We start from the raw sequence: 114588 nt of genomic DNA, 5'->3' as shown, positions 1-114588 counted from the left end.
TGTGACTATGCGGCGGAGGATTGGCCGATGTTGAATGCGGCCAAGCGCGCGCGCCTGCGCGCCATTCCAGATTATGATGCGGCGGGCGCCAGCTTTATCAGCCACCAAGCTGAAGACCTCTCCCGCGCTCGTGTGGCGGACCTCAAAACACGCGGTGCGGGGGTCTTGTGTTGGACGATCCGTTCCCGTGCTCAAGAAACCCGCGCACGGCGCATTGCGCAAAATATCACTTTCGAGGGCTATGCGGCTGAAATCCCCGCTTGAATCCGGCCTCTGTAGACCCAAATAATTGGAGATAGGCCGCGCGGCCCCAAGGCACGAAGATAGGTATATGAGCGAAACAGCGATCGAAATCGAAGCGGTGAGCCATATATCTGCCATCGGGCAGAGCGATTGGGATGCCTGCGCCTGTGCCGATGATATGGCCGGACGACCTGCCGATCCCTTCACCACCTACCGCTTTCTCAAGGCCCTCGAAGACAGCGGATCGGTCGGGCGTGGCACCGGATGGGAACCGCATTATCTGCTGGCGCGGCAAGAGGGTGCCATCATCGCGGTCGCACCGCTCTATGCCAAATCCCACAGTCAAGGCGAATATATTTTCGACCACGGATGGGCCGAAGCCTATGCGCGCGCCGGTGGGCAATATTATCCGAAATTGCAAATTGCCGTGCCGTTTACACCCGTCTCCGGGCGTCGGCTGCTGACCCGTAAGGGGCACGAGATTCAAGGTCAAAGCGCCTTGGTCCAGGGGGCGGTAGAATTGGCCGCGACCAATAACATTTCATCGCTACACATCACGTTTTGCACCGAAGACGAAGCGGCCGCAGGCCGTGCGATGGGCTTGATGCCCCGGGCCAGCCAACAATTTCATTGGACGAATGACGGCTACGCCGATTTCGACGACTTCCTTGCGTCCCTGTCCTCGCGCAAACGTAAGAACATCCGCAAGGAGCGCGCGCAAGCCGCCACCTTCGGCGGGCAGATCCATATGCTCACCGGCGATCAAATCGAGCCGGAACATTGGGATGCGTTCTGGGCGTTTTATCAAGACACCGGAGCGCGCAAATGGGGCACGCCTTACCTGACCCGCAGCTTTTTTGATTGCGCACAAGAGAGCTTGAGAGACGATATTTTATTGGTGCTGGCCGAACGGGACGGCAAATACATTGCCGGCGCATTGAACTTTATTGGCTCTGACGCGTTGTTTGGAAGATACTGGGGCTGCTTAGAGGATCACCCGTGCTTGCATTTCGAACTTTGCTACTACCGCGCGATAGATTTCGCGATCCAACAGGGTTTGTCCCGCGTCGAAGCGGGGGCGCAGGGCGAACACAAATTGGCGCGTGGCTATCTTCCGGCAAAAACCCATTCGTTGCATTGGATTGCTGATGCCGGCTTTGCCCGCGCCGTAAGCGAGTTCCTCACGGCAGAAACCCGCGCCATAGACCAAGACATCGACGTTCTGACCGACTATGGTCCATTCCGAAAATCCAATTCTGACGAGGATCCCCAATGACCGAACGCCTAAGCGATACCGGCCGAGGCCCGCTTCTGGAGCCGTTGAAAGCGACCGGATGGTGTGTCGAGGAAACCCGCGATGCCCTTTCCAAAACCTTCACCTTCGAGGACTTCACACAGGCCTTTGCCTTTATGACCCGTGCGGCTCTTTGGGCGGAAAAATGGGATCACCATCCTGAATGGAGCAATATCTACAACCGTGTCAGCGTCACGCTGACCACCCATGACGCAGGTGGATTGACACCCTTGGATGCAAAACTGGCACGAAAAATGGACCAACTGGCACAATGACTTTGACAGAACTCCTCCACACCGACATTTATAACGGCACCTCAATTTCTGATGTTTTGACGCTGGAATTCCTCGCCTCGGCTTTGGGGTCGGTGGTCTCGGCACTGCTGATCTTACTGCTCGGATTTATCGTCGCCGGATGGGCGCGGCGGCGGTTGGTGCGCATGGGCGAGGCCTATGCCCGCCTCGACAGCACGCTGTTCAACTTCCTCGGAAACATTGCCCGATATACCATCCTCGCCTTTGCGGTTTTGTTTGTTCTCAATACCTTCGGGATTCAAACCACCTCGATTGTGGCCGTTATCGGTGCGGCCGGGCTGGCGATTGGGCTGGCGCTGCAAGGGACGCTTTCGAACGTCGCCGCAGGGGTGATGATCATCCTGTTTCGCCCGATTAAAATCGGAGATTTTGTCGAAGTCGCAGGCCAAACCGGCACCGTCAAAGACATCTCTTTAAACTTTACCGAACTGGCGGACCTCAGCAATGCGCAGGTGATCATTCCCAATTCAGAAGTTTGGGGCAATGTGATCAGCAACTATTCCTCCAATAACACGCGGCGCGCCGAATGGACATTTGGTGTTGGATACGGCGCGAATTTGAAGAACGCCGATGACATCATCCGCGCCACGATCCTGTCCGATCCACGTGCTATGAGCGACCCCGAACCATTTATTCAGGTCACCAATTTGGGCGACAGTTCGGTTGATTTTCTGGTGCGCGTCTGGTGCGCATCGAGCGATTATTTCGCCTTCCGCGCCGATATGACCCGGGCGATCAAAGAGGCCTTTGACGAAGGCGGCATCGACATTCCGTTCCCGACACGGACCATGTATCAGGTCACGCAGAGCTCAGAATAACGGCTGCGCGGTTTGCCGCATGACACGCGCCGTGCACCGCATGGGGCAAACCGCCTGCCGGCATAGTTCCCTCTACCGCAACGGGCACCGTGCCTGCGGCTCTTCATCTGCCTGCGGGCTTTGCATCGCGCCTTGGCCGGATGGGCCGATTGGCCGTGCCGCAAGTCATCAGCCGCGCCCCAAACCGGCAGGCCGCATATCGCGGTCCCAAGGCAAAAAACCATTTATACAAAGGGCGCCCCGATCCGGAGCGCCCTTTTATGCCGTAGTGCAACATCGCGGGATACTGCATCCCGCAAGGCGACGCGCCTTAAATCTCGGCCAGCAATCCTTCACCGGCAGAGACTTCGCACATGCCGGGGTTTTCTTCCGCGTTGAAGACCGAAACAACGCCATCCTCGACCAGCATCGCGTAGCGTTTGGAGCGCGCGATCAGCCCTGCGGGGGGGGCGGTGAAATCCATACCGATGGCTTTGGTGAACTCGCTTTGCGGATCACCAAGCATGGTCAGCCCCGCCGCTGTCGCACCGGTGCTCTCGCCCCATGCGTCCATCACAAAGGGATCGTTGACCGAGACGCAGATAATTTCATCAACGCCTTTGGCGTCAAAATCGCCCTTGGTGCGGATAAAGCTCGGCACATGGGCGGTGCTGCATACGCTGGTAAACGCGCCGGGCACGGCAAAGATCACCACCTTGCGCCCGTTGAGCTTGTCGCTCAATGCTACGGGCGCGGGCCCCTTTGGCCCCATGCCAACAAGCGTCGCCTCGGGCAATTTGTCTCCAACCTTGAGTGTCATTCGTCTTTATCCTGTCTGTCATTGTGATACGTCTGGAACAGCATACAGGCGCGCGCCCTACGCGGGCCATAGGAAACTTGTGAAAGGACGGGCGCGATGAGCCATATTGTCGTGATCGGAGCGGGCCAAGCCGGGGCCTCATTGACCGCAAAGCTGCGCGGATTGGGGTTTGAGGGCGCGATCACATTGATCGGCGGCGAGAATGCCCCGCCCTATCAACGCCCGCCTTTGTCAAAGAAATACCTGCTTGGCGAAATGGAGCGCGCGCGCCTGTTCCTGCGCCCCGAGAGTTTTTACGCCGAGCAAAATATCACCCTGCGCAAGGGAGCCGAGGTCGCGGCGATCCTGCCGCAGGATAAACTTCTGACGCTCGCTACGGGGGAAACGCTTGGGTATGACCAATTGGCCCTGACCACCGGATCAGAGCCGATCCGCCTGCCCCGCGCCATTGGCGGTGATTTGGACGGGGTCTTCACCGTGCGCGATCTGCATGATGTGGATGCAATGGCCCCCTATTTTGTGGCGGGGAAACGGGTGCTGATTGTCGGGGGCGGATATATCGGATTGGAAGCCGCCGCCGTCGCGGCCAAACGCGGTTTGCATGTGGTTCTGGTTGAAATGGCCGAACGCATTTTGCAACGTGTCGCCAGCCCCGAAACCTCCGCTTATTTCCGCGCGCTTCACGCCGCGCATGGCGTTGATATTCGTGAAGGCACCGGCCTGCTCCGGCTGACGGGCACGGGCCATGTCAGCGGCGCTGACCTGAGCGACGGCAGCCATCTGGAGGTGGATTTTGCCGTGGTGGGTGTCGGCATCCGGCCCCGCGCCGGACTCGCCGAAGCGGCGGGGGTGACTGTCGAAAACGGCATCAAGGTCAATGAATTTGGCCAGACATCAGACCCGTCAATTTGGGCCGCAGGCGATTGCGCCAGCTTCCCACATGAGGGCGGGATGCTGCGGCTCGAATCCGTGCCCAACGCGATTGATATGGCCGAATGCGTGGCTGAAAATATCATGGGGGCGCATAAACCCTATGTGCCGCAGCCGTGGTTCTGGTCCGACCAATATGACGTCAAATTACAAATCGCAGGATTGAACAGCGGCTATGACCGGATCATCACGCGGACGGGCGACAAAGACGGCGCAATGTCCTTTTGGTATTACCGTGGCGCGACATTGCTGGCCGTCGATGCGGCCAATGATCCACGCGCCTATATGGTGGGGAAACGATTGATAGACGGTGGGAAATCCCCCGATCCGGCCTTGATCGACGACCCCGACACCGATCTCAAGAGCCTGCTGAGATGAGGATCATCGCCGGCGCATTCAAAGGCCGCGCTTTGGCCTCGGTTGGTAAGGGCGATGCGGGCGCGCATTTGCGTCCGACCACAGACCGCGTGCGCGAGAGCCTGTTCAATGTTTTAGGCGGCGGGCGTTTCGGCGACCCTTTGGGCGGGGCGCGGGTGCTGGACATATTTGCCGGCACCGGCGCGCTCGGACTTGAGGCGCTGTCACGTGGGGCGGATGCCGTGTGTTTCATCGAGGACGGGCGCGTGGCACAAAAAATACTGACCCAGAATATCGCGCTGTGCGAGGCCAAGACCGCCTGCCAGATTTTCCGCCGCGATGCGCGCAAATTGCCCGCACATGAGGGTGCACCCTTCGATTTGGTGTTTCTTGACCCGCCCTACGGCAAACAAATGGGCGAAGCCGCGCTCAAAGCCGCATTGGCGGGCGGATGGATCGACGATCAGGCGCTTATCGTCTGGGAAGAAAGCGCGGCAATCACCCCGCCCGCCGGATGGCAGGTGTTGGATGCGCGCAAATACGGCGGCACGGTGATTTCACTCTTGGAGAAAGCCTAAATCACCTTGCCGCTTCGGCGGATGCCCGCCCTCCGGCAGCGCATCCTTTCCCCGCATTTACGACCCCCTCGAACACAAAAGGCCGCCCCATATGGGACGGCCTTTAATGCAGTTGGTCATGCTATTATTCCAGCGGACGCGCGGTGCCTGCGGATTTGGCGACCAGGGCGCGGGCATCGTCGATCAGCAATTGACCATCGAGACCGGCCTTATTGGCCTCTTCAATCCAGTCGGCCACAACCTCATCGCCCAAAGCTTGAATCCGCGCCGTTTCCTCCACACTAATCGTGGCGAGCGTGTTGCCTGCGGCTTCCATGACGGCGCGGCCATCCCTGTCGCCCAAGTCATGTGCACGCCCGGCCCAAGCCGATGTCGCCGCGCCGGAATTGGCATCGATTACAGCCCGCAGATCGTCGGGCAACCCTTCATAAACGTCCTTGTTCATCGCCCAGATGAAAAAGAGGTTGTAGAAGGCTTTGTCGCCGGCGACATCGGTATGGCTGTCAGCCAGATCATCAAGCTTTAGCGAAGGCGCCATTTCCCAAGTGATCACACCGCCATCAACCACACCTTTGGACAAAGCTTCGGGAAAAGCGGGCACCGGCATGCCAATCGGCGTTGCGCCCAATTTGTTCAAAAGCATCGTCGCCGCGCGCGACGGGCCGCGCAGCTTCAGACCGTCAAAATCTTCGACGGTTTTGATCTCTTCCGCGCGTTTGTGCACGATTCCCGGCCCGTGCATATGGGCGGCAATCAAATGCACATCGGCGAAATCATCGGCAAGGTGCTTTTGCGTGAACTCCCACGCCGCGATCGAAGCTTCCTCGGCGTTCTTGGTGGTCATAAAAGGCATTTCCATGGCTTCGGCTTCGGGAAAACGTCCCGGTTGATATCCGGGGATCACCCAACCACCGTCAATCACACCATCGGCGACATAGTCATATTGCTCGGGCGCTTTGCCTCCCAACTGCATAAAGGGCACGACCTGGACCTTAATCCGGCCATTGCTGTCGGCTTCGACTTTCTTCGCCCATGGTTCGATGAAGTATTTCGGGTTCGCGGAGTTGGGCGAAACGAAATGTTGGAAGCGAAGCGTGACCTCTTGCGCGACGGACGCGGTGGCGGTCAGGCCGAGAACGGCGGCGAGGGCTGCGGATTTCATAAAGCTCATAGATTGGCCTCCTTGTGCTACCCGATTGGAAACGCGGCAGGTGCCATGCGGCAGTGCAGCAGGATCAAGATGGGAAGGGTATTACCGAAGCGCAAGCCGCATTCAAGAGCCAACCCGCCACCGCACCACATTTAACCAACTGATAAAAAACACAAAACGCGCCAGAAAGGATGCAAATGGGGAATTCGGGGATTGCTTTCCCCTGCCCACGATCGTCACGAAATCGTAATTACTGCAGTGTATCCCTATGTGGGTGGTTCACCAGTGCTTTGGTAATTTATTCAGTGCTTTGGTTACTTAGTAGGTTGGGTGAAAGGTACCGGCGGGGGATAGGGTGAAAATCTCGAACCCGTCGGCGGTTACTCCGATCGAATGCTCGAACTGCGCCGTCAACGATTTATCGCGCGTCACGGCAGTCCAATCATCGGCAAGCACTTTGGTTTCGGGGCGGCCCAAATTCACCATCGGCTCGATGGTAAAAAACATCCCTTCTTCCAGAACAGCCTCTGTGCCCGGACGCCCATAGTGCAACACATTGGGCGGAGAATGAAACACGCGCCCAAGCCCGTGACCACAAAAATCACGCACCACAGACATACGGCGGCTTTCGACAAAGCTTTGGATCGCATGGCCGATATCGCCAAATGTCGCGCCGGGGCGGACCACGTCAATGCCGCGCATCAACGCATCATGCGTGACCTCAATGAGTCGCTCGGCCTTGCGGCCAAGTTTGCCCGCAACATACATCCGGCTGGTGTCCCCATACCATCCATCGACAATCACCGTCACGTCGATGTTGAGAATGTCACCGTCTTTAAGTGTCTTTTCGCTGGGAATTCCGTGACACACCACATGGTTCACCGAAATACACGAAGCGTGTTTATAACCGCGATAACCGATGGTGGCCGATTTCGCCCCTGCTGCGTTGACCTTTTCTTCGATCAAACGGTCGATTTCAGCCGTGGTCTGCCCCGGAAAGACGTGCTCTGCGATCTCATCAAGGATTGTTGCCGCCAAGTTTCCCGCCGCATGCATGCCGGCAAAATCTGCCTCTTCGTGGATACGGATGCCGTCTTTGGTCATACGGCCGCGATGATCTTCGCCCATGGTGCCTCGCTCGGATATGGATGGGGGCGCCCGATCGCGCCGGATTTCGCCTCTATTTAGGACGGTTTGCCTCCAAGGACCAGAGGCAGCGACATTTGTTCAAGTTTCACGGCAAAGATGACGCGACCGGCGGTGGCGGCAAAGCCGCGCCAAGCGTGATCTCTTCGGGGGTGATGCTACAGGCGTAGGCATAGGCTTCGACCCCTGCGTTGCGGGCGCGCGCATAGGCGGCGGCATAGGCGAGGTCGATATCGGCGGCCAAGGCGGTGCGCGCGCAATCGGTACGTTGCACCAGATAGAGCATCGCGGCGCGGTGCCCTTGGCGGCGCATTTCGATCAACTCTTCAAGGTGCTTGGCGCCGCGCTTGGTGACGCTATCGGGAAATTCCGCCAGCCCCGCTTGGCGGCTCAGCGTCACAGATTTCACTTCGAGATACAGATCCGGCGCGCCCGCCTTGCGCAGCAGAAAATCAATCCGGCTGTTCGCGCCATATTTTTGCTCTGGTAGAACCTCATCGAAATCTGCAAATTCCGCCACCTGCCCCGCGCACAAAGCTTCGCGCAGCGCGCGGTTGGGCACCGATGTATCGACGCCGGTGAAATCTCCGCTGTCATGTTCGACCAACCGCCACCCATAGCGCAGCTTTTTCTTCGGATCGTCGTTGCGCTCGACCCAAATGCGCATGCCCTCTTGCGCCAATCCCATCATCGATCCCGGATTGGCACAATGCGCCACGGCCTCGGTTCCATCCGCCAAACGGATATCGGCCAGAAACCGTTTATAGCGACGGATGAGCACGGCCGGTTCAAGAGGGGTTTGAAAGCGCATGGGGCGGGCCTATACCTGTAGCAAATAGGTTTCAAGGAGAGTGACGATGCCCGAAAACCCCAGTGCTGCGATGCTTGTGATCGGGGATGAGATCCTGTCCGGGCGCACGCGCGATTCAAACATGCACCATCTGGCCGGCGCATTGACCCGCGCCGGTATTGACCTGCGCGAAGTGCGGGTGGTGTCCGATGACCACGCCGCAATCGTCGCGGCGGTGCGCGCGCTCAGCGCCGCCTATGACAATGTCTTCACCTCGGGCGGCATTGGGCCGACCCATGACGATATCACCGCCGAAGCCGTGGCCGCCGCCTTTGACACGCCCATATCGGTGCGCGATGACGCTCGCGCGCTTTTGGAGGCCCATTACAAACGCAGCGGCGGACAGATCAACGAAGCGCGCCTGCGCATGGCACGCATCCCCGACGGGGCCGGTTTGATCGACAATCCGGTCAGCATCGCGCCAGGGTTCACGATCGAAAACGTGCATGTCATGGCGGGGGTTCCTGCGGTGTTCGAGGCGATGGTCGCCAGCGTGCTGCCCACCCTGACAGGCGGCGCGCCGCTTTTGAGCCAAAGTCTGCGGATTGAGCGCGGCGAGGGCGAAATCGCGGGGCCGTTGTCGGATTTGGCAGAGAAATATTCCGATCTGTCGATCGGCTCCTACCCCTACGTCAAAGATGGCGTTTTTGGCGCGAATATCGTGATCCGCGGCCATGATGGTGCGCGTATTGACGCCGCAATAATCGAATTGAACGAGGCCTTTCCCACATGACTTCTCAACGCTACTTTGATGCAATCGACGCCACTTGGCCCGCCGCCGAAACGCAAGAGGTCGGGCCCTTTTTGGTGCGCGACGGGCGCGATGCGACGGGGGCCACAGGGGGCAAACGTGTGTCTGCGGCATCCTTGCGCGACACATCATTCGCCCCCACCGATATAGAGGCCGTCGAAGCGGCCCAAACCGACATGGGGCAAGCGCCCCTCTTTATGATCCGTGGCGGCGCAGAGGGCACCGATGCCGCACTTGATGAGACATTGGCCGCGCGCGGATATGGCCTCATCGATCCGGTGTCTCTTTATGCCGCGCCGGTTGCCGCATTGACCGGCGAGACACCGCCAACGGTATCGACCTTTTGCATCTGGGAGCCATTGGCGATCCAACGCGATATTTGGGCCGCAGGCGGCATTGGCCCCGCGCGCATGGCCATTATGGAGCGCGCCACCACGCCCAAAACATCGCTCTTTGGCCGGATGAAAGACTATCCCGCCGGCACCGGCTATGTCGCGGTTCATAATGATATTGCCATGCTGCATGCGATGGAGGTTCTGCCCGAACAACGCCGCAAAGGATGGGGGCGCTATGCCATGCGCCGCGCCGCGCTTTGGGCGCAAGAACAGGGCGCGACGGAGATGACTTTGCTCTGCGTAAAAGACAACACCGCCGCCAACCGGCTCTATTCTTCGCTCGGCATGTCGGTTACTGAAAACTACCACTACCGCATTTTTCAGGGAGGAAAATAACATGACCCAAAACCCGACCGCACTCGACCTGCCGATGGTCGATCCGCTGCCCGCCGCGACGCAAAAATATTTCGATATTTGCAATGAAAAGCTCGGAATGGTGCCGAATGTTTTGCAGGCGCATGCCTTTGACATCGACAAACTCAACGCCTTCACCGGTCTTTATAACGATCTGATGCTGGCCGACAGCGGGCTGAGCAAGCTGGAGCGCGAGATGATCGCGGTCGTGGTGTCGTCGATAAACAAATGTTTCTATTGCCTGACGGCACATGGTGCGGCGGTGCGGCAATTGTCCGGCGACCCGATGTTGAGCGAGAAATTGATGATGAACTACCGCGTGGCGGATCTGGATGCGCGTCAACGGGCGATGCTCGATTTCGCCGTGCAAATCACCGAGGCCAGCGCCACAATCGAAGAGCCCCACCGTCAGGCATTGCGTGATGTGGGTTTCACAGATCGCGACATTTGGGACATTTCCAATGTGGCAGCATTTTTCAACATGTCGAACCGCGTCGCCTCGGCCACGGCGATGCACCCCAATGACGCCTATCACGCGCAATCGCGCTAAAAAGGACGGTTTAACGTTGCGGGTGTTGCTTGGATACACAGTAACGTTATGCACGCTCGCCCTCTGCACGGTGCAGGGGGCGGCGGCGTTTGAGTTGTCGCTGCCAAGCAATGCCCAGCAAACCCATCACGAGACCGCCGCCCCGGCGAGCTATGCCTATCCAACCGGCAACCAATCCAGTTCGGGGATTCCGATGGACCGCGCCGAAGGCCGCGTCAGCCGCACGTCGTGGCGGGTGCGCTCGGACGGGCTTGAAACCTTGCAATTGATGGCGCCGCTGGCCGCGCAATTGGAGGCCGAAGGCTTCACTGCGCTGCACCGCTGCGCGGCAGAGCGCTGCGGCGGATACGATTTTCGCTTTGCGATGGATGTGATCGCCGCGCCGGATATGTTTGTCGATCTGTTCGACTATCGTTACGCCGCCTATCGCCGCCCGATCCGGTCACAAGCGCCCGCATCGCCACAACCGGCGAAACCGGAGCAAGAGCAAGCCGGTACGGCTGCGGCGACTGCGACTGCAACACAACGGCCCAAAGTCCGCCCCTCCGAAGGAGAGGAGACCATCCTGTTGCTGGTCAGCCGTGCCGGTGCCTCCGGCTATGTCCACATGGTGCAGATCGCTCCGATCGGGAGCCCTGCGGCACAGGCGGCTAAGGCGGGCGTGCCTCCTGTGGCCCTGGATGGACCTGCCGCACGGCCCGCAGGTCAAGGCCCGGCACTGCAAGAGACCGAAACCCTGCCCGAAGCGCTGCGCAACGCCGGTCATGTGGTTTTGGATGATCTCAGTTTCGGGACAGGCTCGGCGACATTGGGCCCCGGCCCGTTCGCCTCCCTCGCCGCATTGGCGGACCTTCTGCTTGGCGATGCCACTCTGCGCGTCGCCTTGGTTGGCCATACCGATAGTGTCGGCGGTCTGGAAACCAACATCGGATTATCCAAGCGCCGCGCGGCATCTGTTGTGGAGCGGTTGGTTGCCGCCTATGGCGTACCCCGCAGGCAATTGGACGGCGAAGGCGTGGGCTATCTATCCCCGCGCAACGCCAATCTCACCGCGGCCGGGCGCGAGGCCAATCGCCGCGTCGAAGCGGTGTTGCTCAACGCGGAATAACCCCGCCCTGCCGTAGCAAGCAAGCGCCCCCCCCCAAAAAAAAAGCCCGGCATCAAATGCCGGGCATAGGTCGGCCATTAAGGCCGCCGGGGGGAAAACTCGAGAAATGGGGCTACCAATCGACCGGGCCTTTTTCGGCAAAGGCATGGACCAGAAAATCGATAAAGGCGCGGACCTTGGGCTGTGTGAAGCGCCCCGGAGGATAGACGGCATAAATGCCTTGGGTCTCGACCGGCAGATCCGGCATCGCATCTTCGACAAGGCCCTTAGCGAGCGCATCCGCGTAAAGGAAGCTCGGCAAATACGCGATGCCAAGTCCGGAAATCGCCGCATTGAGCAGCGATTGCCCGTCATTGACGCTCAGCCCGCCAGAGGTGCGCACTTGGCGTTTCTCACCGGACGGGGCGGTCAGTTTCCACACATTGCCCGCCGATTGGTTGGAGTAATGCAGCAATTTGTGCTCGTTCAGATCATCAATCTTGAGCGGACGGCCATGGCGCGCCAAATACTCGGGACTGGCAACCATACGTTTGGTGGTTTCGGTCAACTTGCGGGCCCGCAGGGTGCTGTCTTCAAGCTCGCCAATACGGATCGCCATATCGAAACCTTCGGAGATCAGTTCAACATAGCGGTTGTTGAGCACCATATTGACGGTGATATCTGGGAAATCACCCAAAAATTCGCCCAACACCGGCGAAAGATGATTGACGCCGAAATCCGTCGCCACCGAGATGCGCAAAAGACCCGAGGGATCGCTTTGCATCGAGGACACCAGCGCATCGGCCTCACCGGCATCATTGAGAACCCGGCGGGCGCGGTCATAATAGGCCAAACCTATTTCGGTTGGCGAGACGCGCCGTGTTGTGCGGTTTAACAAACGCGCCCCAAGGCGCGCTTCAAGCGACGAGACATGTTTCGAGACGGCGGATTTTGAAATCCCCATCTTTTTTGCGGCATCTGTGAAGCCGCCTTGGTCCACCACCGTGGCGAAGGCTTCCATTTCCGTCAAACGATCCATTAACCGGCACCTCTGCATTTCAATTCATTGCGGAGGTGTATGACAGCGGAATGGGGCGCAACTGGGGCGTATTGCGGACAATATCGGGATTTCGCCACAGATCGTTGATCGCACGGAAACGTGGAAACAGGTGTTTCATCGGCGCGGCGCCACGCCTCCCTATACCAGCCGTGACAGAAAGGAGCCTGCCGAGACGCGACTTGCACACCGCCCATAACAGCGGGCGAGCCGCTTACATCGTCTCGAGGCAGTGCCGCCGAAAGGCGCGTTTGAGCATATCAAGTTCTTCGCGCAGAAGTTCGACTTCGGCGCGCATATCGTCGGCAATGGCTTCGCCCGCGATGACCGAAAAGCTTTCCAGTGTTTCCCCCGTCTCGCTGTCCTGGATCAGAAAGACATGCGCGCCCTCGCCAATGGATGTCACCGGAACCGGAATGACGAGTTGCCATTCGCCCTTATCGCGGTCCTCGGTGACCTCAATGCCGGGCAGAGCCTCACCCAAGTGGGTGACCTCGATTTTGGGTTGATGGTTTTCGCCCCCCGATGTGGTCACGATGCCTTCCCATTTGCCCTCAAACAGGCGGGTTTTGGTCAAAGTCAGCTGGGTCATCTCATGGCTCCTTTACGGACATCGGGACAGATATCAAACACAGGCATTACGGGCGCGAAGAGGATCAAAGTTCGGCACGCGGGCGACGCGAGAAAGTCACATCGCGCAACACGACCTGATTCATTTCCGGCCCTTCAAAAATCAGATCAAGCCAGGCCCGCTCAATCCGCTTCTCGTTCAAATGGGAATAGGCGAGATCAAATTCGACCGTGGCATGTTTGTCCACAACTTCAATTTCGCGCACCAATTGTTCGGTGTTCGGACCGTTTTTTATATTGAGCCGCGCAAAAATCTCGAGCGGTTTTTCCATCTCCACGATCAGGTCAAGCCGCACCAGATGGCGTTTTTGCAATCCGGTGGTCGCGCTCTCGGGCAGATCCACCACCAGCGACAGGAACGAGCCATCGAAATTGAAAACATCCATGCGCAATCCAAAAGGCGCGAGGTCTTCTTCGCGGCGGTTGCGCATCTGGCGCAGGGTCAATTCCGACAGGGCACAGTCATGAAACAACGTCACCTCGTCGCCGAGCATGGATTTGCTTGCAACCGACGACATCCCCGGCGTTGCCAGCGGGCCGCGCCAAAGCTCCGGTCGCCACGACCAATCCGCATCATGAGGTTTTTGAAAGGCACTCGAACCGATCATCGGCAGGGCCAACCGGCTTTCGGCCACATGGATCAGTTTATCAAGGTGGATTTTCAGCACGCGGGCCCGGGCGCGTTGGGCGCGCAAACGATGCAACGGCGCGGTGTCGGCATGTTCCGCGAACCGCGCCCAACGGCGTAGAACACGGCGATGCGCCAGCCTGTCGAACAAAGATAGCCCGTCGGCATCAAGCGCGTTTTTGGGATCGCTGCGGTCCTTGTTCTTGCTCATTGTCTCATGCCTTATTGTGCCGGCCCGACAGGGATGACTGCGCAAATTCTCCAACGGCGCGCCATTGGTGTTCCGGCATACCCGCATATTGTTTCGGGAATCCTACCTACCGTTTCCGTATTACCGATAGTCGGTCATCGAAACAAACGCGGAAACAGCTTTTTGATCCGTTTTCCGCGAGGTTGTGTGGTGGCTGTACCGGTCGGGGCGGGCGCCGCATATAGAGCGGCCGGCATGCGCGGCGGGCGCAATATGCCGTTGGCGGTGGTTCTCGGGGGGCTCTGGGGCGCATCCGAGACCCCGGCCGTTTCTGCGCCGGCGATCCTCAGACCGGGGTGTTGTTGATCCGCGTCCTGAGGGCTGGTCGGGTTCAGGCCAGAGTTTTGCGAGTTTTTCGCGGCACGGGCGGTATCTGGCATGATCTTGGCAGCCCTGACCGGGCTGGCTTCGCGCAGCACTTCGGCCAGCCCGATCAGGACCTCCAATCCTGCCGCATCCGACAACGCGCTGCCTTTGGGCGCATAGACCGCGAGGCCGATCATATGACCATTGATCAACATCGCTCCACGCCAGTGTTTCGGATCGACTCCATCGGCAATTTCGGTGCCGCCGGTGGCCAGATGCACGATGGTCAACCCGTCTCCGTTGATCTGGTCCAACACATGATGCGGCGCCAACGCCTTGGCCATTTCATGCGCGCGCGGCTGGATCGGACGGGGGGAAAACGGCAAAACCGTCACCGTCATAATAGCCGGCTCAACAGGAGCATCGGCAGGTTTCCCGAGCAGGCTTTCACAGGATGCCAACAACGCAAATCCACCAGAGACCCCGCCCGAGGTCAGGCTTTCGGCGTCGATACAATAACCGCGCGGTCCTTGGACGATCACGGCACCGCGAACCATACTCGTCCGGCGCAGAGCTTTGCGGGGTTGTGGGTTCTGATCGTCGCCCCCGCTTTGGGCGAACTGTGCCGTGCCGCCGGTGATCGGCGAAATACAACCGGCCAAAGGCAGGGTCGCCGCAAGCGCCATAACGCGAAGAAGGCGCCCGCGACATGCGGGGCGCCTTTTCACAATCGGCAAAAGAGGCGGGACCCAATACCCCGTCGTCTGGCGCATTCTTGACTTAGAGATCCATATAGATGTGGCGCTCGGCCTTGGCTCCGGGATGGGTGACCGCACCCAAACGGGTCGAGCCCACCAAAGCCGCATATTTTTGCAACGCGCCCGAGGTATAAATCGTCTCGCGCGGGCCTTTCCAATCGGCTTTGCGCGCTTCCAATTCCTCATCCGTCAAATCAACGCTGATGTCGCCCTTGACCGCATCCAAAGTGATGGTGTCACCGTCCTTGATCAATGCAATCGGGCCGCAATGCGCGGCTTCGGGGCCAACGTGACCGACACAGAACCCGCGTGTGGCGCCAGAAAAGCGGCCATCGGTGATGAGCGCGACTTTCTTGCCCATGCCCTGCCCCGAAAGCGCCGCCGTGGTGGCGAGCATTTCGCGCATGCCGGGACCGCCTGCGGGCCCCTCGTTGCGGATAACGAGGACTTCGCCCTCTTTGTATTCGCGTTTTTGCACGGCTTCAAAAGCGTCTTCTTCGCATTCAAATACGCGCGCGGGGCCGACGAACCGTTGGTGTTGCGCCTCCATACCTGCGACTTTGACGATCGCGCCTTCGGGGGCCAAATTGCCTTTGAGGCCGACAACGCCGCCGGTTTTCGACAGGGGCGCGGCGACCGAATGGATCACCTTGCCGTCGATTTCGCGGGTGATTTTGTCGATCTCGTCACCGATGGATTCGCCCGATGCCGTGATGCAATCGCGGTAGATCAAGCCGGCTTTGTCCAATTCCTTGAGGACAACAGGCACGCCGCCCGCGTCGAACAGATCCTTGGCGACATATTCACCGCCCGGTTTCAGGTTCACGAAATAAGGCGTGTCGCGGAAAATATCGCAGACGTCGAAGAGGTCGAAATCGATACCCGCTTCATGGGCAATGGCCGGAAGGTGCAAACCGGCGTTGGTCGAGCCACCGGTGCAGGCGACAACCCGCGCGGCGTTGATCAAGGCTTCTTTCGTGACGATATCACGGGCGCGAATGTTCTTCGCGATCAAATTCATCACGGCGGCGCCGGAGGCCTCGCCATATTGGTCGCGACTCTCATAGGGCGCGGGCATGCCGGAGGAATTCATCAACGCAAGGCCGATGGCTTCGGAGACACAGGCCATGGTGTTGGCGGTATATTGCCCGCCACATGCGCCCGCCGAGGGGCACGCCACGCGTTCAAGAACGTCAAGCTCGGCGTCGGACATATTGCCCGCTTGGTGCTGGCCCACGGCCTCGAACACATCCTGAACGACCACGTCTTTGCCGTTCAAACGGCCCGGAAGGATCGAACCGCCATAGATAAAGACCGACGGCGTGTTGAGGCGCACCATCGCCATCATCATGCCGGGCAAGGATTTGTCACACCCCGCGAGGCCAACAATCGCGTCATAGCAATGGCCGCGCATGGTCAATTCCACGGTATCCGCAATGGCTTCGCGCGAGGCGAGCGAGGACCGCATGCCCTCGTGGCCCATGGCGATGCCGTCGGTGACGGTGATGGTGGTGAATTCACGCGGCGTGCCCGCGGCTGCTTTGACGCCCATTTTCACGGCTTGCGCTTGGCGGTTCAACGAAATGTTGCACGGCGCGGCTTCGTTCCAACAGGTGGCGACCCCGACGAGAGGTTGGTGAATTTCCGTATCCGACAGGCCCATCGCATAAAGGTAAGAGCGGTGCGGCGCGCGCTCTGGTCCTTCGGTGACGTGGCGGCTGGGCAATTTGGTTTTGTCGAACTGGGTCATGTCGGCCTCCCGTTGCGGCGCAGGTCAAGAGCGCCGAAGATTTTGCGTTGTCAGACGAATAAATCACGCATCCCGCCTACACAAGCGGATTGCGCCCGCACCCGAACCCGGTTTGTAGGCCTTTCGCCCTGTTCCCCTTGGCGGGTTAAGCGGTGCGCAGGGTGTATCGATGCCCCCAAAGAGGCGGTACGCGACATGGCGAACCGGACATTTTCATCAGGTGCAACGCAAGATCACTACAAGACCAATGCACCCACCTTTGGGTTTAAAACGCCTGCCCGCTCCCGCCTGCCCGTTCAGCGCGCGGATCATTTCGGTCCGCATACCACATAGCCCAAAGCGAAATATGCGCGACCCGCCTTACAGTCGTGCCGAGGGCGCTCGAGCGAGGGCTCCACCGATCCGGCAGCCACTACCACCCCCGCGCCATAGGCGCCCCTTCACGCGGCGGCGCCTATGGCCTTGTGGTTTGCCTTGGCACCTTTGGTGCTATGGCTTGCAACATCACGCCTGATCTTGCACCTTTTTCCAATCGCGTTTGACCTTTTTGGCCAAGGACCATTTGTGCACCTCGGTCGGACCGTCATAGATGCGAAACGCGCGGACCTCGCGGAAGACCTGTTCGACAATGGTGTCGGTCGTCACCCCTTGGCCGCCCATACATTGCACACAGCGATCGGCAATCCGCATCAAGGCTTCGCTGACCGCGACTTTCGCCATCGAACTTTCGGTGGTGCCAACTGCCCCGGTGTCGAGCACATCGGCGCACCAATAAATCATCAACTCAGCCTGTTTCAGGTCAATGAGGTTTTCGGCCAACATGAACCCAACGCCTTCGTGATCGACCAAAGGTTTGCCAAAAGCCATACGGCGGTTGGCATAATCGGTGGCAATCTCATTGGCGCGCACGCAGGCACCAAGCCAACGCATACAATGGGTCAACCGCGCCGGCGCAAGGCGCGCTTGAGCGTATCGAAAACCCTCGCCGCTTTCGCCGAGCATCTGATCGGCAGGCACGCGCAGATTGTCGATACTGACAACCGCGTGACCGCCGGGCATCGAGCTGTCGATGGTATCCATCACACGCTCAATCCGGATCGCGGGATCGGGTAAGTCGACAAGGAACATGCATGCGCCATCATCGGATTTCGCCATAATGATCCCGACGCCCGCACCATCAGCGCCGGTGATATAGGTCTTGCGCCCGTTGATCACCCAATGATTGCCATCCATTTTACAGGTGGTTTGCATCATCATCGGGTCCGACCCCGCGCCGCCATCCTCGGCCGGCTCGGTCATGAAAAACGCAGAGCGTTTCTCGCCCTTCACCAACGGAGCAAGGAAGCGTTCGCGGATCTCCGGCGCGCCGACCTTGCCCAGCAAATACATGTTGCCTTCGTCCGGCGCGGCAACATTGCATGCAATCGGCCCAAGCGGCGACAAGCCCGCACGGATCAAGACCGCCGCAGTTTCGCGGTGGGACAAATGGCTGCCATCAGGCAAAATATGCGGTGTCAAAACACCGGCCTTGCGGGCCAATGCCTTGAGCTCCATCGCTAATTCATCCGATGGCCCGTGCGCGCCGCAACGCGGATCTCCCTCATAGGGCGCAACACTCTCGCGCACGAATTGTTCGACACGCGCGCTGATCTCCAGCGCGCGTTCCGAAATGCCAACGGTTTCCAACAGGGCGTTCACTTCGGCGCCATGCGGATCGCGCCGTCCAAGCGGATGGTTTCACCGTTGAGCATGGCGTTGTCGACGATCGCCGCCACCATACGGGCATATTCGTCCGGATCGCCAAGGCGCGAAGGGAAAGGCACCTGCGCGCCAAGGCTGTCTTGTGCCTCTTGCGGCAGGCTGGCCAACAGGGGGGTCAAGAACAGACCCGGGGCAATGGTCATCACACGGATGCCATAACGGGCAAATTCACGGGCGACCGGCAAGGTCATACCAACAATACCACCCTTAGAGGCCGCATAGGCCGCTTGGCCGATTTGCCCGTCAAAGGCCGCGACCGATGCGGTGTTGATGATCACCCCACGCTCTTCACCGATCGGATCGGCGCGGTGCAGTGCGGCGGCAAATTTCGACAGCATGTTAAAGGTGCCAAAGAGGTTCACATTGACGATGCCGGTAAAACCACTCAACGGAATTGCGTTGCCGTCGCGGTCGATCACTTTGGCGGGTGGCCCGATACCTGCGCAGTTCACCAAAATCCGCGCCTTGCCATGCAGGCCTTCGGCTTCAGCAATGGCAGCTTCGACTTCGCTCTCGTCGGTGACATTGACCTTGAAAAACGCGCCGCCACAGGCTTTTGCCTTGGCTTGGCCCAGCTCTTCATTCAAATCAAAAATCGCCACTTTGGCACCCGCAGCGGCCAGCCGGTCAACAGTGGCTCCGCCCAATCCAGAGGCACCGCCCGTCACAATTGCGGCTTGTCCTTCGATTTTCATGTTCTTCTCTCCTTCGGTATATTCAATAATACGGCGGTGTCGCCGCCGGACCTTTGGCAGGCCAATCTTCGTCTTTGACCTTGCGTTCGATCCCTGCGCCCGTGGGCCTGCGCGCGACGTTAATATCCGACATTCGCCGGCGATACCATGCGTTCGGTGGATTGCGCTTTTCGGGCGAAAATTCGCCATGAGGTTCATGGGTCTCTCGGCCTGTATGTCTTCTCCCACGCCTTTGTTTGACCAAATCTTCGAACGGCCCATCGACACCCTGCGCGGCGACCCTCGCGGCATCGGAGTTGCGCACGGGGCGAACGCCTTGGGGAACGGTCAGATCCGCACACCGGCGCCGGTTCCGGCGGCACCAAAGCCCACCATGCGTGCCCAGCTCATGGTGCAAATGAGCGCTGCCCCCGGTAGAGACAGACCGCGTGCGGTTTGAAACATGTCTAAACAATCTCTTGCACCGCGCACGCCACAGGCAAAATGTCACCGGAAACCCAATCGGCAAGTCTTCCCGCACGCCCCGCCCTGCGGCATATGTCAAACCGCCCGCTTTTGCGGTGAAAACGGCATTTCAATCCAGCGTCCAGAAGCGCGCATTGCTCCGTCTTGTTCCAACCGCGTCATCAGCCGCGATAATGTTTCAGGCTGAACCCCCAATATATCGGCCAGATCCTGACGCGAGATCGGCAGGCGCATCCGCCATGTGATCCGATCCGCGTCGCCTTGTTGGTCGCTTATTGCGCCGCCCGTTGCTGCGCCATGCGCCGCCATCAACCGGTCCAACACCTGCGCCAACCGCGCCTTGTTCGAAACCCGCGCCGCGTCGTGAATGCGGTCGTGGCAGCGATCCAATTCGTCGGCACAGCGCAGACCCAAACGGGCCAGAACCTCGGGGCAGGCTTGTACCACCTGCTTGGCATCGCGCTGCGCCACGATGCACACCCGCGAGGGCAACACTGCCTGTGCTTCGGTCCGATGGTCCCGCCCGGTCATAAAGGCCCGATAGCCGATCAATTCCCCCGGATAGGCGAGGCGCAACAGACTTGAACTGCCATCGGGCGCAAAGCTGCGTATGGCAATCAAGCCTTTGGAGATACAATAAACGCCATCGCTGGGGGCACCTTGATGGAACACCACGCCGCCGGTTTCGACCTCGCGGCGGGTGAAACTTCGCGTCAGGGTCGCACGCGCGCCACCGGCAACCGGACGCCACAGGCTGCGTTGGAAAAAGCTGCATTTGCCGCACGGGTGGGGTTCTTGGGTCATCGGGGTCTCCGGCAGGGCATACACCGCATGATGGGGACGGGCTTGTCCTGACGGGCCGGTCCCACGGTGGATCTGCCCAGACAAAGACCAAAACCCGTCGCTGCGTCTTGATCAAAATCAAACGGCGCAAGCAAAGCGGTGTGAAATCTGTCAGGGGCCAATGACACCCGCCCGCAAGCGGTGCCACCAAACAGCACGCCACAGATCGCACCGGCAGGCATCAAGCCGCGCCAATGTTTCCCCAGCCTGCCCTTGCGGACCGCGTCAGGGTCTCCGCTGGTCAAAGGTATCGCGCCTCCGGAGTAAATTTCGCCCCCCCAACGCACTGTCGCTATCGTCACCCAATGCCCATGCGCCGCCCGTATCTCACCCACATCGTGGTCGAAAAATGGATATCGGGCAGGACCCGTAGACTGCCCGCAGGATCATATCCTCGAGATTAACCAGAGCACTGAATGGAATATATCGTGCCATGTCATGCCTTAAGGTTCAGCCCCAAATCCAACGGATCAGACAGGATCAAACCAACCGCAGATCAGCACCGCAGACCCGCCTACGGCAAGGGGCCGGACCAATCTGCGCCGCGTGCGCCGGTCAAGAACCCGTCACTGAGGTGCCGGTCCGGATAGGCGGCCAAGAGAGCGTCGGCCACGGCACCACGCGCAACGTGGCCGTCGATACGGGCGCGATACTGCGCGCAGACGGCCGTGAAATCTCCGGTATGCGGCGACAATCGCAGCCCCGTCACCCCCGCCTCTTGCAACACCTCGATCTGATGATCGACGCAGGCAAAGCTGGCCGACAGGGTTTGCACGCCGTTCATAGCAAGAAAATCCTGCCCCTCCAGAGTCGTAACATCCAAACCGTCCGGATCGTTTTCGCAGGCGAATTGACAATTATCCTTGCTGCGCCCCTGGCGCCGCGCGTGGTAACACCGCCCCGAGATCGCCAAGGGCACGCGCCCGTGGCCCCAAACCTCGACCGCAACACCTAGGCGGCGGCCCAGTTGCGCCAGAATGCGCACCGCGTCAATCGGCAGTTCCGGCGGCAAACAGATGCTGCGCGCGCCCCGTGCGGCCAGCCATGCAAAACTGCCCTCATTATAGACATTAACCAGCGGGCCGATAGAAAACGACGTCCCTTCAGGCAGATAGGCCAACATAGATAGATCGTTGATCTCGATATCGACCCCAGTTCCAACCAATTCGGCGCCAAGCTTGCGTTCACGCTTCAAGGTGATCAACGCCAATGAGGTCACCGACACCGCCTTGCCCGCCGCCGAAAGCGTCTCGATCGCCGCAGGTATGCGGTCTTGATAAAATGGCAAACGTTTTGAACAGACCAATTCGCCCAAAACCACGCGGTCCACCGGCGCAGCCGCCAAAGCCGTGTAGCTGGAACCCCAATCCTCGGGGCTCCAAAAGAACTGGTTCGCTCCAACGGTCAATTGCATCGCCTATCTCCAGGTTTTCTTGTAAGCGCCCGCCGTGGCGGCCTGTCCTTCGGTGAGACGGGCCAACATGCCTTCGGGCATCGGTTTGCCTGCCGCCTGTGCATCGACGGCGGCGCGGAAATTGCGCACCACCTGCGCCACATAGGCCCGCGAACGTTGCCGCCCCTCGATCTTGAGAGCATGCACGCCCGCCTTGGCCAGTTGCGGGATTAAGGTTTCAGCATTGAGACTCACCGGATCTTCGAACAGATGGCCGGACGCGCCCTCAGTTGTGAAGCATCCTTTGCACAGGGTCGGATAGGGCGCGGGTTCTCCGGCAGCAGCGCGGTGGATGGTATAGCCGCCCAATTTGGCCGAAAGAACACCGTTGTCCTCATGGTAATCCACATGGCTCGCGGGGGAGCAAACCCCTTGCATGTTCGGGGATTGCCCTGTCGCATATGAGGACAAAGAACAGCGCCCTTCGGCCATGACGCAAAGCCCGCCAAAGACGAAGACCTCGGTTTCGACCTCGACCTCGGCATTGATTGCGGCGATTTCCGGCACCGACAGCACGCGTGGCAAAACCACACGGCGCACGCCAAAGGTAGCGGCGTAGAAATTGATCACATCGGCATTGGCGGCGGCGGCCTGCACCGACAGATGGCGGCGCAAAGTCGGGTGATGCGCGGCGGCATGAGCCAATAGCCCCAGATCGGCCAGTATAACCGCATCGGCCCCGGCGGTTGCAGCATCCGCAATGGCCCGGTGCCACAAGGGCTCTGCCCCCGCACGCGCAAAGGTGTTGATCGCCACCAACACCTTTGCGCCATGCGCATGGGCAAAAGCGATGCCCGCACGCATTTCCGCTCGATCAAAGTTCAACCCCGGAAAATTGCGGGCATTGGTTTCATCGGCATAACCGCAATAAACCGTATGCGCCCCGGCTTTTACGGCGGCGCGCAGCGACGCGGGTGTGCCCGCGGGGCAAACGATTTCCATCACCATTCTTCATTCTCCTCACGGCGGGACAGGGCGACACCGGTGCGCGTTTCGGCAAGGGCAACCACACGTTTGACCGCATCGGCAAAGGGGCCGGCCATGCTTTGGGCTTCGGCGCACAAGTCCAATTCGGCATCATCGATCGCATTGCGCAGGGCCAGAACAGCGGCGGTATCTCCCTCGATCACCAGATCCCGTGAAAAGAACAACGCATCGCCATCATAGGCGCCATGCACCATCCCAAGCAGCGCCGCCAATGGCCCCGCGATGCGCGCATCGCCGTGCAATGGGCCGCGCGACACCTGTACCCGTGGACAACCGCCACGCGGCTCCAGCGCCAGCGAAACCGGCAAATCCGTCGGGTCAATTACGAAGCGTGACCGCCCATAAGCCCCAAGTCTGCGAAACAACCCTGCGTGCCGCTGTGCCAGACGCGCCACAAAGCCGCCCAGCGCCATGGACATCGGGGCCACCGGCGCACAGCGCAATGCCAAGGCAGGAAGCTGTGGAAATACCGGCACATGCACCGAAAACTCTGACATCAGGGCGGCACGCTCCGGTCTTGCGCGCAATTCGCGCGGGGTTTGCACAGATTTTGCGTCCAGAGCGCGCAGAATCGGCACCCGGGCGACGCGAGGCCATCACCGGCACCAGCGCCGGTTTGTCCTAACGCGGCAGCGGCGGGAAATCTTGACGACGGTCAAATTTGCCGGAACGCAGCGATGATAGGGCGATGTGCAACCCAAAAGGAGAGTCCCAATTCGCACCCTTCCCCCCTTTCCGACCCTGCGGGCATTTTTGCAATGGAATGCCGCTACGGGGCAATTGACCGCGCTTTCCGATCCGGTCTCGGTGCGCCATCAGATGACGGCGGTGCACCGCGCGGTTCTGGAGCGTGGCGGCCCGGTTTTGCGCTTTGACCATCCGCTATTGGACAGCGGCAGCCGGGCACAGATCCCGGTGGTGACAAATTTATTCGGAACGACAGAACGGGTGGCTGCAGGGCTTGGGGTTGCACCCGAAGGTCTGGATGATCTGGGCGCATTTCTGGCGGCTCTGCGGGCGCCCTCGCCGCCGGAGGGAATGCGCGATGCGCTGTCACGCTGGCCGATGCTCAAGGCCGCGATGGCCACCCGCCCCAAATTGGTGAACTCCGCGCCGGTGCAACAAAAGGTGATCGAAAAGGTCGATCTCTCCACCCTGCCGATTCAAACCCATTGGCCCGGTGACGGCGGGCCTTTGATCACATGGCCAGTGGTGTTGACCCGCCCGCACGGCAGCAAACCCGAGGTCGCCGCGCGCTACAACGCCGGTATTTACCGCGCACAGGTGATCGGGCGAGACCGGATCATCCTGCGCTGGCTTGCCCACCGCGGCGGCGCGGCGCATCACCGCACATGGCAACAGGCCGGTGCCGCGATGCCAGTGGCGATTGTCTTGGGCGCAGACCCCGCCACGGTGCTTTCGGCGGCGCTGCCTTTGCCGGAAACGGTGTCGGAGATCGGATTTGCCGGAGTTTTTTCTGGCGCGCGGCCCCGATTAACCCCCGCCAAAACCGTACCGCTCATGGTGCCCGCCGATGCCGAGATGGTGATCGAAGGATGGGTAGATCCCGCCGAGACCGCACCGGAAGGTCCGTTCGGCGATCACACGGGATATTACAACGCCGCAGAGCCCTTTCCGGTGATGACAGTCAGCGCCCTGACCAGCCGCGCCGATCCGCTGTATCTTTCGACCTATACCGGCCGTCCGCCCGATGAACCGGCGATCATCGGCGAGGTCTTTAACCGGCTGACTTTGCCGGTTATTCGCGGGCAAATTCCCGAGATACGCGACCTGTGGTTGCCGCCTGCGGCCTGTTCCTACCGGATGGCGGTGATCGCGATCGACAAACGGTATCCCGGTCAGGCGCGCCGCGTGATGATGGCGCTTTGGGGTATGTTGCCGCAATTCAGCTACACCAAAATGATCATCGTTGTGGATGCGGATATCGACCCGCGCAATTGGGATGACGTGGCATGGGCATTGGCAACGCGGATGGACCCCGCCCGAGACGTGATGATTTTGGAAAGGACACCGATGGATTATCTTGATTTCGCCTCGCCTGACGCAGGTTTGGCCGGAAAAATCGGCATTGATGCCACCAATAAGATCGGTGCAGAAACCACGCGCGCATGGGGCGAAGTGATGCAGACCGCACCCGAGGATGCGGCCTTTGCCGCCGATTTATTAGCCCGCAGACAGGTGGTGCAATGAGCCGCGTCATTCTCGGTGTATCCGGTGCCTCGGGTGCGGCGCTATCGCTGGCGGTGGCGCGCCACCTTCGTACGCTCGGACGAGCACTTGATCTGGTGATCTCGCCCGCAGCCAAGCGGACCCTAGCGGCGGAATGTGGCGCCGGGGCCGAGGCGGCGCTGACGGCGCTGGCGGATCGGGTGCATCCACCGCCCGATATTGGTGCCACAATTGCATCGGGATCGGCGCCGGTGGCGGGGATGATCATCGCCCCTTGCTCGATGCGCAGCCTCGCGGCGATTGCCCATGGGCTTGACGACAATCTGTTGACCCGCGCCGCATCGGTGCAGCTCAAAGAGCGGCGGCCGTTGATCTTGCTGACCCGCGAAGCGCCGCTGACGCTTGCTCATTTGCGCAATATGGTTGCGGTGACGGAAATGGGCGCGATTGTATTCCCGCCGGTGCCCGCGTTTTACCTTCACCCGCAGAACTTGGATGAGGTGATCGAGCAGATCGCAGCGCGGGCCGTGGATCTGTTGCGGATCGCGCCGCCGGTGGCGACGGCATGGACGGGGTAAACCACCCTTCCCCAAAGGCAAAAACACGCATTACCCGCAGCGCGCAAATATCAAAGACGGGCCCGCCGCCGCAATCAGGAATCTCCGGAGACGATACATGTCAAAAACTGAAGGGACGAAAAAGCAAAGCGGATGACGCGATATGACGTGAGGCGGCACGCTTGGCGGCGCAGCACGCCGCTTCGCGCCTGACTCGACCTTGCTGTTTTTCACGGCCGCGACGCGGCGCGGCATTGCGGGCATCGGGTGCATTGTCTAGCTATGGGACATGACCGAGTTTTCCGATCACCCCGAAGGCCCTACGCCCCAAGACAGGGAAAAGCGCAACATGCGTTTTCTCCCTCCCTATGAACCGCAGGCTATCATGAGCCGCCCTGCTGCCGAACGCGCACAGATTTGGCGGCTGGTGCTCGGGGTGATGCTTACGATCGCCACGGCGGTGGTGGGCGGTATCATCTGGGTGACGGGGTTGGCGAAACTGGGTCTTTTCGAGACCGAAAACGTCGTGCGCGCGGCCCGTGGCATGCTTGCGATGCTGTTTTCTTTCGGGTTTCTGTCCCTTGGCGTGATTGCGGCGGCGGGCCTTTTGCATCGGCGCACTCTGCGCAGTTTGCTTGGCAAGGGCGCGGCGGCGCAAGGCACACGGGTTTTTCTCTGTGTCCTGCCGATTTATGCCCTGTTCATCCTGCTGCCGATGCCCGAGGATTTGACGCCCGTTCGCAGTGCACTGGATTTGTCCACATGGGCGCGGATGTTGCCCTTTGCCTTGCTGGCGATACTGGTGCAGGTCAGCGCCGAAGAAATTGCCTTTCGCGGTTATCTGCAAAGCCAGCTCGCCGCTCGGTTCAAATCGCGGTGGGTGTGGATGGTATTGCCTTCGCTCGGGTTTGGCGCCCTTCACTACAGCAGCGCAGCGGGTCCCAGCGCGGTGTTGATGGTGATTTGGGCCGCAGCATTCGGGTTGATTGCGGCGGATTTGACTGCGCGCAGCGGATCGCTCGGCCCTGCGATTGCCCTGCATTTCACCCATAACTCCGGCCTGCTTTATGCCTCGATGGAGGACAATCTGTCTGACCTGTCGCTTTACCTGATCCCTATGGCGCTAAGCGACACGGCGGCGCTTTGGCCGATGATGGTGCTTGAACTCGGGGTGATTGTCTTGGCCTGGCGCGCGGCGCGTTGGGGCCTCGGACGGTGAACGACACTCCGCCGCCCGATCCATGGCAACCCTTGGATATCCCATCGGCTGACGACACACCTAAATGGCGGCGTTACAGGCCCTATTGGCCATTGGTTGTTCCGGCGTTGCCCCGGCCGCAACTGGACCGGCTGATTTTGGGCGTCTTCGTGATCGAAGCGCTTTATCTTCTGACCCTCTCGGCTCTGGAAGAAGGCCTGGCACGTCTAGCACCGGCTTTGGGCGATGCTTTCTTTATGGGCAATACTGCGCCCGGGCTGCTCTTGCAGTTTGCCAGTTTTGGCGCGCTTGCCCTGTGGACCATTTGGGTGGCGCGGTGGCTACAAGGGCGCAGTGCACACAGTTTCATCGGCCCGGTGCGCGTGGCACTGCGGCAGGGCACGCGGGTATTCGCCGCGCTTTTGCTGTTGTTTCTCGCAGTTGAATGTTTGCCACCCTATTGGAGTTTTGACACGCTTGAAGCGGTCCGATGGGCATGGTGGTTACCGCTTTTGCCGCTCTCTTTGGCAGGGTTGATGTTGCAAACCGGAGCGGAAGAGTTGCTCTATCGCGGCTACGTCCAAAGTCAGATTGCGGCGCGGATGCCGTCGGCATGGGCGTGGATGATCATACCCAACATCCTGTTTGCTATTGCCCATTGGAGCAGCGGCGCTGATCTCGTGGGCAATATACAATATGTGATCTGGGCGTTTTTCTTTGGGCTGGCCGCTTCGGATTTGACGGCGCGCACCGGCACATTGGGCGCGGCCATCGGCTTTCACATGGCCAATAACGCCTATGCGTTCTTGTTTTTTGGAGAATTGGGTGCACCGGATTCGGGATTGGCCCTGATGATATTCGAAAGTGTGAACCTCGGCGCCGACGGCACGGGCGGTGCGCTTCCGGGGGCGGATTGGGTGCTTTCGCCGGCTTTGACGGTCGAAGTTTTCATGACTGTGCTGATGTGGGGCGTGGCGCGGGCGGCGCTGCGCCGTTAAAGGACGCGGCGGCGAGGCAGTTTCTCGCTGCTTCCCCGTTTGCAATTCGCACAGCCAGAGCTTATCTGGATCAGGAGAATTTACCTTGCTGACCTACGCGAGCAAGGTGGCGCAGATGAATTATGGGGTGCTTTTGGCATGAACTGGATTACCAACTACGTCCGCCCGCGGATCAACTCGATCTTTTCACGCCGCGAAGTGCCCGACAACCTGTGGAGCAAATGCGACGAATGCGGCACTATGCTGTTTCACCGCGAATTGACGGAAAATCTGAACGTCTGCACCAATTGCGGCCACCACATGCATATTACCCCGCGTGCGCGGTTTCAGGCATTGTTTGATGGCGGGGTATTTGCCGAAATCGCCGTGCCGGATCCGATCACCGATCCATTGCATTTCCGCGACCAAAAGAAATATCCCGACCGGATGAAAGCCGCGCAAAAATCCACCGGCGAGCATGAAGCCATGCTGATCGGGGCGGGCGAGATCAGCCAAACGCCAATCATCGCCATTGCGCAGGATTTCTCGTTCATGGGCGGCTCGATGGGCATGTACGTCGGCAATGCAATCATTGCTGCCGCCGAAGAAGCCATCAAACTCAAGCGGCCCTTGGTGTTGTTTTCTGCGGCTGGTGGCGCACGGATGCAGGAGGGCATTTTGTCTCTCATGCAAATGCCGCGCACCACCGTGGCCGTGCAGATGCTCAAGGAAGCGGGGCTGCCTTATATTGTGGTCCTGACCCATCCGACCACCGGCGGCGTCACCGCATCCTATGCGATGCTCGGGGATGTGCATATCGCCGAACCCAATGCGTTGATCTGTTTTGCCGGTCCGCGCGTGATCGAACAAACCATTGGCGAAACCCTGCCCGAAGGCTTCCAGCGGGCAGAATACCTGCTCGACCACGGGATGCTCGACCGCGTCACCAAACGCACTGAGATGAAGGCGGAATTGGTCACGATCTTGCGTATGCTGATGGGGATGCCGCCCGCAATTTCCGGTGTTCTGCCCGCACCCGAAGCACGCAGTGCCGAGGAAGAGAGTGAAGCCGAAGCGGAGGGTGGCGCCGCGCAGGCCGCCCCTTCATCGGACAAACCCGCCGAGGCGCCCGCAGGTGCAAAAGAGAGCACACAGACCGGTAAATCTGGCAAGTAGCCGCCGGGCACGGTTTACCCCGGCCCGCTTTCTAAGGGTGTCACGGCAACACCCTGCATCAGGCGGCGGGTGCATCGGGTGGCCGCAAGCCGGCCGTCACAGCTTGTCTCGTTTTCCTTTGCGCTTTCATTTGCCACGCCTTCTCCTATGCCTTACCCCATGCCTTCGGGCCGTTAAAACGGATGCCCCATGACCGACGCTTCTGCCCAGCCCGCCAACGCGACGTCCGATGCCATTCTTGAGCGGATGATGACCCTGCATCCCAAGGTGATGGATTTGGCGCTGGACCGGATGTGGCGGCTGTTGGCGGCATTGGGCCACCCAGAACGCGACCTGCCGCCGGTGATCCATATCGCAGGCACCAATGGTAAAGGCTCCACCCAAGCCATGATCCGCGCCGGATTGGAGGCCGCGGGCCTGCGCGTTCATGCCTATACCAGCCCGCATCTGGCGCGGTTCCATGAACGTATCCGGCTGGCAGGGAATCTAATTTCCGAATCCGAATTGACCGCGCTTTTGGATGAATGCGATGCGGCCAATGGCGGCGCTGCAATCACGTTTTTCGAAATCACCACCTGCGCCGCGCTCCTGGCTTTTGCCCGCAGTTCTGCGGATTTCACCTTGCTTGAGGTCGGGCTTGGCGGGCGGGTGGATTCGACCAATGTGGTTGACGCCCCCGCCCTGACAGTGATCACGCCGATTTCGATCGACCATGAACAATATCTTGGCACCACCTTGGCACAGATTGCCGGTGAAAAGGCCGGTATCATCAAACGCGGAGTGCCCTGTGTGGTCGGCCCGCAACCCGATGAGGCGATGGAGGTGATCGAGGCCAGCGCCGCGCGTCTTGGCGCACCGCTGATCGCGCACGGGCAACATTGGCATAGCTGGGAGGAACGCGGGCGGCTGGTCTATCAAGACGAACGCGGATTGTTGGATTTGCCTTTGCCTGCCCTGCCCGGCGCGCATCAAATCCAGAACGCCGGTGCGGCCTTGGCCGCGTTGCGCCATCTCGCACCGCAGGACACGCAGACGCCATTTGAGACCATCGCCGAGAGCGCGATGCGCGATGTCTATTGGCCCGCACGGATGCAACGGCTGCGCAGCGGGCCGCTGATGGATGCCGCGCCAAAGGCTGAAATCTGGCTTGACGGGGGGCACAATCCGGCCGCAGGTCAGGCGATTGCCGCGCATCTGGCATCCCTGCCGCCACGCGAAACGCATGTGATCTGCGGCATGCTCAACAGCAAGGATGTGCTTGGATATATGTCGCCACTCGCGCCGCATGTGGCCTCTCTCACCGCAGTGCCGATCCCCGATGCGCCTGCGACCCTCAGTGCCGAGGAGACCGCCGCCATCGCCACCCGCGCCGGCATCGCCGCGCAGGTCGCGACCGATTCCCGTTCTGCGGTAGAATCGGTCGCACAGATTCGCCCCGATGCGCGGATTTTGATCTGTGGATCGCTCTATTTGGCCGGTGCCGTGCTACGCGAGAACGGCTGACTGCCCGTTTTTAAGGATTTATTAACCTCTTGATAACCTCAATGAAACGTAAGTTATCCCCAGAAAAGTGACACCTCCTATATATCGGAGGGGCCACTGCATGTTGACCGTTTTGCCGCCACTCGCCTATATCTTGTAAAAGTATTTAGGATATCGCTCCGGCCTGCCACACCACGGGAGCCGGTGTCATTATGGGGGAAAAGGCATGAGTTGGTTTACGTGCATTGTTGGATTTGATCGGCAGGATATTGGCCTGCGCACGGCGCGTTACGGTGCGGCTCGGCCCTCTGCCAATCGCAATACACGGATCGCCCGAGGGATGTTTGCAGCGACGCTTGCCCTCTTCACCGCCATTGGATTGCCGACCACCGCCAGCGCCCAATCGGTGCGGCTGACCGTGGATGCCCATGATCGCAGTTTTGCGATCAACGGCAACAGTTATACCGTCGCCCGCATTCAGGACGAGAGCAACACGCTGACCGGCGAATTTGCCAAGACATCGCGCGCCTGCCCGCCCTTTTGCATCACCCCGATGAGCGCCACCCGGGACGTCGAAACCATTGGTGAATTGGAAGTGATGGATTTCCTGGAAACCATGGCCGCGAAGAACGAGGGGCATTTGATCGACACGCGCCTGCCCGGTTGGTTTGAACAAGGCACCATCCCCGGCGCGGTCAATGTGCCCTTTACCACCCTCGAAGACAGCAACCCGTTCCGCGACGATATCGTCGCCGCGCTTGGCGGCCTGAAACAGGGCGACACTTGGGATTTTTCGGCGGCGCGGCATTTGGTTCTCTTTTGCAACGGCCCGTGGTGCCTGCAAGCACCGATGGCGGTGCGCGCCCTGCGCAAGGTCGGCTATCCCGCCGAAAAGATTAAGTATTATCGCGGCGGCATGCAGGTCTGGCACTCGCTTGGCCTGAGCACCGTGAAACCGTAACCCCGCGTATCTGGGCGCCTTTGAGTATATTTTGAGAGGAAGTTCGATGTATAGAATAACGATGATCACCAGCACCTTGGCCTTGGCTGCGGCGGGCGTTTTTCTTGTGGAATTTGCCACCACAAACCCTTCGGCGGTCACCACGCGTGCCAGCAGCGATCTGACCGCGCTCAGCGCGACCGCAGTTGCGGCGGCTGATCCGGCGCCAACAATGGCGGCTGCGTCTGCCCCGGCGCCCCAGAAGGTGGTGTTCAGCAAGCCCAATATTGTCACTGACGACGATGCGGATCAAAACTCGTTGCGTGAATTGACATCCGTCGGTATCGACACCGAGCAAAACAGCGCCCTGGCCGGGGATGTTCTCGACGGTTTGGGCTTGGCCACACAGCTCGCCGATGCGGACCCCAACACACCGGGATCTCGCGATTTGCGCGGCATGTCTGCCGGGGCGATCCGCCAACTTGGCAAGGCCGAATTCCACGTCGAAGCCCAGTCCAACACACAAATGCAAGGTTTGCTGCACTCGCTGATCCTTCAGGCAATCAACGAAGGCCGTCCGGATGAATACGTCGACAGCTTGCTCAACGAGGCCGCCGAAGCCGGGCTTGTGGCCGTGCCGCAATCTCTGGTCACACCCGAAGGCAGCGTCGACACCAAAACCCTGATCGCCGCGATTGTGGACAAGGCCGCCGCAACCTCTGACGGTGTGCGCCCGACCCCGCGCCCCACCATCCGCAGGTTGGAAAAATCCGTGACCTATACGGTAAAGTATGGTGATAGCCTCGCGGCAATTGCCTACCAACATTATGGCACCACCTCGGCCTATCAATGGATTTTCGCCGCCAACAAAGAAAACCTGAGCAGCCCCGACAAAATTCAGGCGGGTCAAACTCTGATCATTCCCGCGATCTAATATCGCGCGAAAGGCAGAACCGCCGCGCCACAGGCCGGTTGCGGCGTTCTGTCATACACGGCCTGCCACAGCAGGTCACCCCGAGATCACCCAGATCTTACCCGAAAACGGGGCCGTTTCCCGCGGCCCCGTTTTCACGTGGCAAGTTCATATAACCGCAGCGCCGAACCCCATCCGCGTAACGCGCTCCACCCCATCGGCCACAGATTTGCTTATGCCGCCCCATCGGGCGCGTCTTTGGCCCAATCGGCGCTCATCATTTCGCGCAACCGGCTGGCCGTGCGTTCAAATTCAAACGTACCCTCGCCTTCGAGATACAACATTTCCGGCGCCGCCGCAGCCGATGCAATCAACCGCACCCGCGCTTCGTAAAGGGCATCAATCAGGGTGACGAACCGTTTGGCCTCATTGAAGTTGCTCCGAGACAAGCTGGGAATATCTTCAAGCACCAACACCCGGCAGGCCTCTGCCACGGCAAGGTAATCCGCCGGACCAAGCATTTTACCGCAAAGATCATAAAAGCTGGCCCGCCCGATGCCAGAACGGAACGCCGGAATATCCACATCGCGACCTTTGACGTGGAGCACCAAAGGATCGGCGCGCCCACCGGTGAGATCTTGCCAAATCGCATCGATCTCGGCACGGGTTTGCGGTGTTACGGGCGAGAAATACACCGGGTTCCCGGCAAGGCGATCCTGACGGTAATCGGTGGCCGACACCATTTCGAGCACCTTCATCTTATCTTTGAGGATATCAATAAAGGGCAAAAACAATTGCCGGTTCAGCCCGTCTTTATAAAGCTCGTCGGGCACGCGGTTCGAGGTCGTCACCACGACCACACCGGCGGCGAAGAGCATTTCAAACAGCCGCCCGACAATCATCGCATCGGTGATATCGCTGATCTGCATTTCATCGAACGCCAGCACGCGCACCGATTTCGCCACGGCTTGTGCCACGGGGGCGAGGGCATCTTCGACACCGTTCTGGCGCGCCTTATGCATCTCGGTGTGGATTTCCTGCATGAACGCATGGAAATGCACGCGGCGGGCGGGCACCTCGAGGCACCCGACAAACATGTCCATCAACATGGATTTTCCGCGTCCGACCCCGCCCCAAAGGTAAAGCCCTTTCGGCGGCTCGGGCGCCCGGCGAAACAGCCCGCGTTTTTGTGGCTCGGCCATCGCCGCGCGGATGCGTTCGAGCTCCACCAATACCGCTTCTTGGGCGGGATCGGGTTTGAGCGTTCCGTCAGCGGTCAGGGCCGCATATTTATCCATCAGGTTCATGAAAACGACATACCGCGCGGGCGTGCGGATGTGTAGAGGCAGCCCGCCCGAAAATTGGCCGGCGTTTGCCGATGCGGCGCACAAAGCAGCGGGTTCAACAATCCCATCGGGATTGCCCCGCAGACGGCGTCCGCCAATGTCACGTCCCTTTCGCCCCCGTAGAAACCTGCGAGTGTCCGGTAATCGTCGCGCATCACACCCTTCAATCGACGCGGATCGTGATGTTGCCAATCACAAACCGTCAATTGACCGCCCCGCAAATTTGCCGCAATTTCCGCCTCTATGCCATCGGAGAGCCCCATGACCCCTCGCGCCTCGATTTTCACACCGGTTTTGATCACCGGCTGCGTCATCATTTTGATCTCTTTCGCGGTGCGCGCCAGTTTCGGGGTGTTTCAAATTCCGATCGCCGCCGAGTTTAATTGGCCCCGTGCGGAGTTTTCCCTCGCCATCGCGATACAGAACCTTGCGTGGGGTTTTGGCCAACCGATTTTCGGAGCGCTCGCGGAAAAAATGGGCGACCGGTTGGCGATAGTTTTGGGGGCTTTGGCCTATGCGGGCGGGCTTGTTCTATCGTCCTATGCGGTCACGCCTTTGGGCATGCAGGCCTATGAGGTTTTGGTGGGTTTTGGCATCGCGGGCACCGGTTTTGGGGTGATTTTGGCCGTGGTTGGCCGCGCCTCGTCGGATGCGAACCGATCGATGTCTTTGGCCATCGCCACAGCCGCAGGCAGCGCCGGGCAGGTATTTGGCGCGCCATTGGCAGAATTTTTGCTAAGCCTGATGACATGGCAATCGGTGTTCATGGTCTTTGCGGCGGCAATCCTTGCCTCATTGATGATCTTGCCGATGATGCGCGCGCCCGCAGCGACAAAAGCCGAGATCGAAGAGAGCATGGGCGCGATTTTGGGCCGCGCGCTGCGCGATCCGAGTTTCGCGCTGATCTTTTTGGGGTTCTTTAGCTGCGGCTATCAATTGGGGTTCATCACCGCGCATTTTCCAGCCTTTGTCACCGAATTATGCGGACCGATCATGCCCGGCGGCGTGTTGCATGACATCGGCATCACCACGACTTCGGCGCTTGGTGCGATTGCGATCTCGTTGATTGGATTGGCCAATATCGTCGGCACGTTGACGGCGGGGTATTTGGGCAATCGCTATTCAAAAAAATATCTGTTGTCAGGCATTTATGTGTTGCGCACGCTGGTGGCGGGGACGTTTATCTTGATGCCGATCACCCCCGCTTCGGTATTGCTTTTCTCGGCCGGAATGGGCGCGCTTTGGCTGGCCACCGTGCCGCTGACCTCTGGGCTGATCGCGCATATCTACGGGTTGCGATATATGGGCACGCTTTACGGAATCGTGTTTTTCTCGCACCAATTGGGCAGCTTTATGGGCGTTTGGCTCGGTGGGCGGCTTTATGATGTCTATGGCAATTACACGTTGGTTTGGTGGATCGGTGTCGGCATTGGTGCCTTTAGCGCCATCGTGCATTTGCCGGTGCGCGAACATCGCGCGGCGCTGGTGCAACCTGCCGCGTAGCGGACATTAACCGTTTTCGCCTTGCACCTCGGCGCGGATCGCGGCCAAAACCGCGTCGGGATGCGTATGGGGAATACCGTGGCCCCCACCTTCGATCACCGTGTGATGCGCCATGCGGTTCCATTTGGTCAATGTGCCCATGGCGCGCATGGGGATGGTTTGATCCGCCTCGCCCCAAATTGCCATAACAGGCAAATCCGTGCGGCTGATCGCTTCGTGGCGCGCTTGGAAATCCTCGTCGAGAATACCGTGCAGCGACGAGATAATCGCCGGCACATACCCGCGATACCGCAACTCGCCAATCTGTGCTTGTGGCAATCCCTCGACCGTGCTTGTTGGCCCTTCGGCACGCGCATCTTTGCGCAGGCTCAGCGGCAAAGCCAATGCCAAGGCCCAATCCCCCAGAACCGGCAGAGACAGCAGCCGTTCCGCCGCAGCGCCAAGCGCCAGGTGAAATCCTGCAGGGGCCAGCAGGATCAAACGCCGCAGCGCGCCGGGTGATTTCGCCGCGTATGCCGAAGCAATCGCGCCGCCCATGGAATAGCCAACCAGCGTAATGTCTTCGCGGATGCCGTGAGCCTCCAACAGATCCTCAAGCTGGCGCAGGAAAAAGTCACTATCTTGCACACCGCCCGGACGATCAGACAGCCCGCGTCCGTAAAGATCATAGGTCAGCACCCGAAAACCAAGCGCCCCGAGCCCCTGCGCCAATGTGGCGAAGACAAAGCTCGGCGTGCTCAGCCCGTGGATGCATACGCAGATGGGGCCGCGCGCTGTTCCATGCCATTGGTAATGGGTGACGCCCTGTGAGAGTTCGGCAAATTCACCGGTGGCGTTGGCCCGCGCTGCAGCGTCCATTTTGCGGTGCCGCGCCTCCATCCCGACCGGCAACAAGACCAGCGCAACAATGACACATAACAACACCCACATACCCACTCAGCCTTTCCAACAATTCGCAATATACCGCGCCACCATCAAATCCAGATGCGCACCGCCGCCGTTCTTGAAAAGCGTAATCTCGCTTTGATCCAGCCGCGTGAAATCGCCAAGGCTGTAAAAGTCGGCGACAATATCTTTGCGCGCAATGACGCGATTATCCAGAGGTATTTTCAGCTCGCCAATATGGTCGATAACCGATCCGTAAAAATCGACGAAAATGCGGGCACGTTTGACAGCGGCATCATCTGCCTCGCGCATGTCGGGGCGAAAAGCGCCAATCAGGTCGATATGCTGCCCCGCGCGCAGCCAGTCGCCGCGCAACACGGGGTCGGCGGCCATGGTGGCCGAGGTGACGATATCGGCGGCGCGCACTGCCGGTTCCAAATCCGCGACGGCGCGGGTGTCGGGGAACTTTGCGGCAAACGCTTCGGCCTTGGCATAGGTGCGGTTCCAAATGGTGAACCGCGCGTTGGGAAACCCTGCGCCATAGGCTTCGCGCAGGGCGTGGGCCTGTGTTCCGGCCCCGAGGATGAGGATGTTTTCACTCTCCGGTCGGGCCAATCGCAACGCCGCCAGAAGACTATCGCCAGCGGTTTTCCATTTGGTCACGAGATGGAAGTCAACCAAGGCCTCCAGCGTGCCATCATCATCAGAATACAGACACAGCCCGCCATTGACCGTGGGTTTGTTCTCTTGCGCATTTTGCGGAAAGATCGTTGCGGTTTTCACCGCCAAGCCAAGCCCGTCAATCCATGCGGCACGGTTGAGCAATGTATCCTCGCCGCGATACAGAAAACTATCGGTGATCTTGGCCGCCCCCGCCGCATGGCCTTTTTCGAGCGCGCGGGTCAAACCAATCCAATCCAGCGCCGCCTCGGCGGCATAGGGAATAATGCGCGGGCCGGTCATGTCGCGTCCTCCGCAGTCAAAAGCCCATAGGATACAAGGCAATCCGCCCAACCTTGGGGATCTTCAAACAAATGCACGTTCCAACCGCGCGCCTTGGCCTGCGCAATGTTGTCGGCGCGGTCATCGGTAAACAAAAGTCGCTCCGGCGCGATGCCGCAATCGGCCTCGACCATCTCGTAGATCTTCGGGTCGGGTTTGATCACGCCCATGTGGCCCGAGATATAGCGCCGGTCAAATTCACCCAAAAACGGGTATTTGGTTTCGGCATAAGCAAAGCTTCCGATGCCAAAGTTCGTCAGGGCAAAGACCGGCATACCCTTGGCCTGCAACGCCCGCATCAGGCGGATGGAATGGTCTATCGGCGGGGTGGCCAATTCGATCCAATCGTCATGCCACATACGGATTTCGTCGCGCCAAGAGGGGTAGGTTTCAGCCGTTTCATAGATGGTTTGGGTGAATTCGCCGCCGATATCCACACGGTCGTTCATCCCGTGCAAATCCACCTCGGCGAACATCGCGCGGCGGCGTGCCTCGCCGATCTTGGCATCATAATAGCGTTCGGGTTGCCATTCGATCAGCACATTGCCGATGTCGAAAATCACGGCCTCGATGGTCATTGTCTTGTCTCCTCAAACCGCCGCCGCTCCCCCGCACGCAGCACAGGGAAAACCGGACCGGTCATTTTGCCTTTGCGGCCCGCAATTCGCGCTCCAAAGCTTCCAAAAACCGCGAGCGGTCGCTTTTAGAAAACGCCTTGCCGCCGCCTTGGCGAAACGGGTCCGCCGCGCGCAGGTCGGCCATCAAATCACGGGTCGCCAAAACATTGCCGATATTGGCCGCCGTCAACGCTTCGCCATTGTGTTTAAGCACCCGCGCGCCGGCCTCGACACATTTCGCCGCCAAGGGGATGTCGCCAGTGACCACCACGTCGCCGGCACCGCAACGCTCTGCGATCCACATATCGGCGACGTCCGGCCCGTCCGGCACGATCACCACCTCGACCATCGGATTTTGCGACATGCGCAGCCCGCCGTTGGCGACCAAATACATTTTAATCCCGTGGCGCGTTGCGACCCGCTCGGCCTCGGATTTGACCGGACAGGCGTCGGCATCAATATAAAGCGCGCTCATGCGTAAAGCGCTTCGGCATGAAACCCGATGTGATCTTCCATAAAGGAAGAAACGAAGAAATAGCTGTGATCATATCCTTTTTGAAGCCGCAGGTGCCCATCAACGCGGGCCTGCGCCGCAGCGGCAAACAGAGCCTCGGGCATCAGCAGATCAATGAAATCATCCGCCGTGCCCTGATCCACCAAAAGCGGGATATCGAGGCCGTTTTGCGCCATCATCAATGTTGCATCATGGCGCGCCCATGCGGCCTCGTCCGGGCCGAGATAGGCGTTCAGTTGCTTGCGCCCCCAATCCCCCGCAGTCGGGTTGGCAATCGGCGCAAAGGCCGACACAGATTTGAACCGGCCTTTCAATCCCATCGCCATGGTCAGCGCGCCATGCCCGCCCATCGAATGGCCGGTGATCGATTGGCGTTCTTCATCCACGGCAAAATTGCGAGTGATCAGACGCGGCAATTCTTCGGCCACGTAGTCCCACATCTGGAAATGCGGCGCCCATGGATCTTGGGTTGCATTGACATAGAACCCCGCGCCTTGGCCCAAATCATACCCGGGGTCGTCCGCGACCGCCGCGCCGCGCGGCGATGTGTCAGGAAATACCAAGGCGATGCCCTGCTCGGCGGCCCATCCTTGGGCGCCCGCCTTGACCATGGCGTTCTCATGGGTGCAGGTCAGGCCCGACAAATACCACAACACCGGCACGGGGCCGTCGGCAGCCTCGGCAGGCAAAAACAGCCCGAAAGTCATGTCGGTTTTGGTCGCCTCGGAGCTGTGTTTATAAACGCCCTGCGTGCCGCCGAAGCATTTGTTTTCAGAAAGGGTTTCCATTGGCTTAGTCCTTGTTCGTTGTCTCGTCTGCGACCGCAAAGACCGTCATGATCTCGTCGGTCGGTTTTTTGATTTTGGCCACTGCGGGCACGCTCGCATCCTGCGCAGGATGCCCCACAGCAAGGATCATCACCGGCTTTTCGCTCTCGGGTCTGGCGCATAGACCATTCAAAAACCGCATCGGATTGGGCGTGTGGGTCAGGCTGCACAGCCCCGCCATATGCAGCGCCGTAATCAACATTCCCGTGGCGATGCCGATGCTTTCCGGAACGTAGTAATTCTTATACCGCTGCCCGTCATGGGTGGTGCCGTAACGCTGCGCGAACACCACGATCAACCACGGCGCGACATCGAGATGCGGCTTGGATGCGCCGGTGCCGATGGGTTCCAAAGCTTTGAGCCATTCATCACCGCCGCCGCCCGCATAAAACTTCTCTTCCTCCGCCTCGGCAGCGGCGCGAATACGCGATTTCATCACGGGGTCGGAAATAGCAACGAAATGCCATGGTTGGTGATTGGCCCCCGAGGGAGCGGTGCCGGCAGTGGCAATCGCATCCTTGATGACATCCGCCTCCACGGGGCGGTTTGAGAATTCGCGCACCGAATGGCGGGTCTTCATCAGCTCAAGAAAGTCTGCCGCCGCCTCGCGCATTTCGGCATCATCCATATCGGCGCGGTCCGGCAAGGGCAGCGGATTGTAGCGCACATCACCGGATTTATACATCTGCCTGCCTCGTTTCTTGCATCAATACAGCCCCGTCACCCATGCGATCACCAGCGACACCGTTACGACCGACAGAACCGTTGAAATCAGAATCGTGGCCGAAACCCGTTGTGGCGCGACGCCGAAATGCGCCGCCAGAATATAGACATTGCCCGCCACAGGCAAAGCTGCTGCCGCGATCATGACAGCGCTGGCATAGGGGTCAACCTCGAAGAGGAAAAGCGCCGTAATGGCCACCGCCGCCGGATGCAACGCCAGTTTGCAAAAACTAAGCCACCCCGCCACGGTCAAGCGTTCGGCGTTCTTTCCGGCCAAAGATGCGCCAATCGCAAAAAGCGCACAGGGGGTGGCAGCGCCGCCCAGAATGCCGACGAATTCGTTCAACGGCGCAGGGATCGGCCATGCCATCGCCGACCACAGCAGACCCAAGGTGATCGATACGATCATCGGGTTTTTAAGCAAACCCAATCCCAAAGCCCCCAAAATGCGCGGAGACATCCGCCCGTCGCGCGCGCCGGTGATGATCAAAACAATCAGCGATCCAAACACAATCAAATCCACGGCCAGAACCATCATCACAGGGCCAACCGCCGCCTCGCCCAACAGCAGCGCCAACATCGGCACGCCCAAAAAACCCACATTTCCGATCACCGCGCATTGCGCTTCGACGGCGGCCTTTTCGACCCCGACACCGCGCGCCATGGCGACGCCGGTGGCCACGAGGTAAATGGCCAGACTGCCCACCAGATAGGCCAGCACGAATTGCAAATCGAACACCTCGGCAAAGCTCAGGTTCGCGGCAAAACGGAACAGCATCGCCGAAAGCGCAAAATAAAATACAAACCTGGTGAGGTATCCCGTCGCCTCTTCCGAAAAGAATCCGCGTTTGGCAGCGGCAAAGCCCAAAGCGATGATGGCGAAAAACGGCAGGGTTTTAAGGAAGATATCTATCATATCCCCTTGGTAACAGGATGCGGGGGCGGGTCAATCACCCGCAAGGCGTCCTAGCCCGAACCGATCAAGGCCCCCGCCGCAAACACCAACGCGCCCCCCAGAACCACTTGGAACGCGGCCCGCAAGAACGGGGTTTCCATATATTTGTTCTGGATCCATGCGATGGCCCATAGCTCCACGAAGACCACGAAAAAGGCGGTGATCGTCGCGGTCCAAAAATCGGGAATGAGATAGGGCAAAGCATGGCCCAGTCCGCCCAATGTGGTCATCACCCCCGCCGCAATCCCGCGTTTGATCGGTGATCCGCGGCCCGACAATTGCCCGTCATCCGAGGCTGCTTCGGTAAAGCCCATGGAAATGCCCGCCCCGACCGAGGCGGCAAGCCCGACAAGAAAGGTCGTCCATGTGTCTTGCGTCGCAAACGCCACCGCAAAAATCGGCGCAAGGGTCGAGACAGAGCCGTCCATCAACCCCGCCAACCCCGGTTGCACCCATGTCAGCACAAACTGACGGTGGGCCGATCGGGCTTCGGCGGCTTTGGTGTCGGTGTCCAGATGCGCGCGCTCCAGCGTGCCAGCGGCTTCCTGGTGGCCCGCTTCGGCGGCGGCAAGATCACCCAGCAATTTGCGGGTGGCGGCATCCGTGGTGCGCTCGGCTGCGGCGCGATAGAAACTTTCGGCTTCGCGCTCCATGCCTTCGGCTTCTTCGCGAATCCGGTCAAGCGACAGGTTTTCCATCAACCACACCGGACGCCGCGCATAATAGCCCGCCACATGTTCGCGCCGGATCAAGGGAATCACCTCGCCAAACCGGGCGCGATGCAGATCAATCAACATCTGTCGGTGGCTGTCCTCTTCCGCCGCCATACCTTCGAAAACTTTGGCCGTGCCGGGGTATTCGTCGCGCAACCGCTGGGCATAACTGCGATAGATACTGGCGTCATCTTCTTCGGACGCAATCGCAAGCGCCAAAACCTCTTGTTCGGAAAGGTCGGAAAATCTTCGGCGGGAGGTAAGAAACTTCATATTTGCTCCGGTCGCCGGACGGCGCCGGCCTCTGATCTCCTTGCTCAACCTAGACTGCCACGTATATAATTCAACCGGCAGAGGAGAGACAAATGAATATGGCTGGCCGAAAGTTCGACGCCTGCGCACCATCGAAGCCGAATAAGGCGGTGAATCGCAAAGGGCGCAAATTCGATCAAGTCGTTGAAGGCGCGCGTCAGGTCTTTATGAGCGACGGGTTTGACGGCGCATCCGTGGATGATATCGCCAAAGCCGCAGGCGTGTCCAAAGCAACGCTCTATGCCTACTTTCCTGATAAAAAATTGCTGTTTCTCGAAGTCGCCAAGACCGAATGCAAACGGCAGGCCGAAGCCTGCTTCGACGTGCTGCAAGAGGGTGCGACCCTGCGCGACGTGCTTTTAAGCGGCGCGCAGCACATGATCCGGTTTTTTATCAGCGATTTCGCACAGGGCGTGTTTCGGCTCTGTGTCGCGGAAAGCGAACGCTTCCCTGAATTCGGCCGCGATTTTTATACCAGCGGGCCGATGATGGCGCGCAATCGTTTGCTCGAAGCCTTTCGCGCCGCCAATGACAGCGGCGCAATGCAGATCGACGACCTTCAATTGGCCTCCGATCAATTTGTGGAGCTGTGCAAAACCGATATCTGGCCGCGGTTGATCTTCGGGATCAGCCGCGAGTTTTCAGAGGAGGAAATTGCCCGCGTGGCGACGGGAGCGGTGGATGTGATTTTTGCCCGCTATGGCGTGTAGTCCGCGCCTTCAATCCAACCGGCGCAGTTCCAACTGATTGCCGGCCCCGCGCCGCGTCTCAAAGATTTTGAGCTCCGTCACCAGATCGCTCAGCTTGCGTTTGCCATAGGACCGCGTGTCGAAATCGGGCTTGTCGGCTTGGATTTGCTGACCAATCCGGCCAAGCGAATACCATTCATCGTCTTGGTCAAGCTTGTCCATCGCATCCAAAAACAGTTGCCGCGCCGAGGCATAGGATAACTTGCCTTTGGCCTGCGGTGCGGCATCCCGAGGTGCGTTGGCCGTGTCCGGTTCATCATAGATATTTTCGATCTGCACGAAACGGTTGCAAACATTGCGCAGGGCTTCGGGGGCTTTGGCTTCTCCGATACCGATCACGGTGAGGCCCTGTTCACGGATGCGGCTGGCGAGGCGGGTGAAATCGCTATCGGAGGAGACCAGCACGAAACCGTCAAACCGACCGGCGTGCAAAATATCCATCGCGTCGATCACAAGCCCGATGTCGGATGCGTTTTTGCCTTTGGTGTTTGCGGTTTGCTGGTGCTGGACCAGACCCAATTCGCGGCTGGTCGCCGTCCATCCTTGCAATTGGCCGCTCGACCAATCGCCATACACCCGGCGCAGCCCCGGCTCTCCATAAGATGTGATCTCTTTCAAAATCGCCTTGGCGTATTTCGCCGGCACGTTATCCGCATCGATCAAAACGGCGAGAAGTTGTGTTGTATTGGTGTTCATGTAGTCATTCCGTTTCCGGCGCGCCCCCGGCCCCATGACCGGCAGCAGCGCAAATATCGCGAGGCTATTGCGCCAGAGCAGGGAGCCCGCCCAGCGCGGCGCAAGGCTGGCGGCCCGATAGGACCTCAACAGCAATGCGCGCCTCTTCATATGTATGTAAGAGCAATTGCACGCGTCCACCACTGATTGCTGACATTATTGTCGGCGCGTTGAGCACGATGCCGCACAACTGCACCTCCATCACTTGGCCGACGTGGCCTGCCGTCAACGCATAGAACCGTGAGGCGACGTGTTCGGGCAAGGACAGATATACCATGCCGCGAGGACCGGCGCGGTCGAATGTGACGCGGGGCACTTCCGCAACGGGTAGGTCAAGGGCCGCAAATCCGACCGCAAAACGCAACACCGCTGGCGCCCGTGCCAATGCCTCGATTTCGGCACTACTCATCGGTGCGGTGCGACGCGGCGGCGATCCATCCGGCAATCCGGCGATCGCCGGCGATATCAGGTCTTGGGCGAAGGCCCCGCCCACCAAAGCGCATGACGCTAAAACCATGGCGCAAACCATAGCGCGCGCCGCGTTCGGGCGGGGCCACCGCAGCATTTAGTAGAGCACCACACCGCGAATGCTTTCGCCTGTGTGCATCAAATCAAATCCTTTGTTGATGTCATCCAATGGCATGGTGTGGGTGATCATTGGGTCGATCTCGATCTTTCCCTCCATATACCAATCAACGATTTTCGGCACATCCGTGCGCCCGCGTGCGCCGCCAAAGGCCGTGCCGCGCCAACTGCGTCCGGTGACCAATTGGAACGGCCGCGTTGAGATTTCCGCGCCCGCAGGGGCGACGCCGATGATGATGCTTTCGCCCCATCCCTTATGCGCGCTTTCCAATGCCGTGCGCATCACGTCGACATTGCCGGTCGCGTCAAATGTGTAATCCGCGCCGCCGCCGGTGAGTTCGACAAGATGCCCAACCAAATCGCCGGTCACCTCCGCAGGGTTGACGAAATCTGTCATACCAAAGCGTTTGCCCATCTCGACCTTGGAAGGGTTCAGGTCGACCCCGACGATTTGATCCGCACCGGCAAGGCGCAGCCCCTGGATCACGTTCAATCCAATGCCACCCAAACCAAAGACAATCGCGGTCGATCCGATTTCGACCTTGGCGGTGTTGATCACCGCGCCAATGCCGGTGGTCACGCCGCACCCGATGTAGCAAATTTTGTCAAACGGCGCGTCCTTGCGGACTTTAGCCAAGGCAATTTCGGGCAAAACCGTATGATTGGCAAAAGTCGAGCACCCCATGTAGTGCAAGATCGGCGTGCCATCGAGCATCGAGAATCGCGAGGTGCCATCGGGCATAAGCCCCTGCCCTTGCGTGGTGCGAATCGATTGGCACAGGTTGGTTTTCGGGTTTAGGCAATAATCGCATTCACGGCATTCCGGCGTATAGAGCGGAATAACATGATCGCCCGGTTGCAACGATGTCACGCCCGCACCAACCTCAAGCACAATACCTGCGCCTTCATGGCCCAAGATGGCGGGGAATATCCCTTCGGGGTCGGCACCGGAACGGGTGAACTCGTCGGTGTGGCACAGGCCCGTGGCCTTGATTTCCACCAACACCTCACCGGCGCGCGGTCCTTCCAAATTCACGTCCATAATTTCAAGCGGTTTGCCCGCTTCCATCGCAACGGCGGCTCTTGTTCGCATCTGGTATTCCTTCCAACCACGGGTTCAACGTTCCGGAACCGTGAGCGATTAACGTCCGAACTTCAACTGCCGCGCGGGCATTCCTTGCACCTGACGGCGGGTTAGCTTCACACTGCACGCGAGAAACCCCGCTTCTGCACGTCCTCTCATTATCTGGAAACGCCTATGACCATTTCACTGTTCTCTGCCATCCGGCCCGCTTATCTCCAACGTCCCTTGAGCCGCCTGTTGCTCTGCGCGCTCGCCTTGACGCTCACGGCGGCGTTGAGCGGCTGCCAACCGGACACGCAGCCCGCAACAGATGCACAATCGACCACGGAGCAAGCGGCCGCCGATCAACCGGCAAAGGGCGATACGCCGCCGCCCGCGCGCGCCACCGCCAATCAAAGCTGTGACGCCCAAGCTCATGCCGGATTGATCGGGCAAAGCGCCACCGGGCGCGATTTCGGCGGGCTTGCGCCACTGGTGCGGGTGATCGGACCGAAACAGCCGGTAACCAAGGATTACCGCCCCAACCGGTTAAACATCACGTATGATGCAAGCGGCCGCATCACCCGGGTGTATTGCGGGTGACCAAAGGGCCGCACCCCACGTACGCGGGCCGCGCCTAACGCGCACATCGGACCGTGCGGCGAGGCCTCTCGGCAAAGCAAAAAACAGACGGGCCGCCCCGATCACGGGGTCGGCACCGCCGCGCAGAATTCCCTTTATTCTATGACGCGGCTGCGTTATGTGCGCCCTTGCCTCTAAAATAAGGAGTTTTCTTAGATGGGCTATAAAATTGTCGTCGTTGGCGCCACCGGAAACGTGGGCCGCGAAATGCTGAATATTCTGGACGAGCGCCAGTTTCCCGTGGACGAGATCGCCGTTCTGGCGAGCCGCAAGTCTTTGGGCACGGAAGTGAGCTTTGGCGACAAGACGTTGACCACTAAGGATCTCGACACGTTCGATTTCACCGGATGGGACATCGCATTGTTCGCCGTCGGGTCGGAAGCGACAAAAATCTACGCGCCGAAATCGGCGGCTGCGGGTTGTGTCGTGATCGATAACTCGTCGCTTTATCGGTATGATCCCGACGTGCCGCTTGTGGTGCCCGAAGTGAACCCCGAAGCGGTTTTGGGCTATTCCAAAAAGAACATCATCGCCAACCCGAATTGCTCAACCGCGCAGATGGTCGTGGCATTGAAGCCCTTGCACGACCGTGCGCGGATCAAACGCGTCGTGGTCAGCACTTATCAATCCGTGTCCGGATCGGGCAAAGAGGGCATTGACGAGCTGTGGGATCAAACCAAATCGATCTACAACCCGACCGATGACAAGCCTGCGAAAAAGTTCACCAAGCAGATCGCGTTCAACGTGATCCCGCATATCGATGTCTTCATGGAAGATGGATCGACCAAAGAAGAATGGAAGATGGTCGTCGAGACCAAAAAGATCATCGACCCGAAGATCAAAGTCACCGCGACATGTGTGCGGGTGCCGGTGTTTGTCGGCCATTCCGAAGCGATCAATATCGAGTTTGAAGACCACCTTGATGAGGATGAGGCGCGCGATATCTTGCGTGAGGCGCCCGGTATCATGGTGATCGATAAACGCGAAGACGGCGGTTATGTCTCGCCGGTGGAATGCGTTGGCGATTATGCGACCTTCATCAGCCGTATCCGTCAGGACAGCACCATCGACAACGGTTTGAACCTGTGGTGCGTGTCGGACAACCTGCGCAAGGGTGCGGCGCTCAACGCGGTGCAGATCGCCGAGACCTTGGGAACGCGGGTTCTCAAGAAGGGCTGATTTTCGCCGATAGCTGTATGCAGAGGGGGTGCCGTAGGGTGCCCCCTCTTGCGTTTTGGCACGTCTATGCGAGGTTTGTCGCCGATACATTTAAAGAGGCATGCGTGATGAGAAAACTGAATTGGGTGATCTGTGCGGCGCTGGTGGCGGCACCATCTTGGGCGACGGCAGACGAGTTTGTCATCTCCAGCCGCGTGGCGGCAGCGACGCTTTATCCCGACGGTGGATCGCTTGAACGCAGGGCGGTTTTCGATGTGCCCGCCGGCACGCATGAGTTGCTGATTGCGGACCTGCCACAGAAAACATTGAATGATTTCCCGCGCCTGTCGGTGACGGGCGCAAAAATGGGATCGGTGCGGCTGCGCACGGATTACCTGCCGCCGCGTGATGACGTGGAAAACACCGCCATCAAAGCCGCCCAAGCCGCCGTCGACGCCGCCGAGGCCGATCTGATGGCCGCCGAAGATGCCCGCGCCGATATTTTGCTGGCCCGCGATGCGGCTTCGGCACGGTTGCAATTTCTGGCCAAACTGGGCCAAGGCGATGCCCCGCAACCCAGCGATAATTTGCGCGCGCTGTCGCTGATGATTGGCGAAGAGACCCTCACGGCCCGCCAATCTATCATCAATGCCGAGCGGGCGGCGCGGGCGCTTGAGCCTCAGTTGGAGGATTTACGCGAGGCGTTGGCCAAGGCGCAGGCGGCATTGGCCGCGTTGGACACCGAATCCGGCCCACGCGCGTTTTTGGCGGTGACCATCACGGCCGATGCTGCCACGCAAGGCGAGGTCAGCTTGCGCTATGCCTCCGGCGCAATGCATTGGGCGCCGGTCTATGATGTTCATCTGACCCGCGGCGACAGCCCGCGCATTGCTTGGGACCGGTTCGCGGTGGTTAGCCAAAGCAGCGGCGAGGATTGGGTTGATGTTGACCTGACGCTCTCGACGGTGCGCCCGTCGGGTCAAACCGATCCGAACGAGGTCTATGCCCAACTTCTGCGCCTTTATGATCCGGTGGATCTGCAACCCGTGCGCAAAACCATGGCGGCTCCGGCGCAGGCTGAGATCGCCGGATTTGCCAACTCTGCGATGGATGCGCCGGTCATGGTCGAGGAACGCGCACAAATGGGGTTTGACGGGATTAACTATACCTATCAATACCCTGCGCCCGTGAGCCTTGCCAATAATGCCGACAGCGTCCGCATCGGTATGGGCCGATTGGTCACTGACGCCACATTGATCGCCCAAGCCGCACCGCGCTATGACGATACCGCCTTCCTTGTGGCGCAGTTCGCCAATGACACCGGCGAGTTGATCTTGCCCAGCCTGTCGGCGTCTTTCTATATGGACGGCACATTCGTCGGACGCCGGTCCACCGAAATCATCGCCTCGGGCGCGAAGGACACGCTGTCTTTCGGGCCGATCGAAGGATTGCGTTTGGATTACCGTGTGCTGGAGCAGGCCGAGGGGGATCGCGGCGTGATCAGCAAATCCAACCGCCGGGAACAGAGCCTGCGCATGAGCGTTCAGAACCTGACTGCGGAGACATGGAACATGCGGCTCATCGACCGCGTGCCCTATAGCGAGCAAGAAGACCTCGACATCACATGGCGCGCGAGCCGCAACCCGAGCGAAGAAGATGTGGACGGAAAACGCGGCGTGATGGCATGGGCGTTTGAATTGCCCGCAGGCGCGCGCGAAGAGCTTGAGCTCGAAACGGTCATCACATGGCCCGAGGGGAAGGAATTGCGGTAGAATCGGCATGGGCTTCAGAGCCATCCAAGCCAGCAGCGAGGAAATGTGAAATGGCGAATATTCTTGTGCCGACAACGGGAGCAACCGATTGGAAACGCTTTCTCGCCGATCCTGAAAAGCAATGGAAACGCGGGTATTCAGCAATGGCGGCGGCCCTGTCGTGGGAAGCCGCCGATGCCCTGCCGCCGGAAATAGATGCGCTTTTGGGCGGTTCGGTTGAGCTTATGCTTGCCATTCCCGAGCACAAAGTCGCCTTGCCCGGTGGGGGCCGCGCAAGCCAATGCGATGTTTTCGCCTTGGCCCGCGTCGATGATGCAACAATCGCCATGGCGGTCGAGGCAAAGGTCAACGAGCCGTTTGGCCCCACGGTTGGCGACTGGATGTCGGGTGCCAGCAAAGGCAAAATCGAACGGTTGGGGTTCATCTGTTCCCTGTTGGGGGTGGCCTCACCACCGCCCGAGACGCTGCGATATCAACTTTTCCATAGAACGGCGGCAGCTGTGTTGGAGGCCGAGCGGTTCAAAACCGACCGCACGGCAATGATTGTGCAATCCTTTTCGCAAGACCATCGCTGGTTTGAAGATTTTGCCGCGTTCACGGCGCTTTTGGGATTGGAGGCGGCGCGCGGCACACCGCTACAGCACATCCTGCCATCAGGAATGCCGCTGACATTGGGATGGGCCGTCGGGTCGGCGGCGTTTGTATAGGACTAAGAACCTATCGAGTAAAAACCTCGAACCCGGTGGTGGGAACCACCGGGCCGCCCCGCTTTAGATCGCGACAAATTCGGTGCCGTCGAATTGCTCCAACCCACCCTCGCCGATGTCGTTCCACAATCCATGCAGGGTCAATTCGCCCGCATCAACGGCATCTTTGACGAAGGGGAAGCTCATCAGGTTTTCCATCGACGTCACGACAGAGCGTTTTTCCAAGGCGCGCACGCGTTCCTGTGGGTCTTCGATGTCTTTGACCATCTCATAGCCGGGGCGCAGAATATCCATCCAGCGACCAACGAAAGAGGTCTTTTCTTCCAGTTGTGGCGCATGGCCGGTGCACATATCCATACATCCCTGCACGCCGCCGCAATTGGAATGGCCAAGCACGACGATATGCGCAACCTTCAGAGCCGTAACCGCATATTCCACCGCAGCGGAGGTGCCGTGGTGGTCACCGTCCGGCTCGTAGGGCGGGACCAGATTGGCGATATTGCGGTGGATGAAAAATTCGCCCTGATCCGCCCCGAAAATCGCGGTCACATGCACGCGGCTGTCGCAACATGAAATCACCATGGCACGCGGGCGCTGCCCTTCATCTGCCAAACGGCGATACCAGCTTTTATTCTCGTCATATGTTGTGGCTTTCCAACCGTGATAGCGTTGAACAAGATAGCTGGGTAGGGGTTTGGTGAAGGGCATGGTCTGTCCTCATGGGTTAACTGCGGGAGCCGCACCCTCATCAAAAGGTACAGCGTTGAAACAAATAGGCGGCAGTTGTCGGGTATTCAACAAAAAATCGAGCAATATTTTGCTCCGCTTTCAATGTTTTGGGAACCTCTACGGGCGATGTTGGTCCTGCGCCGTGGGGGCGTGATTAAGAAGGGTAAGACATTGGAACAGGTAGTAATGCTTGCGCAGAAAGAAAAAGTGCAGCTCGATCCTGACCGTCTGGGTGAGCTTTACGCGCAACTCGGGCAGGCGGGCGCAGAGGATGTGGTCTGCCGCGCGATGGAAGAATTGGCCGTGCGACTGTCGCATACAGAGCGGCTTTATCGTCAGGGAATGATGGGGGATATGCGCAAATCCGCGCGCAGCCTTGTCGCCATTTCCGACCAAATTGGTATGCATATGCTGGCACGGGTGGCCAAGGATGTGACCCATTGCATCGACGATGGCGATGGTCCTGCATTGGCCGCAACCTTAACGCGGCTGTTGCGCATCGGTGAAGAATCCCTGACTGCGATATGGAATTTACAGGATTTGTCGATCTGATCCTGAGGCAGGGTGTCGCGGTTTCTATCGCGCCGGGCCTCGCGCCGGATGATTTGATCCCTTGCAGGCGCTGCCAGAGCGGCTAGGCTGTTGCGGAAAAGAGCCCCGCGGCAGCCCGCTGTCGCCCTTTGCAAGGATCCGACCATGCCCGACACCAATGCTATGCGCTTTGCCACTGATGCCTCCGATATTGCCGGGGCTTTGCCGCTGTATGTAATTGAACGTTCGGCCGTCGACGCATGGTGCCAGACGCTTGATACAGCGGCAGCGGCGTGGGTCAAAGCCAGCGGTTTCACCGGCGCGCTCGGCGCTTCGCTTTTGGTGCCCGGCGCAAACGGCACGCCGATCTTTGCTGTGGTCGGGTTTGGCGATGCCTCTGCACGGATACGCGGGCGGTTCCATCTGGCCGCTGCGGCGCAATCTTTGCCCGAAGGCACCTATCGCCTCACCGGCGGATTGCCCGAAGGCTGCTCAGATACCTTAGAGCATGAGGCGCTGGGATGGCTCTTGGCCGGTTATCGGTTTGACCGCTATGCCACGCAAAAATCCCGTGGCGCTAGCCTTGTCGCGCCCGAAGGTCTGGACGCGGCGCGAATCGAGGCGATTGCCGAAGCCGAAGCCTTAACCCGCGATCTTATCAACACACCGGCCAGCGATATGGGGCCGGCGGATCTGGAAGCGGCCTGCGTCACGCTCGCCGCACGGTTCGATGCCGATATCACCGTGATCACCGGCGCGGACCTGTTGGAGAAAAATTTCCCGATGATCCACGCGGTGGGCCGCGCCGCCGAACATGCCCCCCGCCTGATCGATATGCGCTGGGGCACGGCGGGGCCAAAGCTGACCTTGGTTGGCAAGGGGGTGTGTTTTGACACCGGCGGGCTGAACCTCAAACCCGGTGCCTCTATGGGGTTGATGAAAAAGGACATGGGCGGCGCGGCGACGGTGCTGGGTCTGGCACAAATGATCATGGCGCAAAAGATGCCGCTACAATTGCGGGTGCTCATCCCCGCCGTCGAAAATGCGGTGGCGGGCAATGCCTTCCGGCCCGGCGATATCCTTGCCTCGCGCAAGGGTCTCAGCGTCGAGATCAACAACACCGATGCAGAAGGACGGCTGGTATTGGGCGACGCCCTGACCTATGGCGCCGAAGAGACCCCGGATCTGATGATTTCTATGGCTACGCTCACCGGCGCGGCGCGGGTGGCCGTCGGCCCCGATCTCGCCCCCTATTTCACCGATGATGCGCAGATTGCAAATGCCTTGGACGCCGCCGCGCAAGCGGTTGCCGATCCGGTCTGGCGCTTGCCGTTCTGGGCGCCTTATGAAAGCGATCTCGAACCCGGGATTGCCGACCTCGACAATGCGCCGTCGGGCGGGTTTGGCGGCGCAATCACCGCCGCGCTGTTTCTACGCCGTTTTGCCGGAGATACCGCGCGCTACACCCATTTCGACATCTATGGTTGGAACCCTAAGGCCAAACCTGCCCGCCCCAAGGGTGGCGTCGGCATGGGCGCGCGGGCAATCCTTGCCGCCCTGCCCGACATGCTGGACCTATGAGCACGCCGCGTGGCGACACGCTTTGCGAAAAGCCCGACCCAAGGATGTGGCCGGCCAATGGCCGCGTCGCGCTTGAAACGCTGCGCGGGCATATCGAAGGGGTGCGTTTCACCGCTGGAACGGCACGCCAAATCACCGCCCCTCTGGCCGATCTGTTGATCGCGCCAGAGGGCGCGCGAGAGCGGCAGTTGCTCGTCGGCCAAGAGGTGCTTTGCCTTGAGGAGCAGGACGGCTGGGCCTTCGTTCAAAACGCCCGCGATGGATATGTCGGCTATGTGGCCGCGACACAGTTGGGCGATGTGACCCCGGCAACCCATTGGATCGCCGCGCGGGCCAGCCATGCCTATGATCGCCCCGATTTCAAAACCCGCGAGCGCGCGGCTCTGAGCCATGGTGCCCGCCTTGCCCTGCGGCATGATGATGGCACCGAAAGATTCGCCGCCACCAACCATGGCTATGTCCCCCGCACACATCTGCGCCCCGTTGCCGATTATGAAACCGACCCCGCCGCAGTGGCCGAACGCCTTTTGGGGACACCCTACCTTTGGGGTGGAAATTCATCCTATGGCATTGATTGCTCTGGTTTGGTGCAGGCCGCGTTTGGCGCCTGCGGCATTGCCGCCCCTGCGGACAGCGACATGCAAGCGGAGAGCTTTGGCGCGGCGATCCAAATAGGCAGCGCCCCACAGCGCAATGATGTGTTGTTTTGGAAAGGCCATGTGGCGATCGCACTGGGCGATGGGAGGATCATTCATGCCAATGCCCATCACATGGCCGTGGCCTATGAGCATCTGCCCGAGGCCATCGCGCGGATCAAGGCACAAGATGGCGGCCCCATCATCGCGCACCGGCGGGCATAATACGGCAACCCCACTTACGGCAGATGCTGCAAAGACCCTATTGAACGGCGGGCGCCGGACCCGCAGATTATTTCACCGCGCGGATCAACTTGCGTTCAAGCACCTGCAATATACCCGCCAGATCATGTCCACGTTTCAAAACCTGCCCGTCCGCCCCAATCAAGGCATAAAGCCCCTGACGCCCGCGCAGTTTTGGCCGTTTTTCAATCCGGTAAAGCGGGTGCTCTGCCGTGCGCCGGAACACCGAAAACACCGCCACCTCGCGTAAACAGGAAATGCCGTAATCGCGCCATTCCCCCGCCGCGACCATGCGCCCGTAGAGCGACAGGATGGGGCCGAGTTCGGTGCGATGGAAAGCCACTTGCGGCGCGGGTTTTGCCTGTCCTGCGCGCGGGAATGGGATGGGGGGTTCAAAGCTCATAATGCAAGAGTTGCGCCGAATGGAGCGCCAATCAAGAGGTTTCGTGCATTTGTTTGCATGACCATCCGGCGCACAACGCATTTTGCCGTGCCGGGTGGCAATATGCACAGGTCTGAATGGGTTGCTTTTTCCCACTGGCACACTTGCGGAATTTACTTCTGCTGTTATCCATGTGCCACAATTTTCAGCGCCTTTTTACAGGCTTACGCGCGACTACCGCGCCCTAATACGAGGATTTCGACCCGATGAGAGATGTATTTCTATGTGAAGGATTGCGCACACCAATCGGCCGCTATGGCGGTTCGCTGTCCGGTATACGCCCGGATGATATGCTGGCCCATGTGATGCGCGAAGTCACCGCACCGCTGAGCGGGTTGCAGATTGACGAGGTCATTATGGGATGCGCCAACCAGGCAGGCGAAGACAACCGCAACGTCGCGCGCATGTCGGCCTTGCTGGCCGGGCTTGGCGAAGAGGTGCCGGGCGTGACGATGAACCGGCTTTGCGGTTCGGGCCTTGATGCCGTCGGCACCGCCGCGCGCGCCGTGCGCTCCGGCGAGGTCGAGGTCGTGATGGCCGGCGGCGTCGAAAGCATGAGCCGCGCGCCTTTGGTGATGCCCAAAGCCGACAGCGCCTTCTCCCGCCGCGCCGAAATTTACGACACCACCATCGGTTGGCGTTTCATCAACAAAGCGATGCATAAGGCATACGGCACGGATTCCATGCCCGAAACCGCCGAGAACGTCGCCGAAATGTTCGATATCTCGCGCGAAGCGCAAGACGCCTTTGCATTGGCCTCACAAGAACGCGCAGCGGCGGCCATTGCCTCGGGCCGTCTGTCCCGCGAAATCGCACCGGTGTCTTTGCCGCAACGCAAAGGCGACCCGATCATTTTCGACACCGACGAGCACCCGCGTGCCACAACGATGGAAAAGCTCGCCGCACTCAATACACCCTTCCGCGAGGGCGGCAGCGTCACCGCTGGCAATGCATCGGGCGTCAATGACGGCGCTTGCGCGATTATCATCGCCTCGGCGGCTGCCGTCGAGAAATACGGCCTGACTCCCAAGGCGAAAATCGGCGCCATGACCACGGCGGGCCTGCCGCCACGTATTATGGGATTTGGCCCGGCGCCCGCGACGAAAAAACTGCTGGAATTGACCGGCACCACCATCGGCGACATCGACACGATCGAACTGAACGAAGCATTCGCCGCTCAGGGGCTTGCGGTGACGCGCGATCTTGGATTGGCCGATGACGCGGATCATGTGAACCCGCATGGCGGCGCGATTGCCTTGGGTCACCCTCTTGGCATGTCCGGCGCGCGCTTGGCGCTTACGGCGGCGATCACCCTTCAGGAGAATTCGATGAAACGCGCCATCTGCACCATGTGCATCGGCGTTGGGCAAGGTATTTCGCTCATGCTCGAGGCGGTTTAACCGCCCCCGCGCGTAGAAAACAAGAGGGCGACGCGATCGATATCGCGCCGCCCTTTTTTATTGTCCTGCAGCATCCGCATCAATAGCGTGACCCTCAGTCAAACGCAAAACGCGCCGCCACAAGGACCGCGCGTTTCGATGTCTTTTATTGGGGTACGAGTTAGGCTTTGGCCAAGCCGGGACGCGCGCGCATCACGGCTTGGGTGATCAATCCCGCGAGAACCGCTTTGATCGCATCTCCGATCAGGAACGGCACGGCCCAAACCGAAGCCGCAGCAAGGCTGACATCCGCATAAGCTGCCATGCCGACAATCCCGAATGCGTGTAGCACCACAATCCCGCCAATAAAGGCCGCCAGCGCAGGCAAGATGGCCCCGCCTTTTTCGCGCCATTTCTGTGCGAGCAAACCCGCAACAAAAGCCGCAGCGACAAAACCGGCAAGGTAGCCAGCCGTGATGCCCATAAACGGCGCCAATCCGCCCTTGCCACCTGCGAGGATCGGCAGCCCGACAGCCGCCAAGCCAAGATACAGCAACACTGCCAAGGCCCCACGTTTCGGGCCCAGCAACGTGCCCGCCAACATGATACCAAGGCTTTGCGCCGTGATCGGCACGCCCGAGGCCAGCATGAATTTCGGCAGCATGGCGAGCGCCGCGATCAGCGCTGCAAACAGCGCGATAAGAGTGATATTACGTTCCATAACGATTGGTTCCTGTCCAGTGTTGGCGCGGGGTTTCCCGCATCCTTTTCTAATTACAAGGCTGTTTAAGCCATCTTCGCCAAAATGCCTAGCACGAATACCGTAGTTTCCGCGAACCGGAGGATCACCAAGCCCGATACGACGCTCACTCGGCCTCGGTCACGCCGCCGCGCGCCCGGATCGCATCGGCGACCTGCTCCGCGTCATCAATCGCAATCAAAGCAAAGGGAAAAAACAGTCGCCAACCCGCCCGCTTAGGCGAGCGCGCCCGCCATGCCTGTGCCAGATACCCGCCTTTTTCGCCCAACACCGGAATAAAGCGGATGACCAGCGCAATGGCCAAGGCCACCCGTCCGCGCAGCGCCGCGCTTATACCGATTCGCTTCATTGCGCGTTCCAGAACCTCCAAGAGGGCCGCCAGTTGCGTTGTCATCGTCACCAAATTGGCCAAGGATACTGCGACCGTCAGTTTGGCCACCGCGATAAACCCTGGCAAAGGCTCGCCGCGATACAAATGCCAGCCGAAAATCAACCCGCAAATCCACAGCATCGGGCGCAGATTGCGCAGCCCCTCGCGGGCGAAACGCATCCCGCCCAACAAATACAGCCCCGCAACGAAAACCAGAACCAGCGCCGCCCAAATCGCGCTATCGACAAAGAAAAAACCGAGCGTAAACAAACACATCGCCGCCAGCTTCGGCCCCGCGCGCCAGCTGTGATAGGGCGTGCGTGTCTCAGAGGTCAGTGAAATCATTGCCGCCTCCGCGCTTCTCCATCTCGCCACGATAGGCGGTTAAAACCTCCTTGGCTGGTCCTTGCGCCCGCAAATAAGCGGGCTCATGGGCTCCGGCCGGTCGATCAATCCAAAGCACCTCGTCATAGCTTTCGAGCGCCTCCAGATCGTGCGAAATATGCAAAATCATCGCATCACTGCGTTCCAATAGCCGCGCCAACCGCAAGCGCGCGCCAAGGTCAAGGCCTGCGAAGGGCTCGTCCAACACGATCACCTTGGGCCGCATCAACAGAACCGACATCAGGCAGACCAAATGCCTCTGCCCGCCCGAGAGCGTATGCACCGCGCGCGGCCCCCAATCCCCGTGCCCGACGGTTTCGAGCATCACAGAAATCTTGGCCAAGGCCTCGGATTTCGCCACCCGCTGCGCCCGCAGGCCAAAGAGCAACTCCTCTTCGACGGTGGGGAAAATGATTTGGTGATCGGGGTTCTGGAACAGGATTCCCACCGCGCCGAGCGCGCCTTTCCGGTCCTTGGCGACATCGACGCCGCATACCGTTACCTTGCCAGTGTCCGGCGCGGTCAGGCCTGCGATCAAACGCGCCATCTGGCTTTTGCCCGCGCCATTGCGCCCGACGATCCCGATACGGCGCGCCCGCATGTCGATATCCAGCCCGTCAAACAAGGCAGTTCCGCCCCGTTCCAAAACGATGCCATTCAGGCATACAGCATCGCCGGAGCGCGCGTCACTCTTCGATTGATCTGTCATGCCCGCCAGATACCGTGATTTACCGGCCCATGCCAATCGCTTCTTTGCACCCGGCCCAAAACTCCATGCGTCTAAATACAGCGCCCCCCATCCACCTCCATGCATACGCCGGTGACCATGCTGGCCTCGTCCGAGCAAAGGAACGCCGCCGCATTGCCCATGTCTTCAGGGGTTGAGAACCGCCCCAAGGGGATCGTCGACAAGAATTTGGCGCGGGTTTCTGGCGTATCCTCGCCCATAAAACTGGCCAGTAACGGCGTCTCGCCCGCGACGGGACAAAGCGCGTTCACACGCATGCCTTGCGGCGCCAATTCGACAGCCATGGTTTTCGTCGCGGTGATCACCCACCCTTTGGAGGCGTTATACCAATTCAGGTTGGGACGCGGGCTCAACCCCGCCGTCGACGCCACGTTGAGGATCACCCCGCCAATCGGCTTCATAACCGGCACGAAGGCCTGCGCCATGAGGTAAATGGATTTGCAATTGACCGCAAAGACACGGTCAAAATCTTCCTCTGAGACCTCTTCCAAAGGGGTCGGCATATGGGTGACGCCCGCATTATTGACCAATATGTCGACGCGGCCCATGACCTCTATCGCGTGATCGCGCAAACGTTCGACATCGCCCTTGTCAGCAACCGAACCGCCAAACGCATGGGCTTTCGCGCCCAAATCAGAAGCCAGAGATTGCGCCCCTGCGGCGTTCACATCCGCGATCACCACCTCGGCACCCTCGGCGATAAAATTGCGTGCAATCCCCGCGCCGAACCCACTTGCCGCGCCGGTCACAATGGCCGTTTTCCCGTTCAACCTCATGTTCTTTTCCCTCTCATGATCCAGCGGTTATCTCGCCGATTTACACTAACACACGCTTCTCTCTCACATCCTCAACCTCACATCCTCAACGCAGCTCTGGGGTCCATAAAACTTCATCCAATCCGGCCAGCCGTGCAAAGCGCGCCAACTCCGCATCAAGCCGCGCCTTACGCCCCGCGCCCCATTTCGTGCCCTCTTCAGGCCAAAATCCTGTGATGGTCATTTGCCCCGCCGCGCGGTCGCCTTTGACCTCGATCCGGCCAACGAAACGATCCCCTTCGAGCAACGGGTAAACGTAGTAACCCCAGATGCGTTTGGCTGCAGGCACGAACATTTCATTGCGATATGTAAACCCGAACAACCGCTCGGTGCGCGCACGGTCGCGGATCGCGGGGTCGAACGGGTTAAGCAGCCGGATTTGCCCTGCCAAAGCCGGCAATGCGCCCAAACGCGCCTCGATATCCGGCGCGGCCATCGCGTCGCGCCATTGCCCGTCCGCGCCTTCGACCCGCACGGGAATATGATCCGCATCCGCCGCCCAACTGCGTGTTTCCACCGCCGAAGCCACCCCCCAAAACCGTTGCACCTCGCCGGTGGTGGCCATGCCGAGCCGGTTCAAGGCATCCGCGTGCAACGCGCCAAGCGCTTCTGCCTCAGGCGGCGTTTCCACGGGGGTGAAAACACGCTCGCCCAGATCGTAAAACTTGATGAAATTCTCACGGTGACAGGTGGCCAAATCCCCCGCATACCACATTTGATCAAGCGCCTTTTTATGGGGTGGCCGCGCCCACATTTCCCGGCTTTTTGATTTGGTGTCAAAGGCATGGGTGGACAATGCGCCCTCATCTTTGATCCGCGCGCGAATATCTGCGACCTGCTTTTGGCCAAGCCCGGATTTGAACCACTCATAGGCGGCCACCTTGGCCCCGAGCCGCGCGAATTGCACCTGCCAAAGCGGCAGGGTTTCGACAGGGATCAAGCTGGCGTCATGGGTGAAATGTTCAAAGATCTTGCGTTGCTTCAATAGCGGCCAAAGATCACCCTCGCGGTAGCTGCGATTGCGCGACCACAAGATATGATTATGCGCACGGGTGACATTGCGGATCGTATCGATTTGCAAAAACCCAAGCCGCCGGATCGTCGTCAACGCATCGATATGCGCCACCGGCGCCGCGGCGAGATCATGCGCCGCCAGCCACAGGTGCCGCGCCTGCGCATTGGGAATGTCGATCCGCGCGCTCATGACCTACCCATGATAGGCCGCGACAGTTTTCAGCGCGGTAAACCCATACATCGCCTCGAACCCTTTCTCGCGCCCATGACCGGATTTCCCCGCGCCGCCAAAGGGCAATTCCACGCCCCCGCCCGCGCCATAATTGTTGATAAACACCTGCCCCGCGCGGATCGCTTTGGCCGCCCGCATTTGCCGCGCGCCATCACGGGTCCAAAGACTGGCCACCAGACCGTAATCAGTGCCATTGGCGATGCTCAACGCCTCGGCCTCATCCTCAAAAGGAATGATCACCTGCACAGGGCCGAAAATCTCGTCTCGCGCCAGAACATGCGCCGGATCCACACCGCAAAACAACGTCGGACAGATGTAGTTGCCGCCCTCGGGTGCATCTTGCAAGCTGCCCCTTGCCGCAACTTCAAGATCCGCGCCCCGCGCCAAAAACCCTTCAACCGTTGCCTTTTGCCGCGCCGAAATCAACGGCCCGACATCCAGATCGGCCAAGGCCGGACCAACACGCAATTTTCCATAGGCATCAGCCATCCGCGCCGTGACCTCGTCATAAACGCCGCGTTGCACCAAGATGCGCGAGGAGGCCGAGCAAGTTTGTCCCGCGTTCTGGATGCCGGCATTGACCAAAAACGGCAATGCGGCGTCCAAATCCGCGTCCTCGAACATCAATTGCGGGCTTTTACCGCCCAATTCCAAGGTCACCGGCACGATGTGATCCGCCGCCGCGCGTTGCACCATTTGGCCAACGCCGACCGATCCGGTGAAGCTGATGTGATTGACACGAGCGTGGGCGGTCAGGGCGGCCCCCGCCTCTGCCCCCAATCCAGGCACAACATTGAGCGCCCCCGCCGGAAGCCCCGCCTGCAAGGCGATATCCGCGAAGGCCAAGGCCGTGAGGCAGGCATCTTCGGCCGGTTTTAACACGCATGAATTGCCCGTCGCCAAAGCCGCACCAACCGACCGCCCGATGATTTGCATCGGGTAGTTCCACGGCACGATATGCCCCGTTACGCCATGTGCTTCGCGCAGGGTGTAAACCGTGTAGCCCTCTAGATAAGGGATCGTCGCACCGTGCAATTTATCCGCCGCGCCACCGTAGAATTCGAGATAGCGGGCCAAGGCGACCGCATCTGCGCGGGCTTGTTTAAGTGGCTTGCCCACATCCATCGCCTCGATCCGCGCCAGATCTTCGGCACGGGACAACACCATGGCCGAGAGTTTCAGCAACAACCGACCGCGTTCGGCCGCCGGCATCCGGCCCCATGCACCGGCCTGAGAGGCCTCGGCGGCGGCAACCGCCGCATCAATGTCGGCAGACCCACCGCGTGCGATCGCGCCGATTTGTGCCCCCGTCGACGGATTATAAAGCGGCAATATCTGCCCTCCGGCCGGCGCACACCAAACCCCGCCGATCAAACATTTTGCCGGATCGAACCACAGGTTCAGATCGCCCTCTAGATCGCTCATAACTCTCTCCCTTTAACCCTGCCGGGCCGGTCTTACTCTGCCGCTGCCTGCGGCAAACGCGGTGTCGCCGCCATCAAGCGGCGGGTGTAATCTTGACGTGGTGCATCGAAAATTTGCGCGGTTTCCCCCTCTTCGACGATGCGCCCATCCTGCATGACCAAGACGCGATCGCACACGTTGCGCACCACGCCCAGATCATGGCTGATGAAAAGATATGTCAGCCCGAAACGCGCGGAAAGATCGGCCAAAAGGTCAAGAACCTGCGCACGCACCGAGACGTCCAATGCGCTGACCGCCTCGTCAAGAATAATCAACTCGGGCCGTATAATCAGAGCGCGGGCAATGGCGATGCGTTGCCTTTGCCCACCGGAAAATTCATGGATGTATTTCCCGGCATCGGCGGCCTGCATGCCCACGGCTTCCAAGGCCTCGGAAATGGCGGTATCGCGGGCCGCACCCGTGGGAGGATCATCAAGCAAATGATAGGGTTCCGCGACCAACCGTGCGACACGGTGGCGGGGATTGAAGCTGCCATAGGGATCTTGGAAGACCACCTGCATACGGCGGCGTATGTCACGGGCAGCATGGCCGTTTTGCATGATCGGCGCGCCATCCAACAAGATCTCGCCGCCCTGCACCGGCTCAAGCCCGAGGATCGCACGGGTCAAGGTGGATTTGCCGCACCCGCTTTCCCCGACAAGGCCAAGGTTTTCACCGCGCCGGATGGTAAAGCTCACATGATCTACAGCGCGGAAATATCCCGATTTGCCCCATAACCCGCCGCTGCGCGTGGGATAATCGCGCACCACATTGTGCAACTCCAACAATGGCGCATCCGAGGGCGCGCCGGAATAGGCGGGACTGTGATCGGAGGCCTCTAGCAACGCAATCGAGTAAGGGTGCTTCAGCGCGCCAAAAATCGCGGGGCATGGGCCATCTTCGACGACGTCGCCGCGCTGCATGATGACGATATGATCGGCCATATCCGCCACCACAGCAAGATCATGAGAGATCAGCAATAGCCCCATACCGTCCTCGCGCACGAGCCGTTTGAGCAGCTTGAGAATTTCGGCCTGTGTGGTGACATCAAGCGCGGTTGTCGGCTCGTCCGCGATCAGAAGTTTGGGGCGCAAAGCAATCGCCATGGCGATGACGACCCGTTGGCGTTGCCCTCCGGACAGCTCATGCGGATAGCGCCCGAGCGCGAATTTTTCTTCGGGCAATTCAGCCCGGGCAAGCGCATCACGGGCGCGATTAATCGCTTCGGAGCGGCTGACCTTTTCGTGGATCAAAATGGTTTCGGCCACTTGATCCCCGATGGTTTTCAAGGGGTTGAGCGCGGTCATCGGCTCTTGAAACACCATGCCGACCGTCGCGCCGCGCAGCGCGCAAAGATCGCGTTCGGGCAGGTCCAGCATGGCGTGGCCATTCAACATGATGCGCCCTACGGTTCGCGCGCCGCGTGGCAACAATTGCATCACGGCAAAGGCGGTCATGGACTTGCCAGAGCCGCTTTCGCCAATCACGCCGACAATCTGCCCGGCGCCCACGGTGAGCGACACATTGCGCAGGATCGGCGCCCCATGGATCGTCAACGACAGGTTCTCGATGGACAATAAGTCGCTCATTCGCGCCCCCGCCGCAAACGCGGATCGAACGAATCGCGCAACCCGTCCCCCAAAAGGTTCAACCCCAGCACCGTGAACAAAATCGCAAGCCCCGGAAAGATGGCCAGATGCGGGGCAAAAGAGATCATCGTCTGACTGTCCGCCAGCATCCTGCCCCAGCTCGGGATCGGCGGCTGCGCCCCCAGACCAACATAGCTCAGACCGGCTTCGGCAAGAATACCAAGAGAGAATTGAATGGTGCCCTGCACGATCAGGAGATTGGTCACGTTTGGCAAGATATGCTCGATGGAAATCCGCGCCGGCCCTTTGCCCGCCACACGCGCGGCGAGCACATAATCGCGGGTCCAAAGCGACAGCGCGCCGGAGCGGGTCAGCCGCGCGAAAACCGGAATATTAAAGATCCCGATGGCGATGATCGCATTGAGCGCCGACGCGCCAAAAATCGCCGTGATGATGATCGCGATCAAAAGCGACGGAAAGGCAAAAACCACATCGTTGCCGCGCATGATCAATTCATCCACAAGCGATCCTTTGCGCGCTGCCGCCCAAAGTCCCAGCGGCACGCCCAGCCCCATACCGATCCCCACCGCGACCAATGCCACGGCAATCGAGGTGCGCGCGCCAACCATGATCATCGATAAAATATCGCGGCCGAAATGATCCGTGCCCAAAAGATGCGCAGGTTCAGGGGTATGCAGTTTGTCGGCGATATGCAGCTGCGTGATGTCATAGGGCACCCAAATCAGCGAGATCAGCGCCATGCCCGCGAAGAACACCGTCAAAAACAGACCAATCACCAAAGAGCGATTGCCCATAGCGCGGCGCATGCCGCTGCCCGTCGTGGTATCGAGGCGGGCGGTCATCGTCCCTGCCCGCCTTTGCGCAAACGTGGGTCGACCGCCGCATAGGCCATATCGACCGCGAAATTCACCATGATCACCGCAAAGACCAAAAGCATCACCACGCTTTCGACGACGATCAAATCTCGGGCGGAGATGGCTTTGAACACCAACCGCCCGAGGCCCGGCAGGTAGAAAACATTCTCGATGATGATTGCCCCTGCCAGCAGGAAAGAGAATTGCAATCCGATGATCGTTAAAACCGGGATCAACGCGTTGCGCAGCGCGTGCCGCCAAAGCGCCTGTGCACGGGTGAGGCCCTTGGCGCGGGCGGTGCGGATGAAATCTTCGCCCAGCGTATCCAATAGCGAGGATCGCATCACACGGGCCAAAATCGATGCTTGTGGCAAGGCCAAAGCAATCGCCGGCAATGTGAGAGATTTCAGCGCCGCGAACAGGCCCTCGTCCCATCCGGCAAAGCCCCCCGCCGGCATCCAGCGCAGGTTGATCGCAAAGACCAGAACCATCAGCATCGCAAACCAGAAATTCGGGATCGCCACGCCGAGCTGCGTCATACCCATGACGCCATAATCGGCAAGGCGGCCGCGACGCGACGCCGCCCAGATGCCCGCCGGAAAAGCGATCACTGTCGAGAGCACCAATGCATAAACCGCCAAGGGCAAAGAGACCCAAAGGCGTTCACCAATCATCTCGGCGACGGGGGTGCGATAGGTATAAGAGGTGCCAAAATCGCCCTGCACCATACCACCGACCCATGCGAAATAACGAGATAAGGTCGAGCCTTCGAGGCCAAGCTCGGCGCGCAGCGCGGCAAGCGTGTCTTCTTGGGCATTCATGCCAAGCATATAGGCCGCCGGATCTCCCGGAACGACCTCAATGCAAAGGAAAATCACTGCACTGGCCACCAGCAGAGACAGACACAGGGACACCAAACGTTTGAGCATGTAGCGCAGCATTGATGTCCTTCAAAATGCAGGGTGGAGGCATGCCCCATGGCAACAGCACGGTGGGGCGAGGAAAGTCGGGAGGCCGCAGGTCAGGCCGACACCGACGGGTATGATCGAAGGACGAGGGCGAAACATACGCCCCCGTCTTTTTTTTGCGCAGCTGCGGGCTTACTTGGCCCAGCTGACGCCGGTAAGATCCACGGCCTGTGTCGGCGCGTCCTGCCAAAGGCCGCGAACTTTCGCATTCGCGATCGTAGGATAGGCCAATTCAAACAGATATCCGTTGACGTAATCCTCAGATATCATTTTCTGTGCGGACTTCAGCAAATCCGAACGCTGCTCCGGATCGCTTTCCGACGCCAACTGTGCCATGACGGTTTGGAATTCGGGGCTGTCATATTGGAAATAGTAATCGGGATTGGCATAGATGTTGATGTCCATCGGTTCCGTATGCGACACGATGGACAGGCCGAAATCCTTGCCCTTGAACACTTGTTCCAACCACTGCGCCCATTCCAAATTGCTGATCTCGGCCTCGATACCGACGGCGCGAAGCTGCGCCGCGATGATCTCTCCGCCACGGCGCGCATAAGAGGGCGGCGGCAATTTCAGCGTGGTCTTGAACCCCTCCGGGAACCCTGCCTCGGCCAAGAGTTTTTTCGACAATTCCGGGTCATATTGGCTCATCGCGGTCAAATCGACATAGTCGGGATGATGCGGGGCGAAATGCGTGCCGATCGGGATGCCATATCCGAACATCGCGCCATCAATGATGGCTTGGCGGTCGATGGCATGGGCCACGGCTTCGCGCACTTTGACGTTATCGAACGGTGGCATTTTATTATTGATCGACAAGATCGTTTCGCCTTCGGTCGAGCCGACGAGCACTTGGAACCGCGGGTCCGCTTCAAATTGCGGCAGGTTCTCTGGCGCCGGGAAACCGGCAAAGGCATCGATATCTTCGGCCATCACCGCCGCGAAGGCCGCAGTGGGGTCCGAGATGAACTTGAACGTGGCTTTTTCAAGCGCCGGTTTGGTGCCCCAATAGGCGTCATTGCGGATGACATCGATTTTGTCGCCCTGCACCCAATTGGCGAATTTAAACGCGCCGGTGCCGATGGGGTTGGTTTTGATGTCCCCGACGCTTTCGGGCGCAACGATCACCGCATCGCCCCACGCCATGTTGAACAAGAAGGATCCGTTTGGCTCGGCCAACGTCACCTTGACGGTCAGGGGATCGACAACCTCGACATCATGGATGCCCGCAAAAAGCGCCTTTTGCGCATTGCTGCTGTCCTCGGCGCGGGCACGATCAAGCGAGAATTTCACATCCTCGGCGTCCATTGTGGTGCCATCATGAAAGCTCACATCGCTGCGCAGCGTAAAGGTATAGGTCAAGCCGTCCCCGGAAATCGCCCATGCCGATGCGAGGCCAGGGATCACCGCACCATCCGCCGCAAACCGCGTCAGACCTTCGAAGATATTGGAATAGACGACGCTGTCGATGGCTCCGGCTGCGGCACTCGTTGGGTCCAGATGCGGCGGCTCAAGCTGCATCGCAATGGTCAGGTCGCTGCGTTCGGCATGGGCCGCCACAGCGCCGAACGCCAGAACCGTCGCGCCCAAAAGGCCAGCTTTGATGGATTTATAAAACATGTCGTTCATTCCCCGTTTGCGGCGGCGCCATCCCCCTGAACCAGCAAGGAAATCAGGCTGCGGCCCATCACTTGTGCAGATTGGATCATATCATCCACACCGACATATTCATCCGGTTTATGCGCAAGGTCCAGAATGCCAGGCCCATAAGCGATACAATTTTTCAAACGACCAATACGGTCGATGTGTTTTTGGTCGTAAGTCCCTGGAGAAACTACATATTCCGCCTCAAGCCCCATTGTGTCTTCGATGGCTTTGGCGACTGTGCGCACGATGGGGGCTGATTTTTCGGTCATTGTCGGCAGGACACGGTGCATTTCGCGCATGTCATAGGAGAAATTCGCGCGGCCTTCTCTGACGGTTTCCAAAATGGCGCGAATCTCTGCTTGGACCTCGTCGATGTCCTCTTCGATAAGAAACCGCCGGTCGATCACCATGCGGCAGCTATCGGGCACGCAGGGGCTAGGTAATCCGGTGAAATCCGCCGCGCCTTCGCTTTGGCCGCCGTGAATCGAATTGATGTTGAGCGTCGATTGTTTGGCACCCTCCGGCACCACCGGCATATCCGTGCGTTTGCGCGCCAGCGCAGGGAAAAGCGTGTCTTCCATTTCGCGCACCACGGCGCCCATATGGCGCACCGCGCAATCGCCAAGGAAGGGCATGGAGCCATGGGCAATCTCGCCGTGGGTCTCAATTTCCGCCCACCACACCCCGCGATGACCAAGGCAAATGCGGTCTTTGTTAAGCGGTTCGGGGATGATGACATGTTGCACACGCTTGGGATCGAAATAGCCTTGCTCGGCGAGATAGGCGACACCGCCAAAACCGCCCGATTCCTCGTCGCCTGTGCCGGAAATTTCAAGCGCGCCGGCGAAATCGTGACAGACCTCTAGAAACGCCTCGGCGGCGATGATGCTGGCCGCCAATCCCCCCTTCATGTCGCACGCGCCGCGCCCATAGATTCTTCCATCGATCAACGCGCCGCCGAACGGATCGGTGGTCCATCCCTTACCGACATCGACCACGTCGATATGGCTGTTGAAATGCACGCATTCGCCGGGGCGCGTGCCTTCGCGGCGGGCGACGATGTTCCAGCGCGGGAACTTTTCACTGTCGCCGGGGGTATCTTTGGCGCGGATCAGCCGCGTATCAAAACCGGATTTCAACAACCGCCGATCAAGAAAATCACAAATCTCGCGGTAGTTTTCACCGGGGGGATTGAGCGTCGGAATGCGGATCAAATCGCCCGTCAGTTCGATCAAGTCATCCCGCCGCGCCAAAACTGCCGCCTCCAAACGCCGTCCAAGATCGCTGTCGTCTTGCATTATGACTCCCTGCGTCTGCCGCATCCGTTCGGACAAAGGTCGTTTTTCTCTGGTCAAGCTTGCGCGGGTTGCGATACGGTCTCAATACCGTAATAACACGGGCAACAAATTGCCCCTAAGAGAATGGAAGCACCCGATGCAGGAACCGCGCGAGATGATGGACCAAAGCCTCGCTTTGCTGGCCTTTGATGCCGCCCCCGTGGGGATCGTTTTAAGCGAAGATCGGGTGATCCGTGCGTGCAATGCACGGTTTGCAGATTTGTTCGGATATGAACGTCGGGACATTATCGGACAGAGTTTTCGAATGTTTTACCCATCGGGCAGCGATTTTGACCGTGTGCGCGACATTGGTTTGGAGCCGTTGAAACAGGCCGCGACCTATAGCGATGAGCGGATCATGCGCCATGAGAACGGCAAACCGATCTGGTTCCGGTTTCGCGCGCATACGCTGACCCCCGAAACGCCGCTGGCACGGGTGGTGATGAGTTTTGCGCCTCTGGCACATGCCGAAGCGGCGCAAAGCCTGACCCCGCGCGAACGTGACGTGATATCGGGATTGTCGCGTGGGTTGACCAGCAAGGAAATCGCCCGCGAATTAAACCTGTCGCCGCGCAGCATCGAAGACGTGCGGGCACGGTTGCTCCGCAAATTCGAGGTGCGTAATGCTTCGGCGCTTTTGGCGCGCTTGTCGCATCTGGGATAACCACAACAGGCGCGCAGTGTCCCGCGCGCCTGTGCCGAAAACCGAAATCGTATAAAAGCGGCTTACTGCGCCGCCGTCGCTGCCGCGCGAATGGCGCGGATATTCTCGCCATAGGGTGCGGGATCTTGCACCGATCCGCCTTTAAACACGGCCGATCCGGCGACCAAAACATCGGCCCCAGCCGCCGTCATAAGCGGCGCGGTTTCCGGCGTCATGCCACCGTCGATCTCGATATGGATCGGACGGTCCCCGATCATTGCGCGCAGTTTCTTGACCTTGTCGATCTGGCTATGGATGAATTTTTGCCCGCCAAAACCGGGGTTCACCGTCATCACGCAAATCAAATCGACCATATCCAAAAGATATTCGGCCTCTTCGGCGCGGGTCGCGGGGTTGAGCGCAAGGCCCGCCTTGACGCCCAGCGCGCGGGTGGCTTGCATCGTGCGGTGCACATGCGGCCCGGCCTCCAGATGCGAGGTAATCACATCGGCGCCCGCCTCGGCATAGGCCTCAAGATATTGATCGACTGGCGAAATCATCAAATGCACGTCCATGACGGTTTTGATATGCGGGCGGATCGCTTTGACCAGCGGCGGGCCAAAGGTCAGGTTCGGCACGAAATGCCCGTCCATCACATCGACATGCACCCAATCACAGCCCTCGGCCTCGATGGCTTGGATTTCCTGACCGAAGTTGGCGAAATCGGCGGATAGGATCGAAGGGGCGATTTTGATAGAACGGTCAAAGCTCATGGCAGGCCTCTGGTCAGAGATGAAAAAGGGGCGCGACCCAATAAATAGATGGGCGCGCCCCTCATATAGGGTTCATCGGGCGCAATGCCCAGACGCAAAGCCGCGTTACAATTTGGGATCAAGCGTGCCATCGGCATAGCGTTTGGCCATATCGTCCATCGGAATAACGCGGATTTTGCTGGCGTGACCGGCGGTGCCGAAGCGCTCGTAGCGATCTTTGCACAGCTTGGTCATCTCTTCCATCGCGGGGATGTTGAATTTGCGCGGGTCAAACTCATCAGGGTTTTCCTGCGCGATGCGGCGATAGGTGCCGGTGATCGCCATGCGGCAATCGGTGTCGATATTGACCTTGCGCACGCCCATTTTGATGCCTTTTTCGATCTCTTCCACCGGCACGCCATAGGTTTGCGGCATCTCGCCGCCATGAGCATTGATCAGATCTTGCAAATACTGCGGCACCGAAGACGAGCCGTGCATCACAAGGTGCGTCGTCGGCAAGCGTTTGTGGATCGCCTCGATGGTGCTCATGGCAAGGATCTCACCGTCGGGCTTGCGGGTGAATTTATAGGCGCCATGCGAGGTGCCACAGGCAATCGCCAACGCGTCGCATTTGGTGCGCCGCACGAAATCCACCGATTGTTCGGGATCGGTAAGCATCTGGTCGCGGGTCAATTTGCCCGATGCGCCAGAGCCGTCCTCTTCGGCAGCCTCGCCGGTTTCCAGATTGCCCAAAACGCCCAATTCGCCTTCGACAGAGGCCCCGACCCAATGGGCGATGTCGGTCACGGCGCGGGTGATTTCGACGTTATACTCATAAGAAGCGGCTGTTTTCGCATCGGCTTCAAGGCTGCCGTCCATCATCACCGAGGTAAATCCGTGGCGGATCGCGCTGGTGCAGGTGGCTTCGTTGTTGCCATGATCCTGATGCATGCAAACCGGGATATGCGGGAACATTTCCGCCATGGCTTGGATCAGGTGGCGCAGCATAATGTCACCGGCGTAATTGCGGGCGCCGCGGCTGGCTTGCAAGATCACCGGCGCATCAACGGCTTCGGCGGCGCGCATGATGGCAAGGCCTTGTTCCATATTGTTGATGTTGAACGCCGGCACGCCGTAATCGTGTTCGGCGGCATGGTCGAGCAATTGACGCAATGTGATAAGTGCCATGATAAAATCCCTTTTGTCCGGTATCGGCGGGGCGTTCCCCCGCACGGCTTTGACCTTCGACTACAATGTCGCGCGCCCTCGCGCCACAGGCATCAGGGCAATTCATGACATGTTTACGCTACCATCCATCACGCCGTTCGCACGCCGTGAACAATCGGCTCAAACGGCGGGCATATTGTGATGCTCGGCAACGCGGGTGACTTTTTCCGCCGAACCGAAAACCAACGGCACCCGCCCGTGCAACGTATCGACCTGACGTTCGAGAATCGGTGTTTCGCCATCGGTGGCCCGGCCGCCCGCCTGTTCAATGACAAACGCAATCGGCGCGCATTCGTAGATCATCCGCAAACGCCCGTTTTCATAGCCTTTGCGCGCATCCGACGGATAAAGGAAAATGCCGCCACGGCTCAAAATCCGGTGGGTTTCCGCAACCAAGGACCCGACCCAGCGCATGTTGTAATCCTTGCCGTGGGGGCCGTCTTTGCCCGCAAGGCAATTGTCGACATACGCGCGCACAGGCTGCACCCAATGGCGATAGTTCGATGCGTTGATCGCGAATTCCTTCGAGGTGGGCGCGATGGTCATTTTTTCCTCAACCAGGATGAAAACCTTTGTGTCGGGGTCAAGCACATACATTTGCGTGCCTGCACCAAAGGTGACGACCAATGCGGTTTGCGGGCCATAAACAACATAGCCGCCACAGACTTGCTCGGACGCGGGCCGCAAGAAGCTGGCCTCGGCATCGTCTTTGGCCTCGAAAATTGAAAAGATCGTGCCAATAGAGACATTCACATCGATGTTGGACGATCCATCCAGCGGATCAATGGCCAAAGCGTATTTGCCGTTCTCGTTGAGAGAATTGACCGTCTCTTGTTCCTCAGAGGCATACCACCGCACGTTTTCACGTGTCAGCGCAGCGGTGAACATCTCGTCGCACAAAACATCCAATGCCTTTTGTCCGTCGCCATCCGAGTTCTCTCCCACCAAATTGCCAAGCGATTGGCCCAGCGGCCCTTTGGCAATGATCGCCGCCACGTCGATCGACGTCCGGCACAGCGCCGCAATCACATCATAGAGGTCGGCGGGAATATGGTCGGGGGCAATCACGGGTTGGGTCATTGGGCATCCAGTTCTGAGCGATCGGGCACGCGCATGGGCGGCGAGAATGGGTTCGTCCGAGTTTAACCATAGATTGATGCGGGGTTGAACGGCAAAAGCAGCAAAGCGCGCGACGCGGGCCCCGTCACCACACGCCTGTCCGATTCCGGTTCAGGTGATCGTTTCGCCGCCATCGGCCACGATAGTCTGGCCGGTGATGTAACTCGACAGCTCGGTTGCAAGAAACAATGCGGTTCCGGCGATGTCTTCGGGCGTGCCGATCCGGCGCAACGGCGTGCGGTTTTCGGCGCGCTCCAACCGCACGGGATCTTCCCAGAGCGCTCTGGCGAAATCGGTTTTAACCAAACCGGGGGCAAGCGCATTGATGCGAATATTATCAGGTCCCCATTCGACCGCCAGATTGCGCGCCAATGCGGCTTCGGCCGCTTTGGAAATACCGTAGGCGCCGATGCTGATGTTGCCACGCATCCCTGCGATCGACGACATTATCACCACCGTGCCGCCGCCCTGTGCCGCCATAATTGGCAGAACCATGTTGCACAGATTCAAGGTCGAACGCACATTCGTGCCCATGATCTTGTCGAACACCTCGTCAGAGGTTTCCGACATCGGGCCATATACCGGATTGATCGCAGCATTGCAGATCAGCATGTCAATCTGGCCATAGGCCGCGATGGTTTTCTCCACCAAAGCTTGCAATTCTTGCTTGTGCCCAATGTGACAAGGGATCGCCATCGCTTCGCCGCCCTGGGCCGCAATGCTCTCCACCACAGGGGTGCAGGCCTCCATCGTGCGCGACGAAACGACGACATTGGCCCCGCAACGTGCAAACAGTTCGGCAATCGCGCGCCCGATCCCGCGCGATGAACCTGTCACGATTGCGGTTTTTCCGTTCAAATCCAACATATGCATCCCCTCCATCGCCCCCAGTCCCGACCATGCGGCCAGATGTGCGGACCCTTGAAATAAACTTGCGCCACGGGGGAAACTTGCGTCACGGGGGGAATGCTGCCAATCATGGCGGAAAGTTTTTCCGCATGGCGAAACACTGACTGCCAAGGCGCAGCAGCGCATCGTCGGGACGTGCGTTGAAAGCGATCACAAAGCATAGGGGCGGGGAGGCCCTGCTCATGAACACCCACCAAAAAGCGCTGCGAAACCGTTTGCAAGCCCCTAAGCTTGACGGCGAAGTGCCGGTTTATTTCGGCGTGGCTCTCGCAGCTTCGGCCGCAGCCGATCCCGATAAAATCGCAGTGATCGACGGCGACACGCGCCTTGATTGGGCAGAATTTTACATCCGCGTGTCACGGGTTGCGGCGCAATTGGCCGCGCGTGGATATGGGCGCGGTGATATGATCGCAGCCCTGTCGGAAAACAGCGCCGATTATCTAACGCTCTACTGCGGCGTGCTGTTGAGCGGTGCCTGCATGGTGCCATTGCCGCAAAGCGCTGCGCTGCCTGCTTTGCAAAAAATGCGCGCCGATTGCGGCGCAACCTTGCTGTTTACCTCTGCGGCACAGCGTGAGGTCGCCGATCAATTGGCCGCCGATGTCGTGATTGATCTGGCCGATCTGATGACATGGGCTGGTGATGCCCCAATCAATGCCCCTGCTGACGTCGCGGCGGATGATCTGTTCGATATGATCTATTCATCCGGCACCACCGGCACCCCCAAGGGCATCGCCCATGATCACCGGTTCCGCGCGCGCCAACTGAACCGGATGCCTTTGTTCGGGTTGAATGATACCGCGGTGGCGATGATGTCCACGCCGCTCTATTCCAACACCACATTGGTCGCGGTGCTGCCGGTTCTGGCGGCGGGCGGCACGGTGGTGTCGATGCCGAAATTCGACGCCGGACAGTTTCTTGAGCTAAGCCAAACGCATAAAGTCAGCCACGCAATGTTGGTGCCCGTGCAATACATGCGTCTGATGGGCCACCCGGATTTCGACCGATACGATCTGCGCGCCTATCGCGCCAAGATGTCTACCTCTGCCCCCCTACCCGGACCGTTGATCGAGCGCATTTTGAACCGCTGGCCCGGTGAGTTATACGAAATCTACGGCATGACCGAAGGCGGCGTTTCGACGGTTCTGAATTGCCGCGCCCACCCCGACAAATTGGACACCGTCGGAACACCCGCCGAGGGATGTGACGTACGGATCATCGATGAGGCGGGCAATGAATTGCCCCCCACCCAATACGGCGAGATCGTCGGCCGCTCAGGGTCAATGATGCCCGGTTATTACAACGCGCCGGACAAAACGGACGAGGTGCTTTGGCGCGATGCGAACGGGTTCGACTACATCCGCACCGGTGATATGGGCCGGTTCGACGAGGATGGTTTCCTGCACCTTCTGGACCGCCGCAAGGATATGATTATTTCCGGCGGGTTCAATATTTATGCGACGGATCTTGAGCATGTCTTGCGCGCGCATCCCGCAGTCGCGGATGTGGCCGTGATCGCGGTTCCATCAGAGGCTTGGGGCGAAACGCCTTTGGGTCTCGTGGTATTGAAATCCGGCGCGACAGATAACGCTGAAGATATTTGCGCATGGGCCAATGAACAGCTTGGTAAAACGCAGAGATTGTCGGCGGTCGTCCTACGTGACGACCTCCCGCGTTCGGAAATCGGCAAGGTTTTGAAACGCGAATTGCGCGCCGAATACGGCTCAAAGGGCTGATCCATATACTCTAAGGCACCGCGCGAAAACTGCGCGCCCCGTATAGGGCGCATGGAGGTGCGGCGGCCATAGGAATAGAAATTCCTTTGAAACATCGCCCAATTTTCGCAAAGCGGAAAATCATTTCGCAATATTGATCACCGCCCATCTTTGTGCCAATCTCAGGCATCGGAAGGAAGATCATGAACAGATTTACAGGCAAGATTGCCATCGTCACAGGCGCTTCCAGCGGCATTGGCAAAGCCACCGCAGCGCGGCTCGCTGCCGAAGGCGCAACCGTTGTTTTGGTCGACATCAACGCGGATGCGTTACAGGGGGCGATGCTGGCGGGCGACGGTCATATCGCCCTGCCCTGCGATGTCTCGGACGAGGCGGCGATCAAGGATTTGGTCGCCGAGGTCAAGCGCCAGTTTGGGCGCATCGACGTTTTGGCCAACAATGCAGGCGTGATCTGCAACCATGCTCCGATCATGGAGATCGAGTCCGATGACTGGCTGCGGGTCTTGGGCGTCAACCTCATCGGGGTTGGCAATTTTATCAAACATGTCGGTGCGGTCATGGCCGAACAAAACGCCGGTGCGATCGTGAATACGGCCTCGGTGGCCGGCCTTCGGTCCGGCGCGGGTGGCAATATCTATTCGGCCTCCAAAGCCGGAGTGATCAGCCTGACCCAAACCACCGCATGCGATTTGGGCGGCTATGGCGTGCGGGTCAACGCGGTCTGCCCCGGCCTGATTGAAACGGGCATGACCAAAGGTGTCTTCGATTACGCACGCGGCGCCGGCAAAGAAGAAAAATTGGGCCAACGGTGCGAGTTGCGCCGCTACGGACATCCGGAAGAAATCGCCGCCGCCATCGCATTTCTGGCCAGCGACGACGCCTCTTATATCACGGGACAGGCCTTGCCTGTTGATGGCGGCAATACGGCCTCGCTTAACCTGCCCGGAATGAAGGTCTGATCGTTTGAAAAACCCAACCCGGCCCATGGCCAATCTGCATATGTCCGTCTGGCCCGAAGGGGTTCCGCATCACCTTGAGTTGCCCGCACAATCGGTGGCGCAGAACCTGATCAACACGGCGGCGCGCCTGCCGGACCATCCCGCGATCCTTTTTCATGGCCGTGAAATCACCTATCGCGCGCTTCTCGCGCAGGTCGATGCGATGGCAGGCTATTTGCAACGGGTCTGCGGCGTTGCAAAGGGCGACCGCGTGTTGCTCTATGCGCAAAACTCGCCGCAATTCATCATTGGATATTATGCGATCATGCGGGCGGGTGCCGCCGTGGTGCCGGTCAACCCGATGAACCGCCACGCGGAACTGTTGCAGCTGACCGAGGATACCGGGGCGAGGGTTGCGATTGCCGGATCCGAACTTTTGGATTTCATCCAACCCTTGGTGGGTGACGGCCATTTGAACCACATCATTGTTGGTGCCTATGCGGATATGGCTGATCCTGCGTTTGATCTGAAACTGCCCGATCCATTGGGCAGCATGAGCGAGACCCAATGCAGCGGTGCAGGTGTGGTGCGGTGGTCGGACGTGATCCGCGCGGATCATAGGCCTGCCGCGCTCGATGTCGGTTTGAACGATCTGGCGTTAATCCCTTATTCGTCAGGCACCACAGGCCACCCCAAAGGCTGCACCCATTTACATCGATCGGTACAGACCACGGCCATCGGCGGCACAGTATGGCAGCCGGTGGACCATACGGCCGTGCATCTTTCGGTATTGCCGTTGTTTCACGTCACCGGCATGACCAATGGCATGAACGGCCCGATTTATGTCGGCGGAACGATTGTGGTCATGACCCGTTGGGACCGCCGCTTAGCCGCGCAATTGATCGCACGCCACCGCATCACACGATGGCGGTCGATTTCCACCATGGTGATCGATCTGGTGAATGACCCTGAATTTGACAGCTATGATCTCAGTTCCCTGCGCGCCATCGGCGGGGGCGGTGCCGCAATGCCCGCCGCCGTAGCGGCCAAGCTGCATGAGATGACAGGCCTTGATTACATCGAAGGCTACGGATTGTCCGAGACCATCGGCGGAACCCATATAAATCCCCCACAAAAGCCGCGACGCCAATGTCTTGGCATTCCGGTCATGGACGTTGACTCCCGCATTTTGAGCCTTGAAGACGGCCGCGTGCTTGGCCCCAACGAGACGGGCGAAATTATCGTGAACGGGCAGCAGGTCTTTGAGGGGTATTGGAACCGCCCCGACGCCACGGCAGACGCCTTTGTCGAATTTGATGGCAAACGGTTTTTCCGCACCGGTGACATTGGCATGTATGACGATGAAGGCTATTTTTTCATGGTCGACCGTGTCAAACGGATGATCAATGCTTCGGGGTTCAAAGTGTGGCCCGCCGAGGTCGAAACGCTCATGCATCATTGCCCGGACGTCGCCGAAGTCTGTGTCATCGGCGCGCGGGACCCGCGCCGCGGCGAGACGGTTAAAGCCTATGTCGTGCCAGCCCAGCACGCCAAAGGCCGCGCCACCGAGCAAAGCATCATCGCATGGTGCGCGGCCGAGATGGCAGCTTATAAATGCCCGAAATCCGTGATCTTTATCGACGCGTTGCCAAAGTCAGGAACCGGTAAGGTTCTTTGGCGCAGGTTAACCGAAACCGATGCCGCGCGCGGCGGGAACGCGACAAAAACCACCCAAACAGCAGAGAACTGTGCAGGGTAGGGTTTGGTTTTCAGCAAACATCTTGACCGCAGTGCGGAATTTCAAGTAACCGCGAGCAACTCGCAAGGCGCGATACGAGGCGAAGGTACAGCAAGTGAGAAAAAGAGCATCCGATACAACGGCGGACGCGGCGCAGAACACCGGCGATAATGATCGTCAGTTTGTCACGGCCTTGCACCGTGGCCTTGAGATTTTGCGCGCCTTCCACCCCAGCGACCAAGCCGGACTGGGCAATCGCGAGTTGGCCGAGCGCACCGGATTGCCGAACTCAACCGTGTCGCGTTTGACTTTCACACTGCTGAAACTTGGCTATCTGGTCTATGATGAGGGCATCGGCCGCTACCGTATGGGGGTGCCGGTGTTGTCGCTTGGGTATGCTTGCCTTGGCGGGATGCGCGTGAAGGAAACCGCGCAGGTTTATATGCAGCAGCTTGCTGACCGCTGTGGTGACGGGGTGCTTGTGGCACTGGGCGGGCGCGACAATATGTCGATGACCTATGTCGCCACGGCGCGTTCTCCCGGAATGATTTCGCTGCAATTAAATGTCGGCTCGCGCATTTCGATAACACGCTCCGCCATGGGACGCGCCTATATCGCCGCCTGTGACGAGACCGAATATGGCGATATCATAGAACGCATCCATGCGCGCTACGACCCGGCGGATGTGCCCGGCATTGTGAACGAAATCGAAAACGCCAAGCAACAGATTTCCGATCGCGGCTTCTATTCCAATATCGGCGGATGGCAAGAGGATGTGCATGCCGTCGCCGTGCCCTACCGCGCGCCCCATGGGGATAACCCGTTGATGGTGTTCAACCTTGGCGGCCCGGCCTATGTCTTGCCAAAGGATCGGCTCGAAAACGACCTTGGCCCGCAACTGGTTGAGCTCGTCAACACCGTGGCCCGCGCCGGGTTTTAATCAACCTCTTGCGCCATAACGGCCCTGCAAACCGCGTCGAGAAACAGATCAATTTCAGCGCGGATCTGCGGATCCTGTACGTGCTTTGCGATGTCTTCGGGCGTCTTCGACAACAACGGAACACAAAGCATCGGCGCGGGGTAAAACCGCTCCGAAACAGTGCCGAGCACGCGTTGCAAGTCGGCCAATACATCTTTTCCACGCGACGTGGCCTGCGCCAGAAAAATCGGTTTTGCGATAATTTCACTGCCGGACACCAGCCAATCAATTGCATTTTTAAACCCGCCGGGCAGCGCGTGAACATATTCAGGGCAGGCAATAATCAAGCCCTCTGCCGCCGCGATTTGCGCCGCAAACTCCGCGACGATGGGCGGGCGAAGCGGGTCTTCGAGATCGGGCGAGAAAATCGGCAATTGTCCGATCTTCTCGCAAAGCGTGATCTCCATCCCCTCAGGTGCGGCATCCGCCAATGCGCGCAGCAATGCAGTGTTGGTCGATGCCTCCCGCAGGCTGCCCGAGATCGCCAGAATGTTCAACGCGCAGATACCTCTCGCAACAAAAACCGGCCCCCAAATGGGCCAGTTCCAATAAAATGGACCGCAGTTAGCTGCCAGGGATCAGGGCGATTTTGCCAACGGCACCGCGCCCCAGAACGCGTTTGAGAACCTCCGCAGCCGTCGACAAAGGATAGCGCCCCTCGATCAAGGGCTTCACGCTGCCATCGTGATACCACCCGAACAATTCGCGCATGTTCTCGGCGTAATCTTCGGGTTGTGCATGGGTGAAGTTGCCCCAAAATACCCCGATCACGGCGTATTCCTTCACCAAAGCCAAATTGACAGGAAATTTCGGGATTTCTCCGCTAGCAAAACCGATCACCAAAAGCCGGCCGTTGCGGGCCATGAAACGTGTTGCGGCATTGAAGGCGTCGCCGCCAACCACGTCAAACACCACATCCGCGCCCTTGCCGCCGGTCAAGGATTTGACCTCGTCTTTGAGGTTGTCATAGCCGATCACCGCATCGGCTCCGGCATCGCGCGCGATCTGTTTCTTCTCGTCCGTGGAGGCCACGGCAATGACCCGCGCGCCGATGATTTTACCGATCTGCGCAGCTGCAATTCCGGTCGCCCCCGCCGCGCCGTAGACCACCAATGTCTCGCCCGCTTGCAAATTGGCGCGTTGCTTGAGCGCGTGGTGCGAGGTGCCATAAGCCACGATCATCGCACAGGCATCGGCCGCATCCATCCCATCGGGCATCGCGAAACAGCGGGCGGCTTCGGCCACGACCACTTCGGCATAGCCCCCCGAACATGCGGTAACCACGCGATCCCCGATCTTGAACGACGTCACACCCGCGCCCAAGGCCTCGATCGTTCCGGCGACTTCGGACCCGGGGGCAAAGGGCAAGGGCGGTTTCACCTGATAAAGCCCCTGAACCAGCAGACCGTCGGGATAGTTGACCCCCGCCGCTTCGACGCGGATTTGCACCTCGCCGTCTTTGGGCTGCGGCGCGTCGACCTCAGCGTAATCCAGCTTGTCCAAACCGGCGAATTCGCGGCACATCACCGCGTGCATTTTTTGTGACATTTCTCTCTCCCATCGCGTGGTCCGCGCCCCAAAACGAGCGCGACCTCTGCGGCCCACCATAGGCGGGGCGCCCCGCAGCAATCCAGCAAAAGCCGCATATAGAGGCAAGTTTCGCAACGTCTTGGCGCAGAGCAAAGAACGCAACGTCCGTGCGGGAAAAGACGCACGAATATTCTTTTGAAAGCCCGGCAATCGCGCTAGCGTGACCTCAGTAAAAACAGTCTACTGGGAGGAGACTATGCTAGGTATGATGATGCAGCGTCCGCTGCTGATCTCCGATATTTTGACCTATGCCGCCGAGGCATTTCCAACGGCGGATATCGTGTCCGTACGGACCGAGGGCGACATTCACCGCACCAACTACGCCGAAGTCCGTGATCGTGTGGGCCAATTGGCCAACGCGCTTTTGGCACGCGGGATAGAAATGGGCGACCGTGTGGCGACACTCGCGTGGAACGGCTATCGCCATTTTGAACTCTATTTCGCGATTTCCGGCATTGGCGCGGTTTGCCATACGATCAACCCGCGTCTTTCGGCCGAACAGATGATTTATATCGTCAATCACGCCGAAGATAAGGTGATCTTTGTCGACACGACATTCGTGCCGATTTTGGAAGCCCTGCAATCGCATTTTCCGGCGGACCTGACCTATGTGATCATGACCGACCGGGCGCATATGCCGGATACGAAATTGCCGAATGTGCTGTGCTATGAAGAGTTGATCGCGGAACAATCCAGCGAGATCGAATGGCCATTGCTCGACGAAAACACCGCATCGGGGCTGTGCTATACGTCTGGCACCACGGGCCACCCGAAGGGCGCGCTTTATTCGCATCGCTCGAATGTGTTGCACGCGCTGATGATTTCGGTGACCTTGAAAAACACCTTTGGTGAGGGCAACAGGATCATGCCGGTTGTGCCGTTGTTTCACGTCAACGCATGGGGTTTGCCCTATGCCGCGCCGCTGGTGGGCGCGTCGCTCGTTTTCCCGGGTCCGGCGATGGACGGGCCGAGCCTGTTCAAACTGATGGACAGCGAAGAGGTGTTTTCCGCATGGGGTGTTCCGACCATCTGGATGGGCCTGTTGGCAGAAATCGACGCCCAAGGCCGCAAGCCCAAGGGCTTTGGGGACGTGGCGATTGGCGGTGCCGCCGCGCCACGGTCAATGATCGAATCCTTTGAGAAAATGGGCGTATCGGTTGTTCACGCATGGGGCATGACCGAAATGAGCCCCGTCGGCACGCATGGCGCATTGCCTGGCACGCTGAAGGATGCCCCCCTCAAAGAACGCCTTGATTTCAAACAGACCCAAGGCCGCCGCCTCTTTGGCGTCGAATTGAAAATCGTCGATGAAGACGGCAATGTTCTACCCTGTGATGGCAAAGCGGTCGGCGAACTTTATGTACGCGGCAATGCCGTTGTTTCGGGCTATTACAATAACGAAGAAGCAACCGCCAAAGCCATGGACGCAGAGGGATGGTTCGGCACCGGCGACGTCGCAACGATCAGCCCCGGCGGCGTCATGTCCATTCAGGACCGTGCCAAGGATCTGATCAAATCGGGCGGCGAATGGATTTCCTCGATTGACCTGGAAAATGCCGCCTTGTCGCATCCGGCCATCGCCAATTGCGCCGCCATCGGCATGCCGCATCCGAAATGGGATGAGCGTCCGGTTCTGGTCGCCATTCCCGCAGGGGAAGAGCGCCCGAGTATCGAGGAAATGCACGCACATATGTCTGAACATTTCGCCAAATGGCAATTGCCGGATGATATCATCTGGATCGAAGAATTGCCGATGACGGCAACGGGCAAAGTGTCCAAGCTGAACCTGCGTAAGCAGTTGGCGGATTATGTTTTGCCGGATATGCGCGGCTGATCACCGATCATAGCTTAAGACAAAGGGCGCCCGATGTGGCGCCCTTTTTATGTCCGTACCCTGCGCCGGCTGCCCGTAGTCCATCGCACATCTCGTTGATGGCCCGATCTGACCGTCAGGCGCCGGTCTTTGCAGCCCGTTGCGCGCGGCTCGGGACCGTTCATGGAGATATTTAGTCGCAGCGCGCCGCACAAAACACCCGACAAAATCATCGCGCATAACGGTTCGGCCGGCTTTATCTTGACGCCGCCCGACAGATCAAACCGCCGCATCCGCCTTGCCCTCAACGGGGGACCCGCCTAGGGTCGCCGCCGCACGCCCGCCGCAGAGCGCGGGAGCCCAAATGCGAGCGCAAACCCGATGTCCAGAACACCCCCAAAACAATGCGACAGCATGAAAGACCTGCGCGCGCAGATCGACAATATCGACGCAGACTTGATTGCGCTCTTGGCCGAGCGCAGCACCTATATCGACCGCGCCGTTGACCTCAAGAAAATAGAAAACCTACCGGCGCGCACCACCGACCGCGTCGAAGAAGTGGTGCAGAATGTGCGCCGTTTGTCACAAGCACAGGGGCTGGACCCGCAGTTGGCCGAAGTGCTTTGGCGCGATCTGATCGAATGGGCCATCGCCCGCGAAGCCGTACACTTGGGCGGCTCCTAAAACGCAAAAGGCCCCGCCGTTTCGGGCGGGGCCTTGTGTGGGCAGATTGGGGGCTAGACCTCCAACCATTCCTTTTTGATGTCATCACGGGCTTTGAACTCGTCCGGTGTGCCGCCATAGACGATCTCGCCGTGGCCCATCACATAAACGCGGTCCGCGATGCGCAGGGCAATCGACAGCTTTTGCTCGACCAGTAAGATAGACACCCCGGTTTTGGCGATTTCGGCAATCATATCACCGATCTGCTGAACGATTTTCGGCGCAAGGCCTTCGGTCGGCTCGTCAATGATGATCAATTCAGGATCGCCCATCAGGGTCCGGCACATGGTCAGCATCTGCTTTTCCCCGCCTGACAGAACACCCGCCGGATTGTCGGCCCGCGCCCGCAGGTTCGGGAACATATCAAGCATGTCATCCACCGAATATTTCCCCGGCGCCTTCATGTTCTTAATCCCGAGGATCAGGTTTTGGCGCACCGTCATCGCCGGGAAGATATCACGGCTCTCGGGCACATAGCCAAGACCGAGATGCGCGATCCTGTGGCTTTCAAGCCCCGAGATCACTTCGCCCTTAAAGATGATTTCACCGCGCGGGGCAATCTCGCCCATGATCGCTTTGGCCGTGGTCGAACGCCCTACGCCGTTGCGCCCCAAAAGCGCAATCACCTCGCCCGGCATGATCTCCATGTTGACGCCGCGCAGAACGTGGCTTTTGCCATAAAATGCGTGCAGGTCGTTGACCTTCAGCATTGGCTCCGTGGCTCCTGCTGTGTTCATGCTGCGTCTCCTTCATCGAGACCATCGGCCTCATCACCCAAATAGGCTTCGCGCACCTTGGGATCGCCGCGCACCTCTTCGGGTTTGCCGGTGGCGATGATCTCGCCGTAGACAAGCACCGAAATCCGGTCCGCCAAGTTGAAAACCACGCCCATGTCATGTTCAACGATGACAAGGGTTTTGCCTTCGGTGGCTTTGGTGATCAGATCCACCGCACGATCGGTTTCCGAATGGGACATGCCCGCCGTCGGCTCGTCGAGCAGGATCACATCGGCCCCGCCTGCGATGGTAATGGCGATCTCGAGCGTGCGTTGATCCGCATAGGGCAGAAGGACAGCAGGCAAGTTTGCCTTATCGATCAGATCCACGCTCTCAAGGATTTCGGCGGTCTTTTCCGACACTTCCTTGAGGTTCCCGATATTGCGCAGGAAGCTGTACCCATAGCCCATCGAGTAGAGCACGCCGCACCGGACATTTTCGCGCACGGTCATGTTTGCGAAAATATTCGAGACCTGAAAGCTGCGCGACAGGCCTTTGCGGTTGATCTTGAACGGTGCCATTCCGCCGATCTCTTCACCGCGCAACTTCACGCTGCCCGATGTCGGGGTGTAAAGCCCCGAGATGAGGTTGAAGAGGGTGGATTTGCCCGCCCCGTTTGGCCCGATGATCGCATGACGTTCACCGGCTTTGATATCCAGATCAACGCCTTGGATGATCTTGGCCGGACCGAAACTTTTGGTCAGGCCCTTGAGGGAAAGTGCGTTCTCGCTCATGCGATCACCCCTTCTTCTGTATTGGCCAAACGGCGCAAGATCACGATGCCGGCGACCACCGGGACAACGATCAACACCCACGTCAGCGGATTACCAAAGGTCAGGTGCAGCCCGTAAGGTTCAAAGGTTTCACCGAAACCGTTGGACCAATGCACGGCAACTTCGACCAGAATGATCATGCCAAAAAGCGCCAGAGCAGAGCCGATGGCTTGACCGGCCCATCGGCCGATTACCTCACCCAGCTTTCCAGCCCGCAACGCATCGGTAAAGCCATAGAGAACACCCGCCAAACCGCCGGGGGCAAACATCACGATGCAGATGAACAGCAAGCCAAGATACAAAAGCCAGGCTTCGGTAAAATCCGAGAGCATGGATTGCATATAGGTCAATAAAATCGCACCGAGGATCGGACCGGTGAAGTAACGGATCCCGCCGATATAGGCCATCAGAAGGACCAAACCGGACGGCACGAGCGACAATGCTTCGGGTGTGAAAATCTCGTAGTTCACAGCCGCCATGCCGCCGGACAAACCGGCAAAAGCCCCTGCAAAGATAAACACCAGATACCTCACCCGCGTCGGGTTATACCCGATGAATTCGACCCGCTCGGGGTTGTCGCGCGTGGCTTCGGACAATTTGCCCAAAGGTGTGCGGGTAAAGGCAAACATGCCCGCAACGCCGACAAAGGTCCAAAAGGCGATGAACCAATAAACCTCCGATGTCGGACCCAATGAAAGGCCAAAGACTTCGTGGCCAACCATGCGATCGCCGGTGACGCCTTCTTCACCGCCAAAGATCGACCCGAACATCAAGCCCGCCGCCGCGATCAATTCGGCAATGCCCAAAGAGATCATGGCAAAGGGGGTGCCCGCGCGTTTACACGACGGCCAACCAATCACCGCGCCCGCCAATGCCCCGCCTGCAAATCCGATGACCGGCAAGAAGAAGATCGGGTAATTCGCCCAAAAGCCGCTCTCTGCCGACCCGATTGCATCCATCGCATGCACGGCGGCAAAACCACCGAGTCCGAAATAAACCGCATGGCCAAAGGACAAAAGGCCCCCGCGGCCAAGCAACATGTTGTAGCTCAAGGCGAAGACGATGTTGATACCCATCACGTTGAGCAAGGTATAGGCCGTCCCCGAAGGGCCAGACATGGGAATGATCGCCAACACGACAGCCAGCGCCAGAAACGGCAGCACGCGTTGGCGGAATTTCTGGGCTGTAGTCGGCGCCAGGTTTGCGTATTTTTGTGTGATATCGGTCAAAACTCACGGTCTCCCATCAAGCCGCGCGGGCGGATCATCAAGATCAGAACGAGCATTAGAAAGGGGATCATCGGAGCGAGGGAGGCAATCGAAATGCTGCCGACTTCGCTGGTTCCGGAAAGACCCAGGAATCCGAAGATTTCACCAAAGGTGGTGTCCACGGATATGGCAAGGGTTTGCAACAGGCCCAACAAGATCGAGGCAATAAATGCCCCTTCGAGGCTGCCCATGCCCCCCACCACGACGACCACGAAAACGATCGGCCCCATCAGGACCGCCATCGACGGTTCGGTCACAAGGTAATTGCCACCGATCACACCCGCCAAACCGGCAAGCGCACAACCGGCGCCGAATACGGTCATAAAAATCCGTGGAACGTTATGACCAAGGTGCCCGACCATATGTGGATGGGTCAGCGCAGCTTGAATGATCAAGCCCGCACGGGTTTTTTTCAGCAAGAACCACAGCGCAACAAGCATCGAAATCGCCACGAAGAGCATAAAGATACGGTAAGCGGGATAATCCGAGCCATAGAGCCGAAAGATTGTGAAATCGAGGGCCTCGGGGATCCGGTAATTGACCGCATTGCGGCCCCAGATAATTTTGACGATCTCGTCAATCAGATAGGCAAGGCCGAAGGTGAACAGCAACTCGGCCACATGGCCGTTGGCATGTACCTTTCTCAACCCCCATTTTTCGACTCCGGCGCCAACCAATCCGGCAAGAATCGGGGCAAGGATCAGGGCGAACCAAAAGTTGGTGCTTTGGGTGATTGTATAGGCAAAATAGGCGCCAAGCATATAAAAGCTGGCATGGGCGAAGTTCAACACTCCCATCATGCTGAAGATCAACGTTAAACCGCTGGACAGCATAAACAACAGAAGGCCGTAAATCACCCCGTTCAAGAGCGAGGGTACGAACGTTTCCATGGAAACCTCTCTAGAAAAGAGGGTGCCGCACGGCCAGCGCACGACACCCTGATTTACATAACAGACGACGGCGGCTTACTTGGCCGGACGTTCCATGTTGCAAGTGGTTTCAAGTGCCGTGGCTTCCGCTTCGATGCGATCTTCGTCGCCTGCAACCCAACCCAAAGGCAAATCTTCCACGCCGCGCTTCACGTTGTCGGAGAAGGTCGAAACGAACATCGGCTGCAGGAGCTGGTGGTTGTCAGCGCGCATGGTGATTTTGCCATAGGGGCTTTCATACTCCAGACCCTCCAAGGCAAACGCGACATCTTTAGGGGTCGTGCTGCCGGCTTTCTCTGCCGCCATTTTGAACATGTTCATCGCGTTGTGAATCCGGTGGTAGTAATAGTTGTTGTCCGGATATGCGGCTTCGAAGGCCTCGATATACGCGTTTTGCTCTGGTGTGGTTTCAAGGTTGGTATTGCCCTCAACGATCGCCTTCACTTGGCCAACCGCGCTTTCCCCCATCGCCACAGCCGCACCAAGCGAGCCACCATAATAGGTGAGGATCGGGCCTTCGAACCCAGAGCTGATCGCGGCTTTAACAAGCAAAACCATATCCGCGCCCCAGTTGCCCGTGATCATCGCATCCGCACCGGAGGCGATGATTTTCTGCACATAGGGGGTGAAGTCTTTGACCTTACCGAGCGGATGCAACTCGTTGCCCACGATCTCAATGTCGGGACGTTTGGCTTCGAGGTCCGAAACAGCAGAGGCCGCAACGGCCTTACCGAAAGAGTAATCCTGACCGATGATATAGACCGATTTGATATCGTCCTGGTCTTTGATCCAATCGGTCACAGCCGCCATTTTCATATCCGCATCGGCATCGAAACGGAAATGGTAGAACATGCAGCGATCATTGGTGAACGACGGGTCAACCGCAGCGTAATTGAGGAACATGACCTCATCGCCCGGATTGCGTTTGTTGTGCTTGGAGATCGCATCGATCAAAGCGGATGCCACAGCCGATCCATTGCCCTGCGCGATATAGCGCGCGCCCTTATCGAGGGCCTTTTGCAACTGAACCAGAGATTCTTTTGGGTTTACCTTGTTGTCGTAGCCGATGACTTCGATCTCTTGGCCGACGATACCGCCCTTGGCATTTATCATATCGGCCGCGAAGGTCCACTCTTTCAGCGCCGCGTCACCCGAGGGTCCAAAGGGGCCGGAAAAGGGGTCAATGACCGCAATTTTCAACGTGTCAGCAGATGCGCCAGCGGCAACCAAGGCCATCGCGGCTGCGAGCGCCGCAGATTTCATCAATTTCATATTATAGTCCTCCCATTAAAAACCGCCCATTTTTTTCAGGCGCTTCCTGTGGTTGATCAAATGTCGAAACAAGCCCGCTTGTCAATAGATCCGTGAAATTCTATTCTGCACTGCGAAACAATACCTGCAGGGAGGAGCCGGCGAGTGGAGTTTGATCAAGATTTAGAGGCGTTTCGGGCCCAGATTCGCGATTGGATCGAGACCTCATGCGGGGCGGACAATCGCGGCTCTGCACAGGAGGCTGCGGCACCCCCTCTTGAGACAGACAATGCCATCTGTTGGGGGGGACGTAACTTCAACTTCGCCTCCGGGACGCAACGTAATTGGACGCAGGCAGCCGCGAACCAGATGACCGCGCCCAGTTGGCCGAAAGTATACGGTGGCGCAGGGTTGCCCCCCGCACAAATCAAGATCAACCATAACAAAATCTATCATAAAGAGCAGCGCCCGCCCGGGGTGCCGATGTGTTCGGCATGGGCTTTTTCATGAAACGCGCCCGCGTGGGTGCAAAATGGCTTGGCGATGACGGCGATCATGCCGCACGCCTTGCCACCGCAAGAGGATTTTAAACGATGAACACCATGACCCCCAACGCCCTTTTCGATTTGACAGGAAAGGTGGCGCTTGTCACCGGCGGGGCCACCGGCATTGGCCGTATGGCCGCGACAGGTCTGGCCGCAGCGGGCGCGCGCGTTCTCATCGCCAGCCGCAAGGCCGATGCATGTGAAGCCGTCGCCGCCGAGATCAACGCCTCTGGTGTGGCGGGCAGCGTCGAAGGCTTTGGCGGCGACGTCGCCACCGAAGCGGGCATTGACGCGCTGGTGGCCGAGGTGCAATCGCGCACGGACAAACTCAACATCCTGATGAACAACGCAGGCCGCACATGGGGCGCCCCAATTGGTGAACACCCCTATGAGGCGTGGGACAAACTGCTGTCGCTCAACGTTCAAGGCATGTTCCACCTGACGCAACAACTCTTGCCTCTATTGAAAGCCGCCAGCACCGCCGAAGACCCCGCCCGCGTGGTCAATGTCGGATCGGTGATGGGCGACATTCCCAAAGGCACATCCACCTATTCCTATGCCGTGTCCAAAGGCGCGGTGCATCACATGACCCGCGTGTTGAGCAACGATCTCGCCCCCGAAGGCATCACGGTCAACGCCATCGCGCCCGGACCGTTCGTGTCGAAAATGACCGCCTTTGCGCTCGGCACCGAAGAGGGCAAAGCCGAATCCGCCAAGGGCGTGCCTTTGGGCCGCGTCGGCAGCCCCGAAGACGTCGCCGGGGCGCTGCAATATCTATGCGGGCGCGGCGGGGCCTATGTGTCGGGCGCGATCCTGCCTCTGTCCGGCGGCATGCAATCCAACGCCCCCGGCTCTTTGTTTAACGAGGATCTATAATCATGGCAAAGCAACTCACCCGCGCAGAATACGAAGCCTTTGTCGGCAAGGAAATCGGCGTGTCGCAATGGTATACGATCACCCAAGATCAGATCGACCAATTCGCCGATTGCACCCACGACCATCAATTCATCCATGTGGATCCCGAGGCTGCGGCGCACTCCCCCTTCGGGACGACAATCGCGCATGGGTTCCTGACCGTCTCGCTGATGTCGGCCATGCTTTATGAAATGCCCTCTCTCGAAGGCGTTGCGATGGGCGTCAATTACGGCATGAACAAACTGCGCTTTGTCTCGCCGGTCAAAGTCGGATCGCGCGTGCGCGGCCGCTTTGTGTTGCAAGCCTTGGACGATATCCGCGAAGGTGAAATTCAAACCACTTTCGCCGTGACCGTCGAGATCGAAAACCAAGAGAAACCCGCGGTCGTCGCAGAATGGTTGGGCCGTCGCTATTTAGGAGCAAGCACATGAGCAAAGTAGATTTCACCGGCCGCGTTGCCATTGTGACCGGCGCGGGCGTCGGGCTGGGGCGCTCGCATGCGCTTGGCCTTGCGGCGCGCGGGGCCAAGGTTGTGGTCAATGATTTGGGCGTTGCCACCGACGGCACGGGATCATCCTCGGCGCAGGCCGAAGCCGTGGTCAAGGAAATCCGTGATGCCGGCGGCGCGGCCATCGCCCATGGCGCCAATGTCACCGATGAGGCCCAAGTCAAAGACATGGTCGATCAGGCAATTTCCGAATGGGGCCATGTTGATATTTTGGTCAACAACGCGGGGATTTTACGCGACAAAACCTTTGTGAAGATGGAGTTGCCCGACTTCCGCCTTGTGCTGGATGTGCATTTGATGGGATCGGTCGTGACCACCAAAGCCCTATGGGACCACTTCCGCGCGCGCGAATACGGCCGCATCGTTTACACCACCTCGGCCAGCGGCCTCTATGGCAATTTTGGCCAATCCAATTACGGCGCCGCGAAAATGGGCGTTGTCGGATTGATGAACGTTCTGTGCCAAGAAGGCGCAAAACATAACATCAAGATCAACACCTTGGCCCCGACGGCCGCGACACGGATGACCGAAGGTCTGCTGCCGCAGCAGGTCTTGGAATTGCTCCGCCCCGAAACCATCACGCCGGGTCTTTTGGCTTTGGTCGCCGAGGGCGCGCCCACGAAAATGATCCTCGGGGCCGGTGGCGGATGCTTTGCCGAAACCAAGATCTATGAAACCCAAGGCGTTGCTTTTGGCGATGATGAACTTGACGTCGATAACATCCTCGACCGTATGGACGACATCCGCAATCCGGAGGGCCAAAAAGAAATGGCCGGCGCCTTCGATCAAACCGGCAAATATGCTCAGATGGCTGCCGCGATCCGTGGCATCACATTGCCAAGCAAATGATCACCGCGAAATTCACAACATCCATTCACAACACCTAAGGAATATACTCATGCGTGACGCAGTCATCGTCTCCACCGCGCGGACCCCGATCGGCAAAGCCTATCGCGGCGCGTTCAACAACACCCAAGCGCAAGAATTGATCGGCCATGCCGTATCGAATGCGGTTTCGCGCGCCGGCCTTGACGGCTCGGAAATCTCCGATTGTTTGGTCGGCTCCGCGATCCAGCAAGGGTCGACAGGCAACAACATCGCCCGCCAAGCCGTGATCCGCGCCGGATTGCCCACCAGCATCGCCGGCATGTCGATGGACCGCCAATGTGCATCCGGCCTTATGGCGATTGCGACGGCGGCCAAACAGGTCATCCATGACGGCATGCAGATCTGCATCGGCGGCGGCGTGGAATCGATCTCTCTGGTGCAGAACCAGAACATGCGCACCGACCGCGCGGGTGATCCGTGGATCAAGGAAAACAAACCCGAACTTTACATGTCGATGCTGGAAACCGCTGAAATCGTTGCGGCGCGTTACAACGTGTCGCGCGAAGACCAAGACGCCTATGCTCTGCGCAGCCAACAACGCACCGCTGCGGCGCAAGAGGCCGGTAAATTCGACGATGAAATCGTGCCGCTGACCACAAATATGGGCGTGATGGACAAAGAAACCAAAGAGGTTTCGTTCAAAGAAGTCACTTTGGCCAAAGACGAAGGCAACCGCCCCTCGACCGTTTTGGAAAACCTGCAATCGCTGTCGCCGGTGTTCAAAGACGGCCAGACGATCAAGGAAGGCAAATTCATCACCGCCGGTAACGCATCGCAATTGTCGGACGGCGCGTCGGCCTCGGTGATCATGGAAGCCAAAGAAGCCGAAAAACGCGGGCTGCAACCGCTTGGCCGCTATGTTGGTGTGATGGCTGCGGGCTGCGAGCCGGACGAAATGGGCATTGGCCCAATCTACGCGGTGCCGAAACTGCTCGAAGCGCATGGTTTGAAAATGGACGACATCGGCCTTTGGGAGTTGAACGAAGCTTTCGCCTCTCAGGTTTTGCAATCCCAACGCGTCTTGGGCATTCCTGATGAGATCCTCAACGTCAACGGCGGCGCGATCTCTGTCGGTCACCCCTACGGCATGTCCGGCGCGCGTATGGTTGGCCATGCGCTCATCGAAGGCAAACGTCGCGGCGCGAAATACGTGGTTGTGACCATGTGCGTCGGCGGCGGCATGGGGGCTGCGGGCCTCTTCGAGGTTCTCTAGGCATCCGATCACCAAAGGGGGTCGCGGCAATGTTGCGGCCCCTTCCCTTCTCAATACCCCTCTTTCTATCGGAGACTATTCATGCCCGAGCTTATCGTCGTCCGCCATGCGCAGGCCTCTTTCGGCGCCGCCAATTACGACGTTCTTTCCGACCTCGGCCACGAGCAGTCATTCGAGTTGGGCAAGGCATTGGCCGCCCAAGGCGTGCGGCCCGATGCGTTTTTCATTGGCGCACAACGCCGCCACCGCGAAACCTATGAAGGCATTGCACGCGGCATGGGATTGAAGGCCGCACCGGCCATGATTCATACGGGCCTTAACGAATTTGATTTCAAAGAACTGTTGAACGCGCACTACCGCCACACACCGCCGCCCGAACATATGCACACCGAACGCAAAAGCCATTTTCGCACCCTACGCGATACGGTTCTGGCATGGCAGAAAGGCGAAGTCGTGGACCCGCCCGAAACATGGGAGGCCTTCACCGCCCGCGTCGAGGAGGCCCGCAAAGCGATGATCTCTGGTGCGGGGCAGTCCGTCCTTGCGGTTTCGTCCGGCGGGGCCATTGGCCAAATGCTGGCGGCCTGCGTTGATGCGCCCGATGCCCAGCAAATCAAACTCCAACTGCAAATGAAAAACTGCGCGGTGAACCGGTTCGTGTTTTCGCCGCATAGTTTCTACCTGCATGGGTATAACGAGACACCACATATCCATGCATCCAACGCCGATCCGATGCTCACCTATAGCTAAGAAAAGGGCCGAACATGACGACACCCGACCCCGCCAAGCTCGACACAACGGCCGTGGCCAAATGGTTGACCGCCAATATGGAAGGCTTTGAAGGCCCGATCGAGGCCGAGAAATTCGACGTTGGGCAATCCAACCCGACCTTCCGCCTCACGACCCCCAAGGCCAATTATGTTTTGCGCCGCAAACCCCCCGGTGTTTTGCTCAAATCCGCCCATGCGGTTGACCGCGAATTTCGCGTGCAATCGGCCCTGCAAGGCTCGGACGTGCCGGTCGCCAAAATGCATGTATTATGCGAGGATGATGATGTTATCGGCTCGATGTTCTATGTGATGGACGAGGTGAAGGGCCGCAATCTCAACCTGCCCGACATGCCGGAAATCCCCGTGGATGACCGGCGCCCGATTTTGGACGAGATGGGCCGCGTGTTGGCCGCGATCCACGACATTGATCTCGATGCGACGGGCTTGTCCGATTACGGACCCACCGGCAATTACTACCGCCGCCAGATCGACCGTTGGACCAAACAATACCGCGCGTCGCAAACCGATCAGATCCCCGCGATGGAAGATCTGATCACTTGGCTCGATGGCAATATTCCTGACGATGACGGGCAACGCACTTTGGTCCATGGCGACTACCGCATCGACAATATGCTGTTTGCGCCCGACGGCCCGACATGCGCCGCAGTGCTGGATTGGGAATTGTCGACAACGGGCCATCCCTATGCCGATCTGGCTGCCGTGATCATGCAATGGGGCATGCCGCCCGGTCCGGAAGGGCGCGGATTGGCAGGCATCGACCGCAAGGCCGAAGGTTTGATGACGGACGAAGAATTTATCGAGGCCTATTGCACACGCCGCGGCATTGGCGAAATCGACAAGTTCGGGTTTTATCTGGCCTTCACGCTGTTCCGCATGGGCGGCATCATCCAAGGCGTCTACAAACGCGCCCTTGATGGCAATGCGTCGAACCCCGAACATGCGCTCAAACTCGGCGCCGCAGTGCCGCGATTTGCCGCGCACGGGCTTGCGGCGGCCAAAACCGTCTGATCCAAGGCACAGCACAGGGCGCGGCAATTGTAGCGCCCTTTTTCCATCACACCCTCCCGAAAGGCCCGCTATGACGCAAGATATAGACCCCGCATTGGTCGAAGCCCCCTACCCGCTACAACAACATCTCGGCTTTACGATAACAGCGTGGCAGCCCGATTATGCACGGTTTGAATTGCCGTTGGAGCCGTTTTTGATGAACCGATACGGTATTGCCCATGGCGGCGTGCATGCGGTGATGCTCGATACCGTGATGGGATATTGCGGGTGCTACACCGGTGATCGCGACAATCCGAAACTGGCGATGACCCTCACGCTGAACGTCAATTACATCGGGCAGGCCAAAGGCAATGTGCTTATCGCAGAAGGTCGCCGCACAGGCGGCGGGCGCAAAACATTTTTTGCCGAGGCGACCATCATGGACGAGCTTGGCACCAAAGTGGCCACCGGCACGGGCGTTTTCCGGTATCGCAGCACGCGCTGATCATCCCAGGCCCGAATTATGCCGCGACGAAAACCACGCATATTTCGCTTAGGACTTGCCTGTGCGATCGCGCGCGCCAACATGAAGAACGGACCTGAAGGAGGATATCCCATGACCGACGTAATGCACCGCGTGGCGCTTGCCCGCCGCCCGAACGGCGATCCCGTTGCCGAAGATTTTTCCTATGAAGAACAACCCATTCCGGAGCCCAAAGAGGGCGAGGTTCTTGTGCGTGTGACGCATATGTCTTTGGACCCCTATATGCGCGGCCGGATGGATGATGCGAAATCCTACGCCAATCCCGTGCCCATTGGTGGCACGATGGAAGCCGGCGCCGTCGGCGTGGTGCTGAAATCCAACCACGAGAAATTCAAGGAAGGCGATCACTGCTTTGGCATGTTCGGCTGGGCCACACATGGCTGCCTGCCCGGACAACAGTTGCGCAAACTTGACCCTGCCATCGCCGACCCGCGCACTGCGCTTGGCGTGCTCGGTATGCCCGGCTTTACCGCATGGGCGGGTATGACTGCATACGGCAAAATGAAGGCTGGCGAGACTTTGGTCGTCGGCGCCGCCACGGGGCCGGTCGGGTCCATGGTGGGGCAATTGGCCAAACAGGCCGGATTGCGTGTCATCGGCGTCGCGGGCGGCGCGGAAAAATGCAACATCGCGGTCGAAAAATTCGGCTTTGATGCATGTATCGACCATCGCCAATTCACCACTGCCAAAGAGATGCGCGGCGCCCTGCACGACCATTGCCCGGATGGCATCGACATCTATTTCGAAAACGTCGGCGGTCCGACCTTGGGGGGCGTCATACCTTTGATGAACCTGCATGGGCGCATTATCGTCTGCGGCATGATCGCATGGTATAGTGGTGCAACCGACGAAACCGGCGACATGCCCTTACAAAAATTCTGGCGGACGATTTTGGTCAACCGGCTCACCGTACAGGGCCTTTTGCAAACCGACCACGTCTCGCGCTTTGGCGCGTTCATGAAAGAGATCGGCCCGAAGGTCGGCTCCGGCGAAATCGCTCATATGGAAGATATTGCCGAGGGTCTGGAAAACGCCCCCACCGCTTTCATGGGGCTTCTCAAAGGCAAGAATCGCGGCAAGCAGATCGTCAAGATCAGCTAGACCTGCACGCGTGGTAGGGTCCGGAGGCCTAAAAGTAAAAAGGCGCCGCAATGAAGCGGCGCCTTTCCTCAGTCTTGCCCCTCGCGGATCAAGCCGCGATTTCTGCCGCCACTTTTGCGAGATGATAATCCGTATCGCCCAATTGGTGGTCGAGCATGATCAAACGCTTGGCGTAATGCGAGACGGGGTATTCCCATGTCATCGCAATACCGCCGTGCATCTGGATCGCCTCTTCGGCGTTCAGGCGCGCGGCGCGGCCGATCATATTCTTTGCCATCGATGCATAACGTGTCGCATCCGGACCACCCAATTCGGCGGCAGCTTTGATCACGATGGAACGTGCTTGTTCGATCTCGGTCAACATATCCACAGCACGGTGTTGCAGCACTTGGAACTTGCCAATGACGACACCAAACTGTTTGCGCTGCTTTAGGTAATCCACCGTATAGTCGTGGATCACATCCATCGCGCCGACCGCTTCGGAGCACAGCGCCACGATGCCGGCGTTGATTGCATCTTGAAGGGCGGCAGTGCCGTCTTCGATCAACAACTTGGCAGGGGTCGCATCCAGCATGACTTCGGCCGCGCCGCCGCCATCCATCATCGCATAGCCGACGATCTGCGCATCCGAGGCCTGCACTTCGTACACGCCCAGCTTATCGCCGTTTTTGGCCGCGACAAGGATGACATCGGCCACCTGCCCACCATAGACGGCGGATTTACGGCCCGAAAGCGTGATGCTATCGCCGCTGCCCGAGGCGGTGGCTGCGATGAATTCAAGCTCATAGGGTGCCTCGATCTCGCTGATCGCGACGGCATATTTCGCCGCGCCGGAGAGCAAAGCCTCTTGCTCCGCTCCTGCGGTGGTCAAAAGGCGCGAGGCCATCAGCGCGCCAAGCACAGGCTCCGGTGTGATGCCGCGCCCCAAGGCCTCGAACACCACGGAGATGTCGAAGCCGGTGCCGCCGAAACCGCCCGCATCTTCGGGCGCAAGCGCAAACAGCGCGCCCAATTCGGCCAATTCGCCCCATTTCGCATCGTCATGGCACGGCAGATCATAAGCGACCTTGTTGCGATGCTCGACGGGGTATTGCTCGGTCAGATAGCGCGTCAGGCTATCTTGCAGCATGCGGCGATCTTCAGTGAGAGAAAAATCCATGGGTCAAAGCTCCAGCATAGTCTTGGTCAGGATGTTGCGCTGAATCTCGTTGGATCCACCGAAAATCGAGGTCTTGCGGTTGTTGAAATAGCGCGCGGCGTTCTGGGCCGTATCTTCGGGGCCAAACATGATGTTGCCATCGGTAATGTGGCCGGGGAACGGCGCGGCGACGGGGCCGAGCGCGCGGCGCGCGAGGTCTTTGAGCTCTTGGCCGATCACGGTGCCTTTGATCTTGAGGATCGAGGTTTCCGGCCCCGGTGCGCCTTGTTGTTGCGCTTTGAAGAGCATCCGCAAGTTGGTCAATTTCATCGCTTCGAGGTCAATCTCGACCTGTGCGACCCGTGCCGAGAACAGCGGATCTTGCGCCAGCGGTTTGCCGTTGCGCTTGACCTTGCGGGCCAGTGATTTGACCTCTTCCAATGCCTGCATCGAGAAACCGACACCGGCGATGCCAGTGCGTTCATGGGTCAGCAGATATTTCGCGATGGTCCAGCCTTTGTTTTCCTCGCCTACGAGGTTGGTGTAGGGCACGCGCACATCGGTAAAGAAGACCTCGTTCACCTCATGGCCGCCTTCGATCAATTTGATCGGGCGCAATTCTACGCCGGGGGCATCCATATCAACGAGGATAAAGGAAATGCCTGCTTGCTGTTTGGCGTCGGGATCGGTGCGGCACAGACAGAAGATTTTGTCGGCGTGCTGGCCGAGCGTGGTCCAGGTTTTTTGACCGTTGATCACCCATTCATCACCATCGCGCACCGCGCGGGTTTTGAGCGAGGCAAGGTCCGATCCGGCGCCCGGTTCGGAATAGCCCTGACACCACCAATCGGTGCCATCGAGAATGCGCGGCAGGATGGTTGATTTTTGCGCGTCATTGCCGAATTTTATCAACACTGGCCCCAGCATCGACAGGCCAAAAGGTACAATGCGCGGCGCATAGGCTTTGCAGCATTCATCCTCGAAAATATATTTCTCAACAGGCGTCCAACCGGGGCCGCCGTGCTCCACCGGCCAAATCGTCGCCAACCAACCTTTGCGGTTCAAAATGGCGTGCCATTCGACCATCATCTCTTTGGTCAACTCGCCGCCCGCACGCACCGCATCCGAAATGCGCGCCGGCAGGTTCTCTGCCAGATAGCTGCGCACTTCCTCGCGGAAATTGCGTTCCTCTTGGGTAAAATTCAGATCCATAGATCATCCCTCCTTGTTCAAATCTGCAAAACTGGTGCCATCTGCGGCCATCTTCCGCAACAGATCCGGCACCTGCCAGTAATCTTCGTCGTCTTTGGCATAGGTTTCGATGCGCGAGACCAACTCGGCCGCACCAATCGTATCGGCGTAATGGAGCGGGCCACCGCGAAAGCGCGGGAAGCCGTATCCGAAGAGAAACACCATATCGATATCGACAGGGCGCTTTGCGGTGCCGTCTGCGACCACACGGGTGGCTTCGACGATCATCGCGGTCATGTAGCGATCCACGATCTCCTGGTTGCTGAAGGTTTTCGGCGTGATGCCTTTTTCAGCGCGGATCGCGTCGATGAAACCGGCCACGGCCTCGTTCGGCACGGGGGGCACGGCGGCACCGTCATCATAGAGGTAATACCCCTTTCCGGTTTTGCGGCCGAACCAACCTTGTTCGCAAATCCTATCGGCCAGATCGCCCGCGTAACGCTCGCGCGGATCGCGCGTGCCGGCTTTGCGCTTGCGGGTCATCCAACCGATGTCGAGACCCGCCAGATCGCCAACCTTATGCGGCCCCATGGCAAATCCGAATTCCTCAAGCGCGGTATCGACCTCTTGCGGGCTGGCGCCATCCAGCACCAGATAGGAGGCCATTTTGCTATAATGTGCCAAAATGCGATTGCCGATGAAACCATCGCAGACCTGCGCCAGAACGCCGACCTTTTTGAGCTTCTTCGCCAAAGCAAAGCCGGTCGCCAAAACATCCGCATCGGTTTTCGCGCCTTGTACAATTTCCAGCAAACGCATGACATGCGCGGGCGAAAAGAAATGCAGCCCGATCACATCACCAGGGCGCGCGGTGCAATCCGCAATCTCGTTGATATCCAGATACGAGGTGTTCGACGCCAAAATTGCGCCTTTCTTGCAGATCGTGTCGAGTTTTCCAAAAATGTCCTTCTTGACCTCCATCTGCTCGAAGACCGCTTCGATCACCAAATCCACATCGGCCAAGGCATCAAGGCCCAACGCGGGATGCAACCGGCCCAATGCCGCATCGCGCGCCTCGGCCGACATTTTGCTACGGCGCACCGCCCCTTCGAGGTTTTTGGTGATGGTCGCCATGCCGCGATCCAAACCCTCTTGGGCCACTTCGATCAAGCGCACCGTATATCCGGCAATCAGGCAAGAGGTCGCAATACCCGATCCCATGGTGCCGCCGCCGATCACGCCGATTTTGGCGATGTCACGGGGGGCGCCTTTGGCTTCGGCGATGTTCGATACCGCACGTTCACCAAAGAACGCATGGATCAATCCCGCGCGCTGCGGCGTATCGAGGCACGCCATAAAGCTGTCGCTCTCGAATTTCAGGCCCGCGTCGAAATCGCCGGCGGATTGCTCCACCGCATCAACGATGAGATGCGGCGAAACCAGATGCGCCTGTTTTTTCTTGAGCATGGCGCGGGTGCCGTCAATGGCAGCTTGGTCCAGTTCGCTGTCCAAATCACAGGTGCGGCGCGTCGCCAATGTGCCGGCGACGACCTCCTGCGCGGCGGACAATGCCACATCGCGCGGATCGCCCGATGCGATGCGGTCAATCGCGCCTTGGTCCAGCGCTTCTTTCGCGTAGACTTGCCGGCCCGACAACGCCACATCCAGCGCGAAGGCCATGCCGGTCAGGCGCGGCAAACGCTGTGTGCCGCCGGCGCCCGGCAACAGACCCAAGAAAACTTCGGGCAGGCCAATGCGCGTGCCTTCGAGCGCAATCCGCCCATGCGCCGCAAGGGCCAATTCCAAACCGCCCCCCAAAGCCGTGCCATGCAAAACGCAAATGACCGGAATGCGCGATGCCTCAATCGTGTTCAACGTCTCGGGCAAGGACGGCTGCATCAGCGGCTTGTCAAACTCGGTGATATCCGCCCCCGCCACAAAGGTCCGGCCCGCCGCATAGATCGCTATGGCTTTGACGCGGCCTTCGGCATTAAGGGTCTCGATCGCTTTCGACAGCCCCTCGCGCACACCGATTCCGGCGGCATTCACCGGGGGGAAATTGATACAAACCAGCGCAACATCACCCACGCTTTCGATTGAAATTTGGTCATTTACTTTTTTAATATCAGACACTTACGTAAATCCTCCCATTTCAATCCCCATCCTTCATGGGAAAGCGCGATGCGCGCGGCGTCCTCCCCCGCGCTCTCGCGCAAAGTAGAACGGAGGGCACAGGTGGTCAATGAATGGAATTTTGTTTTGCACTGCAAAATTAAGGCGTGACGGCGCGTTTCCTTGCCCCAACCTGCTGTCAAAAACAGGCTTCACATGCTCGCAGGGCACGCTTTTGACCATAGCGTACCGAATCCCGCGCGGATCACCGGTTGGCCTTTGACCCCGTTGGCGGACCAGGAGCCGGACCCATGCGGACAGATCAATTGCGGATGTCGATAAACTCTATCATCCCGCCCATATCGCCTTGCCACTGCACCGATCTGACGATTTTGCCGCTGGCGCTCACCCAGTAGACATTTTCAAACCGGGTCTCGCCGCCCTCGCAGGTTTCGCGCATTTTTACGGTCTGCGCCGACATGGCAGCATAGCGCACCGCCTCCTGACCCATTGGCGTGATACGGCAATTCACGCGGCGCAGATCAGGTTGATTGTCACCGGTCAGATACCGGTGCACCCGCAGGGCGCGGCCCGATCTGCGGGATGTGACATGCGCCAGGCTTTGGCGCACCTCGGCCTGCATCAAATCCCCGCCAAGCCCGCGCGTGGCGACCAGCATCCCATCGCGAAAGTAAAACCCGCGTTGATCTGCCGAAGCCCAAAGCCGCACACCCTGATTCCTCTGCACCGGATAAATCGCGGCAGCCACGTCCCTTTGGGGAATACGCACCATCCGCAAATCACCGGTTTTTTCGACCATCGCACCGGCGATCTGCTGTGCTTCTGACGGGGCGGGCGGCGCTTTCGGACCAAGACCCACGGATTGCAACACGCCCACCGCCAGTTTTTTGTTGGCATCGGTGCGGGTTGGGGAATTGCCGCAACTCGCCAACATCAGTCCAGCCGCAGCCACCACCACCCAGACACCATATTTCGTGATCATCGCGCGCCCGTCCTTCATCGCCAGAATTTACCCCAGCTTTTTGCCAATTCGGGTTCATGCGCATCGCGCACTTGCTCATAAAGCCGCCCTTGCACCCGCAATCTTGCGCCGCCATCGCGGGTCAACGAGGCCACCGAAGCCGATGTTTTCGCCCGTGTCGAGGTGCCCAAAGCCCACGCCAGCGGCATGGTGAAACGGATGCCTTTGTCGAAGGAGCCTTCGCCGAACTGTGCGGCGGAAATATTGGTTTTGGTGGCATAGGCACCGATCGACCACCCGTTTGCAAACTCGCGGTCAATCGCCACGGTCGCGCCCCAGTCACCGGCGAGATAGCGGCCGGCATCAACCTGCACATGATATCCTTCGCCCATGTCGTAATAGACCGAACCGTGGCCTGTCGCGACCTCATAGTCCTGCAAGCCAAAGGCATCATCATAGGCGCGTTTTGCGACATAATTCACCTCGCCGCCCAGCGCGAGGCGGCTGCCGACCGGCTTCCACAGAACCTCACCCGACACACCGGCAAACCCGCGTTCCAGATATCCGGTGGTGACGCGGCTATAGAGGTCTTCACCAAGGCGGCCATAATATGCCAGGCTCAGGTTCGGCATGGCGACATCCTGACCGCGCGAATATTCTGCAAAGTCCGAACGCACCAAAGGCAGCCCCGTGCTGGTCGCGGGACGCAATTCATCGCGGTTGCCTGCCAATTTGGCAGTGATATCGCCCGAGGCCACCCAGCCGGGCGCAATGTGCCAATCGCCACTTAATTTCAACCCGCCATCGGCGCGCACGGGGCTTTGCGGATCGAACATCGACATGCTGACATAGGGGGTCAGCGCCCATTCGAAACGGGGATAAGCATCGGTCATGGCAACCGTGCCCTCCAACGCATCCGCGCCATCGGTCAGAACCATACGATCATACATGACCTCGGCGGGGGCATATTCATACCGCTCAAGATCGCTGCGTTTGAAGCTGGCACTGCTGAGCGGCACGCCGTGGCTGGTTTGCACAACGGTGATGGTTTCCACCGAGGCGGGCAAAGCGCGCGTTGCACCGCGTGCCACACGGCCCAAAAGCTGTGCACCGGCCTCAAAGCGAGGGTTGCGCACCACGAGGCGGACGCTCGTGCCAGTCAGTTTATAGGACTCCAGCGTCAGACCTTCGAATTCAACCAGCGTCTTGAGATTGGCAACCGTCTGCCCCACCGCCTGCGGCTGCGTGCTCCATCCCAGATCGCGGGCGCTTTTGCCGCGCGGCAGAACCGCCAAAGGTGCGACATCCGCGCTGCCCGGGACGGGGGCGGTTTTCGGATTGGTCGAGAAAGACACCATCGCGGCCAGATTGCCGCCATGCATTGCATAAAGCCCAAGCTGCGCCCCTTGGGCGAACTGATATTCCGCGCCAAAATTAAGCGCACCATCGCGGGTGAACAGGCCATCGCCAACCTCTTGGGTGTAGGCATCCGAGGAATATTCCATTTTCAAACGCAGCTTGTCGGAATGCTGATAGGTCACGCCGCCAAAGGCCGCCATATCGCCACGAAAGAACTTGTCGAGGCTCGGCAAGCCGCCGGTGCCAAGGTAACCAGTCGGGCGGGTACCGCTGCTGGCAAAGCTGTTCGCGCTGCCCAGACGGCCCCAACCGACACCGCCAGTGACACGCCATTTGTCACCAAGGCTCTTGGTCGCCACCAAATATTCAGACCCATAAAGACCGGTGCCGATAAAATCGCGCAGACCGACGGCCATAGCCGGGCGATAGGTGCCTTCATCGAGAAATTGATACCGCAAATCAAAGCTGCGGTCGTAATAGGACGACAACGTGTAGCCGGGGATTTGCAGCCCCTCGACCGCGCTATAACGGAAACTGCCGGTCAGGCGCGGCGCGATTTGAAAGCTCAGCGTCACGCGTGTGCTGTCGGCAAAATGCGATATCGTTGAGGTGAATTGCGCATCCGGCGCCATTTCCGCCGTGGGCATGTCGATCAATCCGCTGGGGAGGCCATACATGTTGAACGACGTGGTGGTCAGGGTTTCAGCCTGCGGGACCGCCGCAGTGCAGAGCACCAAGGCACAGGTGCCTGATAGCAATTTGGACAATCCGGACAAAAGCGTCTCCACCTCAGGTAACCATTTGGCGGCTATGGCCCGCCTTTGAGCAAACATTAGCCGCCAAACCCCGTCCTGAACAGAGCAGAGCGCCTAGCAGTGTGGCAAAATAAGCAAGTGTCGTAAATATGCGCCGCAAGGCCCGCAGCAGATGTCAAAATGCGCCGAGCGCCATCGCCGCGCCCATGAGCAGCGCCCCAATGACCACCCCCGCCAGGATCAGTCCCGCCGGCCTCCACGCGGAGGGCTTCGGCGCGGCGCGGGGCGGTTCGGCCTGCCGGATCAAGGCGGCTTCGACCAATGCGGGAAGGCGTGGCCCAAAACGCGCCAGAACCTGCGCGGTTTTCTTGAGGTCCTTGGCCAACGCCCGCGGGCCGAGGCTTTGCTTGATGTAATCCTCGACCACCGGCTTGGCCGTTTCCCAAATGTTCATCTGGGGATCAAGACTGCGCGCGACGCCTTCGACAACCACCATCGTGCGTTGCAATAGGATCAGTTCCGTGCGGGTTTCCATGCCGAACCGTTCGGTCACCTCGAAGAGGTAGCTCAACAACCGTCCCATCGAGATTTTGGTCGCATCCATGCCGAAAATCGGCTCGCCCACGGCGCGGATCGCACGGGCGAATTCATCAACATCGCGGTCGGCAGGGACATAGCCCGCTTCGAAATGCACCTGCGCCACGCGCATATAATCGCGTTTGATAAACCCATAGAGGATCTCGGCATAGACGCGGCGGGTGTATTCATCGATATGACCCATGATGCCGAAATCATAGGCAATGATATTGCCCGAGGGCGCGACCTTGAGATTGCCCTGATGCATGTCGGCGTGGAAAAATCCGTCGCGCAAAGCGTGGCTGAGGAACAGTTGCAACACCCGTTTGGACAAGGTTGCGCGGTCATGCCCCGCCGCATCCAAGGCCGCATTGTCGCCCAAAGCGACGCCTTCGGCCCATGTCATCACCATGACCGAGCGCCCCGACAGATTCCAATCAACGCGGGGCAACTCAAAGCCCTCGTCATGTTCGGTATTGGCGGCAAATTCGGACGCCGAGGCCGCTTCGAGCCGCAAATCCAATTCGCCCGCCACGACACCGGCAAAATGATCAATCACTTCGGTTGGGCGCAAACGACGCGATGCGGGTGACAGGAATTCGATGGCATTGGCCGCAAGGTAGAACGCATCGATATCACGGCGGAAGGCCTTGGTGATACCGGGGCGGAGGACTTTGATTGCGACGTCTTCTCCGCTGTCTTTCAATGTACCACGATGCACCTGCGCGATCGACGCGGCGGCCACGGGTCCGGAAAACGTATCGAAGACGGCATCGAGCGGCTGGCCGATTTCCACCTCGACGGCGGCGCGGGCGAGCGCCGTATCAAAGGGTGGCAGACGATCTTGCAGGACGCGCAGTTCAGCCGCCAGATCATCGCCGACCAAATCCGGACGGGTCGAGATGATTTGCCCGAATTTGATGTAGGCGGGTCCGAGCGCCTGCAGCGCGCGCGGGATCGGCGGGAAGGCCGCGTCGCCTTTTACGCCGAGCCATTGGAACGGCCACGCAAGGCCGCGCAGCGCCACGCGCACCAAGCCGGGCGCCTCGTAGGCGTCCAAAAGTTGCTTCATCGCGCCGGTGCGTTCGAGCGTGGCACCGGTGCGGATCAACCGCCAGATATTATGCGGGCCGCGCATTTAAATTTTCCATCCCGAATGCAGCGCCGCGATGCCAAGCGACAGATTGCGATAAGAGGCATTTTCAAAGCCTGCGGTTTTCACCATTTGCAAAAACGTCTCTTGATCCGGAAAATTGCGGATAGATTCCACCAGATATTGATAGCTGTCGGCGTCATTGGCGATCAATTTCCCCATGCGCGGAATGACGTTGAAGGAATAGGCGTCATAGGCTTTTTGCATCGCCGCATTGGGCAATTGGCTAAATTCCAGAACCATCAAGCGCCCGCCGGGCTTGAGGACGCGGAACGCCTCGTTCAGCGCCTCTTGCGGGCGTGTAACATTGCGGATGCCAAAGCTGATTGTGTAGACGTCAAAGGTGTTATCCTCAAACGGAAGCGCCATCGCATCCCCGACGACCCAATCGAGGCTCGACGCCATCTGTTCGGCCTCGGCGCGTTTGCGGCCTTCGACGAGCATCGGTTCGGTGATGTCCAGAACCGTGCTATGGGCCTCGCCTGCGCGTTTGAGAAAGCGGAAGGAAATATCGCCGGTGCCGCCCGCCACATCGAGCAAACGTTGCCCTTTACGCGGCGCGAGCCAATCCATCATCGCATCTTTCCAAATGCGGTGGATACCCATCGACATGACATCATTCATCACATCATATTTCGACGCGACCGAGCCAAAGACCCCCTGCACGCGCCCTGCCTTTTCGGCCTCTGGCACGGTTTCAAATCCGAAATGAGTGGTCTTGTCGTCCATGTTTTCCGCCTTCGCGGCCCGCTTGGGCCTTGCACTTCGCTTCTCTCGTGTTTCCTTATAGGGCGCTTGCCGCCTACTGCAATGCGCCCCTTTGACCACAATGCCGCGCCGATGCGCGCCGCCGGAGACCGCCATGCCCGAATTACCCGAGGTCGAAACTGTCCGCACCGGCCTTGTGCCCGCGATGGAAGGCGTGGTGATTGCTCGCGCAGATGTGAACCGCGAAGGGCTGCGGTGGCCGTTTCCGGATCGCATGGCGGATCGTTTGACCGGCGCGCGGGTGACGGCGTTGCGGCGGCGATCGAAATATATCCTCGCGGATCTGGACAGCGGTGAAACCTTGCTCATCCATCTGGGCATGTCGGGGCGGATGACCGTATCGGGCGACCCTTTGGGCATTTTTGCCCATGAACATCCGATGCCGGAGAAACACGACCATGTGGTGTTCCATATGGAAAACGGCGCGCGGGTGACCTTTAACGACCCGCGCCGGTTTGGTGCGATGGACCTGCTGCCGACCGCCACCGCCGAGACGCATAAGCTATTGGCTTCGATCGGGCCGGAACCTTTGGGCAATAGCTTCCATGAGGCGCATTTGGTCGCCGCCCTCAAAGGGCGCAATATGCCGATCAAATCCGCGCTTCTGGATCAAAAAATTGTGGCGGGGTTGGGCAACATCTATGTCTGCGAAGCGCTGTATCGCGCGGGCATCAACCCCACCCGCAAGGCCGGCAGCCTGTCCCTACGCCGAATCGAATCTCTCGTGCCGATCATCCGCACGGTTTTGACCGAGGCGATTGCCGCAGGCGGATCGAGCCTCAAGGATTTCCGGCAGGCCTCGGGCGAGCTTGGCTATTTCCAGCACAGTTTTGATGTTTATGGCCGCGAAAACGAGCCATGCCGCAATGAAACCTGCGGCAAACAGATCCGCCGAATTGTGCAATCCGGTCGCTCCTCCTTCTATTGTCCCGCCTGTCAGCGGTAAGTTGGCAAGAAATCCTTGAACCCACAGGCCGAATGGGTCAGGAGTCGAGCCTACCTGAAACAACCACGAGCTTTCCCATGGCCTATGAGACCATCATTGTTGACGTCGAAGACCACATTGCCCTTGTGAAACTGAACCGGCCGGACGCAATGAACGCGCTGAACGCCGAATTGATGAGCGAATTGGCCCACGCGTTGGCCGACGCGCAGGCCAATGAAAAAGTCCGCTGTATCGTCATCACCGGTTCCGAAAAGGCCTTTGCCGCCGGCGCCGATATCAAAATGATGAGCGACAAAAGCTTTGTTGACGTATTCGCGGGAGATTTGTTCACCCCCGAGGCCGATCAAATCATGCGCGTGCGCAAACCGATCATCGCCGCCGTGTCGGGCTATGCGCTTGGCGGCGGATGCGAATTGGCGATGATGTGCGATTTCATCATCTGTTCGGACACCGCGAAATTCGGCCAGCCGGAAATCAACCTTGGCGTTGTCGCGGGCATCGGCGGCACCCAGCGTTTGACGCGTCTGGTCGGCAAATCCAAAGCCATGGATATGAACCTGACCGGCCGCTTCATGGACGCCGAAGAGGCCGAGCGCTCCGGCCTCGTCAGCCGCGTGGTGCCCTGCAAGAAATTGATGGAAGAAACCATGGGCGCCGCGGCCAAGATTGCCGAAAAATCGATGATTTCTGTGATGGTGGTCAAAGAAGCGGTCAACCGCTCCTATGAAACCACATTGCGCGAAGGTCTCTTGTTCGAACGCCGCGTGTTCCACTCGCTGTTTGCGACCGAAGACCAAAAAGAAGGCATGAGCGCCTTTATGGAGAAACGCGCAGCGCAGTTCCGCGACAAATAGCGCGCCCATAGGGGCAAGCAATGCGCCCCAAACAGGATTGATTTGGTCCGGCAAGCGTTCAAACACTTGCTGGACCATTCTTTTTTGAAGTGAAATGAGTGAATTTCATCCGCCCGACCGCCGCCGCCCTTTGCCTCATCATCGCCCGCGCTTGCAAATAGGGCTTTGCATTTTGCGCCAATGGCCCTATACGCCGCCGTAATACATGCGTGTGGAGCCCGCTCAGGCTAGAATCAGTCGCCCCCGAAATAGGGACCGCGAGAGGTGCTCTGCATATTTGAACCGAGACACCGAACCGAAATAGAGGTCTGATCACCATGGCTAATTCGCCCCAAGCAAAAAAACGCGCCCGTCAGAACGAGGCACGCTTCCAAATCAACAAAGCCCGCCGTTCGCGCGTACGGACCTTCTTGCGCAAAGTCGAAGAAGCCATCGAGTCCGGCGACAAGGAGGCCGCAGCAGCAGCTTTGCGCGCGGCACAGCCCGAATTGATGCGCGGTGTGAGCAAGGGCATCTTCCACAAGAACACCGTTGCCCGCAAAATGTCGCGCCTTTCGGCGCGCGTTAAAGCAATCGGCTAAGCTTTAGGCACAAGCGTCGTTACGCGTGTGCAGCATAAGCGGCCCACCCGTTTTCCGTAGAAACATCGCGGCCAAAAGTCTTAAGCAACTGATAAAAAAGGCGCCCTGTCACTGGGGCGCCTTTTTGCATTCGCAGCAATAAAAACAGTGTTTCAAACGCGGGTTTTCACGGCAAAGAGATTCTTTTTTGCAAAACCCGAGTCAAGGTCGAAGATCAGTTGCTGCCCGCCCGTTTCAATTGCTAGTTTCAGTCTTGCGATTCACATCGCCTTGAGAAGAACGGAGCCTGTTCACCCATTCCCGTCAAACCGGAGAAAGGGACCAGGGAGGGAATTTCCCGTCTCGCTTTGATCAAGACTGCGTCACGAAGCTAACGCATGGTGCGTCGGGGGCCTGTCCTGATGCTGGGGAAACATCGTTGCGCGTGGCGCTTGCTAGTCCAAACCGGACTTTATCGCCCATTGCCGTTGGCAATGGGGCTGGTTGGTCTGTGCGCTGGCAAACTTTTGTGACGGGGGCTGTGGGAGGCCTGCGACGTTTATTTTTGGGGTGACTGACTTGGAACAAACTTCTGCTGTGGATCGGGGACGGATGACACAAGAACAATGGGGCGAGCTGAAACAAAATCTGCTTAAGACCGTCGGGCGCAATAATTACGCCAACTGGATTGAGCCGCTCGAATTTTTCGAGATTACCGAGGGCGTGGCCACCTTCCACGTGCCGACGACGTTTCTTGGCAATTATGTAAAACAAAACTTCGGTGATCTGATCCTGTTTCAGATGACCAATGCGGGTACCGATGTGCGCCGCGTGCAATTCAGGGTTCCGGCCAATACCGCAATGCGCTCGGCGGCTGCGAAGCCAAACGGGGCAAAACCGGTCGAAACCAAAGTGGCAGCGCGCCCCGATGCGGCACGCAGCACAGGTGCACAACATGCAGGAACCAACCGCGATTTGCTTCCGGCGGCGCCGCTGGACGAACGGTTCACCTTTGACAGCTTCGTCGTCGGCAAGCCCAATGAGCTGGCCCATGCGGCCGCCAAACGCGTTGGCGAAGGCGGCCCCGTGACGTTCAACCCGCTGTTTCTTTATGGCGGCGTCGGCTTGGGCAAAACCCACCTGATGCATGCGATTGCATGGGACTTGTCGGTCAACCGCCCGGATCTGAACGTGGTCTACCTGTCGGCGGAACAATTCATGTACCGGTTTGTGCAAGCCCTGCGCGAACGCAAGATGATGGATTTCAAATCGCTCTTCCGTTCCGTGGATGTCTTGATGGTCGATGACGTGCAATTCATCGCCGGCAAGGACAGCACCCAAGAAGAGTTCTTCCACACGTTCAACGCATTGGTGGATCAGAACAAACAGATCATCATTTCCGCCGACCGCGCCCCCGGCGAAATCAAGGATCTTGAAGAGCGGATCAAATCGCGCCTGCAATGCGGTCTTGTGGTTGACCTGCACCCGACAGATTACGAATTGCGCCTCGGGATTTTGCAGACCAAGACCGAAACCTTCCGCAAACAATATCCCGATTTGGTGATGACGGATGGCGTTCTCGAATTCCTTGCGCATCGTATTTCGACCAATGTGCGCGTGCTCGAAGGCGCTCTGACCCGTCTCTTCGCTTTTGCATCCTTGGTGGGGCGTGAGATCACGATGGAGCTGACCCATGATTGCCTTGCCGATGTGTTGCGCGCCTCGGAACGCAAGATCACCGTCGAGGAAATTCAACGCCGCGTATCGGAACATTACAACATCCGCCTGTCGGATATGATCGGGCCGAAACGAGTGCGCAACTTTGCCCGCCCGCGTCAGGTGGCGATGTATCTGGCCAAGCAGCTGACCTCGCGCAGCCTGCCCGAGATTGGCCGCCGCTTTGGGGGTCGCGACCACACCACGGTCATGCATGGCGTCAAGCGGATCGAAGAATTGCGCATTTCCGACGGGCAAATCGCCGAAGATCTCGAATTGCTCCGCCGCACGCTGGAGGCCTAACCAAGCCACAGTTTGAGGCAAAATTGCCATAGGGCCGCCTTGCATCCGCAACTGCGGCCCTTTGGGCGCGCCCTGCCCTTGACGCCCCCCGAATTACAGCGGAAAACAACAAAAACGCTTGAGCATGAGGGGGATTGGGATAACCTCACCCTCCCAGCCTCAGGGCGCTACTCGAATAGGAGCGAGGGATATGAAACTCAGCATCGAACGCGCAAGCCTGCTTAAGGCAGTGTCGCAAGCGCAATCCGTGGTCGAGCGCCGCAATACCATTCCGATCCTCGCCAATGTCTTGATCGAGGCCGAGGGCAATACCGTGAACTTCCGCGCCACGGATTTGGACATCGAAGTGGTGGACAAGGCCGATGCCATGGTCGAACGCGCCGGGGCAACAACGGTCTCTGCGGTGATGTTGCATGAAATCGTGCGCAAATTGCCTGATGGATCGATGGTCACGCTGACCGATGATGCGGCGGCCGGACGTTTGACAGTCGAAGCCGGCCGCTCGAATTTCAACCTCGCCACCTTGCCGAAAGAAGATTTTCCGGTGATGGCCTCGTCGGAATACAGCTCGAACTTCTCCTGCAATGCTGCGGTTTTGCGCCGCCTGTTCGACAAATCCAAATTTGCGATTTCGACCGAAGAAACGCGCTACTACCTCAACGGTGTTTATATGCACGTCTCGGATGCCGATGGCGGCAAGGTTCTGCGCTGTGTGGCGACGGATGGCCATCGCCTTGCGCGGATCGACGCGGACCTGCCGGAAGGGGCGGCGGATATGCCCGGTGTGATTGTCCCGCGCAAAACCGTTGGCGAATTGCGTAAGCTTTTGGATGATGACGAGATGAAAATCGCCGTCTCGGTGTCGGAAACCAAAGTGCGTTTTGCCACGCCGGACATCACGCTGACCTCAAAGGTCATCGACGGCACATTCCCCGATTACACCCGCGTCATTCCGCAAGGCAACACCCGTAAACTGGAAGTCGACGCCAAGGATTTCGCCAATGCGGTCGACCGTGTGGCCACGGTATCCTCCGAACGCTCGCGCGCCGTGAAACTCTCCCTCGACGAGGACCGTTTGGTTCTCTCGGTCAATGCCCCCGACAGCGGCGCCGCCGAAGAAGAGCTGGCCGTGGCTTACGGCGACGAGCGTTTGGAAATCGGGTTCAATGCGAAATATCTTTTGGAAATCGCCAGTCAGGTAGACCGCGAGAACGCTGTATTCCTGTTCAATTCGGCGGGCGATCCGACGTTGATGCGCGAAGGCAATGACACATCGGCGGTTTACGTCGTCATGCCGATGCGGGTTTGACGGGCGCTCTGCCTGACCCAATCTGCGGCGGCGGCGGGCATTCCCGCGCCGCCGTTTTGCATTTGACCTAGGCCCATGTCCCAACTTGCCCTCACCGAACTGACCCTGTCGCATTTTCGCTCACACCGTCACGGACGGATTGAAAGCGATGGGCGGCCTGTGGTGCTTCATGGGCCAAACGGCGCGGGCAAAACCAATGTATTGGAAGCCGTATCGCTGTTCTCGCCCGGGCGCGGTTTGAGGCGGGCGGCAGCGCAAGAGATGGCGCGGCGGCCCGAGGCGCTCGGGTGGAAGGTCACAGGCGTCCTGCGCTCCCTGCACCAAATACACGAGATCGAAATCTGGTCCGAACCGGGCGGCGCGCGTCAGCTCAAGATTGACGGCAAAACCGCAACGCAGGTCGCGCTTGGCCGGATCGCGCGGGTGCTATGGCTGGTGCCCGCGATGGACCGTTTGTGGATTGAAGGCGCCGAAGGGCGGCGGCGGTTTTTGGACCGCATGACCATGAGCTTTATCCCCGATCATGCCGAAGCCTCGCTCACCTATGAAAAAGCGATGCGCGAACGCAACCGTCTGCTCAAAGATCAACAGCGCGATGCCCATTGGTATGGCGCATTGGAAGGACAGATGGCCAAGGCCGGCGCCGCGATCCATGCCGCCCGCCTGCGCGCGCTTGGCCTATTGGCCGCCGCGCAAGATGAAGCACAGACCGCTTTCCCCCACGCAGATCTGGAATTGGCTCACCGCGAGGGTGGAATGCCCCAGAGCGCCGAAGAATTTGCCGCCGCGCTGGCCGAAAACCGCCGCAGGGATCTTTATGCAGGGCGCACCTTGATCGGGCCGCACCGCGCCGACTTGGTCGGCACCTACCGTGCAAAAGGCGTGGCCGCGCGCGATTGCTCGACTGGCGAGCAGAAAGCCTTGCTGGTCTCTTTGATCCTTGCCAATGCCCGCGCCTTAACCGCCGATTTCGGCGCGCCGCCCTTGCTGTTGCTCGATGAGGTCGCCGCCCATTTGGATGCCGCCCGCCGCCATGCGCTTTATGACGAGATCTGCGCCTTGGGGGCGCAGGCGTGGATGACCGGCACAGGACCGGAACAATTTGCCGAATTGGGCGCCCGCGCGATGTCCGTGGAGGTCCGCGAAGAGGCTGGCGTTTCCACCATCTCAACGTCAGGATAGGCCATGACCCTTTCGCTTGCCGATCTTCTGCTCTACGCGGGCGCGCTTTTCGTGCTGTTCCTGACACCGGGTCCGGTATGGCTCGCGCTTGGAGCGCGGGCTTTGTCGGGGGGCTTCCATGCAGCGTGGCCCTTGGCGCTTGGAGTGGTGGTCGGCGATGTAATCTGGCCGTTTCTGGCGGTCTTGGGGGTATCGTGGATCGTTGGCACCTATGGCTCGGTGATGGTGGCCCTGCGATATGTGGCGGCTTTGATGTTTGCATGTATGGGGGCTTTGTTGATCCTTAATGCCGACAAAACCATCTCTGCCGACAGCCGTTTGACCCGTCCGGGGAAATGGGCCGGATTTATTGCCGGACTGGCAGTGATCTTCGGTAACCCCAAGGCAATCTTGTTCTATATGGGGCTGCTGCCGGGGTTCTTTGACCTGACCGCCGTGACGCGTTTTGATATCATTGCAATTTGCGCTATTTCGGCGGCGGTTCCCTTGGTTGGCAACCTGATAATGGCCGGGATGATCGGACATCTGCGCGGCGCGATGACATCGCCGAGGGCCCTTTACCGCACCAACCTTGTCGCCGGTGCTTTGATGCTCTGTGTGGCGGTGATCATTCCCTTCGCATAGGTGCGCACAACGAGGATGATACAGATATCTCACGGCATCGATGCCCGCATTGAGCAGCACGGATAAACCGATACCCCCGCCCCTAAATATTGTGTCGAACACGTGACAATGCCCCCAGAAATGGGTATAAATCGGCCAAACGTTTTGAGGAAACATCCGATGTCCGACACCCCCGTCACGCCCGAAGAATACGGCGCCGATTCTATCAAGGTTCTCAAGGGCTTGGAGGCCGTCCGCAAGCGCCCCGGCATGTATATCGGCGATACCGATGATGGCTCGGGTCTGCACCATATGGTCTATGAGGTCGTGGACAACGGTATTGACGAAGCTTTGGCCGGTCATGCCGACCATGTGAAGGTCAAAATTCACGCTGACAGCTCGGTTTCCGTCTCGGACAACGGGCGCGGGATTCCCGTCGGCATCCACGAAGAAGAAGGCGTTTCGGCCGCCGAGGTCATCATGACCCAGCTGCACGCAGGCGGCAAATTCGACAGCAACTCCTACAAGGTATCCGGTGGCTTGCACGGCGTCGGTGTATCGGTTGTGAACGCATTGTCGGTCTGGCTCGAACTGCGGGTATGGCGCAACGGCAAAGAGCATTTTGCCAAGTTCGGCCATGGCGAAACCACCGAGCATTTGCGCGAGGTCGGCGATTGCGGCGACCGCACCGGAACCGAAGTGCGGTTTTTGGCATCGACGGAAACATTTTCGAACCTCGATTACAGTTTCGAGATCTTGGAAAAGCGGCTGCGCGAATTGGCCTTTTTGAATTCCGGGGTGCGGATCATCCTTGAGGACGAACGCCCCGCCGAGCCGCTCAAATCCGAATTATTTTACGATGGCGGCGTCAAGGAATTCGTCAAATACCTCGACCGGTCGAAAACCTCGGTGATGCCCGAACCGATTTTCGTGACCGGCACCCGCGATGACATCGGCGTCGAAGTGGCGATGTGGTGGAACGATAGCTATCATGAAAATGTCCTGCCGTTCACCAACAACATTCCGCAACGCGACGGCGGCACCCATTTGGCGGGCTTTCGCGGCGCGCTGACCCGCACCATCAACAACTATGCGCAAAGCTCCGGCATCGCGAAGCGCGAAAAGATCAATTTCACCGGCGATGACGCGCGTGAAGGTTTAACCTGTGTCTTGTCGGTCAAAGTGCCCGATCCCAAATTCTCGTCGCAAACCAAGGATAAACTGGTGTCCTCCGAGGTCCGCCCGGCAGTCGAAAACCTCGTTGGCGAGAAACTGGCCGAGTGGTTCGAGGAAAACCCCAACGAAGCGAAGATCGTCGTCGGCAAAATCATCGAGGCCGCCCTGGCCCGCGAAGCGGCGCGCAAGGCGCGGGATCTAACCCGGCGCAAAAACCCGATGGACATGAATTTCCTGAGCAGCAAGCTCAAGGACTGTTCGGACAAAGACCCTGCCAACACCGAAATCTTTCTCGTGGAGGGCGACAGCGCCGGCGGTTCGGCCCAAACAGGGCGCGACCGGAAAACCCAAGCAATCCTGCCGTTGAAGGGTAAGATTTTGAACGTCGAGCGGGCGCGGTTTGACCGGATGCTGAGCAGCCAGGAAATCGGTAACATGGTGATGGCGCTCGGCACCGGCATTGGCCGCGACGAGTTTAACATCTCGAAATTGCGCTACCACAAGATCGTCATCATGACCGATGCGGACGTCGATGGCGCACATATTCGCACGCTGCTTTTGACCTTCTTCTATCGGCAAATGCCCGAATTGATTGAGGGGGGATATCTCTATATTGCGCAGCCCCCGCTGTATAAGGTTTCACGCGGAAAATCAGAGGTTTACCTCAAGGATCAGGCCGAAATGGAAGACTATTTGATCCAACAAGGCATCGACGGCGCGTCTTTGGTGCAGGGCAATGGCGAAAACATCGTCGGGCAGGATTTATCGCGGGTGATCGACGAGGCGCGCCAGTTGAAGCGCGTGCTTGATGCCTTCCCCACCCATTATCCGCGCCATATTCTCGAGCAGGCCGCCATCGCGGGCGCATTTGTGCCGGGCGTAGTGGACAGCGATTTGCAGGGCACCGCCGATAAGGTCGCGGCGCGGCTGAACCTGATCGCCTTGGAATACGAGCAAGGCTGGCAAGGTCGCATCACCCAAGACCAAGGCATCCGACTTGCGCGAATCCTGCGCGGTGTCGAAGAGGTACGCACGTTGGACGGGCCGATGCTCCGGTCGGGTGAAGCGCGCAAGACCGGCAGCTTTACCAAAAGCTTGCAAGAGGTTTACAATCTGCCGGCCACACTGCACCGCAAGGACCGCAGCCAATTGATCCACGGACCTTTGGACCTGCTCAAAGCGGTTCTGGAAGAAGGCGAAAAAGGGCTGTCGCTGCAACGGTATAAAGGGCTTGGAGAAATGAACCCCGACCAATTGTGGGAAACCACATTGGACCCGGACGCACGCACGTTGTTGCAGGTGAAGATCGACGATATGGCCGAGGCCGACGACATCTTCACCAAGCTGATGGGCGACGTGGTGGAGCCACGCCGTGAGTTCATCCAACAAAATGCACTGAGCGTGGAAAACCTCGATTTCTAGACCGCTGTAGGGAAGCGGATAAAATTGCACGGCGCGCATAAGTTTGCGCGTCGCAGATAGATGGTAAAGTTATTAAATACTTTATATTCAGGACCTTACGCGACTTTCGTTAAATTACCTCGTTTAGAAATTTAAGCTACGTCTTCCGCATCCCTTTTGGTTAGAAAGGAAGCTCCATTCTGACATTGGTCAGATTTTTGCTCATTGCCCATGAAGGCATACTCGCAATGTGACAATTCGTGCGCCCTCAAATAGATCCTTGAAAACGGATCAAAATTCTCGCGGAAGTGTCCACTGAAGGCAATTTTTTAGCGAGAACTATACCTCCTTGGATCAAACACACAGGTGCCCGATAGGACGGATTGGGATCGAAGCATCAACATTTTGGCTCAGCCAATGCGTACTTTCCAAAGGACAAAGCAATGACACTCCAAAACCGTCGTCAACAACGCGCTGTAGGCCAAGGCTTTTTCCACACGGCAGAGTTGGAGGATGAAGAAGGTCGAAAGCTCCGATATGGACCTGTCGCGGTTTGATGCCGCTCCTTTGATAGCATTTACTGCAACAAAGGAGACTGACTATGGGATTGAAACGGACGGACGAATTCCGCCAGGATGCGGTGCGTATCGCGCTGACCAGTGGGC

At 59.0% G+C, this 114588-nt stretch carries 110 protein-coding genes (1 of these 110 only partly in view); 51 read left to right on the top strand and 59 right to left on the bottom strand.

Features of this window, described 5'->3' with window-relative positions; genetic code table 11:
- From DI396_RS12585 to DI396_RS12570, 4 genes are all read left to right on the top strand, one after another.
- Positions 1–264: the 3' end of a glycerophosphodiester phosphodiesterase family protein gene (locus DI396_RS12585; protein WP_110796567.1), read on the top strand. The gene continues 519 nt to the left of window position 1, outside the view; 264 of the gene's 783 nt are visible here — the last part of the coding sequence; its start codon lies beyond the left edge, outside the window; the stop codon is at positions 262–264.
- A 67-nt stretch (positions 265–331) separates the two neighbouring features.
- Positions 332–1519 (top strand): GNAT family N-acetyltransferase, encoded by a 1188-nt coding sequence (locus DI396_RS12580; RefSeq protein ID WP_110796566.1) that lies wholly within the window; start codon positions 332–334, stop codon positions 1517–1519.
- A complete protein-coding gene (locus tag DI396_RS12575; RefSeq protein WP_110796565.1) occupies positions 1516–1812 on the top strand; it encodes a 4a-hydroxytetrahydrobiopterin dehydratase in 297 nt (98 codons plus the stop codon). The genes DI396_RS12580 and DI396_RS12575 overlap by 4 nt, the downstream gene beginning before the upstream one ends.
- Complete coding sequence (locus tag DI396_RS12570; protein WP_110796564.1) at positions 1809–2669, top strand: mechanosensitive ion channel family protein; 861 nt, start codon at positions 1809–1811, stop codon at positions 2667–2669. The genes DI396_RS12575 and DI396_RS12570 overlap by 4 nt, the downstream gene beginning before the upstream one ends.
- 310 nt (positions 2670–2979) lie before the next feature.
- Here the strand turns inward: DI396_RS12570 and DI396_RS12565 are convergent, their stop codons facing one another.
- Positions 2980–3468, bottom strand: coding sequence for a peroxiredoxin (locus tag DI396_RS12565; RefSeq protein WP_110796563.1), 489 nt, complete (start codon positions 3466–3468; stop codon positions 2980–2982).
- Between the two features lie 96 nt (positions 3469–3564).
- Between DI396_RS12565 and DI396_RS12560 the strand changes: the two genes are divergently transcribed.
- Both DI396_RS12560 and rsmD read left to right on the top strand, forming a co-directional pair.
- Positions 3565–4776: an NAD(P)/FAD-dependent oxidoreductase gene (locus DI396_RS12560; protein WP_110796562.1), complete on the top strand. Its 1212-nt coding sequence runs from the start codon at positions 3565–3567 to the stop codon at positions 4774–4776.
- Entirely contained in the window at positions 4773–5333 is a 561-nt protein-coding gene (rsmD, locus tag DI396_RS12555) for a 16S rRNA (guanine(966)-N(2))-methyltransferase RsmD (RefSeq protein ID WP_110796561.1), read from the top strand. Before DI396_RS12560 ends, rsmD begins: the two co-directional genes overlap by 4 nt.
- Before the next feature lie 124 nt (positions 5334–5457).
- Here the strand turns inward: rsmD and DI396_RS12550 are convergent, their stop codons facing one another.
- From DI396_RS12550 to sfsA, 3 genes are all read right to left on the bottom strand, one after another.
- Positions 5458–6504 carry a TRAP transporter substrate-binding protein gene (locus tag DI396_RS12550; RefSeq protein WP_110796560.1) on the bottom strand — a complete coding sequence of 349 codons (1047 nt, stop codon included), beginning with the start codon at positions 6502–6504 and terminating at the stop codon, positions 5458–5460.
- Between the two features lie 297 nt (positions 6505–6801).
- Positions 6802–7611 (bottom strand): type I methionyl aminopeptidase, encoded by an 810-nt coding sequence (map, locus tag DI396_RS12545; RefSeq protein ID WP_110796559.1) that lies wholly within the window; start codon positions 7609–7611, stop codon positions 6802–6804.
- A gap of 106 nt (positions 7612–7717) precedes the next feature.
- A complete protein-coding gene (gene sfsA / locus DI396_RS12540; RefSeq protein ID WP_110796558.1) occupies positions 7718–8440 on the bottom strand; it encodes a DNA/RNA nuclease SfsA in 723 nt (240 codons plus the stop codon).
- Between the two features lie 46 nt (positions 8441–8486).
- Between sfsA and DI396_RS12535 the strand changes: the two genes are divergently transcribed.
- From DI396_RS12535 to DI396_RS12520, 4 genes are read left to right on the top strand one after another with little or no spacing between them, the layout of a single operon-like run.
- Positions 8487–9212 carry a competence/damage-inducible protein A gene (locus tag DI396_RS12535; protein ID WP_110796557.1) on the top strand — a complete coding sequence of 242 codons (726 nt, stop codon included), beginning with the start codon at positions 8487–8489 and terminating at the stop codon, positions 9210–9212.
- Complete coding sequence (locus DI396_RS12530) at positions 9209–9961, top strand: GNAT family N-acetyltransferase (protein ID WP_110796556.1); 753 nt, start codon at positions 9209–9211, stop codon at positions 9959–9961. The genes DI396_RS12535 and DI396_RS12530 overlap by 4 nt, the downstream gene beginning before the upstream one ends.
- Before the next feature lies 1 nt (position 9962).
- On the top strand, positions 9963–10529 hold the full coding sequence (locus DI396_RS12525) for a peroxidase-related enzyme (protein ID WP_110796555.1): 567 nt from the start codon (positions 9963–9965) through the stop codon (positions 10527–10529).
- On the top strand, positions 10501–11637 hold the full coding sequence (locus DI396_RS12520; protein ID WP_162617225.1) for an OmpA family protein: 1137 nt from the start codon (positions 10501–10503) through the stop codon (positions 11635–11637). The genes DI396_RS12525 and DI396_RS12520 overlap by 29 nt, the downstream gene beginning before the upstream one ends.
- Positions 11638–11749: 112 nt before the next feature.
- Here DI396_RS12520 and DI396_RS12515 read toward each other — a convergent pair whose 3' ends face one another.
- From DI396_RS12515 to ubiT, 11 genes are all read right to left on the bottom strand, one after another.
- On the bottom strand, positions 11750–12655 hold the full coding sequence (locus DI396_RS12515) for a LysR family transcriptional regulator (protein WP_110796553.1): 906 nt from the start codon (positions 12653–12655) through the stop codon (positions 11750–11752).
- Between the two features lie 232 nt (positions 12656–12887).
- Positions 12888–13265 (bottom strand): hypothetical protein, encoded by a 378-nt coding sequence (locus DI396_RS12510; protein WP_110796552.1) that lies wholly within the window; start codon positions 13263–13265, stop codon positions 12888–12890.
- 64 nt (positions 13266–13329) lie between these two features.
- Positions 13330–14142 carry a DUF6478 family protein gene (locus DI396_RS12505; protein ID WP_110796551.1) on the bottom strand — a complete coding sequence of 271 codons (813 nt, stop codon included), beginning with the start codon at positions 14140–14142 and terminating at the stop codon, positions 13330–13332.
- Positions 14143–14276: 134 nt separating this feature from the next.
- Positions 14277–15173, bottom strand: a complete 897-nt coding sequence (locus DI396_RS12500; protein WP_162617224.1) for a hypothetical protein — start codon at positions 15171–15173, stop codon at positions 14277–14279.
- A 94-nt stretch (positions 15174–15267) separates the two neighbouring features.
- On the bottom strand, positions 15268–16995 hold the full coding sequence (gene ilvD / locus DI396_RS12495) for a dihydroxy-acid dehydratase (RefSeq protein ID WP_110796549.1): 1728 nt from the start codon (positions 16993–16995) through the stop codon (positions 15268–15270).
- A gap of 504 nt (positions 16996–17499) precedes the next feature.
- A complete protein-coding gene (locus tag DI396_RS12490; RefSeq protein ID WP_204362851.1) occupies positions 17500–18693 on the bottom strand; it encodes an acyl-CoA dehydrogenase family protein in 1194 nt (397 codons plus the stop codon).
- The gene (locus DI396_RS12485; protein ID WP_110796548.1) at positions 18690–19451 is read right to left on the bottom strand and encodes an SDR family NAD(P)-dependent oxidoreductase; all 762 of its coding nucleotides are present in this window, start codon (positions 19449–19451) and stop codon (positions 18690–18692) included. Before DI396_RS12485 ends, DI396_RS12490 begins: the two co-directional genes overlap by 4 nt.
- 540 nt (positions 19452–19991) lie before the next feature.
- Positions 19992–20720 (bottom strand): Crp/Fnr family transcriptional regulator, encoded by a 729-nt coding sequence (locus tag DI396_RS12480; RefSeq protein ID WP_110796547.1) that lies wholly within the window; start codon positions 20718–20720, stop codon positions 19992–19994.
- Between the two features lie 553 nt (positions 20721–21273).
- Positions 21274–22173 carry a ubiquinone anaerobic biosynthesis protein UbiV gene (gene ubiV, locus DI396_RS12475; RefSeq protein WP_110796546.1) on the bottom strand — a complete coding sequence of 300 codons (900 nt, stop codon included), beginning with the start codon at positions 22171–22173 and terminating at the stop codon, positions 21274–21276.
- Positions 22174–22176: 3 nt separating this feature from the next.
- Positions 22177–23154, bottom strand: coding sequence for a ubiquinone anaerobic biosynthesis protein UbiU (gene ubiU / locus DI396_RS12470; RefSeq protein WP_110796618.1), 978 nt, complete (start codon positions 23152–23154; stop codon positions 22177–22179).
- Entirely contained in the window at positions 23154–23696 is a 543-nt protein-coding gene (ubiT, locus tag DI396_RS12465) for a ubiquinone anaerobic biosynthesis accessory factor UbiT (RefSeq protein ID WP_110796545.1), read from the bottom strand. Before ubiT ends, ubiU begins: the two co-directional genes overlap by 1 nt.
- Positions 23697–23913: 217 nt before the next feature.
- Between ubiT and DI396_RS12460 the strand changes: the two genes are divergently transcribed.
- The 8 genes from DI396_RS12460 to DI396_RS16630 all read left to right on the top strand — a co-directional run bounded on the left by DI396_RS12460 (position 23914) and on the right by DI396_RS16630 (position 32653).
- The gene (locus DI396_RS12460; RefSeq protein WP_110796617.1) at positions 23914–25410 is read left to right on the top strand and encodes a UbiD family decarboxylase; all 1497 of its coding nucleotides are present in this window, start codon (positions 23914–23916) and stop codon (positions 25408–25410) included.
- Positions 25407–25967: a UbiX family flavin prenyltransferase gene (locus DI396_RS12455; RefSeq protein ID WP_110796544.1), complete on the top strand. Its 561-nt coding sequence runs from the start codon at positions 25407–25409 to the stop codon at positions 25965–25967. Before DI396_RS12460 ends, DI396_RS12455 begins: the two co-directional genes overlap by 4 nt.
- Before the next feature lie 328 nt (positions 25968–26295).
- Positions 26296–27165 (top strand): CPBP family intramembrane glutamic endopeptidase, encoded by an 870-nt coding sequence (locus DI396_RS12450; RefSeq protein WP_162617223.1) that lies wholly within the window; start codon positions 26296–26298, stop codon positions 27163–27165.
- Positions 27162–28142, top strand: a complete 981-nt coding sequence (locus tag DI396_RS12445) for a CPBP family intramembrane glutamic endopeptidase (RefSeq protein ID WP_162617222.1) — start codon at positions 27162–27164, stop codon at positions 28140–28142. The genes DI396_RS12450 and DI396_RS12445 overlap by 4 nt, the downstream gene beginning before the upstream one ends.
- Before the next feature lie 138 nt (positions 28143–28280).
- Entirely contained in the window at positions 28281–29297 is a 1017-nt protein-coding gene (gene accD, locus DI396_RS12440; RefSeq protein WP_110796541.1) for an acetyl-CoA carboxylase, carboxyltransferase subunit beta, read from the top strand.
- A 189-nt stretch (positions 29298–29486) separates the two neighbouring features.
- A complete protein-coding gene (locus DI396_RS12435; RefSeq protein ID WP_235851862.1) occupies positions 29487–30800 on the top strand; it encodes a bifunctional folylpolyglutamate synthase/dihydrofolate synthase in 1314 nt (437 codons plus the stop codon).
- 205 nt (positions 30801–31005) lie between these two features.
- Positions 31006–31740 (top strand): rhodanese-like domain-containing protein, encoded by a 735-nt coding sequence (locus DI396_RS12430; protein ID WP_235851861.1) that lies wholly within the window; start codon positions 31006–31008, stop codon positions 31738–31740.
- Positions 31741–31786: 46 nt separating this feature from the next.
- Positions 31787–32653, top strand: a complete 867-nt coding sequence (locus tag DI396_RS16630) for a LysM peptidoglycan-binding domain-containing protein (protein WP_204362850.1) — start codon at positions 31787–31789, stop codon at positions 32651–32653.
- Positions 32654–32865: 212 nt separating this feature from the next.
- Here the strand turns inward: DI396_RS16630 and zapE are convergent, their stop codons facing one another.
- Together zapE and DI396_RS12415 are read right to left on the bottom strand one after the other, a co-directional pair.
- Positions 32866–33939, bottom strand: a complete 1074-nt coding sequence (gene zapE, locus DI396_RS12420; protein ID WP_110796540.1) for a cell division protein ZapE — start codon at positions 33937–33939, stop codon at positions 32866–32868.
- On the bottom strand, positions 33936–34295 hold the full coding sequence (locus tag DI396_RS12415) for a hypothetical protein (RefSeq protein ID WP_162617221.1): 360 nt from the start codon (positions 34293–34295) through the stop codon (positions 33936–33938). Before DI396_RS12415 ends, zapE begins: the two co-directional genes overlap by 4 nt.
- Between DI396_RS12415 and DI396_RS12410 the strand changes: the two genes are divergently transcribed.
- Positions 34240–35481 carry an MFS transporter gene (locus DI396_RS12410; protein WP_110796538.1) on the top strand — a complete coding sequence of 414 codons (1242 nt, stop codon included), beginning with the start codon at positions 34240–34242 and terminating at the stop codon, positions 35479–35481. The genes DI396_RS12415 and DI396_RS12410 overlap by 56 nt on opposite strands.
- A gap of 6 nt (positions 35482–35487) precedes the next feature.
- On the opposite strand, the gene DI396_RS12405 is transcribed toward DI396_RS12410, so the two are convergent.
- From DI396_RS12405 to mbfA, 8 genes are all read right to left on the bottom strand, one after another.
- Complete coding sequence (locus DI396_RS12405) at positions 35488–36411, bottom strand: alpha/beta fold hydrolase (RefSeq protein WP_110796537.1); 924 nt, start codon at positions 36409–36411, stop codon at positions 35488–35490.
- Positions 36412–36417: 6 nt separating this feature from the next.
- Entirely contained in the window at positions 36418–37329 is a 912-nt protein-coding gene (locus tag DI396_RS12400; RefSeq protein ID WP_110796536.1) for an ornithine cyclodeaminase family protein, read from the bottom strand.
- Entirely contained in the window at positions 37326–37946 is a 621-nt protein-coding gene (locus tag DI396_RS12395; protein WP_110796535.1) for an HAD family hydrolase, read from the bottom strand. The genes DI396_RS12400 and DI396_RS12395 overlap by 4 nt, the downstream gene beginning before the upstream one ends.
- Positions 37947–38007: 61 nt before the next feature.
- Positions 38008–38460: a YaiI/YqxD family protein gene (locus DI396_RS12390; protein WP_110796534.1), complete on the bottom strand. Its 453-nt coding sequence runs from the start codon at positions 38458–38460 to the stop codon at positions 38008–38010.
- Complete coding sequence (gene fghA, locus DI396_RS12385) at positions 38457–39287, bottom strand: S-formylglutathione hydrolase (protein WP_110796533.1); 831 nt, start codon at positions 39285–39287, stop codon at positions 38457–38459. Before fghA ends, DI396_RS12390 begins: the two co-directional genes overlap by 4 nt.
- Positions 39288–39291: 4 nt before the next feature.
- Complete coding sequence (locus DI396_RS12380) at positions 39292–40011, bottom strand: nitroreductase family protein (RefSeq protein WP_110796532.1); 720 nt, start codon at positions 40009–40011, stop codon at positions 39292–39294.
- Positions 40012–40032: 21 nt separating this feature from the next.
- Positions 40033–40965: an AEC family transporter gene (locus DI396_RS12375; RefSeq protein ID WP_110796531.1), complete on the bottom strand. Its 933-nt coding sequence runs from the start codon at positions 40963–40965 to the stop codon at positions 40033–40035.
- Between the two features lie 50 nt (positions 40966–41015).
- The gene (gene mbfA, locus DI396_RS12370; RefSeq protein ID WP_110796530.1) at positions 41016–41990 is read right to left on the bottom strand and encodes an iron exporter MbfA; all 975 of its coding nucleotides are present in this window, start codon (positions 41988–41990) and stop codon (positions 41016–41018) included.
- A gap of 92 nt (positions 41991–42082) precedes the next feature.
- Here mbfA and DI396_RS12365 point away from each other — a divergent pair, with 92 nt between their 5' ends.
- A complete protein-coding gene (locus DI396_RS12365) occupies positions 42083–42739 on the top strand; it encodes a TetR/AcrR family transcriptional regulator (RefSeq protein WP_328588345.1) in 657 nt (218 codons plus the stop codon).
- Between the two features lie 9 nt (positions 42740–42748).
- Here DI396_RS12365 and DI396_RS12360 read toward each other — a convergent pair whose 3' ends face one another.
- The 3 genes from DI396_RS12360 to DI396_RS12350 all read right to left on the bottom strand — a co-directional run bounded on the left by DI396_RS12360 (position 42749) and on the right by DI396_RS12350 (position 45191).
- Positions 42749–43474, bottom strand: coding sequence for an NYN domain-containing protein (locus DI396_RS12360; RefSeq protein WP_110796612.1), 726 nt, complete (start codon positions 43472–43474; stop codon positions 42749–42751).
- Positions 43475–43538: 64 nt separating this feature from the next.
- Positions 43539–44030, bottom strand: a complete 492-nt coding sequence (locus DI396_RS12355; RefSeq protein ID WP_162617220.1) for a SecDF P1 head subdomain-containing protein — start codon at positions 44028–44030, stop codon at positions 43539–43541.
- Between the two features lie 48 nt (positions 44031–44078).
- Positions 44079–45191 carry an S-(hydroxymethyl)glutathione dehydrogenase/class III alcohol dehydrogenase gene (locus DI396_RS12350; protein WP_110796528.1) on the bottom strand — a complete coding sequence of 371 codons (1113 nt, stop codon included), beginning with the start codon at positions 45189–45191 and terminating at the stop codon, positions 44079–44081.
- A gap of 165 nt (positions 45192–45356) precedes the next feature.
- Between DI396_RS12350 and DI396_RS12345 the strand changes: the two genes are divergently transcribed.
- The 4 genes from DI396_RS12345 (at position 45357) to DI396_RS12330 (ending at position 49440) form a co-directional block, all read left to right on the top strand.
- On the top strand, positions 45357–45764 hold the full coding sequence (locus DI396_RS12345; protein WP_110796527.1) for an I78 family peptidase inhibitor: 408 nt from the start codon (positions 45357–45359) through the stop codon (positions 45762–45764).
- A gap of 195 nt (positions 45765–45959) precedes the next feature.
- Positions 45960–46982, top strand: a complete 1023-nt coding sequence (locus DI396_RS12340) for an aspartate-semialdehyde dehydrogenase (protein ID WP_110796526.1) — start codon at positions 45960–45962, stop codon at positions 46980–46982.
- A 107-nt stretch (positions 46983–47089) separates the two neighbouring features.
- Positions 47090–48733: a DUF4139 domain-containing protein gene (locus DI396_RS12335; protein ID WP_162617219.1), complete on the top strand. Its 1644-nt coding sequence runs from the start codon at positions 47090–47092 to the stop codon at positions 48731–48733.
- Between the two features lie 50 nt (positions 48734–48783).
- Positions 48784–49440 (top strand): DUF6946 family protein, encoded by a 657-nt coding sequence (locus DI396_RS12330; protein WP_110796524.1) that lies wholly within the window; start codon positions 48784–48786, stop codon positions 49438–49440.
- 63 nt (positions 49441–49503) lie between these two features.
- On the opposite strand, the gene DI396_RS12325 is transcribed toward DI396_RS12330, so the two are convergent.
- A complete protein-coding gene (locus tag DI396_RS12325) occupies positions 49504–50148 on the bottom strand; it encodes a carbonic anhydrase (protein ID WP_110796523.1) in 645 nt (214 codons plus the stop codon).
- Positions 50149–50355: 207 nt separating this feature from the next.
- Between DI396_RS12325 and DI396_RS12320 the strand changes: the two genes are divergently transcribed.
- The 3 genes from DI396_RS12320 to DI396_RS12310 all read left to right on the top strand — a co-directional run bounded on the left by DI396_RS12320 (position 50356) and on the right by DI396_RS12310 (position 53141).
- Positions 50356–50721, top strand: coding sequence for a hypothetical protein (locus tag DI396_RS12320; protein ID WP_110796611.1), 366 nt, complete (start codon positions 50356–50358; stop codon positions 50719–50721).
- Positions 50722–50865: 144 nt separating this feature from the next.
- The gene (locus DI396_RS12315; RefSeq protein ID WP_110796522.1) at positions 50866–52281 is read left to right on the top strand and encodes a leucyl aminopeptidase family protein; all 1416 of its coding nucleotides are present in this window, start codon (positions 50866–50868) and stop codon (positions 52279–52281) included.
- Complete coding sequence (locus DI396_RS12310; RefSeq protein WP_110796521.1) at positions 52278–53141, top strand: C40 family peptidase; 864 nt, start codon at positions 52278–52280, stop codon at positions 53139–53141. The genes DI396_RS12315 and DI396_RS12310 overlap by 4 nt, the downstream gene beginning before the upstream one ends.
- A gap of 67 nt (positions 53142–53208) precedes the next feature.
- On the opposite strand, the gene DI396_RS12305 is transcribed toward DI396_RS12310, so the two are convergent.
- Positions 53209–53562, bottom strand: coding sequence for a DUF2794 domain-containing protein (locus tag DI396_RS12305; protein ID WP_110796610.1), 354 nt, complete (start codon positions 53560–53562; stop codon positions 53209–53211).
- A gap of 245 nt (positions 53563–53807) precedes the next feature.
- Here DI396_RS12305 and pcaF point away from each other — a divergent pair, with 245 nt between their 5' ends.
- Positions 53808–55001 (top strand): 3-oxoadipyl-CoA thiolase, encoded by a 1194-nt coding sequence (gene pcaF / locus DI396_RS12300; protein ID WP_110796520.1) that lies wholly within the window; start codon positions 53808–53810, stop codon positions 54999–55001.
- Positions 55002–55161: 160 nt separating this feature from the next.
- Here the strand turns inward: pcaF and DI396_RS12295 are convergent, their stop codons facing one another.
- From DI396_RS12295 to DI396_RS12245, 11 genes are all read right to left on the bottom strand, one after another.
- Entirely contained in the window at positions 55162–55701 is a 540-nt protein-coding gene (locus DI396_RS12295) for a biotin transporter BioY (RefSeq protein WP_110796519.1), read from the bottom strand.
- A gap of 145 nt (positions 55702–55846) precedes the next feature.
- A complete protein-coding gene (locus tag DI396_RS12290) occupies positions 55847–56455 on the bottom strand; it encodes an energy-coupling factor transporter transmembrane component T family protein (protein ID WP_110796518.1) in 609 nt (202 codons plus the stop codon).
- Positions 56436–57203: an energy-coupling factor ABC transporter ATP-binding protein gene (locus DI396_RS12285; protein ID WP_235851860.1), complete on the bottom strand. Its 768-nt coding sequence runs from the start codon at positions 57201–57203 to the stop codon at positions 56436–56438. Before DI396_RS12285 ends, DI396_RS12290 begins: the two co-directional genes overlap by 20 nt.
- Before the next feature lie 71 nt (positions 57204–57274).
- Positions 57275–58018, bottom strand: coding sequence for an SDR family oxidoreductase (locus tag DI396_RS12280; protein WP_110796517.1), 744 nt, complete (start codon positions 58016–58018; stop codon positions 57275–57277).
- Between the two features lie 85 nt (positions 58019–58103).
- The gene (locus tag DI396_RS12275; RefSeq protein ID WP_110796516.1) at positions 58104–59261 is read right to left on the bottom strand and encodes a winged helix-turn-helix domain-containing protein; all 1158 of its coding nucleotides are present in this window, start codon (positions 59259–59261) and stop codon (positions 58104–58106) included.
- A gap of 3 nt (positions 59262–59264) precedes the next feature.
- A complete protein-coding gene (locus DI396_RS12270) occupies positions 59265–60728 on the bottom strand; it encodes an aldehyde dehydrogenase family protein (protein ID WP_110796515.1) in 1464 nt (487 codons plus the stop codon).
- 32 nt (positions 60729–60760) lie between these two features.
- A complete protein-coding gene (locus tag DI396_RS12265) occupies positions 60761–62356 on the bottom strand; it encodes an ABC transporter ATP-binding protein (RefSeq protein WP_110796514.1) in 1596 nt (531 codons plus the stop codon).
- Positions 62353–63171 (bottom strand): ABC transporter permease, encoded by an 819-nt coding sequence (locus DI396_RS12260; RefSeq protein ID WP_110796608.1) that lies wholly within the window; start codon positions 63169–63171, stop codon positions 62353–62355. The genes DI396_RS12265 and DI396_RS12260 overlap by 4 nt, the downstream gene beginning before the upstream one ends.
- Before the next feature lie 44 nt (positions 63172–63215).
- Positions 63216–64172, bottom strand: a complete 957-nt coding sequence (locus DI396_RS12255) for an ABC transporter permease (protein WP_110796513.1) — start codon at positions 64170–64172, stop codon at positions 63216–63218.
- A gap of 159 nt (positions 64173–64331) precedes the next feature.
- Positions 64332–65819: an ABC transporter substrate-binding protein gene (locus DI396_RS12250; RefSeq protein WP_110796607.1), complete on the bottom strand. Its 1488-nt coding sequence runs from the start codon at positions 65817–65819 to the stop codon at positions 64332–64334.
- Between the two features lie 5 nt (positions 65820–65824).
- A complete protein-coding gene (locus tag DI396_RS12245) occupies positions 65825–67144 on the bottom strand; it encodes an acetylornithine deacetylase/succinyl-diaminopimelate desuccinylase family protein (RefSeq protein ID WP_110796512.1) in 1320 nt (439 codons plus the stop codon).
- A 136-nt stretch (positions 67145–67280) separates the two neighbouring features.
- Here DI396_RS12245 and DI396_RS12240 point away from each other — a divergent pair, with 136 nt between their 5' ends.
- The gene (locus DI396_RS12240; RefSeq protein ID WP_235851858.1) at positions 67281–67847 is read left to right on the top strand and encodes a PAS and helix-turn-helix domain-containing protein; all 567 of its coding nucleotides are present in this window, start codon (positions 67281–67283) and stop codon (positions 67845–67847) included.
- Between the two features lie 62 nt (positions 67848–67909).
- On the opposite strand, the gene rpe is transcribed toward DI396_RS12240, so the two are convergent.
- The 4 genes from rpe to DI396_RS12215 all read right to left on the bottom strand — a co-directional run bounded on the left by rpe (position 67910) and on the right by DI396_RS12215 (position 71791).
- Positions 67910–68599: a ribulose-phosphate 3-epimerase gene (gene rpe / locus DI396_RS12235; protein WP_110796511.1), complete on the bottom strand. Its 690-nt coding sequence runs from the start codon at positions 68597–68599 to the stop codon at positions 67910–67912.
- 105 nt (positions 68600–68704) lie between these two features.
- Positions 68705–69766 carry a class II fructose-bisphosphate aldolase gene (gene fba / locus DI396_RS12230; RefSeq protein ID WP_110796510.1) on the bottom strand — a complete coding sequence of 354 codons (1062 nt, stop codon included), beginning with the start codon at positions 69764–69766 and terminating at the stop codon, positions 68705–68707.
- A gap of 159 nt (positions 69767–69925) precedes the next feature.
- The gene (locus DI396_RS12220) at positions 69926–70885 is read right to left on the bottom strand and encodes a class 1 fructose-bisphosphatase (RefSeq protein ID WP_110796508.1); all 960 of its coding nucleotides are present in this window, start codon (positions 70883–70885) and stop codon (positions 69926–69928) included.
- 150 nt (positions 70886–71035) lie between these two features.
- Positions 71036–71791, bottom strand: a complete 756-nt coding sequence (locus DI396_RS12215) for an SDR family NAD(P)-dependent oxidoreductase (protein ID WP_110796605.1) — start codon at positions 71789–71791, stop codon at positions 71036–71038.
- A 224-nt stretch (positions 71792–72015) separates the two neighbouring features.
- On the opposite strand from DI396_RS12215, the gene DI396_RS12210 reads away from it, so the two are divergent.
- The 4 genes from DI396_RS12210 (at position 72016) to DI396_RS12195 (ending at position 77185) form a co-directional block, all read left to right on the top strand.
- The gene (locus DI396_RS12210; protein WP_110796507.1) at positions 72016–73569 is read left to right on the top strand and encodes a class I adenylate-forming enzyme family protein; all 1554 of its coding nucleotides are present in this window, start codon (positions 72016–72018) and stop codon (positions 73567–73569) included.
- 182 nt (positions 73570–73751) lie between these two features.
- The gene (locus DI396_RS12205; protein ID WP_110796506.1) at positions 73752–74528 is read left to right on the top strand and encodes an SDR family NAD(P)-dependent oxidoreductase; all 777 of its coding nucleotides are present in this window, start codon (positions 73752–73754) and stop codon (positions 74526–74528) included.
- Between the two features lie 4 nt (positions 74529–74532).
- Complete coding sequence (locus DI396_RS12200) at positions 74533–76266, top strand: long-chain-fatty-acid--CoA ligase (RefSeq protein ID WP_235851857.1); 1734 nt, start codon at positions 74533–74535, stop codon at positions 76264–76266.
- A 94-nt stretch (positions 76267–76360) separates the two neighbouring features.
- Positions 76361–77185: an IclR family transcriptional regulator gene (locus DI396_RS12195; protein ID WP_110796504.1), complete on the top strand. Its 825-nt coding sequence runs from the start codon at positions 76361–76363 to the stop codon at positions 77183–77185.
- Here the strand turns inward: DI396_RS12195 and DI396_RS12190 are convergent.
- Positions 77182–77721 (bottom strand): NADPH-dependent FMN reductase, encoded by a 540-nt coding sequence (locus tag DI396_RS12190; protein WP_110796503.1) that lies wholly within the window; start codon positions 77719–77721, stop codon positions 77182–77184. The two genes, DI396_RS12195 and DI396_RS12190, sit on opposite strands and share 4 nt — an antisense overlap.
- Before the next feature lie 67 nt (positions 77722–77788).
- Positions 77789–78772, bottom strand: coding sequence for an NADPH:quinone oxidoreductase family protein (locus DI396_RS12185; RefSeq protein ID WP_235851856.1), 984 nt, complete (start codon positions 78770–78772; stop codon positions 77789–77791).
- Positions 78773–79010: 238 nt separating this feature from the next.
- Between DI396_RS12185 and DI396_RS12180 the strand changes: the two genes are divergently transcribed.
- Both DI396_RS12180 and DI396_RS12175 read left to right on the top strand, forming a co-directional pair.
- Positions 79011–80648, top strand: a complete 1638-nt coding sequence (locus DI396_RS12180) for a long-chain fatty acid--CoA ligase (RefSeq protein ID WP_110796502.1) — start codon at positions 79011–79013, stop codon at positions 80646–80648.
- 393 nt (positions 80649–81041) lie between these two features.
- A complete protein-coding gene (locus tag DI396_RS12175) occupies positions 81042–81311 on the top strand; it encodes a chorismate mutase (protein WP_110796501.1) in 270 nt (89 codons plus the stop codon).
- A 53-nt stretch (positions 81312–81364) separates the two neighbouring features.
- On the opposite strand, the gene DI396_RS12170 is transcribed toward DI396_RS12175, so the two are convergent.
- From DI396_RS12170 to DI396_RS12150, 5 genes are all read right to left on the bottom strand, one after another.
- Positions 81365–82087 carry an ABC transporter ATP-binding protein gene (locus tag DI396_RS12170; protein ID WP_204362848.1) on the bottom strand — a complete coding sequence of 241 codons (723 nt, stop codon included), beginning with the start codon at positions 82085–82087 and terminating at the stop codon, positions 81365–81367.
- Positions 82084–82860 (bottom strand): ABC transporter ATP-binding protein, encoded by a 777-nt coding sequence (locus DI396_RS12165; protein WP_110796499.1) that lies wholly within the window; start codon positions 82858–82860, stop codon positions 82084–82086. The genes DI396_RS12170 and DI396_RS12165 overlap by 4 nt, the downstream gene beginning before the upstream one ends.
- Positions 82857–84128: a branched-chain amino acid ABC transporter permease gene (locus DI396_RS12160; protein WP_110796498.1), complete on the bottom strand. Its 1272-nt coding sequence runs from the start codon at positions 84126–84128 to the stop codon at positions 82857–82859. The genes DI396_RS12165 and DI396_RS12160 overlap by 4 nt, the downstream gene beginning before the upstream one ends.
- Positions 84125–85057: a branched-chain amino acid ABC transporter permease gene (locus tag DI396_RS12155; protein ID WP_110796497.1), complete on the bottom strand. Its 933-nt coding sequence runs from the start codon at positions 85055–85057 to the stop codon at positions 84125–84127. Before DI396_RS12155 ends, DI396_RS12160 begins: the two co-directional genes overlap by 4 nt.
- A 75-nt stretch (positions 85058–85132) precedes the next feature.
- Positions 85133–86368 carry a branched-chain amino acid ABC transporter substrate-binding protein gene (locus DI396_RS12150; RefSeq protein ID WP_110796496.1) on the bottom strand — a complete coding sequence of 412 codons (1236 nt, stop codon included), beginning with the start codon at positions 86366–86368 and terminating at the stop codon, positions 85133–85135.
- Positions 86369–86949: 581 nt separating this feature from the next.
- On the opposite strand from DI396_RS12150, the gene DI396_RS12145 reads away from it, so the two are divergent.
- The 8 genes from DI396_RS12145 (at position 86950) to DI396_RS12110 (ending at position 93839) form a co-directional block, all read left to right on the top strand.
- Positions 86950–87768, top strand: a complete 819-nt coding sequence (locus DI396_RS12145; RefSeq protein WP_110796603.1) for an SDR family NAD(P)-dependent oxidoreductase — start codon at positions 86950–86952, stop codon at positions 87766–87768.
- A gap of 2 nt (positions 87769–87770) precedes the next feature.
- The gene (locus tag DI396_RS12140) at positions 87771–88238 is read left to right on the top strand and encodes a MaoC family dehydratase (RefSeq protein ID WP_110796495.1); all 468 of its coding nucleotides are present in this window, start codon (positions 87771–87773) and stop codon (positions 88236–88238) included.
- Complete coding sequence (locus tag DI396_RS12135; RefSeq protein WP_110796494.1) at positions 88235–89164, top strand: SDR family NAD(P)-dependent oxidoreductase; 930 nt, start codon at positions 88235–88237, stop codon at positions 89162–89164. Before DI396_RS12140 ends, DI396_RS12135 begins: the two co-directional genes overlap by 4 nt.
- Positions 89165–89213: 49 nt before the next feature.
- Positions 89214–90416, top strand: coding sequence for an acetyl-CoA C-acyltransferase (locus DI396_RS12130; protein ID WP_110796493.1), 1203 nt, complete (start codon positions 89214–89216; stop codon positions 90414–90416).
- Positions 90417–90497: 81 nt separating this feature from the next.
- Positions 90498–91166 carry a histidine phosphatase family protein gene (locus DI396_RS12125; RefSeq protein WP_110796492.1) on the top strand — a complete coding sequence of 223 codons (669 nt, stop codon included), beginning with the start codon at positions 90498–90500 and terminating at the stop codon, positions 91164–91166.
- Positions 91167–91180: 14 nt separating this feature from the next.
- Positions 91181–92215, top strand: coding sequence for a phosphotransferase family protein (locus DI396_RS12120; RefSeq protein WP_110796491.1), 1035 nt, complete (start codon positions 91181–91183; stop codon positions 92213–92215).
- 70 nt (positions 92216–92285) lie between these two features.
- Complete coding sequence (locus DI396_RS12115; protein WP_110796490.1) at positions 92286–92699, top strand: PaaI family thioesterase; 414 nt, start codon at positions 92286–92288, stop codon at positions 92697–92699.
- Between the two features lie 111 nt (positions 92700–92810).
- Positions 92811–93839 carry an NADP-dependent oxidoreductase gene (locus tag DI396_RS12110; RefSeq protein ID WP_110796489.1) on the top strand — a complete coding sequence of 343 codons (1029 nt, stop codon included), beginning with the start codon at positions 92811–92813 and terminating at the stop codon, positions 93837–93839.
- A gap of 88 nt (positions 93840–93927) precedes the next feature.
- Here the strand turns inward: DI396_RS12110 and DI396_RS12105 are convergent, their stop codons facing one another.
- The 7 genes from DI396_RS12105 to ubiE form a co-directional block, all read right to left on the bottom strand.
- Positions 93928–94998 carry an acyl-CoA dehydrogenase family protein gene (locus DI396_RS12105; protein WP_110796488.1) on the bottom strand — a complete coding sequence of 357 codons (1071 nt, stop codon included), beginning with the start codon at positions 94996–94998 and terminating at the stop codon, positions 93928–93930.
- Positions 94999–95001: 3 nt separating this feature from the next.
- Positions 95002–96189, bottom strand: a complete 1188-nt coding sequence (locus DI396_RS12100; protein ID WP_110796487.1) for an acyl-CoA dehydrogenase family protein — start codon at positions 96187–96189, stop codon at positions 95002–95004.
- A 3-nt stretch (positions 96190–96192) separates the two neighbouring features.
- Entirely contained in the window at positions 96193–98301 is a 2109-nt protein-coding gene (locus DI396_RS12095) for a 3-hydroxyacyl-CoA dehydrogenase NAD-binding domain-containing protein (RefSeq protein WP_110796486.1), read from the bottom strand.
- A gap of 301 nt (positions 98302–98602) precedes the next feature.
- A complete protein-coding gene (locus tag DI396_RS12090) occupies positions 98603–99283 on the bottom strand; it encodes a YjbF family lipoprotein (RefSeq protein WP_162617218.1) in 681 nt (226 codons plus the stop codon).
- Between the two features lie 14 nt (positions 99284–99297).
- Entirely contained in the window at positions 99298–101397 is a 2100-nt protein-coding gene (locus DI396_RS12085) for a YjbH domain-containing protein (RefSeq protein ID WP_235851855.1), read from the bottom strand.
- A 154-nt stretch (positions 101398–101551) separates the two neighbouring features.
- Positions 101552–103090 carry a 2-polyprenylphenol 6-hydroxylase gene (gene ubiB, locus DI396_RS12080; protein WP_110796484.1) on the bottom strand — a complete coding sequence of 513 codons (1539 nt, stop codon included), beginning with the start codon at positions 103088–103090 and terminating at the stop codon, positions 101552–101554.
- On the bottom strand, positions 103091–103834 hold the full coding sequence (gene ubiE / locus DI396_RS12075) for a bifunctional demethylmenaquinone methyltransferase/2-methoxy-6-polyprenyl-1,4-benzoquinol methylase UbiE (RefSeq protein ID WP_110796483.1): 744 nt from the start codon (positions 103832–103834) through the stop codon (positions 103091–103093).
- Between the two features lie 133 nt (positions 103835–103967).
- On the opposite strand from ubiE, the gene mutM reads away from it, so the two are divergent.
- From mutM to gyrB, 8 genes are all read left to right on the top strand, one after another.
- Positions 103968–104819 carry a bifunctional DNA-formamidopyrimidine glycosylase/DNA-(apurinic or apyrimidinic site) lyase gene (gene mutM / locus DI396_RS12070; protein WP_110796601.1) on the top strand — a complete coding sequence of 284 codons (852 nt, stop codon included), beginning with the start codon at positions 103968–103970 and terminating at the stop codon, positions 104817–104819.
- Positions 104820–104896: 77 nt separating this feature from the next.
- A complete protein-coding gene (locus DI396_RS12065) occupies positions 104897–105673 on the top strand; it encodes an enoyl-CoA hydratase (protein ID WP_110796482.1) in 777 nt (258 codons plus the stop codon).
- A 317-nt stretch (positions 105674–105990) separates the two neighbouring features.
- Entirely contained in the window at positions 105991–106254 is a 264-nt protein-coding gene (rpsT, locus tag DI396_RS12060) for a 30S ribosomal protein S20 (protein WP_110796481.1), read from the top strand.
- A 591-nt stretch (positions 106255–106845) separates the two neighbouring features.
- Entirely contained in the window at positions 106846–108252 is a 1407-nt protein-coding gene (gene dnaA / locus DI396_RS12055) for a chromosomal replication initiator protein DnaA (RefSeq protein WP_110796480.1), read from the top strand.
- 190 nt (positions 108253–108442) lie between these two features.
- Entirely contained in the window at positions 108443–109561 is a 1119-nt protein-coding gene (gene dnaN, locus DI396_RS12050) for a DNA polymerase III subunit beta (RefSeq protein ID WP_110796479.1), read from the top strand.
- Between the two features lie 75 nt (positions 109562–109636).
- Positions 109637–110743, top strand: a complete 1107-nt coding sequence (recF, locus tag DI396_RS12045) for a DNA replication/repair protein RecF (RefSeq protein WP_110796478.1) — start codon at positions 109637–109639, stop codon at positions 110741–110743.
- Between the two features lie 3 nt (positions 110744–110746).
- Positions 110747–111367, top strand: coding sequence for a LysE family translocator (locus tag DI396_RS12040; RefSeq protein WP_110796477.1), 621 nt, complete (start codon positions 110747–110749; stop codon positions 111365–111367).
- Between the two features lie 159 nt (positions 111368–111526).
- Positions 111527–113944 (top strand): DNA topoisomerase (ATP-hydrolyzing) subunit B, encoded by a 2418-nt coding sequence (gene gyrB, locus DI396_RS12035; RefSeq protein WP_110796476.1) that lies wholly within the window; start codon positions 111527–111529, stop codon positions 113942–113944.
- The last annotated feature ends 644 nt before the right edge of the window (positions 113945–114588 follow it).

The sequence above is a fragment of the Litorivita pollutaquae genome, from assembly GCF_003205515.1.
Taxonomy (GTDB): Bacteria; Pseudomonadota; Alphaproteobacteria; order Rhodobacterales; family Rhodobacteraceae; genus Litorivita; species Litorivita pollutaquae.
Note: the sequence above shows the minus strand (reverse complement) of the source record. Positions and strands in the feature narration are given on the sequence as shown.

What these genes read in the sequence shown, in the direction of transcription:
- DI396_RS12580 (WP_110796566.1), top strand. Translation starts at nt 332, where the DNA reads ATGAGCGAAACAGCGATCGAAATCGAAGCGGTGAGCCATATATCTGCC.
- DI396_RS12575 (WP_110796565.1), top strand. Translation starts at nt 1,516, where the DNA reads ATGACCGAACGCCTAAGCGATACCGGCCGAGGCCCGCTTCTGGAGCCG.
- DI396_RS12570 (WP_110796564.1), top strand. Translation starts at nt 1,809, where the DNA reads ATGACTTTGACAGAACTCCTCCACACCGACATTTATAACGGCACCTCA.
- DI396_RS12565 (WP_110796563.1), bottom strand. Translation starts at nt 3,468, where the DNA reads ATGACACTCAAGGTTGGAGACAAATTGCCCGAGGCGACGCTTGTTGGC.
- DI396_RS12560 (WP_110796562.1), top strand. Translation starts at nt 3,565, where the DNA reads ATGAGCCATATTGTCGTGATCGGAGCGGGCCAAGCCGGGGCCTCATTG.
- rsmD (WP_110796561.1), top strand. Translation starts at nt 4,773, where the DNA reads ATGAGGATCATCGCCGGCGCATTCAAAGGCCGCGCTTTGGCCTCGGTT.
- DI396_RS12550 (WP_110796560.1), bottom strand. Translation starts at nt 6,504, where the DNA reads ATGAGCTTTATGAAATCCGCAGCCCTCGCCGCCGTTCTCGGCCTGACC.
- map (WP_110796559.1), bottom strand. Translation starts at nt 7,611, where the DNA reads ATGGGCGAAGATCATCGCGGCCGTATGACCAAAGACGGCATCCGTATC.
- sfsA (WP_110796558.1), bottom strand. Translation starts at nt 8,440, where the DNA reads ATGCGCTTTCAAACCCCTCTTGAACCGGCCGTGCTCATCCGTCGCTAT.
- DI396_RS12535 (WP_110796557.1), top strand. Translation starts at nt 8,487, where the DNA reads ATGCCCGAAAACCCCAGTGCTGCGATGCTTGTGATCGGGGATGAGATC.
- DI396_RS12530 (WP_110796556.1), top strand. Translation starts at nt 9,209, where the DNA reads ATGACTTCTCAACGCTACTTTGATGCAATCGACGCCACTTGGCCCGCC.
- DI396_RS12525 (WP_110796555.1), top strand. Translation starts at nt 9,963, where the DNA reads ATGACCCAAAACCCGACCGCACTCGACCTGCCGATGGTCGATCCGCTG.
- DI396_RS12520 (WP_162617225.1), top strand. Translation starts at nt 10,501, where the DNA reads ATGACGCCTATCACGCGCAATCGCGCTAAAAAGGACGGTTTAACGTTG.
- DI396_RS12515 (WP_110796553.1), bottom strand. Translation starts at nt 12,655, where the DNA reads ATGGATCGTTTGACGGAAATGGAAGCCTTCGCCACGGTGGTGGACCAA.
- DI396_RS12510 (WP_110796552.1), bottom strand. Translation starts at nt 13,265, where the DNA reads ATGACCCAGCTGACTTTGACCAAAACCCGCCTGTTTGAGGGCAAATGG.
- DI396_RS12505 (WP_110796551.1), bottom strand. Translation starts at nt 14,142, where the DNA reads ATGAGCAAGAACAAGGACCGCAGCGATCCCAAAAACGCGCTTGATGCC.
- DI396_RS12500 (WP_162617224.1), bottom strand. Translation starts at nt 15,173, where the DNA reads ATGGCGCTTGCGGCGACCCTGCCTTTGGCCGGTTGTATTTCGCCGATC.
- ilvD (WP_110796549.1), bottom strand. Translation starts at nt 16,995, where the DNA reads ATGACCCAGTTCGACAAAACCAAATTGCCCAGCCGCCACGTCACCGAA.
- DI396_RS12485 (WP_110796548.1), bottom strand. Translation starts at nt 19,451, where the DNA reads ATGAAAATCGAAGGACAAGCCGCAATTGTGACGGGCGGTGCCTCTGGA.
- DI396_RS12480 (WP_110796547.1), bottom strand. Translation starts at nt 20,720, where the DNA reads ATGACCCAAGAACCCCACCCGTGCGGCAAATGCAGCTTTTTCCAACGC.
- ubiV (WP_110796546.1), bottom strand. Translation starts at nt 22,173, where the DNA reads ATGCAATTGACCGTTGGAGCGAACCAGTTCTTTTGGAGCCCCGAGGAT.
- ubiU (WP_110796618.1), bottom strand. Translation starts at nt 23,154, where the DNA reads ATGGAAATCGTTTGCCCCGCGGGCACACCCGCGTCGCTGCGCGCCGCC.
- ubiT (WP_110796545.1), bottom strand. Translation starts at nt 23,696, where the DNA reads ATGTCAGAGTTTTCGGTGCATGTGCCGGTATTTCCACAGCTTCCTGCC.
- DI396_RS12455 (WP_110796544.1), top strand. Translation starts at nt 25,407, where the DNA reads ATGAGCCGCGTCATTCTCGGTGTATCCGGTGCCTCGGGTGCGGCGCTA.
- DI396_RS12450 (WP_162617223.1), top strand. Translation starts at nt 26,296, where the DNA reads ATGCGTTTTCTCCCTCCCTATGAACCGCAGGCTATCATGAGCCGCCCT.
- accD (WP_110796541.1), top strand. Translation starts at nt 28,281, where the DNA reads ATGAACTGGATTACCAACTACGTCCGCCCGCGGATCAACTCGATCTTT.
- DI396_RS12435 (WP_235851862.1), top strand. Translation starts at nt 29,487, where the DNA reads ATGACCGACGCTTCTGCCCAGCCCGCCAACGCGACGTCCGATGCCATT.
- DI396_RS12430 (WP_235851861.1), top strand. Translation starts at nt 31,006, where the DNA reads ATGAGTTGGTTTACGTGCATTGTTGGATTTGATCGGCAGGATATTGGC.
- DI396_RS16630 (WP_204362850.1), top strand. Translation starts at nt 31,787, where the DNA reads ATGTATAGAATAACGATGATCACCAGCACCTTGGCCTTGGCTGCGGCG.
- zapE (WP_110796540.1), bottom strand. Translation starts at nt 33,939, where the DNA reads ATGAACCTGATGGATAAATATGCGGCCCTGACCGCTGACGGAACGCTC.
- DI396_RS12410 (WP_110796538.1), top strand. Translation starts at nt 34,240, where the DNA reads ATGACCCCTCGCGCCTCGATTTTCACACCGGTTTTGATCACCGGCTGC.
- DI396_RS12415 (WP_162617221.1), bottom strand. Translation starts at nt 34,295, where the DNA reads ATGATGACGCAGCCGGTGATCAAAACCGGTGTGAAAATCGAGGCGCGA.
- DI396_RS12405 (WP_110796537.1), bottom strand. Translation starts at nt 36,411, where the DNA reads ATGTGGGTGTTGTTATGTGTCATTGTTGCGCTGGTCTTGTTGCCGGTC.
- DI396_RS12400 (WP_110796536.1), bottom strand. Translation starts at nt 37,329, where the DNA reads ATGACCGGCCCGCGCATTATTCCCTATGCCGCCGAGGCGGCGCTGGAT.
- DI396_RS12395 (WP_110796535.1), bottom strand. Translation starts at nt 37,946, where the DNA reads ATGACCATCGAGGCCGTGATTTTCGACATCGGCAATGTGCTGATCGAA.
- DI396_RS12390 (WP_110796534.1), bottom strand. Translation starts at nt 38,460, where the DNA reads ATGAGCGCGCTTTATATTGATGCCGACGCCTGTCCGGTCAAATCCGAG.
- fghA (WP_110796533.1), bottom strand. Translation starts at nt 39,287, where the DNA reads ATGGAAACCCTTTCTGAAAACAAATGCTTCGGCGGCACGCAGGGCGTT.
- DI396_RS12380 (WP_110796532.1), bottom strand. Translation starts at nt 40,011, where the DNA reads ATGTATAAATCCGGTGATGTGCGCTACAATCCGCTGCCCTTGCCGGAC.
- DI396_RS12375 (WP_110796531.1), bottom strand. Translation starts at nt 40,965, where the DNA reads ATGATAGATATCTTCCTTAAAACCCTGCCGTTTTTCGCCATCATCGCT.
- mbfA (WP_110796530.1), bottom strand. Translation starts at nt 41,990, where the DNA reads ATGAAGTTTCTTACCTCCCGCCGAAGATTTTCCGACCTTTCCGAACAA.
- DI396_RS12365 (WP_328588345.1), top strand. Translation starts at nt 42,083, where the DNA reads ATGAATATGGCTGGCCGAAAGTTCGACGCCTGCGCACCATCGAAGCCG.
- DI396_RS12360 (WP_110796612.1), bottom strand. Translation starts at nt 43,474, where the DNA reads ATGAACACCAATACAACACAACTTCTCGCCGTTTTGATCGATGCGGAT.
- DI396_RS12355 (WP_162617220.1), bottom strand. Translation starts at nt 44,030, where the DNA reads ATGGTTTTAGCGTCATGCGCTTTGGTGGGCGGGGCCTTCGCCCAAGAC.
- DI396_RS12350 (WP_110796528.1), bottom strand. Translation starts at nt 45,191, where the DNA reads ATGCGAACAAGAGCCGCCGTTGCGATGGAAGCGGGCAAACCGCTTGAA.
- DI396_RS12345 (WP_110796527.1), top strand. Translation starts at nt 45,357, where the DNA reads ATGACCATTTCACTGTTCTCTGCCATCCGGCCCGCTTATCTCCAACGT.
- DI396_RS12340 (WP_110796526.1), top strand. Translation starts at nt 45,960, where the DNA reads ATGGGCTATAAAATTGTCGTCGTTGGCGCCACCGGAAACGTGGGCCGC.
- DI396_RS12335 (WP_162617219.1), top strand. Translation starts at nt 47,090, where the DNA reads ATGAGAAAACTGAATTGGGTGATCTGTGCGGCGCTGGTGGCGGCACCA.
- DI396_RS12330 (WP_110796524.1), top strand. Translation starts at nt 48,784, where the DNA reads ATGGCGAATATTCTTGTGCCGACAACGGGAGCAACCGATTGGAAACGC.
- DI396_RS12325 (WP_110796523.1), bottom strand. Translation starts at nt 50,148, where the DNA reads ATGCCCTTCACCAAACCCCTACCCAGCTATCTTGTTCAACGCTATCAC.
- DI396_RS12320 (WP_110796611.1), top strand. Translation starts at nt 50,356, where the DNA reads ATGCTTGCGCAGAAAGAAAAAGTGCAGCTCGATCCTGACCGTCTGGGT.
- DI396_RS12315 (WP_110796522.1), top strand. Translation starts at nt 50,866, where the DNA reads ATGCCCGACACCAATGCTATGCGCTTTGCCACTGATGCCTCCGATATT.
- DI396_RS12310 (WP_110796521.1), top strand. Translation starts at nt 52,278, where the DNA reads ATGAGCACGCCGCGTGGCGACACGCTTTGCGAAAAGCCCGACCCAAGG.
- DI396_RS12305 (WP_110796610.1), bottom strand. Translation starts at nt 53,562, where the DNA reads ATGAGCTTTGAACCCCCCATCCCATTCCCGCGCGCAGGACAGGCAAAA.
- pcaF (WP_110796520.1), top strand. Translation starts at nt 53,808, where the DNA reads ATGAGAGATGTATTTCTATGTGAAGGATTGCGCACACCAATCGGCCGC.
- DI396_RS12295 (WP_110796519.1), bottom strand. Translation starts at nt 55,701, where the DNA reads ATGGAACGTAATATCACTCTTATCGCGCTGTTTGCAGCGCTGATCGCG.
- DI396_RS12290 (WP_110796518.1), bottom strand. Translation starts at nt 56,455, where the DNA reads ATGATTTCACTGACCTCTGAGACACGCACGCCCTATCACAGCTGGCGC.
- DI396_RS12285 (WP_235851860.1), bottom strand. Translation starts at nt 57,203, where the DNA reads ATGACAGATCAATCGAAGAGTGACGCGCGCTCCGGCGATGCTGTATGC.
- DI396_RS12280 (WP_110796517.1), bottom strand. Translation starts at nt 58,018, where the DNA reads ATGAGGTTGAACGGGAAAACGGCCATTGTGACCGGCGCGGCAAGTGGG.
- DI396_RS12275 (WP_110796516.1), bottom strand. Translation starts at nt 59,261, where the DNA reads ATGAGCGCGCGGATCGACATTCCCAATGCGCAGGCGCGGCACCTGTGG.
- DI396_RS12270 (WP_110796515.1), bottom strand. Translation starts at nt 60,728, where the DNA reads ATGAGCGATCTAGAGGGCGATCTGAACCTGTGGTTCGATCCGGCAAAA.
- DI396_RS12265 (WP_110796514.1), bottom strand. Translation starts at nt 62,356, where the DNA reads ATGAGCGACTTATTGTCCATCGAGAACCTGTCGTTGACGATCCATGGG.
- DI396_RS12260 (WP_110796608.1), bottom strand. Translation starts at nt 63,171, where the DNA reads ATGGGCAATCGCTCTTTGGTGATTGGTCTGTTTTTGACGGTGTTCTTC.
- DI396_RS12255 (WP_110796513.1), bottom strand. Translation starts at nt 64,172, where the DNA reads ATGCTGCGCTACATGCTCAAACGTTTGGTGTCCCTGTGTCTGTCTCTG.
- DI396_RS12250 (WP_110796607.1), bottom strand. Translation starts at nt 65,819, where the DNA reads ATGTTTTATAAATCCATCAAAGCTGGCCTTTTGGGCGCGACGGTTCTG.
- DI396_RS12245 (WP_110796512.1), bottom strand. Translation starts at nt 67,144, where the DNA reads ATGCAAGACGACAGCGATCTTGGACGGCGTTTGGAGGCGGCAGTTTTG.
- DI396_RS12240 (WP_235851858.1), top strand. Translation starts at nt 67,281, where the DNA reads ATGCAGGAACCGCGCGAGATGATGGACCAAAGCCTCGCTTTGCTGGCC.
- rpe (WP_110796511.1), bottom strand. Translation starts at nt 68,599, where the DNA reads ATGAGCTTTGACCGTTCTATCAAAATCGCCCCTTCGATCCTATCCGCC.
- fba (WP_110796510.1), bottom strand. Translation starts at nt 69,766, where the DNA reads ATGGCACTTATCACATTGCGTCAATTGCTCGACCATGCCGCCGAACAC.
- DI396_RS12220 (WP_110796508.1), bottom strand. Translation starts at nt 70,885, where the DNA reads ATGACCCAACCCGTGATTGCCCCCGACCATATTCCCGCCGACCTCTAT.
- DI396_RS12215 (WP_110796605.1), bottom strand. Translation starts at nt 71,791, where the DNA reads ATGTTGGATTTGAACGGAAAAACCGCAATCGTGACAGGTTCATCGCGC.
- DI396_RS12210 (WP_110796507.1), top strand. Translation starts at nt 72,016, where the DNA reads ATGAACACCCACCAAAAAGCGCTGCGAAACCGTTTGCAAGCCCCTAAG.
- DI396_RS12205 (WP_110796506.1), top strand. Translation starts at nt 73,752, where the DNA reads ATGAACAGATTTACAGGCAAGATTGCCATCGTCACAGGCGCTTCCAGC.
- DI396_RS12185 (WP_235851856.1), bottom strand. Translation starts at nt 78,772, where the DNA reads ATGTCACAAAAAATGCACGCGGTGATGTGCCGCGAATTCGCCGGTTTG.
- DI396_RS12180 (WP_110796502.1), top strand. Translation starts at nt 79,011, where the DNA reads ATGCTAGGTATGATGATGCAGCGTCCGCTGCTGATCTCCGATATTTTG.
- DI396_RS12175 (WP_110796501.1), top strand. Translation starts at nt 81,042, where the DNA reads ATGAAAGACCTGCGCGCGCAGATCGACAATATCGACGCAGACTTGATT.
- DI396_RS12170 (WP_204362848.1), bottom strand. Translation starts at nt 82,087, where the DNA reads ATGAACACAGCAGGAGCCACGGAGCCAATGCTGAAGGTCAACGACCTG.
- DI396_RS12165 (WP_110796499.1), bottom strand. Translation starts at nt 82,860, where the DNA reads ATGAGCGAGAACGCACTTTCCCTCAAGGGCCTGACCAAAAGTTTCGGT.
- DI396_RS12155 (WP_110796497.1), bottom strand. Translation starts at nt 85,057, where the DNA reads ATGGAAACGTTCGTACCCTCGCTCTTGAACGGGGTGATTTACGGCCTT.
- DI396_RS12150 (WP_110796496.1), bottom strand. Translation starts at nt 86,368, where the DNA reads ATGAAATTGATGAAATCTGCGGCGCTCGCAGCCGCGATGGCCTTGGTT.
- DI396_RS12145 (WP_110796603.1), top strand. Translation starts at nt 86,950, where the DNA reads ATGACCCCCAACGCCCTTTTCGATTTGACAGGAAAGGTGGCGCTTGTC.
- DI396_RS12140 (WP_110796495.1), top strand. Translation starts at nt 87,771, where the DNA reads ATGGCAAAGCAACTCACCCGCGCAGAATACGAAGCCTTTGTCGGCAAG.
- DI396_RS12135 (WP_110796494.1), top strand. Translation starts at nt 88,235, where the DNA reads ATGAGCAAAGTAGATTTCACCGGCCGCGTTGCCATTGTGACCGGCGCG.
- DI396_RS12130 (WP_110796493.1), top strand. Translation starts at nt 89,214, where the DNA reads ATGCGTGACGCAGTCATCGTCTCCACCGCGCGGACCCCGATCGGCAAA.
- DI396_RS12125 (WP_110796492.1), top strand. Translation starts at nt 90,498, where the DNA reads ATGCCCGAGCTTATCGTCGTCCGCCATGCGCAGGCCTCTTTCGGCGCC.
- DI396_RS12120 (WP_110796491.1), top strand. Translation starts at nt 91,181, where the DNA reads ATGACGACACCCGACCCCGCCAAGCTCGACACAACGGCCGTGGCCAAA.
- DI396_RS12115 (WP_110796490.1), top strand. Translation starts at nt 92,286, where the DNA reads ATGACGCAAGATATAGACCCCGCATTGGTCGAAGCCCCCTACCCGCTA.
- DI396_RS12110 (WP_110796489.1), top strand. Translation starts at nt 92,811, where the DNA reads ATGACCGACGTAATGCACCGCGTGGCGCTTGCCCGCCGCCCGAACGGC.
- DI396_RS12105 (WP_110796488.1), bottom strand. Translation starts at nt 94,998, where the DNA reads ATGGATTTTTCTCTCACTGAAGATCGCCGCATGCTGCAAGATAGCCTG.
- DI396_RS12100 (WP_110796487.1), bottom strand. Translation starts at nt 96,189, where the DNA reads ATGGATCTGAATTTTACCCAAGAGGAACGCAATTTCCGCGAGGAAGTG.
- DI396_RS12090 (WP_162617218.1), bottom strand. Translation starts at nt 99,283, where the DNA reads ATGATCACGAAATATGGTGTCTGGGTGGTGGTGGCTGCGGCTGGACTG.
- ubiB (WP_110796484.1), bottom strand. Translation starts at nt 103,090, where the DNA reads ATGCGCGGCCCGCATAATATCTGGCGGTTGATCCGCACCGGTGCCACG.
- ubiE (WP_110796483.1), bottom strand. Translation starts at nt 103,834, where the DNA reads ATGGACGACAAGACCACTCATTTCGGATTTGAAACCGTGCCAGAGGCC.
- mutM (WP_110796601.1), top strand. Translation starts at nt 103,968, where the DNA reads ATGCCCGAATTACCCGAGGTCGAAACTGTCCGCACCGGCCTTGTGCCC.
- DI396_RS12065 (WP_110796482.1), top strand. Translation starts at nt 104,897, where the DNA reads ATGGCCTATGAGACCATCATTGTTGACGTCGAAGACCACATTGCCCTT.
- rpsT (WP_110796481.1), top strand. Translation starts at nt 105,991, where the DNA reads ATGGCTAATTCGCCCCAAGCAAAAAAACGCGCCCGTCAGAACGAGGCA.
- dnaA (WP_110796480.1), top strand. Translation starts at nt 106,846, where the DNA reads ATGACACAAGAACAATGGGGCGAGCTGAAACAAAATCTGCTTAAGACC.
- dnaN (WP_110796479.1), top strand. Translation starts at nt 108,443, where the DNA reads ATGAAACTCAGCATCGAACGCGCAAGCCTGCTTAAGGCAGTGTCGCAA.
- recF (WP_110796478.1), top strand. Translation starts at nt 109,637, where the DNA reads ATGTCCCAACTTGCCCTCACCGAACTGACCCTGTCGCATTTTCGCTCA.
- DI396_RS12040 (WP_110796477.1), top strand. Translation starts at nt 110,747, where the DNA reads ATGACCCTTTCGCTTGCCGATCTTCTGCTCTACGCGGGCGCGCTTTTC.
- gyrB (WP_110796476.1), top strand. Translation starts at nt 111,527, where the DNA reads ATGTCCGACACCCCCGTCACGCCCGAAGAATACGGCGCCGATTCTATC.